119 protein-coding genes and 4 pseudogenes (1 of these 123 cut by a window edge) are annotated in these 110,992 nt (G+C 70.9%); 79 read left to right on the top strand and 44 right to left on the bottom strand.

Translation table 11 applies throughout. The features are described 5' to 3' along the window. Nucleotides 1-610: the beginning of a helix-turn-helix domain-containing protein gene (locus tag ACWDAG_RS32675; RefSeq protein ID WP_450699152.1), read on the bottom strand. Its footprint begins 839 nt before the window's first position; 610 of the gene's 1,449 nt are visible here — the first part of the coding sequence; it begins with the start codon at nt 608-610; the stop codon falls past the left edge of the window. A 405-nt stretch (nt 611-1,015) separates the two neighbouring features. Here ACWDAG_RS32675 and ACWDAG_RS32670 point away from each other — a divergent pair, with 405 nt between their 5' ends. Continuing rightward, nucleotides 1,016-2,200 carry a methyltransferase domain-containing protein gene (locus ACWDAG_RS32670; protein ID WP_450699151.1) on the top strand — a complete coding sequence of 395 codons (1,185 nt, stop codon included), beginning with the start codon at nt 1,016-1,018 and terminating at the stop codon, nt 2,198-2,200. 105 nt (nt 2,201-2,305) lie between these two features. Here ACWDAG_RS32670 and ACWDAG_RS32665 read toward each other — a convergent pair whose 3' ends face one another. Further along, on the bottom strand, nt 2,306-2,536 hold the full coding sequence (locus tag ACWDAG_RS32665) for a DUF397 domain-containing protein (RefSeq protein WP_450699150.1): 231 nt from the start codon (nt 2,534-2,536) through the stop codon (nt 2,306-2,308). Next, nucleotides 2,533-3,402 carry a helix-turn-helix domain-containing protein gene (locus ACWDAG_RS32660; RefSeq protein WP_450699149.1) on the bottom strand — a complete coding sequence of 290 codons (870 nt, stop codon included), beginning with the start codon at nt 3,400-3,402 and terminating at the stop codon, nt 2,533-2,535. The genes ACWDAG_RS32665 and ACWDAG_RS32660 overlap by 4 nt, the downstream gene beginning before the upstream one ends. A gap of 288 nt (nt 3,403-3,690) precedes the next feature. Here ACWDAG_RS32660 and ACWDAG_RS32655 point away from each other — a divergent pair, with 288 nt between their 5' ends. From ACWDAG_RS32655 to ACWDAG_RS32610, 10 genes are all read left to right on the top strand, one after another. Further along, entirely contained in the window at nt 3,691-4,299 is a 609-nt protein-coding gene (locus tag ACWDAG_RS32655; protein WP_450699148.1) for an ATP-binding protein, read from the top strand. Nucleotides 4,300-4,620: 321 nt separating this feature from the next. Further along, complete coding sequence (locus tag ACWDAG_RS32650) at nt 4,621-5,895, top strand: DUF6302 family protein (protein WP_450699147.1); 1,275 nt, start codon at nt 4,621-4,623, stop codon at nt 5,893-5,895. A gap of 160 nt (nt 5,896-6,055) precedes the next feature. Continuing rightward, a complete protein-coding gene (locus ACWDAG_RS32645) occupies nt 6,056-6,487 on the top strand; it encodes a hypothetical protein (protein ID WP_450699146.1) in 432 nt (143 codons plus the stop codon). A 46-nt stretch (nt 6,488-6,533) separates the two neighbouring features. After that, nucleotides 6,534-6,701, top strand: coding sequence for a hypothetical protein (locus ACWDAG_RS32640; protein WP_450699145.1), 168 nt, complete (start codon nt 6,534-6,536; stop codon nt 6,699-6,701). Nucleotides 6,702-6,923: 222 nt separating this feature from the next. Beyond that, a complete protein-coding gene (locus ACWDAG_RS32635) occupies nt 6,924-8,042 on the top strand; it encodes a glycosyltransferase family 4 protein (RefSeq protein WP_450699144.1) in 1,119 nt (372 codons plus the stop codon). Further along, on the top strand, nt 8,039-8,746 hold the full coding sequence (locus tag ACWDAG_RS32630) for a hypothetical protein (RefSeq protein WP_450699143.1): 708 nt from the start codon (nt 8,039-8,041) through the stop codon (nt 8,744-8,746). The genes ACWDAG_RS32635 and ACWDAG_RS32630 overlap by 4 nt, the downstream gene beginning before the upstream one ends. Then, nucleotides 8,743-9,510 carry a class II aldolase/adducin family protein gene (locus ACWDAG_RS32625; RefSeq protein WP_450699142.1) on the top strand — a complete coding sequence of 256 codons (768 nt, stop codon included), beginning with the start codon at nt 8,743-8,745 and terminating at the stop codon, nt 9,508-9,510. Before ACWDAG_RS32630 ends, ACWDAG_RS32625 begins: the two co-directional genes overlap by 4 nt. 113 nt (nt 9,511-9,623) lie before the next feature. Continuing rightward, nucleotides 9,624-10,943 carry a UDP-N-acetylglucosamine 1-carboxyvinyltransferase gene (murA, locus tag ACWDAG_RS32620; RefSeq protein ID WP_450699141.1) on the top strand — a complete coding sequence of 440 codons (1,320 nt, stop codon included), beginning with the start codon at nt 9,624-9,626 and terminating at the stop codon, nt 10,941-10,943. Nucleotides 10,944-11,007: 64 nt separating this feature from the next. Continuing rightward, nucleotides 11,008-12,159, top strand: coding sequence for a hypothetical protein (locus tag ACWDAG_RS32615; protein ID WP_450699140.1), 1,152 nt, complete (start codon nt 11,008-11,010; stop codon nt 12,157-12,159). A gap of 76 nt (nt 12,160-12,235) precedes the next feature. After that, entirely contained in the window at nt 12,236-12,484 is a 249-nt protein-coding gene (locus ACWDAG_RS32610) for a helix-turn-helix domain-containing protein (protein WP_450699139.1), read from the top strand. A gap of 633 nt (nt 12,485-13,117) precedes the next feature. On the opposite strand, the gene ACWDAG_RS32605 is transcribed toward ACWDAG_RS32610, so the two are convergent. After that, nucleotides 13,118-13,357 (bottom strand): hypothetical protein, encoded by a 240-nt coding sequence (locus ACWDAG_RS32605; protein ID WP_450699138.1) that lies wholly within the window; start codon nt 13,355-13,357, stop codon nt 13,118-13,120. A 100-nt stretch (nt 13,358-13,457) separates the two neighbouring features. On the opposite strand from ACWDAG_RS32605, the gene ACWDAG_RS32600 reads away from it, so the two are divergent. From ACWDAG_RS32600 to ACWDAG_RS32545, 12 genes are all read left to right on the top strand, one after another. Next, entirely contained in the window at nt 13,458-13,835 is a 378-nt protein-coding gene (locus ACWDAG_RS32600) for a hypothetical protein (RefSeq protein WP_450699137.1), read from the top strand. Then, on the top strand, nt 13,825-14,256 hold the full coding sequence (locus ACWDAG_RS32595) for a DUF6093 family protein (protein ID WP_450699136.1): 432 nt from the start codon (nt 13,825-13,827) through the stop codon (nt 14,254-14,256). Before ACWDAG_RS32600 ends, ACWDAG_RS32595 begins: the two co-directional genes overlap by 11 nt. After that, a complete protein-coding gene (locus ACWDAG_RS32590) occupies nt 14,256-14,684 on the top strand; it encodes an HK97 gp10 family phage protein (RefSeq protein WP_450699135.1) in 429 nt (142 codons plus the stop codon). The genes ACWDAG_RS32595 and ACWDAG_RS32590 overlap by 1 nt, the downstream gene beginning before the upstream one ends. Beyond that, nucleotides 14,681-15,127 carry a hypothetical protein gene (locus tag ACWDAG_RS32585; RefSeq protein WP_450699134.1) on the top strand — a complete coding sequence of 149 codons (447 nt, stop codon included), beginning with the start codon at nt 14,681-14,683 and terminating at the stop codon, nt 15,125-15,127. The genes ACWDAG_RS32590 and ACWDAG_RS32585 overlap by 4 nt, the downstream gene beginning before the upstream one ends. 128 nt (nt 15,128-15,255) lie before the next feature. Further along, a complete protein-coding gene (locus ACWDAG_RS32580; protein ID WP_450699133.1) occupies nt 15,256-15,936 on the top strand; it encodes a phage tail tube protein in 681 nt (226 codons plus the stop codon). 2 nt (nt 15,937-15,938) lie between these two features. Next, on the top strand, nt 15,939-16,496 hold the full coding sequence (locus tag ACWDAG_RS32575; protein WP_450699132.1) for a hypothetical protein: 558 nt from the start codon (nt 15,939-15,941) through the stop codon (nt 16,494-16,496). Between the two features lie 140 nt (nt 16,497-16,636). After that, nucleotides 16,637-16,837 (top strand): hypothetical protein, encoded by a 201-nt coding sequence (locus ACWDAG_RS32570; RefSeq protein WP_450699131.1) that lies wholly within the window; start codon nt 16,637-16,639, stop codon nt 16,835-16,837. Between the two features lie 35 nt (nt 16,838-16,872). Next, a complete protein-coding gene (locus ACWDAG_RS32565) occupies nt 16,873-21,132 on the top strand; it encodes a phage tail tape measure protein (protein ID WP_450699130.1) in 4,260 nt (1,419 codons plus the stop codon). Then, complete coding sequence (locus ACWDAG_RS32560; protein WP_450699129.1) at nt 21,132-22,067, top strand: hypothetical protein; 936 nt, start codon at nt 21,132-21,134, stop codon at nt 22,065-22,067. Before ACWDAG_RS32565 ends, ACWDAG_RS32560 begins: the two co-directional genes overlap by 1 nt. 12 nt (nt 22,068-22,079) lie before the next feature. After that, nucleotides 22,080-23,006 carry a hypothetical protein gene (locus ACWDAG_RS32555; protein ID WP_450699128.1) on the top strand — a complete coding sequence of 309 codons (927 nt, stop codon included), beginning with the start codon at nt 22,080-22,082 and terminating at the stop codon, nt 23,004-23,006. Continuing rightward, entirely contained in the window at nt 23,006-24,109 is a 1,104-nt protein-coding gene (locus ACWDAG_RS32550) for a hypothetical protein (RefSeq protein WP_450699127.1), read from the top strand. The genes ACWDAG_RS32555 and ACWDAG_RS32550 overlap by 1 nt, the downstream gene beginning before the upstream one ends. Beyond that, entirely contained in the window at nt 24,110-24,550 is a 441-nt protein-coding gene (locus tag ACWDAG_RS32545) for a hypothetical protein (protein ID WP_450699126.1), read from the top strand. 8 nt (nt 24,551-24,558) lie between these two features. Here the strand turns inward: ACWDAG_RS32545 and ACWDAG_RS32540 are convergent, their stop codons facing one another. Further along, complete coding sequence (locus ACWDAG_RS32540; protein WP_450699125.1) at nt 24,559-24,921, bottom strand: rodlin; 363 nt, start codon at nt 24,919-24,921, stop codon at nt 24,559-24,561. 286 nt (nt 24,922-25,207) lie between these two features. On the opposite strand from ACWDAG_RS32540, the pseudogene ACWDAG_RS32535 reads away from it, so the two are divergent. The 26 genes and pseudogenes from ACWDAG_RS32535 to ACWDAG_RS32410 all read left to right on the top strand — a co-directional run. Next, nucleotides 25,208-26,140 (top strand): annotated as a pseudogene (locus tag ACWDAG_RS32535) (peptidoglycan-binding protein); the annotation flags it as partial. A 325-nt stretch (nt 26,141-26,465) separates the two neighbouring features. Continuing rightward, a complete protein-coding gene (locus ACWDAG_RS32530; protein ID WP_450699124.1) occupies nt 26,466-26,711 on the top strand; it encodes a hypothetical protein in 246 nt (81 codons plus the stop codon). A gap of 243 nt (nt 26,712-26,954) precedes the next feature. Continuing rightward, nucleotides 26,955-27,476 carry a hypothetical protein gene (locus tag ACWDAG_RS32525; protein ID WP_450699123.1) on the top strand — a complete coding sequence of 174 codons (522 nt, stop codon included), beginning with the start codon at nt 26,955-26,957 and terminating at the stop codon, nt 27,474-27,476. A 93-nt stretch (nt 27,477-27,569) separates the two neighbouring features. Then, nucleotides 27,570-27,776, top strand: coding sequence for a hypothetical protein (locus ACWDAG_RS32520; protein WP_450699122.1), 207 nt, complete (start codon nt 27,570-27,572; stop codon nt 27,774-27,776). Nucleotides 27,777-27,887: 111 nt separating this feature from the next. Next, entirely contained in the window at nt 27,888-28,232 is a 345-nt protein-coding gene (locus ACWDAG_RS32515) for a hypothetical protein (RefSeq protein ID WP_450699121.1), read from the top strand. Nucleotides 28,233-28,259: 27 nt separating this feature from the next. Continuing rightward, complete coding sequence (locus ACWDAG_RS32510; RefSeq protein WP_450699120.1) at nt 28,260-29,228, top strand: recombinase RecT; 969 nt, start codon at nt 28,260-28,262, stop codon at nt 29,226-29,228. 19 nt (nt 29,229-29,247) lie between these two features. Beyond that, entirely contained in the window at nt 29,248-29,838 is a 591-nt protein-coding gene (locus ACWDAG_RS32505) for a hypothetical protein (RefSeq protein WP_450699119.1), read from the top strand. Further along, on the top strand, nt 29,835-30,968 hold the full coding sequence (locus ACWDAG_RS32500) for a PD-(D/E)XK nuclease family protein (protein WP_450699118.1): 1,134 nt from the start codon (nt 29,835-29,837) through the stop codon (nt 30,966-30,968). Before ACWDAG_RS32505 ends, ACWDAG_RS32500 begins: the two co-directional genes overlap by 4 nt. Nucleotides 30,969-31,056: 88 nt before the next feature. After that, a complete protein-coding gene (locus ACWDAG_RS32495; protein ID WP_450699117.1) occupies nt 31,057-31,968 on the top strand; it encodes a helix-turn-helix domain-containing protein in 912 nt (303 codons plus the stop codon). 97 nt (nt 31,969-32,065) lie between these two features. Continuing rightward, the gene (locus ACWDAG_RS32490; protein ID WP_450699116.1) at nt 32,066-32,350 is read left to right on the top strand and encodes a hypothetical protein; all 285 of its coding nucleotides are present in this window, start codon (nt 32,066-32,068) and stop codon (nt 32,348-32,350) included. A 99-nt stretch (nt 32,351-32,449) separates the two neighbouring features. Then, nucleotides 32,450-33,076 (top strand): hypothetical protein, encoded by a 627-nt coding sequence (locus ACWDAG_RS32485; protein WP_450699115.1) that lies wholly within the window; start codon nt 32,450-32,452, stop codon nt 33,074-33,076. Continuing rightward, a complete protein-coding gene (locus ACWDAG_RS32480; protein WP_450699114.1) occupies nt 33,076-33,468 on the top strand; it encodes a hypothetical protein in 393 nt (130 codons plus the stop codon). Before ACWDAG_RS32485 ends, ACWDAG_RS32480 begins: the two co-directional genes overlap by 1 nt. A 186-nt stretch (nt 33,469-33,654) precedes the next feature. Further along, nucleotides 33,655-35,157, top strand: coding sequence for a DNA cytosine methyltransferase (locus tag ACWDAG_RS32475; protein WP_450699113.1), 1,503 nt, complete (start codon nt 33,655-33,657; stop codon nt 35,155-35,157). A gap of 31 nt (nt 35,158-35,188) precedes the next feature. Further along, nucleotides 35,189-35,890 (top strand): hypothetical protein, encoded by a 702-nt coding sequence (locus tag ACWDAG_RS32470; protein WP_450699112.1) that lies wholly within the window; start codon nt 35,189-35,191, stop codon nt 35,888-35,890. Nucleotides 35,891-35,911: 21 nt separating this feature from the next. Next, on the top strand, nt 35,912-36,337 hold the full coding sequence (locus ACWDAG_RS32465; RefSeq protein ID WP_450699111.1) for a hypothetical protein: 426 nt from the start codon (nt 35,912-35,914) through the stop codon (nt 36,335-36,337). 30 nt (nt 36,338-36,367) lie between these two features. Further along, complete coding sequence (locus tag ACWDAG_RS32460; RefSeq protein ID WP_450699110.1) at nt 36,368-37,180, top strand: hypothetical protein; 813 nt, start codon at nt 36,368-36,370, stop codon at nt 37,178-37,180. A 195-nt stretch (nt 37,181-37,375) separates the two neighbouring features. Next, nucleotides 37,376-37,693 (top strand): annotated as a pseudogene (locus tag ACWDAG_RS32455) (HU family DNA-binding protein); the annotation flags it as partial. Between the two features lie 89 nt (nt 37,694-37,782). Next, the gene (locus tag ACWDAG_RS32450) at nt 37,783-38,376 is read left to right on the top strand and encodes a hypothetical protein (RefSeq protein WP_450699109.1); all 594 of its coding nucleotides are present in this window, start codon (nt 37,783-37,785) and stop codon (nt 38,374-38,376) included. Further along, entirely contained in the window at nt 38,373-39,017 is a 645-nt protein-coding gene (locus ACWDAG_RS32445) for a hypothetical protein (protein WP_450699108.1), read from the top strand. Before ACWDAG_RS32450 ends, ACWDAG_RS32445 begins: the two co-directional genes overlap by 4 nt. 119 nt (nt 39,018-39,136) lie before the next feature. Beyond that, entirely contained in the window at nt 39,137-39,430 is a 294-nt protein-coding gene (locus tag ACWDAG_RS32440) for a hypothetical protein (protein ID WP_450699107.1), read from the top strand. A gap of 87 nt (nt 39,431-39,517) precedes the next feature. Then, nucleotides 39,518-40,144 (top strand): hypothetical protein, encoded by a 627-nt coding sequence (locus tag ACWDAG_RS32435; RefSeq protein WP_450699106.1) that lies wholly within the window; start codon nt 39,518-39,520, stop codon nt 40,142-40,144. 70 nt (nt 40,145-40,214) lie between these two features. Then, nucleotides 40,215-40,514 (top strand): hypothetical protein, encoded by a 300-nt coding sequence (locus ACWDAG_RS32430; RefSeq protein ID WP_450699105.1) that lies wholly within the window; start codon nt 40,215-40,217, stop codon nt 40,512-40,514. A 96-nt stretch (nt 40,515-40,610) separates the two neighbouring features. Further along, nucleotides 40,611-41,645 carry an N-6 DNA methylase gene (locus ACWDAG_RS32425; protein ID WP_450699104.1) on the top strand — a complete coding sequence of 345 codons (1,035 nt, stop codon included), beginning with the start codon at nt 40,611-40,613 and terminating at the stop codon, nt 41,643-41,645. Further along, the gene (locus ACWDAG_RS32420; protein WP_450699103.1) at nt 41,645-42,187 is read left to right on the top strand and encodes a hypothetical protein; all 543 of its coding nucleotides are present in this window, start codon (nt 41,645-41,647) and stop codon (nt 42,185-42,187) included. Before ACWDAG_RS32425 ends, ACWDAG_RS32420 begins: the two co-directional genes overlap by 1 nt. Beyond that, nucleotides 42,184-43,263 (top strand): DUF4192 domain-containing protein, encoded by a 1,080-nt coding sequence (locus ACWDAG_RS32415; RefSeq protein ID WP_450699102.1) that lies wholly within the window; start codon nt 42,184-42,186, stop codon nt 43,261-43,263. Before ACWDAG_RS32420 ends, ACWDAG_RS32415 begins: the two co-directional genes overlap by 4 nt. A gap of 75 nt (nt 43,264-43,338) precedes the next feature. Beyond that, the gene (locus ACWDAG_RS32410; RefSeq protein WP_450699101.1) at nt 43,339-43,857 is read left to right on the top strand and encodes a hypothetical protein; all 519 of its coding nucleotides are present in this window, start codon (nt 43,339-43,341) and stop codon (nt 43,855-43,857) included. Nucleotides 43,858-44,738: 881 nt separating this feature from the next. On the opposite strand, the gene ACWDAG_RS32405 is transcribed toward ACWDAG_RS32410, so the two are convergent. The 13 genes from ACWDAG_RS32405 to ACWDAG_RS32345 all read right to left on the bottom strand — a co-directional run bounded on the left by ACWDAG_RS32405 (nt 44,739) and on the right by ACWDAG_RS32345 (nt 58,706). Then, a complete protein-coding gene (locus tag ACWDAG_RS32405; RefSeq protein WP_450699100.1) occupies nt 44,739-45,968 on the bottom strand; it encodes an acyltransferase family protein in 1,230 nt (409 codons plus the stop codon). 35 nt (nt 45,969-46,003) lie between these two features. Continuing rightward, nucleotides 46,004-47,215: an LLM class flavin-dependent oxidoreductase gene (locus ACWDAG_RS32400; protein ID WP_450699099.1), complete on the bottom strand. Its 1,212-nt coding sequence runs from the start codon at nt 47,213-47,215 to the stop codon at nt 46,004-46,006. Further along, on the bottom strand, nt 47,212-48,573 hold the full coding sequence (locus ACWDAG_RS32395; RefSeq protein WP_450699098.1) for an NtaA/DmoA family FMN-dependent monooxygenase: 1,362 nt from the start codon (nt 48,571-48,573) through the stop codon (nt 47,212-47,214). The genes ACWDAG_RS32400 and ACWDAG_RS32395 overlap by 4 nt, the downstream gene beginning before the upstream one ends. A gap of 12 nt (nt 48,574-48,585) precedes the next feature. Further along, entirely contained in the window at nt 48,586-49,488 is a 903-nt protein-coding gene (locus ACWDAG_RS32390; protein ID WP_450699097.1) for a fumarylacetoacetate (FAA) hydrolase, read from the bottom strand. An 87-nt stretch (nt 49,489-49,575) separates the two neighbouring features. Further along, on the bottom strand, nt 49,576-50,874 hold the full coding sequence (locus ACWDAG_RS32385) for a pyridoxal phosphate-dependent aminotransferase (protein WP_450699096.1): 1,299 nt from the start codon (nt 50,872-50,874) through the stop codon (nt 49,576-49,578). A 338-nt stretch (nt 50,875-51,212) separates the two neighbouring features. Further along, complete coding sequence (locus ACWDAG_RS32380; protein WP_450699095.1) at nt 51,213-52,904, bottom strand: AMP-binding protein; 1,692 nt, start codon at nt 52,902-52,904, stop codon at nt 51,213-51,215. Continuing rightward, on the bottom strand, nt 52,901-54,019 hold the full coding sequence (locus ACWDAG_RS32375) for a Glu/Leu/Phe/Val dehydrogenase dimerization domain-containing protein (protein WP_450699094.1): 1,119 nt from the start codon (nt 54,017-54,019) through the stop codon (nt 52,901-52,903). The genes ACWDAG_RS32380 and ACWDAG_RS32375 overlap by 4 nt, the downstream gene beginning before the upstream one ends. Before the next feature lie 31 nt (nt 54,020-54,050). Then, the gene (locus ACWDAG_RS32370; protein ID WP_450699093.1) at nt 54,051-54,614 is read right to left on the bottom strand and encodes a type 1 glutamine amidotransferase; all 564 of its coding nucleotides are present in this window, start codon (nt 54,612-54,614) and stop codon (nt 54,051-54,053) included. Between the two features lie 11 nt (nt 54,615-54,625). Then, nucleotides 54,626-55,429: an amino acid kinase family protein gene (locus ACWDAG_RS32365; RefSeq protein WP_450699092.1), complete on the bottom strand. Its 804-nt coding sequence runs from the start codon at nt 55,427-55,429 to the stop codon at nt 54,626-54,628. Beyond that, on the bottom strand, nt 55,426-56,481 hold the full coding sequence (gene argC / locus ACWDAG_RS32360; RefSeq protein WP_450699091.1) for an N-acetyl-gamma-glutamyl-phosphate reductase: 1,056 nt from the start codon (nt 56,479-56,481) through the stop codon (nt 55,426-55,428). The genes ACWDAG_RS32365 and argC overlap by 4 nt, the downstream gene beginning before the upstream one ends. Further along, the gene (locus ACWDAG_RS32355; protein ID WP_450699090.1) at nt 56,478-57,329 is read right to left on the bottom strand and encodes an ATP-grasp domain-containing protein; all 852 of its coding nucleotides are present in this window, start codon (nt 57,327-57,329) and stop codon (nt 56,478-56,480) included. Before ACWDAG_RS32355 ends, argC begins: the two co-directional genes overlap by 4 nt. A gap of 1 nt (nt 57,330) precedes the next feature. Next, on the bottom strand, nt 57,331-57,516 hold the full coding sequence (locus ACWDAG_RS32350; protein ID WP_450699089.1) for a lysine biosynthesis protein LysW: 186 nt from the start codon (nt 57,514-57,516) through the stop codon (nt 57,331-57,333). A gap of 56 nt (nt 57,517-57,572) precedes the next feature. Then, a complete protein-coding gene (locus ACWDAG_RS32345) occupies nt 57,573-58,706 on the bottom strand; it encodes an isopropylmalate synthase (RefSeq protein ID WP_450699187.1) in 1,134 nt (377 codons plus the stop codon). 234 nt (nt 58,707-58,940) lie between these two features. On the opposite strand from ACWDAG_RS32345, the gene ACWDAG_RS32340 reads away from it, so the two are divergent. Then, nucleotides 58,941-59,693 carry a maleate cis-trans isomerase family protein gene (locus ACWDAG_RS32340; protein ID WP_450699088.1) on the top strand — a complete coding sequence of 251 codons (753 nt, stop codon included), beginning with the start codon at nt 58,941-58,943 and terminating at the stop codon, nt 59,691-59,693. A gap of 50 nt (nt 59,694-59,743) precedes the next feature. On the opposite strand, the gene ACWDAG_RS32335 is transcribed toward ACWDAG_RS32340, so the two are convergent. From ACWDAG_RS32335 to ACWDAG_RS32310, 6 genes are all read right to left on the bottom strand, one after another. Then, a complete protein-coding gene (locus ACWDAG_RS32335; protein ID WP_450699087.1) occupies nt 59,744-60,397 on the bottom strand; it encodes a response regulator transcription factor in 654 nt (217 codons plus the stop codon). 45 nt (nt 60,398-60,442) lie between these two features. Further along, nucleotides 60,443-61,645, bottom strand: a complete 1,203-nt coding sequence (locus ACWDAG_RS32330) for an IS701 family transposase (RefSeq protein ID WP_450699086.1) — start codon at nt 61,643-61,645, stop codon at nt 60,443-60,445. Between the two features lie 337 nt (nt 61,646-61,982). Next, nucleotides 61,983-62,789: an alpha/beta fold hydrolase gene (locus ACWDAG_RS32325; protein ID WP_450699085.1), complete on the bottom strand. Its 807-nt coding sequence runs from the start codon at nt 62,787-62,789 to the stop codon at nt 61,983-61,985. A 48-nt stretch (nt 62,790-62,837) separates the two neighbouring features. Further along, complete coding sequence (locus ACWDAG_RS32320) at nt 62,838-63,284, bottom strand: MerR family transcriptional regulator (protein ID WP_450699084.1); 447 nt, start codon at nt 63,282-63,284, stop codon at nt 62,838-62,840. A gap of 129 nt (nt 63,285-63,413) precedes the next feature. Further along, complete coding sequence (locus ACWDAG_RS32315) at nt 63,414-64,658, bottom strand: MFS transporter (RefSeq protein WP_450699083.1); 1,245 nt, start codon at nt 64,656-64,658, stop codon at nt 63,414-63,416. An 80-nt stretch (nt 64,659-64,738) separates the two neighbouring features. Then, nucleotides 64,739-65,281 (bottom strand): SDR family oxidoreductase, encoded by a 543-nt coding sequence (locus ACWDAG_RS32310; protein ID WP_450699082.1) that lies wholly within the window; start codon nt 65,279-65,281, stop codon nt 64,739-64,741. Nucleotides 65,282-65,480: 199 nt separating this feature from the next. On the opposite strand from ACWDAG_RS32310, the gene ACWDAG_RS32305 reads away from it, so the two are divergent. Then, the gene (locus tag ACWDAG_RS32305) at nt 65,481-69,092 is read left to right on the top strand and encodes a BTAD domain-containing putative transcriptional regulator (protein ID WP_450699081.1); all 3,612 of its coding nucleotides are present in this window, start codon (nt 65,481-65,483) and stop codon (nt 69,090-69,092) included. A 45-nt stretch (nt 69,093-69,137) separates the two neighbouring features. Here ACWDAG_RS32305 and ACWDAG_RS32300 read toward each other — a convergent pair whose 3' ends face one another. Further along, nucleotides 69,138-69,803 (bottom strand): ScbR family autoregulator-binding transcription factor, encoded by a 666-nt coding sequence (locus ACWDAG_RS32300; RefSeq protein WP_450699080.1) that lies wholly within the window; start codon nt 69,801-69,803, stop codon nt 69,138-69,140. 108 nt (nt 69,804-69,911) lie between these two features. On the opposite strand from ACWDAG_RS32300, the gene ACWDAG_RS32295 reads away from it, so the two are divergent. The 3 genes from ACWDAG_RS32295 to ACWDAG_RS32285 all read left to right on the top strand — a co-directional run bounded on the left by ACWDAG_RS32295 (nt 69,912) and on the right by ACWDAG_RS32285 (nt 73,058). Next, nucleotides 69,912-70,979 (top strand): ScbA/BarX family gamma-butyrolactone biosynthesis protein, encoded by a 1,068-nt coding sequence (locus ACWDAG_RS32295; RefSeq protein WP_450699079.1) that lies wholly within the window; start codon nt 69,912-69,914, stop codon nt 70,977-70,979. 218 nt (nt 70,980-71,197) lie between these two features. Next, on the top strand, nt 71,198-72,370 hold the full coding sequence (locus ACWDAG_RS32290) for an acyl-CoA dehydrogenase family protein (RefSeq protein ID WP_450699078.1): 1,173 nt from the start codon (nt 71,198-71,200) through the stop codon (nt 72,368-72,370). Then, a complete protein-coding gene (locus ACWDAG_RS32285; RefSeq protein ID WP_450699077.1) occupies nt 72,363-73,058 on the top strand; it encodes an HAD family hydrolase in 696 nt (231 codons plus the stop codon). The genes ACWDAG_RS32290 and ACWDAG_RS32285 overlap by 8 nt, the downstream gene beginning before the upstream one ends. A gap of 40 nt (nt 73,059-73,098) precedes the next feature. Here the strand turns inward: ACWDAG_RS32285 and ACWDAG_RS32280 are convergent, their stop codons facing one another. The 3 genes from ACWDAG_RS32280 to ACWDAG_RS32270 form a co-directional block, all read right to left on the bottom strand. After that, complete coding sequence (locus ACWDAG_RS32280; protein ID WP_450699076.1) at nt 73,099-73,644, bottom strand: TetR family transcriptional regulator; 546 nt, start codon at nt 73,642-73,644, stop codon at nt 73,099-73,101. Between the two features lie 543 nt (nt 73,645-74,187). After that, nucleotides 74,188-74,580: a type II toxin-antitoxin system VapC family toxin gene (locus ACWDAG_RS32275; protein WP_450699075.1), complete on the bottom strand. Its 393-nt coding sequence runs from the start codon at nt 74,578-74,580 to the stop codon at nt 74,188-74,190. Beyond that, complete coding sequence (locus ACWDAG_RS32270) at nt 74,577-74,855, bottom strand: hypothetical protein (RefSeq protein ID WP_450699074.1); 279 nt, start codon at nt 74,853-74,855, stop codon at nt 74,577-74,579. Before ACWDAG_RS32270 ends, ACWDAG_RS32275 begins: the two co-directional genes overlap by 4 nt. A gap of 100 nt (nt 74,856-74,955) precedes the next feature. Between ACWDAG_RS32270 and ACWDAG_RS32265 the strand changes: the two are divergent. Then, a pseudogene (locus ACWDAG_RS32265) lies at nt 74,956-75,167 on the top strand (hypothetical protein); the annotation flags it as partial. Nucleotides 75,168-75,694: 527 nt separating this feature from the next. Here ACWDAG_RS32265 and ACWDAG_RS32260 read toward each other — a convergent pair. After that, a pseudogene (locus tag ACWDAG_RS32260) lies at nt 75,695-75,984 on the bottom strand (DNA-binding protein); the annotation flags it as partial. Between the two features lie 453 nt (nt 75,985-76,437). Here ACWDAG_RS32260 and ACWDAG_RS32255 point away from each other — a divergent pair. After that, nucleotides 76,438-76,626: an MmyB family transcriptional regulator gene (locus ACWDAG_RS32255; protein WP_450699073.1), complete on the top strand. Its 189-nt coding sequence runs from the start codon at nt 76,438-76,440 to the stop codon at nt 76,624-76,626. Between the two features lie 51 nt (nt 76,627-76,677). Here ACWDAG_RS32255 and ACWDAG_RS32250 read toward each other — a convergent pair whose 3' ends face one another. From ACWDAG_RS32250 to ACWDAG_RS32240, 3 genes are all read right to left on the bottom strand, one after another. Then, complete coding sequence (locus tag ACWDAG_RS32250; RefSeq protein WP_450699072.1) at nt 76,678-77,916, bottom strand: ABC transporter permease; 1,239 nt, start codon at nt 77,914-77,916, stop codon at nt 76,678-76,680. Further along, entirely contained in the window at nt 77,913-78,842 is a 930-nt protein-coding gene (locus ACWDAG_RS32245; protein ID WP_450699071.1) for an ABC transporter ATP-binding protein, read from the bottom strand. The genes ACWDAG_RS32250 and ACWDAG_RS32245 overlap by 4 nt, the downstream gene beginning before the upstream one ends. A 70-nt stretch (nt 78,843-78,912) precedes the next feature. Continuing rightward, nucleotides 78,913-79,311 (bottom strand): transposase, encoded by a 399-nt coding sequence (locus tag ACWDAG_RS32240; RefSeq protein WP_450699070.1) that lies wholly within the window; start codon nt 79,309-79,311, stop codon nt 78,913-78,915. Between the two features lie 436 nt (nt 79,312-79,747). Here ACWDAG_RS32240 and ACWDAG_RS32235 point away from each other — a divergent pair, with 436 nt between their 5' ends. Beyond that, a complete protein-coding gene (locus tag ACWDAG_RS32235; RefSeq protein WP_450699069.1) occupies nt 79,748-80,191 on the top strand; it encodes a hypothetical protein in 444 nt (147 codons plus the stop codon). After that, nucleotides 80,188-80,517, top strand: coding sequence for a winged helix-turn-helix domain-containing protein (locus ACWDAG_RS32230; RefSeq protein ID WP_450699068.1), 330 nt, complete (start codon nt 80,188-80,190; stop codon nt 80,515-80,517). The genes ACWDAG_RS32235 and ACWDAG_RS32230 overlap by 4 nt, the downstream gene beginning before the upstream one ends. A 175-nt stretch (nt 80,518-80,692) precedes the next feature. Here ACWDAG_RS32230 and ACWDAG_RS32225 read toward each other — a convergent pair whose 3' ends face one another. From ACWDAG_RS32225 to lxmK, 5 genes are all read right to left on the bottom strand, one after another. Then, nucleotides 80,693-80,893, bottom strand: coding sequence for an LxmA leader domain family RiPP (locus ACWDAG_RS32225; protein ID WP_306186810.1), 201 nt, complete (start codon nt 80,891-80,893; stop codon nt 80,693-80,695). Nucleotides 80,894-80,983: 90 nt separating this feature from the next. Then, complete coding sequence (locus ACWDAG_RS32220) at nt 80,984-81,184, bottom strand: LxmA leader domain family RiPP (protein WP_306186812.1); 201 nt, start codon at nt 81,182-81,184, stop codon at nt 80,984-80,986. A gap of 184 nt (nt 81,185-81,368) precedes the next feature. Further along, on the bottom strand, nt 81,369-81,716 hold the full coding sequence (locus ACWDAG_RS32215; protein WP_450699067.1) for a hypothetical protein: 348 nt from the start codon (nt 81,714-81,716) through the stop codon (nt 81,369-81,371). 7 nt (nt 81,717-81,723) lie between these two features. After that, the gene (locus ACWDAG_RS32210) at nt 81,724-82,704 is read right to left on the bottom strand and encodes a T3SS effector HopA1 family protein (protein WP_450699066.1); all 981 of its coding nucleotides are present in this window, start codon (nt 82,702-82,704) and stop codon (nt 81,724-81,726) included. Next, a complete protein-coding gene (gene lxmK, locus ACWDAG_RS32205; RefSeq protein ID WP_450699065.1) occupies nt 82,701-83,891 on the bottom strand; it encodes a class V lanthionine synthetase subunit LxmK in 1,191 nt (396 codons plus the stop codon). The genes ACWDAG_RS32210 and lxmK overlap by 4 nt, the downstream gene beginning before the upstream one ends. Nucleotides 83,892-84,057: 166 nt before the next feature. Here lxmK and ACWDAG_RS32200 point away from each other — a divergent pair, with 166 nt between their 5' ends. From ACWDAG_RS32200 to ACWDAG_RS32155, 10 genes are all read left to right on the top strand, one after another. Next, nucleotides 84,058-85,350, top strand: coding sequence for a M16 family metallopeptidase (locus tag ACWDAG_RS32200; protein ID WP_450699064.1), 1,293 nt, complete (start codon nt 84,058-84,060; stop codon nt 85,348-85,350). Then, nucleotides 85,347-86,657, top strand: a complete 1,311-nt coding sequence (locus ACWDAG_RS32195; protein WP_450699063.1) for a M16 family metallopeptidase — start codon at nt 85,347-85,349, stop codon at nt 86,655-86,657. Before ACWDAG_RS32200 ends, ACWDAG_RS32195 begins: the two co-directional genes overlap by 4 nt. Further along, nucleotides 86,654-87,634 carry an LLM class flavin-dependent oxidoreductase gene (locus ACWDAG_RS32190; RefSeq protein ID WP_450699062.1) on the top strand — a complete coding sequence of 327 codons (981 nt, stop codon included), beginning with the start codon at nt 86,654-86,656 and terminating at the stop codon, nt 87,632-87,634. The genes ACWDAG_RS32195 and ACWDAG_RS32190 overlap by 4 nt, the downstream gene beginning before the upstream one ends. After that, nucleotides 87,627-88,253, top strand: a complete 627-nt coding sequence (locus tag ACWDAG_RS32185; protein ID WP_450699061.1) for a flavoprotein — start codon at nt 87,627-87,629, stop codon at nt 88,251-88,253. Before ACWDAG_RS32190 ends, ACWDAG_RS32185 begins: the two co-directional genes overlap by 8 nt. Then, nucleotides 88,250-89,230, top strand: a complete 981-nt coding sequence (locus ACWDAG_RS32180) for a hypothetical protein (protein ID WP_450699060.1) — start codon at nt 88,250-88,252, stop codon at nt 89,228-89,230. The genes ACWDAG_RS32185 and ACWDAG_RS32180 overlap by 4 nt, the downstream gene beginning before the upstream one ends. A gap of 43 nt (nt 89,231-89,273) precedes the next feature. Beyond that, nucleotides 89,274-89,585: a hypothetical protein gene (locus ACWDAG_RS32175; RefSeq protein ID WP_450699059.1), complete on the top strand. Its 312-nt coding sequence runs from the start codon at nt 89,274-89,276 to the stop codon at nt 89,583-89,585. 535 nt (nt 89,586-90,120) lie between these two features. Further along, nucleotides 90,121-91,797, top strand: coding sequence for an ABC transporter ATP-binding protein (locus ACWDAG_RS32170; protein WP_450699058.1), 1,677 nt, complete (start codon nt 90,121-90,123; stop codon nt 91,795-91,797). A 74-nt stretch (nt 91,798-91,871) separates the two neighbouring features. Further along, nucleotides 91,872-92,309, top strand: a complete 438-nt coding sequence (locus ACWDAG_RS32165) for a DUF3052 domain-containing protein (RefSeq protein WP_450699057.1) — start codon at nt 91,872-91,874, stop codon at nt 92,307-92,309. Between the two features lie 124 nt (nt 92,310-92,433). After that, on the top strand, nt 92,434-93,327 hold the full coding sequence (locus tag ACWDAG_RS32160) for a glycosyltransferase family 2 protein (protein WP_450699186.1): 894 nt from the start codon (nt 92,434-92,436) through the stop codon (nt 93,325-93,327). A gap of 357 nt (nt 93,328-93,684) precedes the next feature. Next, nucleotides 93,685-96,714 (top strand): BTAD domain-containing putative transcriptional regulator, encoded by a 3,030-nt coding sequence (locus ACWDAG_RS32155; RefSeq protein ID WP_450699056.1) that lies wholly within the window; start codon nt 93,685-93,687, stop codon nt 96,712-96,714. A gap of 116 nt (nt 96,715-96,830) precedes the next feature. Here ACWDAG_RS32155 and ACWDAG_RS32150 read toward each other — a convergent pair whose 3' ends face one another. Continuing rightward, nucleotides 96,831-98,522, bottom strand: a complete 1,692-nt coding sequence (locus ACWDAG_RS32150) for a bifunctional 3'-5' exonuclease/DNA polymerase (protein ID WP_450699055.1) — start codon at nt 98,520-98,522, stop codon at nt 96,831-96,833. Between the two features lie 48 nt (nt 98,523-98,570). Beyond that, on the bottom strand, nt 98,571-99,305 hold the full coding sequence (locus ACWDAG_RS32145) for a Clp protease N-terminal domain-containing protein (RefSeq protein WP_450699054.1): 735 nt from the start codon (nt 99,303-99,305) through the stop codon (nt 98,571-98,573). A gap of 338 nt (nt 99,306-99,643) precedes the next feature. Here ACWDAG_RS32145 and ACWDAG_RS32140 point away from each other — a divergent pair, with 338 nt between their 5' ends. Together ACWDAG_RS32140 and ACWDAG_RS32135 are read left to right on the top strand one after the other, a co-directional pair. Next, complete coding sequence (locus ACWDAG_RS32140) at nt 99,644-100,588, top strand: S41 family peptidase (protein WP_450699053.1); 945 nt, start codon at nt 99,644-99,646, stop codon at nt 100,586-100,588. A gap of 34 nt (nt 100,589-100,622) precedes the next feature. Continuing rightward, nucleotides 100,623-101,780: a DUF2786 domain-containing protein gene (locus ACWDAG_RS32135; protein ID WP_450699052.1), complete on the top strand. Its 1,158-nt coding sequence runs from the start codon at nt 100,623-100,625 to the stop codon at nt 101,778-101,780. A gap of 70 nt (nt 101,781-101,850) precedes the next feature. Here the strand turns inward: ACWDAG_RS32135 and ACWDAG_RS32130 are convergent, their stop codons facing one another. From ACWDAG_RS32130 to rpmB, 4 genes are all read right to left on the bottom strand, one after another. Continuing rightward, a complete protein-coding gene (locus ACWDAG_RS32130) occupies nt 101,851-102,375 on the bottom strand; it encodes a DUF4232 domain-containing protein (RefSeq protein WP_450699051.1) in 525 nt (174 codons plus the stop codon). 104 nt (nt 102,376-102,479) lie between these two features. After that, nucleotides 102,480-103,007 carry a hypothetical protein gene (locus tag ACWDAG_RS32125; protein ID WP_450699050.1) on the bottom strand — a complete coding sequence of 176 codons (528 nt, stop codon included), beginning with the start codon at nt 103,005-103,007 and terminating at the stop codon, nt 102,480-102,482. 183 nt (nt 103,008-103,190) lie between these two features. Beyond that, nucleotides 103,191-103,496 carry a 30S ribosomal protein S14 gene (gene rpsN / locus ACWDAG_RS32120; RefSeq protein WP_450699049.1) on the bottom strand — a complete coding sequence of 102 codons (306 nt, stop codon included), beginning with the start codon at nt 103,494-103,496 and terminating at the stop codon, nt 103,191-103,193. Continuing rightward, nucleotides 103,496-103,732 (bottom strand): 50S ribosomal protein L28, encoded by a 237-nt coding sequence (gene rpmB / locus ACWDAG_RS32115; RefSeq protein WP_450699048.1) that lies wholly within the window; start codon nt 103,730-103,732, stop codon nt 103,496-103,498. Before rpmB ends, rpsN begins: the two co-directional genes overlap by 1 nt. A 73-nt stretch (nt 103,733-103,805) precedes the next feature. On the opposite strand from rpmB, the gene rpmG reads away from it, so the two are divergent. The 5 genes from rpmG to ACWDAG_RS32090 all read left to right on the top strand — a co-directional run bounded on the left by rpmG (nt 103,806) and on the right by ACWDAG_RS32090 (nt 106,118). After that, nucleotides 103,806-103,970, top strand: a complete 165-nt coding sequence (gene rpmG / locus ACWDAG_RS32110) for a 50S ribosomal protein L33 (protein ID WP_030573688.1) — start codon at nt 103,806-103,808, stop codon at nt 103,968-103,970. A gap of 9 nt (nt 103,971-103,979) precedes the next feature. Continuing rightward, complete coding sequence (locus ACWDAG_RS32105; protein WP_450699047.1) at nt 103,980-104,234, top strand: type B 50S ribosomal protein L31; 255 nt, start codon at nt 103,980-103,982, stop codon at nt 104,232-104,234. Further along, the gene (locus ACWDAG_RS32100; protein ID WP_450699046.1) at nt 104,231-105,358 is read left to right on the top strand and encodes a CobW family GTP-binding protein; all 1,128 of its coding nucleotides are present in this window, start codon (nt 104,231-104,233) and stop codon (nt 105,356-105,358) included. The genes ACWDAG_RS32105 and ACWDAG_RS32100 overlap by 4 nt, the downstream gene beginning before the upstream one ends. A gap of 5 nt (nt 105,359-105,363) precedes the next feature. Then, nucleotides 105,364-105,597, top strand: a complete 234-nt coding sequence (gene rpsR, locus ACWDAG_RS32095) for a 30S ribosomal protein S18 (protein WP_450699045.1) — start codon at nt 105,364-105,366, stop codon at nt 105,595-105,597. Nucleotides 105,598-105,899: 302 nt separating this feature from the next. Then, nucleotides 105,900-106,118, top strand: coding sequence for a DUF397 domain-containing protein (locus ACWDAG_RS32090; RefSeq protein WP_115913352.1), 219 nt, complete (start codon nt 105,900-105,902; stop codon nt 106,116-106,118). Nucleotides 106,119-106,210: 92 nt separating this feature from the next. Here the strand turns inward: ACWDAG_RS32090 and ACWDAG_RS32085 are convergent, their stop codons facing one another. Beyond that, nucleotides 106,211-106,705 (bottom strand): ATP-binding protein, encoded by a 495-nt coding sequence (locus tag ACWDAG_RS32085; protein ID WP_450699044.1) that lies wholly within the window; start codon nt 106,703-106,705, stop codon nt 106,211-106,213. Nucleotides 106,706-107,065: 360 nt separating this feature from the next. Here ACWDAG_RS32085 and ACWDAG_RS32080 point away from each other — a divergent pair, with 360 nt between their 5' ends. From ACWDAG_RS32080 to ACWDAG_RS32065, 4 genes are all read left to right on the top strand, one after another. Beyond that, nucleotides 107,066-107,890, top strand: a complete 825-nt coding sequence (locus tag ACWDAG_RS32080; protein ID WP_351472851.1) for a helix-turn-helix domain-containing protein — start codon at nt 107,066-107,068, stop codon at nt 107,888-107,890. A gap of 95 nt (nt 107,891-107,985) precedes the next feature. Beyond that, nucleotides 107,986-109,446 (top strand): aldehyde dehydrogenase family protein, encoded by a 1,461-nt coding sequence (locus ACWDAG_RS32075; RefSeq protein WP_450699043.1) that lies wholly within the window; start codon nt 107,986-107,988, stop codon nt 109,444-109,446. Nucleotides 109,447-109,634: 188 nt separating this feature from the next. Continuing rightward, complete coding sequence (locus tag ACWDAG_RS32070) at nt 109,635-110,174, top strand: DinB family protein (RefSeq protein ID WP_450699042.1); 540 nt, start codon at nt 109,635-109,637, stop codon at nt 110,172-110,174. A 24-nt stretch (nt 110,175-110,198) separates the two neighbouring features. Further along, nucleotides 110,199-110,840, top strand: a complete 642-nt coding sequence (locus ACWDAG_RS32065; RefSeq protein ID WP_450699041.1) for a PadR family transcriptional regulator — start codon at nt 110,199-110,201, stop codon at nt 110,838-110,840. Nucleotides 110,841-110,992: the final 152 nt, after the last annotated feature.

Below are 110,992 nucleotides of genomic sequence, written 5' to 3'. Positions count from 1 at the left end.
GCAGGCCACCCCCCATCTTGTAGGTGCGGAAGGCGCGTGCGCACGCCTCCAGTTCTTCGACGTCGTGCTGGCCGAGGCGCCCGTGGCTTCGGTGTTCCTCGATGGCTGGGACAGGGGCGAGCCATGCTTCGAGGCTGTCGAGGAAGGCGGCGCCGGTGGTGGCGGCTGCGAGTGCGCGCGTGGCGGCGCGACGGTCCATCACGAGGTCGCTCCGGGAGAGGTCTGCGGCCAGGTGCACGGTCGCGGACGGCTGCCAGGAGGCTTCGTCAGGGTGAGCCCGTGCTGCTGGGGCGGGTGGGTCGTCGGGTGTGCTGACCGGTCTGGCCTCCCACGGGCGGTCGGCGAGACCGACCATGCGCCCGGGAATCTGCAGGCCGTCAGCGATGCGGCAGATCACGTCGAAGCTGGTGACCTGCTGCTGCCCGCTGATGATCGTGGAGACCTTGCCGGGCGTGAGCTGGCAGGCCGCTGCGATGCGGTTCTGCGACAGGCCGCCCCACTTCTTGATGAGCGAGAAGGCCGCGGAGAAGTCGTGTTCCGCCAGGGCTCGGCGTAAGTCGTCTCGTTCGAGAACTTCGGGGGCGAGCGGGCCGGGGGTGATGGCGTCCATGGGGTCAACTTCCGGAGTCATCGTATGCGCTTCATCGCACCGTACCGAACTGGAAGGGAGCGTATTACCGCCTCGGTAACCCCCGCCGGTCATCCCCGAGTTGCACGCAAGCGGCGACGATCGATGCATGACAGGTCAGACTCCGCGAGGTGGAGGCCTCCCGGGGCGCGGCCAACGCTCTTTGAAGAACGAGAGGCCAATCGACAGGCGTGGGCCGACAGGCCAGCAAGCTCAAGTGGTCAGGACGAACGAGGAGGTACGGCAATGCGTTCTTGGTGGATTCTTCAGGCCACAGCCGGCGGTAATCCGCAGGACGACAGTAACTCGGGCAACAAGCATGGCGGGGGTGGTTCCGACGAGGGCGGTAACACCAATGACGGGCAGGGACCGGCGGACGGAAAGTAAGTGACGCAGGAGATGAAGGAGGAGGTCGGCCCTGACAGGCTGGCCTCCCGGCTCATGGAATCGGGATCGCTGACGTCCGACTGGTTGCCGGCGTTCCAGGCTGTGCCCCGGGATCGGTTCGTGCCGGACGTGATCTGGCCCGGCCGTGCGGGCATGAACCGCCAGGACGACCGGGTGATCCGTTCGGAGAGTCCCGACCTGTGGTGGAAGGCCGTCTACACAGACGCGCCGATCACGACGCAGTGGGATGACGGTGCGTATGAGGGGCCGGGCAGGGGGCGTACGCCGTCCTGCTCGAACTCGATGCCCACGATGGTCTTTTCGATGCTGTCCGCGCTGGACCTGGAGCCGGAGCACCGAGTGCTGGAGATCGGCACCGGAACCGGCTGGGACGCCGCCCTGCTGTGTCACCGCGTCGGAGAGCGGAACGTCGTCTCGGTTGAGGTGGACGAAGCCATCGCGCAGGAGGCACGTGGACGGCTTTCTGCGGCAGGCTTCGCGCCGCTGGTCGTCGTCGGCGACGGCACAAGCGGCTACGGCGAGGGTGCCCCGTATGACCGGATCATCGCCACGTGCTCGGTCGGGCAGATCCCGTCTCAGTGGATCGGACAGGCCCATCCCCACGCGGTCATCGTCGCGCCCTGGGGACCGGTGTACGGCGGGGAAGCCGTCGCCCGTCTGACGGTCGACGAAGGCGGCACGGCCCGGGGGCATTTCGTCGGCTCCTCGGCGTTCATGCGCCTGCGCCAGCAGCGCAAGAACCTGCCGCCGACCCGCCGTTTCCTGGATACGACCAAGTGGCCCCTCGGCGCTGTCCGGTCGACCACCGCGCTCTCTCCGGATGACGTGGGTGAGTGGATCTGCATGTTCGCCATCGGTGTGCAGGTGCCGGACCTCTTCTGCCGTGTCGACTGGGGCGAGGACGGCGCCTACCGCCTGTGGCTGTTCGACACCGGCGTAACGAGCTGGGCCTCCGCAGACTTCGTGAAGGGCGCGACAGAGTTCGAGGTCGCACAGGCGGGGCCTCGAAGGCTCTGGCAGGAGCTTGAAGCCGCCCACGGCTGGTGGGATCAGCAGGGGCGGCCGGGCTTCGAACGCTTCGGCCTGACCACACGGGGAGGGCCTTCCCATGAGGTGTGGCTTGATGCTCCGGGCAACCCTGTCCCTGTACGCAAGAACAGATGATCGGTGCCTGCGATGGAGAGAACTTCACCACGTGGGTACGGCTGCACGAAAGAAGCCCGCCCCCTCCCGCACGCGTTGCAGGGAGGGCGGGCCTCGGTCGTGAGATCAGATGTCGAAGCGGTCGGCGGCGACATCACCGACGAAGTTGGCGAACGCGGCCGGGCTGATCAGCAGGGCGGGGCCGTCAGGTGTCTTCGAGTCCCGGATGGCAATGCAGGTGTACGGCGTGTGCCGGGCGTCCTTGACCTCGATGCACTGGCCCTGCTCGCCGCCGCTGTACGACGACTTGAACCAGGGGCGCCCGGGCAGGTCGGTCGCCTTGAGGCTGTTGGTCACTTGTGCAGTCCTTCCAGGTACTCGGTGATGAGATCCCGTGATCTGTCCGCGGGAAGTGCCACATTGGCAACGGCGTTGAAGATCCGTTCCATGAAGTCGATCTGTTCAGGGTCTTCGCTGTGCGTGCCGCCGAGGGGGTTGTCGACGCTGACGATCGGCACCCAAGGGTGCTCGAAGGTCAGGATCGTCGTCGCACCGTTCGATCCATAGGTCGGGTGGGCGGAAAGCGGAAGGATCTGTAGCTCCACATTCGGACGTTCGGAGACGTCCAGGAGCTTGCGCAACTGGTCCCGCATGATGCCCGGTCCGGACTCGAACTTGGCGTGGAACGCCGACTCAGGAACAAGCGCGTGGAAGTCCACGGGGTTCTCGGTACGGGTGAGTACTTCCTGCCGCGCGAGACGGATCGCGATCAGGATCTCCACTTGGTCGGGAGTGATGGCTGCGGGTGACCGGCCGATGATCTCTCGTACATAGCCTGGAGTTTGGAGCGGACCGGGGATAACGATCGGGTGGTGCATGCGCACGGCGCTCGCCCTGGCTTCGAGCTGGACGAAGTCGAGCAGCGATTGTGATGCGCGGCCGTCGTATGCCTTCCACCAGCCATGGTCGCCCCCAACGGGCTCTTCGGCGACCTTGGCCACCTCGTTCACGCCGGCTTCGTCATCCACACCGAGCTTGGCGCACAGGTCGCGTACTTCATCTCCGGAGATGCGGTAGAGGCCTCGCTCGATCCTGCTCAGCTTGGTTGTGTCCCAGCCCATGAGTCTTGCGGCGTCGCCTGACCTCACATCGCCCCGCCAGCGCCGGAGTTGGGCGCCGACCCTCCTCCTCATGATGGTCGGCGTCGCTCGCTTCTGAGTCATAGACGCAGTCTCGCACGTCGTTGACTCCTCTGACGATGAGGATGCTTGTTCGATCTCTTTGGCAATTTCCTCATCAGTCTTGCGAATCAACCGCCAAAAGGAGCAAGGTAATTGCGTACGGAGACGGATCGCTCAACAGCGGTCCGTGACCGAGCTCGTGCGTGCCCGCCGATGGGACCAGAAGGCGGGCATGCCTGATGAGCACCGCACACCCCCCGAGCGGGCCGCGATCGTGCTTGAACCTGCAGCCCGAGTGCACTCTCAGCAGACCGAACGGAGACAGCCCCCATGTCACCGAGCGCGGCACAGACCTCCTATGTGGACGAGGGCAAGCAGTTAGAGGCGTGGATGACCGGCCGTACGGCGCGGCCGGTCGCGAACCGCGGCTCAGGGCCCGAGGCGTCGCGCGCCCCGACGGCACCGCGCACTGCGCGTTCCCCCCACCGCCCACTTGGGAGGCCCTCAATGAGCCCCGCCCCAGCCGCCGTTGCCAGGGCGACTGCCGAACCGCAGGACCCCCGCGTATTCGAGGTCGTCTTCCTCCCTGCTGACCATCGCGTTGGCCAGATGAGACGGATCATGAGGGCGCAGCTGCGCTACTGGGACCTGATGGCGCTGGCCGACGACGCCGCTCTCTCCGTAACGGAGCTGGTCACCAACGCCGTCAGACATGGTGAGGGAAGACCGGTCGGGCTAAGGGTGCGGTGCTTCGCGGATGAGCTTCGCATCGAAGTGACTGACGGCTCCCCGACCCGTGCCCGGATGCGTTCCGCCGACGCGACTGACCAGAACGGCCGCGGTCTGTTCCTCGTCTCGGCCGTCTCGAAGGAGTGGGGCGTCAGCTCCGACGGCACGATGACGTGGTGCTCCCTCGCGATCCCCGGAGGGGGAGCGTGATGGTCACTGTGGGCGCCGCATGAGGCGCGATCCCTCCCCGCACGTCGGGCCTGCCTTGCGAAGTGGCTCCCCACGGCAGCAGGCCCGACCCACCGCCCGGCGCCGGGAACTACCGGCTCTCTACGTCCCCCTCGGGGAGCCGTGGCGCCCCGGCGCCGGGCGCCTTCTCCTCCGCATCGGCTGCGCCCTCGTCGAGGTCCTTCGCTGGCCGAGGATCCGGCGGCAACCTGCGCCCGCCATGCAGCAGCTCGTGGCCGACGAAGAGCAGCGGTTCGCGCTGCTGTGCCAGCAGATCACCCCCACACGCCAAGGAGCATCAAAGTGACCACGATCGACAGCACGGAGCCCCTGCCTCACGCCGGCATCTCTTCTCGGTGTGTGCGTGAACAAGCCCTGATGGCAGGGCGGTTGGCGGATCCGGCGCTGCTCGACCAGGCGGTGGAGATCAAGCTGGGCAAGGACGAGGCCGCCGACACCTGCCTGGCCGTACCACTGGGCGGCCAACGCGTGGCGGGGGAAGTCACCGTGATGGGCTGGAGCCAAGCCCTGTTGGTCCTGCTCGCCCTGGACGGAAAGCCGGGATTCCCCGACCTGCGGGACGGCACCACCTGCACCAACGCGATCGATGAGCCCCGCACCATCCGATGGGGCCTGCACACCGGCTTCCAGGAGCCGCAGCTGCGGGCCAGCATGTGGGGCTACCACGAGGTGGGCGTGAAGGCGTACGTGGCCGAGCAGACACGTCTGGACCCGCGGATCCCCGTCACACCGCTGCCCGAGCTTCCGGCTGCTCCCAGCGCGGCGCGCATCTATGGCACCCTCCTCGGCGGCCGGGACAACTACCTGGCCGACAGGAAGTTCGTCCAGTCACTGACTCCCGATGATGCCGAGGACCTGTCCACGGTCGCCGTCATCAACCGCACCCACCTGCCCGCCGTCGTCGGCCACCTCGCAAGCCGCGGCATCGACCAGTACCTCGACCTGGGGTGCGGCCTCCCGGCATTCGACCGCCTGTCACACAGCAGCAAGCTGTGTCGCACGCTGCACGACCTTGTGGCCGAACGCCAGGACACGGCGCGCGTGGTCTACGCGGACCATGACAAGAGCCTCTTCGGGATGGCCCGCATCGAGCTTGAGGAACATCCGCTGCGGCCGGAATGGGTGCTCGGCGACATCCGGCACATGGAGCAGTTCCTCAGTTCGGGCCGGGTGCAGTACCTGCTCGACTGGAGCCGTCCCATCGGGGTTCTGCTGCACGATGTCCTGCCCTGGATCGACAGCGACAAGACCGTGACGACGGCCCTGACCGTGCTCCGGGAGCAGTTGCCACCGGGCAGTGCCCTGTCCCTCACCCATGCCGCCGACCTCGGCGAGAACCGCATGACGCGGTTCACCGCGACGTTCCGTAAGGCGGGACTGGCCTTCAAGCCGCGTGATGCCGCCGCTGTTCGCGCGTTGTTCGGTGACTGGCCCCTGGAGCCGCCGGGCCTCGTCCCCACACACCGCTGGCACCCCGGTCACCCGCACATCCGTGTCCACCCTCATCAAGCGGGCGCACTCGCCGGGCTCGCCTTCAAACCGGAACCGGCCGCGTAGGGGCCGGTGCTCGCGACGCACCCCGCAGCCTCGGACGACTCATGACTTCCACCGCTCGCGCGCCGCCCGCGGGCCGCACGCAAAGAAGCCCCGACAGCCGTTGCACCGGCCGCCGAGGCAGTACGTCACCGACTACCAGAGCTAAGGGACCCGATAACGCATGCGCGACCTTATCGCCTGCCTGTACGCCTCGTTAACCCTTCCGCCCCGCCGCCCCGTCCGCACCATCCGGGCCGCCCGCACCATCCGCACCCACTACCAGCAGGCCAGGAGCCAGCTCCTTCCGCCCACGCCGGCGCCTCCCGTACAGGTCATCCCTCCCGCGCCCGCCTACGCTCGCCGGCCGCGCCCCCGCGGCGGGCTGCTGCACCTCGCCGAGCAGTCCCTCGCCTTGCGGAACCCCTCGCTCTGCCGCCCCTACTCCCCGGCCTACCAGCGGCCCCGCGTCCCGCAGCGCCACCCCTGCCACCTGGTGTACGAGCGGGCCCGCGCCGCCGCAGGTCGGCAGCGGCTTCAGCGTGAACGCCGCACCGCTGCCGCGCTCGCAACGGTCGGCATCGACTACGGCCCCGCCTTCGCGGCCCTGGCGTAGTCAGCCAGGGACGGACCAGACAGCAGCTCACGGAACGGGAAAGCGCATGGCCAAGAAGGGCAGCAAGACCGTGGACGCCGCCACGGCGCGCCGCGACCGGGACTCACGAGAGGCCGGTGCACACACCCCGCAGGAGAGGCAGGCGATGGTGTCCCAGCCTCTGCACAAGAAGGGTGCGCGCGAGGACCGCTGGTTCGGGCAGGACCCGGACTAGCCACCAGCCCCGCCTCGTGTCCGAGTCCCTACGGGCACGGGGCGGTTCGCACCGCACGATCACCGAGGCCGTGCCTCAGGCACGGGACCGCAGACTGCCCGCCCGTCATCGGCTGCGTGACGGTCGCCGATGACGGGCGGGTGCACCACCCGGCAACTGGAGCTGAAACAGGGCTCGTTGCCCGGCAAGGCGACCGATTGCAACTTCACTGAGGAGGCAACCGTGGTTCCGCACGTCGTCATCTCATGGGTCACCACCGCCCGAGGCGGAGCAGAGAATTCCGTCATCGAACTGGCAGGGAACCTGGCCCGCTTGGGGCCCAGCGTGGACGTGGTGTGGTGGCGCCAGGGCGGCCCGCCCGCCGGTCAGCCCGCCCCCGCCCGCGTGCACGAGGTCACGGACTGGCACGGCTACCAGCAGGCGCTCACCACCCTGTGCGGCCCGGCCGACGACCGCCCGGTGGTGGTGATCTCCAGCCACCGCACGGTGGCCGCCGACGTGGTGCTCGCTCCGCACGCCCGCGTGATCCCCGTGGTCCGGCACGTCGTCAGCGCCGACCAGGTGCTCCGGGTGATCGATCCCCGCGACGGTGCCATGGTCGAGCGCACGATCGTCGACCTTCCGTGGGAGCTGCTGACCCGCGTGCCCGTGTGGGTGGGCATCTCGCACGCGTCGTCGGCCGCACTGCGCACGCACGTTCCCCAGGCCCGGTACGTCAGCACCATCCACAACGGGGTCGCCATCCCGGCGGCGGTTCCCGCCCGTACGAGGCCGCAGACGGGCAGGCTCCTGGTCGCCTCGGTCGCCCGTACGGTGCCGTGGAAGCGCATGGACCATCTGGTGCGTGCGGTCGCCGATCCGCGCTTGTCCACCGCGGTGCGCCTGGATGTCTTCGGCGAAGCGGGCTCCCATCAGGGCGAGTTGGAGGAGTTGGCGCGTGAACTGGCTGCACCGGTCCGCTTCATGGGCTACGCCGACGACCTTCCCGAGCGTCTGGCCGGGTACGACCTGCTGGCCACCGCCGCGGTCCAGGAAGGCTTCGGGCGTGCCGTCATCGACGCCGCCGGCGCCGCGATCCCGTCCCTGGTGCCCAACGCGGGGGCCAGCCCCGAGCTCGTCACCGACGGGCTGACTGGCATGGTCTACGACCCCGATGACCCCTGGGATCTGGTGGCCGCCCTTACTGATGCGCTCCTCGACCGCGAGTCGCTGGCCAGGATGGGCAGCGCGGCCCGCGCCTTGGCCGAGGCCTGGTACACCCCGGGCCGGTGCGCCGCCCAGTACCTGACGCTGGTGCTGGGGCAGCGCCCCGCCTCCCGCGAGCTGGAGGCCGTACGGTGAGCGGCGCCGGTCCGCTCCTGGGTGATGTGCTGGGCCTGTCCGACGACCCGTTCCTGAAGGACCTGGGCGCGGGCGCCCTGGATGAGGAGCCCATCGCCTCCCTCGGCGACATCTCCGGCGCCGTGTACGACCTGGCCTGTGCCGCGCTCGGCGGCCGGCCGCGGATCCACCCTGACGCGTACGTGTCGCCGCTGGCGAACGTGGCCGACGACGTCGTGATCGGCCCGGGCGCGAGGGTGTACGAGTACTCGACTGTACGGGGTCGCACGGTGATCTCCTCCCAGGTGCACATCGGGTACGGGTGTGAGGTCTCCCGCAGCCTGGTCGGCGAGCACAGCATCCTGTCCCACCGGGCCACCGTGGGTTGCTGCGTCATCGGCCGCTACTGCTACTTCTCCGCAGACCTGCTCACCGCGGCCTGCGTCATGAGTAACCCCGACATGCTCCGTCCGGACAAGCCCATCAGCTTCGCCTTACCGGACGGCGGACGCCTCAGCACCGGCGAGCCGAAGTGGTCGGCCCTGATCGGTGACCACGTCCGCGCCGGATCACGGGTCACGGTCGGCCCCGGCGCCATCGTGGGCGCCCGCTCGGTCCTGGACGCGAACAGCGCCGTCGCCACCGTGTGGATCCCCGCCGACAGCCGGGTGACCGGGACGGAGCCCGGATTCCGGATCACCCCTCGCTTGGGAGGCAATGCATGAGGTACGAGACCGAACGCAGGCACCTGGTCAGCATCATCGAGGACCTGCTCACCTGGGAACTGCTCAACCCGGCCGGCGGCGCCGTCTCGGTGCGCCTGCCGGACGGGAACATCCTCCTGTCCTGCACACGGCTGGCCTTCGACCGCTGGAAGGTGAGCCTGCGCGACTTCATCGTCCTCACCCCCGGCGGGGCGATCGTCGAGCAGAGCGGCGGACTCGGCGCCTCGGGCACACCGGTCCACCTGGACCTGTACCGGATGCTGCCCCGCGCCAAGGCCATCGTGCACACCCACGCCCCCTACACGCTGGCCTTCGCCTCCCTCGGGCTGCCTGTTCCGAGCGTGACCAACCGCGCCGACACGTTCGGTGAGATCCCCTGCCTGCACGCCGACGACCGCACCGTAAAGGCGAAATACCTGGCCAGCCCGGTCCCGCTGGATCTGCCGCAGGGCATGGTGCAGCGCCCGGACGTGGCCGCCGTCAACCTCCTGGAGTACCGGCCGCAACTGGAAGACGTCATCGCCCCGCGCGCCGACGAACTCGAACGCCACGGGCTCGCCTTCACCCTCTACCGGCACGGCGCGTTCACCGTCGGCCGTCACCTGGAGGAGACAGCCGACCTGATGCTGCGCCTGGAGGAGAGCGCCCGTACGGCGCTGCTCCAGGCGCAGCTGACCGGCGGAGTCGTCTACCCCAACCGCCTGTACGCGCCCGAGCAGCAAGGCCAGGTGGGTGCAACGGCAACCACACCAGTATCGTCCTAACTCACTGAGCGGGATTTCTGGTCGGAGATTCCGGTAGAAAACCGCTCTAATCGACTGGATCACGGGACGGGATACATCACCGAATGAATAGTGTGACCTCGCAGGGGCATCCCATGGCTGCAGACCGACACAGCTACCGCATCACGGGCGGAGTGCCCCTTCACGGCACGGTGGAGGCGTCCGGCGCGAAGAACGCCGTCACCAAACAACTCGTCGCCACCCTGCTCACCGACGAGCCCTGCGTACTGCACGGCGTGCCCCGCATCCTCGAGGTCGATCTCGTCCTCGGCATGCTCGCCGAGCTGGGCACCGAGGTGACCTGGCTCGGCGAGCACACCGTCCGCGTGCACACCCCCGACGTCACCAACACCTCCCTCTCCTCCATGTACTCCGGCGTCAACCGGATCCCGATCCTGATGATGGGCCCCCTGCTGCACCGGCGCGGTGAGACCGTCGTCCCGCTGCCCGGCGGCTGCACCATCGGCAAACGCCCCATCGACTTCCACCTGAGCGGCCTGCACCAGATGGGCGCCGACATCGTGGACCACCCCCGCTCCGTCAAGGTCTCCACCGACCGCCTCACCGGCGCCCACGTCCACCTGCCGTTCCCCTCGGTGGGGGCCACGGAGAACCTGCTGCTGGCAGCGGTCCTGGCCAAGGGCACGACCGTCATCTCCAACGCGGCCGTCGAACCCGAGATCGTCGACCTGGTCCTGATGCTCCAGAAGATGGGCGCCCTGATCACCATCGACACCGACCGCACGCTCACCATCTCCGGCGTCGAGGCCCTGCGCGGCGTCGAGCACCACACCGTGGCCGACCGCATCGAGATCGCCTCGTTCGCCGCGGCCGCCGTCGCCACCGACGGCCGTATCGAGGTCCGCGGCGCCCGTCAGGACCACCTGATCACCTTCCTCAACGTCCTGCGGCACATCGGCGGCGACTTCAACCAGACCGAACACGGTCTGGAGTTCTTCCGGGCGAGGCCGCTGACCGCCACCGACATCGAGACCGGCGTCCACCCCGGCTTCATGACCGACTGGCAGCAGCCCATCACCGTCCTGCTCACCCAGGCCACCGGCACCTCCGTCGTCCACGAGACCATCTACGAAGACCGCTTCGGCTACGCACAACAGCTCAGTAGCGCCATGGGCGCCGAGATCGAACTGACCACCCGCTGCCTGGGAGCCACCGCCTGCCGCTGGCACAACCGGGACTTCCAGCACACGGCCAAGATCAGCGGCCCCGCCCCGCTGAAGGCCGCCGACCTGACCATCCCCGACCTGCGCGCCGGCTTCGGCTACGTCCTTGCCGCCCTGGTCGCTGACGGCACCAGCACCATCAGCGGCACCCGCTACCTCGAACGCGGCTACGAACAACCCGTCGCGAAACTCGCCGCCGTCGGCGCCCGCATTACCACCCAGCCCGTCTGACCAGCCGCGCCGCCCGCCCGTCCAGCCTCCGGCGGGCGGCGCCCCGGACGAAGGGATTCCGCCCGTGCGAACTGCCTTACCGTTCCTGCCCGTTCAGCGAGTGTGGGAGCCGGTCATCGACCAGCACGAAACCTGGCTCGCCGTCAATCCGGTGCAAGGCTGCCCGAAGGCGTGCGGCTACTGCTACCTGCGCGACCGCGGCCAGACCCTCGTCAAGCCGGCCGAACTGGCCACCCCACGCCGAACCGTCGACCTGCTCCTGGCCAGCCCCTACTACCACCCGCACGCCGTGCTCGCCCTCTACACGTGCACCGACGCCCTCGCCACCCCGCCCAACCGGGCCCACCTGATCGGCCTGCTCGGCGAACTCATCGCCCAAGGCGTAGGCAACCCCGTCTGCCTGATCACCAAGTGCGCCGTCACCGACGACGTCATCACCGCCATTCGCACCGCCCGAGCGGCCGGCATCCCCGTGATCGTCTACCTCAGCTACTCCGGCCTGGGCCCCGACATCGAACGCGGCATCGACCACGCCGCACTCCGCGAGAACTTCCCCCGCCTCCACGAGCACGGCATCCCGGTCATCCACTACTGGCGCCCGCTGATGCCGGCGAACGCCGCTCCCGAGACCATCACTCACGTCCTGGACTGGGCCGCACGCTACAGCGCCTGCTCCGTCGCCGTCGGCCTCAAGGTCAAACCCGGCGCCCGACGACAGATGACCGAACTGTGGCCCGAACTCCGCGACCAGGAAGCGGCCCTGGAAGCGGCCGACGCCGTATGGCCGCGCCGCACATGGGAGCTTCTGGAGTCACTCCCCGCCCGCTACCCCGACCACCCCATCTACCAGACCAACTCCTGCGCCCTCGCCTACGTCCTTGGCCGCCCCGACACCCACCGCATCCACACCACCCCGACCTGCGCCGCCAACCACTGCACCACCAGCCAGCGGGAACGCTGCACGGCCGCGGCCCCGCCGCCCGTGACCACCGACCACATCCGCACGCATCTCACCTGGCTCGGCATGCCCATGGTCCCCTCCATCGACTGGGATGCCAGCCAGCGCGCCGCAACCGTTCAGGGAGCCCTCAGCCTCCGTGACCGCAACAACGTCTCCCAGCGATTCGTCATCACCGTCCAAGCTCCCCGACTGGGAGACGAGCGGTACTGGTCCGGCCGACTCGAAGGAAGCCAACCGCTCATCATCGACTCCTGACTGCGGCGAGGCGCCGGACCGCGCCGCGGAAGACCGCACACAGGCCGACACCTCGGCGAACGACGGGCTCATCGCAATGATCAAGGCCCAACTCGCCGGTGAACTCCTCACGTTGCGGGAACAGCACGGCTGGTCCGTGTACGACGTCGAGGAACGCAGCGGCGTAAGCCGCTCGACAGTGTCACGGATCGAGCGCCAGGCGACCGAGCTGACGATGTCCGTCCTGGTCCGGGTGTGCTGGGCGTACGGCTGCTCAGCCTCCAGCCTCCTCGCCCGAGCCGAACAACACGCCCTCCGCGCTGCCACGGCTTCGGAACCACCGTAACCACCCGACTTTCCTGCCCGGCTCAGCAACCATGCCCGGACATCACCTCCCCCACCGGCCACGCCGCGACGACACTCACGCGCACGCTGGCCGCCTGACCACGCCATAGAAGAACAGGACCCCGCCATGACCGCTCCAGCGCAGCCGAAGCAATGGATAAACCTCGGACTGTTACTCGGAGGACACACTCCAAGCCACGAAACCCCGCCGCCCGTCTCCGAGCCCCGGCAGGTGCCAGCCTCGCCAGCGCCCGCCCCGCCGACCAACGAGGAACGCGAAGCCAAGGAGACGATGCGCGCGGCCGGATACATGCCGAAGGTGGGCTACCCCGGCTCCCGCTCCACCCCGTGGCCGAGCGCGTGCGCCACCTGTGGCGCACCCCGCCGACCATCGCTTCAGGACGTAGAGCGAGGCATAAGGTGCAAGCACGTGCGGCGCAGGTCCGCCGCCTCCGGCCAAATGAGCAACCAGGCAGGCATTCAGGAAGCTGTCCGACAACACTCCTGATGGGAGGCTGACGGCTGCCCGGACCTGGACCAGTTCGAGGTCACCGTTCCCTCTGACGGGCAGACGGTGACCTGGCCCAAGGACTGACGGCAAAAGACGGGGCACACCGTGGGTGGCCAGCCATGGTCACCCCTGGTTGCGGAGCCCCCGGCCACCTCGTTCACGCTCGTCATAGCGGGCCTTGGCCATGCCCTGAATGAACTGGACCAGGAAGCCGACGCACGCTCCGGCCAGTACTGCGGCGACCATGTCGTTGGTGCTGCTGTCCGGTGCGCACAAGATGATCGCGACGGCGAAACCGCACGTGACGATGATCCCCAGCGGCCTGCTGGGTATGCGGTACCACCAAGGTGTTCCTGTCCCCATGAGGGTCCTTCCACACTGACGAACTGGCCTGGGGCAGCGTAGCCACGGCTGCCATGTTCCTCGCCCGGCGCTGTCCGACAGCGGCTTTAGCGTTTGCTGAATGGATCACACGAAGACCGAGGACGCTGTCCGCCGCGTCGCGATCACCACGCGCGGGGGTCGAGCCGACATCGAGATCGACGGCGAGCGGATAGAGCCGAGCGCCGTCCGCGCCTACAGCGTCAGCCACTTCGCCGGTGAGCGGCCGGACATCGTGCTGCACGTAGCGGACCGCGAGGAAGCCCATTGGTCCGGACTCGCCCGGGTCGCGGTGGCCGACCTGCCCGACCCTGGCCCGGCGGCCGCCGTCTTCCTGGACGCCATCGACCCGGAAGCCCTGGAGCGCGCCGCGCTCGCACGTCCCGATCTCGGCACTGAGCCGTATTCGCTGACGAAGGCGATGCTCACCCAACTCGGGGAGTGGGCGCGTGGCCTTTGACGTGGAAGGGGTGCGCCGGGTCGTCAGCCGCGTCCTGGACGACAAGCTGGAGGTGTGGCGCGACAGCGCGGGCCGCACGGACGATGTGCTGGATGAGACCACCGGCCGGCTGGTGCCGCCGCGGCCGGACGAGGAACTGGTCTGGGACGGACTTGGCGCGGTGATGCCGTACAGCCGCCCGGCCCTCACACAGCCGGTCGGCGGATCGGTCGCCGTGCAGCCGCCCACCACCGACTATCAGGCGGTGCTGCCCGTCGATGCCCCTGCGCTGCGGCGCGATGACGTGATCCGGGTTGCCGGATCTGTCCGTCCCAAGGGCCCACGGGATCCGCAGCTGCTCGGGCGCCGGTTCCGTGTCTCGGACGAAGCCGTGGGCACCTACAGCGTGGTGCGCATCGTGCGGGTCCAGGTGATCGACTGATGGCCATCGTGAACCCGCACCCCAACGCCCACCCGGACGCCGCCGCGTTCCGGGATCCGATCGCGCTGGCCGCCGCGCTGGCCCGGATGGGTCCGGCCGCTCGCGCCCGTACGCGCACGATCACCAGGCATCACGCGATGCTGCTGCGGGTGCGAATCCAGCGCAACGCCAGCGGCAGGCCCGGCCCGAACGTCATCACCGGCCAGTACCGGGCCTCGTGGGACGTGAGGATGCGTACTGGCGGTGGCTCGGTGACCGCCGAGGTGTTCTCCGACGCCCCGCAGGCGCGCAGGCTGGAGTACGGCTTCGTCGGCGTCGACAGCTTGGGCCGTCACTACCGGCAGCCGCCGTTCCCGCACGTCGAGTCCGCCTTCCGGCGCACCGAGCCGGAGTTCATCCAGGCCCTCGCGGACGGGGTCCTGCCGTGACTGCTCGTCTGCCGGTTACTCGTGCGTTGGCCGCCTTGGTCGAGCGGGCCACCGGCCGCCCCTGTGGTGTGGGTGAACTGCCGCGAGTGCAACGGGAGTCGGGGGAGTGGGAGCCCGCGTCCGCGCCGTACACGATCCTCGACTCGCTGCCCGGAGAGTTCACCGGGCCGCCGCTGGAGGACTGGCACGCGGACGCAGCCTGGACCTACCAGTTGACGTCGGTCGGGGAACGGGGCGACCAGGTCGAGTGGCTGGCCGACCGCGTACGGGTCGGCCTTGTCGGCCGCAGCGACGGCCGCTGGACCCATGACCTGCCTGTTCCCGAAGTCCGCGTCATCGACCGGGAGTTGACGTATGACGCTGGTGGAGAGCCGTCGGTGTCGGCGGCAGGCGTTATCGTGTCCTACGTGCAGAGGTTCACGATCACCGTGACCCCTGCCTGAAGACACGGTCTTCACCCTCACCGCGGAGGCCCGCGCGGACGCTAGGCCCCAGGCCAGGCGAACCCCCTTTGAACATCAAGGGGCAGGGCCTCGGCACGGGACGCTGCCCCAGAAGTGGGAGCGGACCTGTGTCCCTGACGAAGCCGTCCACGAATAAGCCGGCCACCCAGACCCGATTCCTGCGGCGCGGTATCTCCAAGATCTACTGGCTGAAGAAGGTCAACGACCCGGAGCGGCCGTCCCGCACGGAGCTGTCCGAGCCCAACCGGTTCGACCTGACCAAGGCGGTCAGCGACATCGAGGGCTGGGCGCTGGCAAACGAGCCGATCGAGACCCCGGACATGGGATCGACGTTCAACTCGTCGATCCCGGGCAACGACAAGGCTGACAGCAGCTCGCTGACCTTCTACGAGGACCGGTTCTCCGACGCCGTCGAGCAGCAGCTGCCCAAGGGCGCCAAGGGCTACGTCGTCTTCCTGCGCAAGGGCGACATCCCCGGCTCCCGCTCGGTCGACGTGTTTCCCGCGCAGGTCGCGACCCGTGCTGCGACGTACTCGACCGGGAACGAGGCGGCCAAGTTCAAGGTCGACTTCACCATCATCGACGAGCCGTCGCTCGATGCCCCGGTGCCGGAGGCGATCGCCCCGGTCCCGCTGCCCACCCCAGTCGAGGACTGCGACGACGACGAGCACGGCCACAGCGGCCACGACCACGGCCATGAGCACCAGCACGGTGGTGCGCAGGCCGACGTGACCGTGCTGCGGAGCATCGTGACCGCCGAAAGCGTCCACGAGCAGGTCGAGGACTGAGCATGTCGCGCCCTGCACCGGCCAAGCGCCCGTCCCCTCCCCGCGCGAGCGCGGCGGAGGGGGCGTGGGCGGCCAAGATGGAACGCCTTCGCCGCCGCGCACTGCCGCAGAACAAGCTCCGCATCTGCGACGACGACCAGCTGAAGCAGCGGTTCGAGGACGCCGAACAGGCCGCCCGGCGGGCCCGCTTCCTCGCCGAGGCGAACCCCGACGACGAACGGGCCACCCGTAGTGCCGATGAAGCCGCAGCCGCGCTCGAGACAGTACGGGCCGAGCTGGACGACGTCTCCGACTTCCTGACCTTCCTCGCGCTGCCGCGCCCGGTCCTGGAGGACCTGATCGCCGAGCACCCGCCGACCGAGCAACAGGCCGACGAGGGTTCGCTGTTCAACCCCGAGACCTTCCCGCCGGCGCTGATCGCGGCGGCGTCCTTCGACGGCATGAGCCAGGACGAGGCGGCCGAGCTGCTGGCCACGTGGTCGGCGCCGGATGCCGGGCTGCTGTGGGAGGCGGCCTGGTCGGTGCAGCAGGAAAGCCGGGTGGAGCTGGGAAAAGGCTGAGCTGTGATGCGCAGCTGCGGGCCGAGCTGGAGCTGTGCGAGCGATACCGGATCCCGCACTCACAGTTCCTGGGCGGCGATGGCCGGTGGACCCGGCTGGACCGGGCCAAGGCGCTGGCGTGGGCGCAGTGGCAGCGGTCGGTGTGTCCCGAGTGCCACACGCGGCTGGAGGAGTGGGACGACCAGCGCGGTGGTGACCCGCATGCCTACGTCACCGACACGTTGCGCTGCCCCGGCTGTGAGCTGATCGAGCAGGAACGCGACCACGTCCCCGCCGACCGCTCCGGTTACGGCGTGAAGATCCAGCTCCTGCCGCGCGCCGAGTACGAGCAGCGCCCCTGAACAAGTCCCGCACGATGTAAGGAGGGCCGCCCGCGGTGGCCGGGTTCACCCTGACGGTGGCGATGCGCGCCGAGGTCCGCGACCTGATCGCGGGAACGCGTGCTGCCTCCGGCCAGATGCGGACCTTCGCCGACCGTACCGAGGCCGCGAACCGGTCCCTGGCCCGCCTCGACGTCAACGGTGCACGGCTGGCGGGCCAGTTCGCCGCGCTCAACCGCTCCGCCCGCTCCGCGACCGGAGAGCTGAACCGGATCTCTGCCCGTGCCGCGGCCGCGCGGGCGAGCCTGCGTGCTGCCGGGGACGACGGCAGCCGGTCGATGTCGCGCCTTGAGCGTGCGGTGGCCGGCGCCAGCAGGCGCGGCATCTCGGCCACCAGCCTGCTGGCGGGCGGGGGGCTGCTGCTCGGCGCGGGCGAGATCGTCGAGGAGGGCAACCGCTACCAGCGGCAGATGAACCTCTTCCGCGCGGTCACCTCCGCCACCGCCGGACAGATGAAGCGGGCCGCGGTCGTCGCGCAGGAACTCGGCGCCGACCTGAGCCTGCCGGGTGCGACGTCGGCCGATGCCGCCGAGGGCATGGTGGAGCTGAGCAAGGCGGGCTTTCGCGCCGATCAGTCCATCGACGCCGTCCGCGCCTCCCTCCAGCTCGCCTCCGCCGCCGACGTCAACGCCGCCACCTCGGCCAAGTACTTGGGCGACATCATGGATCAGTACGGTCTCAGTGCTGATCAGGCGTCCAAGGCGTCGGACACGCTGGCGGCCACGGCGAACTCGGCGTCCGGCTCGATCACGGACATCTACTACTCGATGCGCTACGCCGGGCCGGTCGCCAACGCCCTCGGCGTCTCGCTGCAGGACACCGCGGCCGCGGTCGGCATGCTCGGCAAGAGCGGCATCCTCGGCCAGACCGCGGGCACGTCGCTGCGGGGGATCTTCGCCAACCTCGCATCCCCCACCCCGCAGATGCGCAGCGCCCTGAAGGACCTGGGGATCGACGCCTTCGACGCCCAGGGCAAGTTCCGCGGGCTGCGGGTCGTGATCGACGGCCTGTCCAAGGCCGAACACGCCATGTCCCAGCAGGACTTCGCCGCCGGTGTCACCCGGGCGTTCGGCAAGCCCGCCCTCAGTGGGGCGGTGGCGCTCGCGCACCAGGGCACCGCGTCCTTCGACGACCTGTCGATGGCCGTACGGCAGACCGGCGCCGCCGCGGCCATCACGGCCTCGCGCGGGCAGGGCCTGTCTGGTGCGATGGTGCAGCTGCGTACCCAGGCGCGGCAGACCGGGATCGCCCTGTACCAGGGCATGGCCCCGGGGCTGGAGTGGGTGACCCGGCTGCTGACGCGCGGGATGGCCGGGGCGACGCCCTACCTGACGACGGCGCTGGAGTACGGCCGCCATCTCGCCGTCCTGTATGGGCCGGAGCTGAAAGCGAAGGCCTCCTCCGGGCTCGGCGGCCTGGTCGACGAGGCGAAACGTTTCGTCGGCCCGCTGAAGGAACTGGGCGAGGACACGCTCGCCACGGGCCTGAACCTGCTGATCAACGCGGCCGAGACGCTCGGCCAGGTGCTGCGCCATGCCGCCGACGGGACGCAACCCATCGTGGCCGCATTCGCCAGCCTCGGTGAGGACGGCGGCGCGGCGGCCGGAACGCTCGACATCGTCGCCACCGTGGCCAACCTGGCCATGGACGCGGTTTCCGGGCTGTCCCTGGTCCTGGTGCCGATCGGGCACCTCGTGGGCGGTCTGGTCAGCGCGTTCGGCGCGCTGCCCGCCCCGATCCAGTCCGCCGCCCTGGCGATGCTCCTGTTCCGCCGTGCGCAACCGGCACTGACGAGCATCGCGAACACTGTGAGCGGCCCGTTCCGCTCGGGCTTCGCCGCGGCCAATGAGCAGATGCGCCTGCAGCAGAGCCTGGCCTCAGCGTCCGGTGTCACCTTGTCCCGGTACGGGGCCGCGTGGGCTGCCCTCCAGGCCCGTGTCGGGTTCCTCGGCACGATGACGGCGGCCTTCCGCACCGCGAACGGCGCCGGGACCACGTTCTCCGGCACTCTCAACGGCCTTTCCCGCGCGGCTGGTTCGGGTCTGCGCTCTGCCCTCGGCGGCATCACCAACGCACTCGGCGGCCCGTTCGGTATCGCGATGGCCGGGGTGTCCGTTGGCCTGGGGCTGCTGGCCGCCCGCCAGCAGCGCGCGGCCCAGGCCGCGGCCGAACACCAGCAGCGGATCTCCTCGCTCACCTCCGCTTTGCGCGAGTCCGGCGGGCAGATCGACAGCAACGTGCGCCAGCAGGCCGCCCAGGTCCTGCTGGACACCAAGACCAGCCAGGGCCAGCTCACCAAGGTCCTCGACCAGGCCGGCGTGCCGCTCGCCACGCTGACGGACGCCTACCTCGGCCAGGGCACCTCGCTGGAGTCGCTGCAGAAGCAGTTGCTGGCCACCGCGAACGCCCACCGCGCCTACAAGGACGTGGCCGCGGGCAAGGCGTCCGTCCTCGACTACACCGACGTCGGCCAGCAGTACAAGGACGCCGCCGACGCGCTCGGCAGCGTCAAGGGCGAGATGGCCGAGTCGATCAAGAACGCGAAGGAGCTCGCGCAGGCCACGAAGGGCACCGGGGACGGCACCTCCGCCTACGATCGGCTGAAGGCCGCGGTCGGCGGGCTGGCCGACGAGACCGCCGACGCCGACACCCGCACCCGCTCCCTCAAGAGCGCCCTCGACCTGCTCTCCGGTGGCCAGATCTCCCTGCAGGCAGCCGAGGCCAAGGTGAACAGCGCCGTCCTAGACCTGCAGGACGGCAGCAAGAGCGTTAGCCGCCAGCAGGGCTACGGCAGTCGGCAGCTGGTCAACGAGGACAAGACCCTCAACACCACCACCAGGAACGGCCAGCAGCTCTACACCCAGCTCACCGCGCTGTCGGATGCGGCGGCCGACGCCTCCGTGGCGACGTACGACCTGGCCCAGCGCAACGGCGAGACCCTGCCGGCGGCGCTGGCCAAGGCCCGGGAGCAGATGAGCCGCGCCCGCACCGAGGCGATCAAGGCCGCCCAGGGGTACGGACTGACTCGCGCCCAGGCGCAGGGGGTTGCTGACAGCCTCGGTCTGTTGCCGTCGAAGGTGTCGCTGCTGCTGCAGACCAAGGGCATGGACAGCACGCTCGCGAACCTGATCGCGGTCCAGGCGGAGTTCCACCGGCTGCCGAACGCCAAGACGATCAAGGTGGACTCGCTGAGCGACGGGGCGCAGGCCAAGCTGCGCGAGCTCGGCTTCACGGTGAAGACGGTGCCGGGCACCCGCCAGATCAGGATCACAGCTCCGACCGCTGCGGCCCGTAGGGATCTCGACGGGCTGATCGACAAGCTCGGCCGGACTCCGAGCAGCAAGAACGTCCGTGTCTCCGCGCCGAGTGCCGCGGCTATCAAGAGCCTGGAGGCCGTGGAGGCCAAGATCCGGTCCACGCCCGGCGCGAAGTCCATCGTCGTGCGCGCGCCGACCGCGCAGGCCCGCAAGGAGCTTGCGGCGCTCGGCTTCCGGATCGAGAAGGTGCCGGGGTCGAAGAACGTCCGGGTGGTCGTCCCGACCAGCGGCCCGCGCAGGGCGGCGGACGCCATCCAGCGGCGCATCGACGCGCTGCGCGGCAAGCAGCTGACGGTCACCACGCGCCACGTTTCCATCTTCGACACCTTCCAGGAGCAGAACTCCAACACCGCCGATGCCCTGCGCCGGCAGGCCGAGAACCTGCGCCGCCGAGCCAACGCCCATGCGGACGGCGCGGTCGTCGACTACTTCGCCGACGGAGGCGTCACCGGCCCACGCCGGGAGCAGCAGGTCGCGCAGATCGCCCCGGCCGGGAGCTGGCGCATCTGGGCGGAGCCCTCCACCGGCGGCGAGGCCTACGTGCCGCTCGCCGCCTCCAAGCGCGAGCGCAGCAAGGCCATCGTCGAGGAGGTCGTCGGCCGCTTCGGCGGGCAGGTCGAGTGGTTCGCAGGCGGCGGCGTACGCGGCAGCCGCGACTACAGCCCGGTGCTCGCCAGCTCCTTCAAGCAGGCCCGGACCGCGGACGTGATGGCGGGCGTGGTGCGGGCCTTCGACCTCCGCACTGGCGACAACCCGGCCCGTACCCGCGTGGTTGACGCCCGCGCCGGCGGGCGCGTCCAGGTCGTCGTCGTGCGCGAGCAGCAGCCGCTGATCGGCTCGATGCCGGTCACCGTCACCGACAGCTCCGCCACACCCGAGCAGATCGGCACCGAAATGATGCGCAACCTGCGCAACGCCCAGAGGGGCGGGAGGATTTGATGCCCACACCCACCACGCAGTCCCCGCCCATCGAGCTGGCTCCGTGGCAGTTCGAGATCGGCGGTGTCGTCCTCGGCCGCGGGACCCGTGTCCCGGTCGGGAACATCGAAGGACTCGGCTCGCCCGCCACCCGTTCACAGGACGTGGACAACCCGACCGGTGACGGCACCTCGCCGGGCCAGGACTTCTACGGGCCGCGCACCCTGCGCTTCGAGGCCGGCATCAAGACCCCCGGGGACCCCGTCGCGGCGGCCGACCTCCTTGCCCGCCTGGAGCTCGCCGTCGACGACCCCACCGCCCGCACCAGGCCGGAGGGGCGGGCGGTGCTGCGGGGCCGCTGGCCGGGCCACGGCACCCGCCGCCTGTACGGGCGGCTGCGCCGCATGGAGGCCACCAGCACCGCGACCGCGATCAACGGGTGGATCCCTCTGGACATCGAGTTCGCCGGCCTCGACCCCCGCTGGTACGACGACGAACTGTCCCAGCTCACCCTGGGCCTGGACCAGACCGCCCGGCACAAGGACGCCGACCGCACCGCCAACCAGGTCCTGTGCGCGCCGCCGGGCTGCGAGCGCGCAGACCCGGGCGACCGGCCCGGCTGGATCACCAACCACGGCAACGTGGCGACCTGGCCCAGCCTCCGTATCCACGGCCCGGTCGCCAACCCGCGGATCTGGAACACCGTCACCGGCCGCGTCCTCGAACTCGGCCTGTCGCTGCGGGCCGGGGAGTGGGTCGAGATGGAGACCCGGCCCAACACCTGCTGGGCCCTGCGCAACGGCACGGTCAACGTCGCAAACGACCTCACCCCGCCCTCCCGCCTCGACCTCTTCGCCCTCCCGCGGGGCCGCTCCGAGATCGGCTGGAGCGGCGACGACCCCACCGGCACCGCCCGCCTCGACGTGTCGTGGCGGTCCGCGTACACCGCCCTGTGAACGGAGCACCAAGTGACCCTTGTCCAGCCCCCGATGATGGTGCGCGGCGGCCGCCACTCCGCCCGCGCGATGCGCCTGATGATCCGCGACCTGGCGCGCGGTCGTCAGGGCGTCGCCGCGGCCGGGGACCTGAAGGTCCGTCCCCTGGAGGCGCCCGGGCCCGGGGTCCGGGTCGGCGACGGTTCGGCCCTCATCCACGGGGTGCGCCCCTGGCAGGGCGCCTACACCCAGACCAACATCGGCGACGCGGTCGTCGACGTCCCGCCGACCGGGCCGTTCGCCCGCACCGACCTGCTCGTCCTGCGCGTCGAGGACCCCGAGTACGAGGGCGAACGCGACCCGCGCACCGAGGACGTCGGCTACTTCCACCTAGTGAAGGGCGTGGACCGGGACGCCAACGTGCTGCGCGGGATGACCGCCATCCCCCTCGCGCGCATCACCCTGCCCCGCAACACCGCCGCGGTCACCGCCGACATGATCACCGACCTGCGCCGGCTCGCCAATCCGCGCACCGAGCGGACCCTGCACACCGTGCACCCCAGGGACACCGAGCAGGTGCCCTCCCCGCACGGCCGCTGGGCGAACTGGCCCAAGGAAGCCGCCTGGGAGGTGGACATCCCTGCCTGGGCGACGAAGGCGACCCTCGTGGTCACCCTCTCCGGCCTGCGCGCCGAGGCCGGCAGCATCTACGCCGAACTGCGTACCCGCCTGGGTGAACACAGCGCGGCGGCGACCGTGGTCGACGACGACGGCACCACCACCCGCCGCTCCAGCGTCACCCTGGCCGACACGCTCACCCTGCCGCCCGCCTACCGGGGCACCCGCCAGCACCTGGCCGTGCAGATCAACCAGACCGACAAGTACGGCGACGGCGACCTTGCGGTCGCCAGGGGCACCACGGTGACGGCCGACATTCAGTTCACGGAAAGCCCGGTGTGATGGCTGACTACCGCTACATCCTCGCCCGCGCCGCCACTGGCGACGTCCTGCACTGGAACCTGCCGCTGACCGAGGTGGAGTTCGGCCCCGAGCGGTCCGGGCCGGGCTCCTTCCACGCGACTCTCAACCCGACTTTCCGCGCTGCGCTGAGCGACATGCTCGACGACGCCGGCGACACGGTGATCCTCGTCGAACGCAACGCGCACCTGCTGTGGGGAGGGCTGCTGTGGCGGGCCGAACCCGAAGGACCCAAACTCCCCGTCGAGGCATCCGGGTTCACCAGCTACCTGCACCGCCGCTTCGACCTGCACGGCAACCTCGACGGCCGCGGCCCCTACATCGAGGCCGACCCCTGCCAGGTCATCCGCGACGTGTGGACGTACGCGCAAGAGCAGCCGGATGGCGATCTGCAGGTCGTGGTGGACGACACGAAGTCGAGGGCGAAGACCGGTACCGCGAAGGACCCCTACACCACCTCCAAGACGGACCCCCGCAACCTTGGTGAGATCGTGGATGAGATGGCCGACATCGATGACGGCCTCGAATGGACCGAAACCGTCACCTGGCGCGGCCGCCGCGCCGAGCGGCGCATCGTCCTGGGCGCTCCCCGACTCGGGCGGCGCCGCGAGGACCTGACCTTCACCACCGGCGCCAACGTGACCGGCGAGCCCCACGTCATCAAGGACGCCGACTCCTATGCCCAGTGGGTCATCGGCCTCGGTGCCGGCCAGGGTGCGAAACGCAAGGTCGTGGTCGACGGTGTCCGCAACGGACGGCTGCGCCTGGAGCACAAGCTGGAGACCAGCGAGAAGGACGAGACCAAGCTCAAGCAGCGCGCCCACAGGGAACGGCTGGCCCGGCAGATCCTGCCCACGCTCACCGAGCTGGAGATTACCGACCACCCCGCCGCCCCGATCGAGGCGCTGCGCGTCGGCGACGACGTCCGCATCCGGCTGCACGAGCCGCACACCGCCTACGACGGGTGGAACCGCATCACCGGCTGGACCGTACGCCCCGGCGAGGGCGAGACCCCCGAGCGCGTGACGCTGAAGCTGGAACGCACCCTCAAGCCAGAGGGCGACGACGAGACGGAGGAGGCGTAGATGCCGGACACGATCGCCGAACTCGCGCGCCGACTGGCCGCTCTGGAGCGGCGGGTCACCGTCCTGGAGCGGGCCCGGCACGCGCCGTACCCGGCGTGGCGGGACCTGCCGCTCACCGGTGACACAGCCGTGCCCGACTCCGCGCAGCCGCCGCAGATCCGCGCCAACCCGTGGAACACACTGGAGTTCAGCGGCCGGATCGGGCTGATCGACGGACGGGCCGTGGACGAAGCGCCCGTCGCCCTCCTGCCAGACGGCTTCTGGCCCGCCGCACCCCGCACGGTTCCGGTCGCCTCCGACGCGGCACGACGGGAACTCCACCTCGACATCGACACCAGCGGCAACGTGACGCTGCGCATCCAGGACGGCGGCAGCGTGAAAGTCACCTGGCTCAGCCTCGACGGTGCCTCGTGCCGCATCGATGGCGACGACGGGGAGTAGCGGCCGTGTTATCCGTTGGCGGATCCGTTACCTGACACGATCGGGATCTCATCAAGGATGTGCGAGAGGGGGTCATCGCCATCGTTGACGGTGGAGTTGTCGGTGCACTGTTGCTGCTGTTGCGACGTGAGGATGGGGACATCCTGTACGCCGATGTTGATCAGAGCGAGCACAGATTGAAGGCCGAGCTTGCCGATTGCGATGCATGGCTTGTTCAACGTCCCTTGGATCAGGGACATTTGCGGGCTCTCCTGTCCGCCGGTGTGGGTATTTCCATAACCAGTGGGAGCAGGGTCCGCCCACGCGACTGCTGAGCCGGTGGCGAACAGAGTGAATGCGGCGAATGCAGTTACGGCTACCTTGCGGATCACTGTCGTAAGCCCCCTGATGGGATCATCCTTCTACAGGCGTGCGTCTCAAGCGTGTTGGACGCCTCAGTCCGCTGACCACGGGGTTCGGCATATCTCGCCCGAACGGGGGATGCGGTACCCCATCGTTCACGTCGCCAATGGCAAACGTCGCTCGTTCCTTGCCGCTGGGTACGATGAGCATCGGGTGACCCTCCACCCGTTTCGCAGCCAACTCCCGAGGGACCGGCCCGCATTTGTCAGGGCTCGGCCGACAGCCGTACGGCGCAGGGGAGAAGGCGAAGCGAGCGTGGCAACTCCGTTGAGCGCGGAAAGGTTTCTTTCTGCGCTGAAGCACGCGGGCCTCGGCGTCGTCGAGCACGGCGCCTGGCGCACCCACAACCGCAACAGATACGGCAACTGGGGCCCCGTGAACGGGGTCATGATCCACCACACCGGCCCGTACTCGTCCGAGGCCGACATGGTGGAGCAGTGCCGCGTCGGCTACCACGACCTTCCCGGCCCCCTGTGCCACGGCGTGATCGACCGGTCCGGGACGATTCACCTGGTCGGCTACGGCCGCACCAACCACGCCGGCATGGGTGACACCGACGTGCTGCTCGCGGTCATTGCGGAGAAGAAGAGCCTGCCGCGCGACAACGAGGCCGACACCGACGGCAACCGGCACTTCTACGGCTTCGAGTGCATCAACACCGGCCACCAGACGTGGCCGTCCGCGCAGCTGGACGCGATGGCCCGCGCCGCCGCGGCCATATGCCGCGCGCACGGCTGGAACGAGCACAGCGTCATCGGCCACAAGGAATGGCAGCCCGGCAAGCCTGACCCCGGCGGCATCGACATGGACGACTTCCGCGCCCGCGTAGCCCGCCACCTCAAGGACCACGGCAAGACCCCGGGCAAACCCAAACCGCGGCCCACACCCAAGCCTCTCCCGAAGCCGAAGCCGAAGCCGAAGCCGAAGCCGAAGCCGAAGCCGAAGTACGCCGCTTATCCCGGCGCGGACTTCTTCCACGATGGTCGGTCCTCGCCGGTGATCGCCGCCATGGGAAAGCGGCTGATCGCCGAGGGATGCGACTCCTACGACACACCGGCCGGCCCGGTGTGGAACGACGCGCATCGCCGCTCCTACGCCGCCTACCAGATCAAACGCGGGTACCACGGGGCCGCCGCCGACGGCATTCCCGGGCCGGAGACCTGGGCGGCGCTGCGCGTGCCGCATCCAGCCGGCGCGACCGACACGACGTCCAGCACCCCGGAACAGGAGCACGACCCCATGCCGCAGGCCCTGGCTGACATAGCGGAGCGGACTATCGCCACCTACGTTCAGTCTGTTCTTGGCCTGATGGCGGCCTCCAGCACCACCGACCTGGTGTCGCTCTCCACCTGGCAGGCCGCCGCTGTTGCCGCGCTCCCCGCAGCCCTGTCGGCGCTGAAGTCCACGCTCGGCACGGCCTTCGGGCGTACTGGTACGGCGTCCTGGCTGCCGGCCAGGCGCGACCCCGCCACCCCCAAGTACTGAACCCGCTCCGGGAGATGAGGAGGCATCTGTGCCCGAGGGAGAGATCGCGCTGGCCCTCGCGGAGCTGCGCAGCGCCTTGGAGGTCGGCCTTGCCCGTATCGACGGGCAGCTGGCGCTGCTGGTGCAGCGCAGTGACCAGACGGACAAGGCCGTCGAGGACCTGGAGCAGCGGGTGGCCTCCCTGGAGAAGGGGCGGTGGCCGTTGCCGACCGTGGCTGTCCTGGTGAGCGTTATCGCGGTGGTGCTCACTGCGTTCGGCGTGCTCAGAGGCTGAGATCAAGGCTCCGGGCGGCGTCGGCGCTGTCGGTGTGAAGGCCTCGAAAGAAGGGTGGCCCCCGCCGGAGCGGGGGCCACTGGTCCTTCTTGGAGACCGCTGCCCACGATAACAGCGTCCGCGCAGACCGCCGGCATCGTGGTGGGGCTACGCTCGTGCGTCGGTGTGTGCGGAGAAGGGCGAAGGGGCATGGTGGCAGAGCGGCTGAAGCCGTATCTGGTGGGGCATCAGGAGTTTGCTGCCTTGTACAGGGTCGAGCCGCAGATGGTTTCGCAGTGGCTGGCGCCCAGCCGCGGGGTCCTGGACCCGGCCGCAGGCATCGTCGTGTCGGGTGTGCGTTACTGGCCGTTGGGGTTCGCGTGCCGTTTCGGGGGTACGACGCCCCGGCCGAAGGTGCTCGACGTCCTGTACAAGGAGCGGCTCATGGCGCAGCAGGGCGCGGGCTGGGAGGCCGATTCCCGCGACCAACTGCCGCCGATTGTGGGCCAGCAGGAGATCATCGCGCTGTTCAGCCTGCCGTCCCAGGGCACCCTTGCGACACGTATCGCTGCGGGCAACTTCCCGGAGAGGGACTGGCTGCTGTCCGGGTCGCAGCTGTGGTTGCTGGACACGGTGCTCGACGCGGTGCCCGATCTGCGTGCTCGCGCCCGCACCCTGTCGTGGGAGGTGGACGAGGCGGTGGCCGCGATGCTGCGCGACGGCAGCTATGACGGCCCCGGATCGAGGGTCCTGACGCGTGGACGGCACGCCCGGAAGGGTGTCTGACCTGCGGAAATACTGTACTTAGAGTCGCTTTGCGCATAAGATATAGACATGCCCGTTCGGGTATATCGATCCCTATTCGCAAGGAGGCTCTTCGTGCAGGTCGTACGCACATCCCATGGCCACGGTGTTGCCGTCATGGAGGCGGGTGAGCTGTTGATGGCCGAGGTGGTGCTGTCGCGCTATGTAGTGGAGAACCCGGACTCCCGCATCGCTGTCCGGATGCTGGCCGAGGTCTCCCGCGTCAACGATGAGACGGAGAACGCCATGGAGGACGCGGCCGAGGAGGCAACCTCGACCTGACGCCTCCGATCTGAAGTCCTGCCTTCGCGAGTGGGGTTGATCATCCGGCATCCAGCCTCCAAGATAGGTTGCAAGCCAAGAGATTTCGAAGCGAGCAGCCGGGAGTGGGGTATGGCGGCAGTCCAGGACGAGATTCCGGGCCTGGTGATCCACACGGTGAGGCAGCCCGATGGCCAGGCGGCCACGATCCAGGCGCAGTTCGAGGCGTTCCACCGGCTCAACCCCTGGGTGCTGCGCGCCTTGGAAGCCCTGACCGCCGACTACTTGAAGCGCGGTGCGCGCCGTGTCGGCATCGGGATGCTCTTCGAGGTCCTGCGCTGGCGCTACGCCACAGCCACGGAAGGCGACGACTTCCGCCTCAACAACAACTTCCGCTCCCGCTACGTGCGGCTGCTCATCGAGCGCCACCCGCAGTGGGGGCCCGCGTTCGAGGTCCGCGCGCTGCGGACCGACTGAACCCACCTTCTTGGAGACCAACAACCCATGAACCAACCCACCGAGCAGCAAGTCGGCGACGCCGCGTCAGCCGCCCGGGCGGCGACCGGCGTCGAGACGCTGCCCGAGCGCACCGTCACCCAGAGCGCCGTCGTGCTGCGTGCCGACCAGACCGAGTTCAACGAGCGTCAGGTGTCTGCTCTGGCGCTGATCAGTCCCGGCCTCCAGCACGCTCCTCGTGCGCAGCTGGCGGTGTTCTTCCACTACTGCGTGCGCTCCGGTCTCGACCCGTTCGCCCGCCAGATCTACATGATCGGCCGCAAGAACAAGGGGGAGGACCGCGAGGACAACCCGGTCAACTGGACCATCCAGACCGGGATCGACGGCTTCCGCACCATCGCCCACCGGGCCGCCGAGCGGACGGGGGAGCGCATCTCCTACGAGGACACCGTCTACTACGACGCCGACGGAGGCGCGCAGGACGTGTGGCTGGCGCCGGGCCCTCCGGCGGCCGTGAAGGTCACCGTGCTGCGGGGTTCCAGCCGCTTCCCGTTCATCGCGCGCTGGAGCGAGTTCGCCCCGGAGTACTGGGACGCCAAGAACGGCCAGTACGTCCTGGCCAAGATGTGGCGGCAGATGGGCTCCCACATGCTGCGCAAGTGCGCCGAGGCCGGATCGCTCAGGATGGCCGCGCCGCAGGACCTGTCCGGCGTCTATGTGGACGAGGAGATGGCGCAGGCCGACGCCGAGATCGTCGCGGGTGAGGCCGAGGAAGCGACCCAGCGGCTGCGGGCGGCTGCCGGCCTGGAGACCGGCGAGGCCGAAGGGCAGGCCGAACGGCCTGCCACTGATACGACGCCGCCGAAGAAGAAGGCCGCGCCGCGCAAGCGAGCCCAGGCCCGACCGGAGCCGGAAAAGGCGGCGCAGGCCGCGGACGAGGCGGTCATCACGCGCCGCCAGCGCCCCACCGGCAAGCGGACCGCTTCCAAGGCCGCCCGCTCATCAGCCGATTCCTGACACCACGGGGGAAGAGACCATGAACACCACCGACGAACAGAACCAGATCCTGACCGCGTCCCACGCCTACCTGTCCGGGCGAACCGGCTGGGACGAGATGCCCGAACTCGTCATCTTTAAGCGCCACAGCGACACGGGCTTGACCGTGCAGCCGCTGCCCATAGCTGACGTGCTGTGGGAGCTGTTCCATCCCGCCGACGTGATCGTCGCGTCGGCGAGGGCATCCAAGACCACGCGGATCGCCGCTGAACCAGACTCGGTCGCCCTGGCCTTGCGCACCGAGGGATTCTCCATCAGCCCTGACACCAGCCCGCAGGCGGCTGAGGCACTCCGCCGCCGCGGGGCCGGAGGTTCGGCGCCCCGCAACGAGCAGATCCCCGGCCGGGTCGAACAGCGGTGGATCAACGCCGTCGACCGGCACGGCAGGCAGTATCTCGTGACCGCCGACCGGCAAAGCGACGGAAGCGCCACACCGCCGGTGACGCAGCCGCTCTCCGGCAGCCAACGGCTCACCGGCTCCATCCAGCAGGCCCTCGATGTGTTCTCCCAGGCCGTCTGGCGGCGTCCCGCTGCCGCCGCTGCGCCCCTCCCCTTGTGGGAGCGCCGGTGACTCTCACCCGTGAGCCGGCCGTGAGCCTGTGGCCCGCGGCCCACGCGGCCGACGCACGCCGCCCCCGTTCCCGGCAGACGAAGATCGGTGCGAGTGACACCGTATGTGCGCGGCGTGCCGGATATCTCCTGCACGGCCGAACGCCGACCGACGTGGGGGAGAAGCGCAAGGCGATCCTCGGCACCTGGCTGCATGAAGGCGCGCTGGAGGCAGTCCGGCAGGAATACGGCTGGATCATCGAGCGCCGTGTCGAGGACGACACCATCCGCGGGCACATCGACGCCGTCCAGCTCGATGGCCCCACCGCCTCGCGGCTGCCCAAGCGGCTTCGCCCCAGCCTCCCGGCCGAGGAGGTGACGGTGGAGGACGTCAAGACCAAGAGCCCCTTCCAGTGGGACGCGATCCTGCGCTACGGGGCCAGCGAGGCGGAGCTGCGTCAAGTCCTGCTGTACGCGGACCTGTTGGGTACCGAGGGTTTCGCCGATATCGAGGGCCAGCGGCAGCTCGCGCGTCTGGGCCCGCTGCCCGTCGGCCGTATCCGGTTCCGGTTCATCAACCGGGACTCGGGCGAGGACCACGTGCAGGAGATGCCCTTCACCGCTGAGCGGGCGCAGGGGGCGCGGTGGTGGGTGGAGCAGGTGCGCGCCGCACAGACGCCGGAGGACCTGCCGCGTACGTTCGCCGGTCCGGGGCTGTCCGCTGTCTGCGACAACTGCCCTTTCAAGTCGGCCTGCTGGGGCCCGGCCGTCGCTGGCCGCCGACCGCAGAGCCTGCTCATCCATGACGACGCCGAGCGGGCGAAGGCGCTGGCCGAGTACGTCGAGGTGTCGGCGCAGATCAAGCCGCTCAAGGACCGGCTGAAGCAACTGCGCGACCAGTTGGACGGCTCCGAGGAGGGCGTCTACGGCGACAACGTGCTGACGTGGAGCGGCGGCAATCCGACCAAGGTCGACGACGTGGACGCCATGACCGCGCTCTTCCGGCAGGCCGGGCTGCCCGTGCCCGTGGCCCCCGACACGGCGGCGATGAAGGCCCAGTTGAAGGCGGCCGGCATCCCCGTGCCCGTGCGCCTGGACCACGGGCGGCGTACCGCGGTGAGCATCAACGTCACCGTGCACAAGAAGCCCTGATCCGCTCTCCGGCAAGGGGCAGGGCCGCTGCAGGCCCTGCCCCTGCCTCAGTGCGGTCGGATCCGGACGTGACATGAAAGAGGTGCCGGTGAGTATCCATCTGCTGGTAGTGGCGGCGTACCTGCCGAAGGAGGTGATCAACAAGACGCAGAAGCTGGTCCTGATGAAGATCGCGGATTCCGCCGACGACCAGACCCGCCTGGCCCGACCGGGCCTTGACCGGATGATGGCGTGGGCCGGTGTCGGCGACAAGCAGGTCATCACGGTCGTCACTGAGCTGGTCGGCCTGGGCCTGGTCGAACGAACCGAAGTGGGCCGCTCGGGCCGCCGTGCCGAGTACAGGGTCTTCCCGTACGGCGTGCCGCCCATCCCGTCGACCGAGGAGCTGTCCGAGCGGCGCCGTACCGCCCGCCGCGTACCGACGAATTCCCGGCTGGCCAGGAAGGTGCCACGGCGCAAGCCGTCGGCACCGGCCCGCACCCGACAGGACGTGTCCGCGCGAGAGGAAGCGCATGCCCCGACAGGGGACCCGGACGGCGCAGGGTTTCCCCAGGGGAACCCTGACGGCGGGCAGGAGAGGGTTTCCGTACGGGAACCCTCTGGGTTTCCCCAGGGGAACCCAGAGGGTTTCCCTGGGGAAACCCCTTCTCTTCCTTGTCCTTCCTCTCTCCTTCCTTACCCCCCTACCCCCACGGGCGGCCCGGCGAAGGAGGCGGACACGTCCGCCGATGGGCAGTTGCTGACCGGCTGCCCGAAGCACCGGGTGCCGGAGGACAACTGCCGGGGGTGCGGCACAAATCCGCGTGCCGGTCGCGAGCAGGCGCGGAGGGATGCCGCCGAGCGCGAGCATGCCGCCCAGCAGCAGTGGCTGAGGGAGTTCTTCGACGAGCAGCAGCGCCGTGTGGCCGACACGGACCCGGTGGCGCTGGAGATGGCCATCCAGCGCGCACGGGAGCTTGCCCGCCTGGGCCGGTCAGGTTCCAACAGCGGTGAGCCGTAGGCGAGTTCGGTGATCACTTTCGTTGACGCTGCCACGTATGCGAATAAGATATAAGTAGAGCTTCGGAAGCCCTCCGAACCCGACACCTGGAGGTCTCATGACCGCCACAGCCCTCACCCCCGCACCCGACGCCTACTTCGTCGTGGCCGAGGTCATCCATGGGCCGCACGCCGCGCCGATGGTCGGCAAGGGGCTGTACTGCTCCGTCGAGTGCGCCTCGACCGGCGTACGCGAACTGACCGACTCGATCGGCGAGAACGAGCAGGGCTCGGCCTTCGTTCTGCGCTACCGCGGTCGCCACGTCGGCTGCGCCGTCGCGTGCGGCGGACGGATCTGGATGGTGCAGATCCTCGGCTCACGCGAACTGCCCGCCATGCCCTGAATAGCTCGTTTTTGTCACCTAAAGATAGGTGGCAAGGCTGAATTAACTGAGCGCCTTTTAGGGGTGCTCATCCCGCAACACCACTTCTTGGAGCCCAACATGAGCAACCTCGCGGCACTGCCCGAGCACAACCTCCGGACCAACCCGCTGTGGTTGGAGCTCTTCCGCAGCTACTGGCACGTCATCACCCCCCTGCGCTACCTGGGCTGGACCACCGACGTGGACCTCACCGACGATTTCTGCATCCGCGCAGACCTCGCCGACGGAACGGAGCTGGTCGTCGCCGGCGAAGGCGCACTGCCCCGCGATCCCGCCGGGGTGACCGGCTGGCGCGTCATACGCCGGGACACCGGCAACCCGGGACGGCACACCGTCCTGTACGACTCGCTGCCCGGCGGCCCGCAGCGCCACTGCCGTGCGGGCCTGATGCCGATGTTCGCGCGCATCGACGCACTGGATGTCCCCAGGTCGGCCTACCGGCTGGTCACGTCGGCCACGTACTGCGCCCCATACGGCCTCAACACCAGCCAGGGCGGAGCGAGCGAGACGCCTGGGCTGGCCGTGGCCCGCTACTTCGAGTGGGGCCAGCGCCTGACCACTGCCGAGGGCTACCAGCGCGTCTGGGAGCGGCCCGAGCCCGACGGTTACCCGCTCGCCGTGCTGGAGAAGGACGGCTACATCGCAACCCTCCGCGTCATGCGCAGCACGGATACGGAGGGCGCGTGATGACCCTCCACTACCTCAGCGGCGTCGAGTTGCTGCGCCGCGCTGACGAGGCCAAGGCTCGCGCCCTGTACGCGGATGTCATCGAGGCCCTCGAACAGCACTGCACGGACGTCGGCGTGGACTGGCCCGGCAACGAGCTGAGCATCATCGTCCCGCTCACGGCCGACGGCGAGCAGTACATCTCGATCGCGGGCCGTAGGTCGCTGGACTGGCACGAAGACCGCAGCACGCTCGGCGGCTGGAGTGCCCAGCACATCGACAACACGCACGGCACGTCCAAGGTCATCTACGACACCACGACCGGCGAGGGCGAACCGCCCGGCGACCTATCCCTCGAACCTCTCGCCGAGGAAGTCGGCGCGTACGTGAACGGCTGGCGCCATGCCCGTTGAGGGGCGCGGCCGGTGATCTGGCTGCTGATCCTCCTGCTCCTGGGCCTTGCCGCGTTCATCGCCCTCGGCGTCGAGGACAGCCGCCACCACCGCGCGCTCGGCGCACACGACCAGACCTGACCTGACCCACAGTCGCCCGGCCCGATCCAGGGCCGGGCGGCACCAGCACCCTTGGAGAAGACCCCGTTGGCCCGTGCCATATGCCTGCTCTGCGGAGCGGGCGGAGACGGAGCCGGCCTGCGTGAGGCCGGATTCGAGGTGATCCTCGGCATCAACCACTGGCAGACCGCCGTCGACACTTTCGAGATCAACTTCCCCGGCGCGGCGGCACGCTGCGCGGACATTCAGAACTACCCGATGCGCTGGCTTCCCAAGGCCGCGCTCTGCTGGGCCTCGGTGATCTGTACCGAGATCAGCCCCGCGGGCGGCAAGAAGCGTCAGCCCGATCCCGCACAGGAAGCCCTCTTCGAGGACGAGGAGCTGTGGCGCAACGTCCCGGAGGAGGCGTTCGAGAAGACGCGCGTCACCGCCTGGTGCGTGCTGCGCGCCGCCGAAGCCAAGCGGTTCCCGTGCGTCGTCGTGGAGAACGTCGTCGAGTTCGTCAGGGACTGGCCCCTGTTCCCCGACTGGATCAGGTGCATGAAGAAGCTCGGCTACCGCGTCCAGATCGTCTCCGTGTCCTCCGCGCACATCGGCGATGAGACCAACCCGTATGCGCCCCAGTGGCGCGATCGCGTTTATGTCGTGTTCACGCTCACAGGCGTCCGCCGCCCGGACCTCGCGCCGCGCCCGCTGGCGTACTGCATGGACTGCGGGCGCGACGTCAAGGCCCGACAGACCTGGTTCGATGCGAAGGTCCGCGTCGGCAAGTATCAGGAGGACTACAACTACCGCTGCCCGAACACCCGTTGCGGGCATGCCGAGGTCGAGCCGTACGTGCGACCCGCGTCCGACATCATCCTGTGGGACGACATCGGCACGCGGATCGGCGACCGCGCCAAGCCGCTCGTGCCCAACACCATGGCGCGCATCGAAGCGGGCCTGGCGAAGTTCCCGTTCGAGCCGAGCGTGGTCACCCTCAACCACGGCAAGGACGGCACCGACCGGGCCTTCGCCCCACGCCGGCGGCCGATGCCGACACGCACCGCCAAGCTCGGCGAGGCACTGCTGGTACCGGTCGGCGGCTCCTGGAACGACACCGCCGCGCGCGTCGACGCGCCCATGCGGACGCGCACGACGCGCGAGAGCGAGGCCCTGGTCGCCATCGATCCGGCCCCGTTCATCGTCGAGTACCGCAACAACTGCGACGCCGCCCCCATCGACAACCCCCTGTCGACACTGGCCACGGCACGCCACCACGGCCTGGTCGTGCCCGATGGCATCGCCGGGGACCGCTCCCGCAACACCCTGGTCATCCCCTACCGCAAGGGGAACACCGCCAAGACCGCCGGCGTCCCGCTGCACGCGATGTCCACCCACGACTCGGCCGCCGTCGTACGCACCGCACCGGCCATCGAGGACTGCTACTTCCGCATGCTCCAGCCGCGCGAGCAGCTGTCCGCGCAGCGGTTCCCGGACACCTACCAGGTCCTCGGCACCAAGGCCGACCAGACCATGCAGGCCGGAAACGCGGTCACCGTCAGCGTCGCCCGCTGGATCGGCGAACGCCTCATGCCCGTCCTGGCCTGACCACCCCCACAAGAAGAAGGAGAAGTCCGTCATGACCCCTACTGCATCAGATCAGTTGAGCGTCCTCGCCCGGCAACGCCAAGAGCTCGATGCCGTGCGGCGGCGCATCCAGAAGGCGTACTGCCTGACCGTGCTCGACCACATCACAGCGCAGATCCGCGCCGTCTGCCCCGAGGCCGCGTACATCGGCTTCGCCTACGACGGCCAGACACGGAACGTGGGTTTGCTCGGCGTGCTGGGCGAGCAGACCAGCCAGCTCAGCGGCCTGCCCTGGCTGTGGGAGAGGAGCGGCGAGAAGCACCCTCTTGCCGAACTCGCCGCTGAGATCGAGGCCGACGTCCAGACGGCGCTGGAGCCCTACGACTCGCCCGCCTGGGCCACGGTCCGGCGCAACAGCGCGATTGAGGGCAACCTCTGGCTGGTCGAGCTGCCTCCGCCCGACCGGGCGGCGCGTATCAGCGAGTTGGTACGCGAGCACCACCCCGAGGCCACCGCTGCCGTCATCGACAGCCGCAGTGCCGGAGGCCAGGTCATCGGAGTGATCGAAGGCATCACCGACGACGGCGCCGACAACCGGGTCCGACCGCGCTGGCCGCGCGAGTGCGACGAGACCCTGAACCGGCTGGTCGCCCAGCTCCTCGCGCTCCCGGCACTGGCCCAACGCCAGCTCGTACCAGCCGACGACGCCTCCGGCGGCCGTGCGCTGCTGATGCCGTTGCCGCCGACTGGATAACCGGCCCTGGACAAGCACCCGATGGGCGACACCGGGTGGGTGAGCAGGGCGCCGTGCGCTGGAGACGAGCGGTTCACCCCCGGTGACACCCTCGACGAACCGGAGGTCCTCGAGGACCTGCTCCGGGCGCCGCACCTTCAGGATCTGCTCAAGGTCTGCCGGGTGTGCCCGTTCAGAGCCGCGTGCATCAGCCTCGTCAAGCCCCGCGCCTCCCGGTACGACGGCATCTGCGGTGGACGCCTGTGGCTCAACGGCGAGATCCGCGCCACCTGCGAGAACGCCCACCCCGGCGAACTCAGGGAGGGCGCCAGACCCATCACCCACGGCACCCCGGCAGGCGCCCGCGCCCACAACCGGCGAGGCGAACCGGCCTGCTCCCTGTGCAAGGACGCAGCACGGATCGACCAGGCCGTCCGACGCGAACGCAAGAAGGCCTCCGACCCGTAAGCACCCCATCAACCCCCTCATGGAGAAGACATGTTCACCATCAAGGCGGACGACCTGTCGGCCGTCCTCGACCAGATCACCCCGCACCATCTCGACGTCCGCGACACCGGCGGCCTGGATGTCGTCGTTCTCGACTGCACGCGCAGTTATCTCCATGCCGTCGGCGCAGGTGCCAGCACGCTTGCCGTCGCCCGGACACCGATCGAGAACACCGTCATCTGGACCGCCCCCATCGACTACGACGAGGCCACCGCCCTGCGTACCTGGCTGGACACCTCCGACCAGGTCCAGGTGGAGCACGCGATCGACGACGGCCGCCCGCTGCTGCGGTTCACGGAGGGCCCGGCCCGGATCACGATGCCGGTCGTCACCGATGCACCCGAACTGCCCTGCCGGACCATGGTGCGGGTGGAGGCCCAGCCCCGCCTTGCCGAGGAGCGGGCCGTACGCATCAGCTCCGAGGACCTGGCCCGGTGGCAGAGCGCCGGCCGCGATGTCGAGATCTGGCCCGCCGCCGGGACGGCGGCCTTCGTCGTCACCGCGGGCCCGGACTTCATCGGCGTCCAGCTGCCCGAGCCCAGTGACATGTACGGGGGCGCGCTGGAAGGGGACCCGCTGGAAGGCTGGACGGCGTCCACGCGGACCCAGGTGTTCCTGCACGCAGGCCTGCCCTACGAGGTGGGAGCCAGCTACGCGGACCGGTGGGGGAGGGTGTGGCGCATCCTCGCCCGCCCCGCGCCAGGGCAGGAGGCGACGGCCGTCAGTGGCGACCCCTCCGGCGCCGCGCTGCCCCTGTCGGTGGTACTCGTCGCCGGAGGGCCCCTGATGCGCGTCTGTGATTGACCTCAACCCAAAAGATAGGTTGCAATGCTGAACTATGGATATGCGACTACAGGTTGGGGCGGCATCGCAGGCCATGCCGTCGGGGATCCGGGCTTCGGCCTTGACGTCCTCCCCGCCGCGTGGCGCGCCGGGGCGCTCCGCTCCGGCGACGCACTCCAGCTGCCCCGTCCCGACCGCGATGCGAAAAGGAAGCCAGTGAACAAGGCCCAGCTCATCGAAGCCGTCACCGACAAGAGCGGCGACCACCTCTCCGCGGCCGTAGCCGTGGAGACCGTCCTCGACGTCATCGTGCGCGCCGTCGTCGCCGGCGACACCGTCTCGGTCACCGGATTCGGCTCCGTCGCACCCCGCGACCGCCCGGCTCGCACGGCACGCAACCCGCAGACCGGAGCCAAGGTGCACGTCGACGCCACCCGCATCGTGCGGTTCCGCCCCGGCGTGCGGTTCCAGGACCTCGTCGCAGGCCGAGCAGACCTCCCGGCCGTCGGCAACTGCATCAAGAAGGCCCCCAAGACCCCCCGCGAAGCCCCCCGCCCGTAACCGCGCACCCCAGGCCGCCGCCCCGGCCCGCTCCGGGGCGGCGGCCCGCCCTAAGGACACCGATGGACCACACCGTGGGAACCGAGATAGAAGCCACCGCCCAGTGGCTTGAGGAACACGCCGCCCCCGGCGCCGCCACCGTCTTGCGCCGCGTCGCCCGCCAGCGCGACCAAGCCCGCACAGTCCTGGCCGCCGCCCGGGCCCGCGGTGCCCGCCAGGCCCTGGCGTGGAGGTCAGCACGCCAGCGCGTCCGTGAGGCGAAGGCCGACACCGCTGAGCTGACCCGCCAACTATGCGACCGCGCAGGACAGCAGCACGGCTCGGCGCGGCCGTCTGACTCCCGCGAGCAGGACGTCGTACACGAGAACGCCCTGATGCGCGTCGACCTCGCCCGCTTCCAGAACCTCGTCGAGCGCGCGGGCTGGCTGCCCGACTCCGACCCGCGCCGCCTGTGGCGCTGGCGCGACGGCTGGTGGGAACTGGCCCACCGCAAGCGCAACCCCAAGGACGGCTACCCGGACACCGGCTGGTACCTGTGGGGCCCGGCCGAAAGCCACTTCGGGAAGTGGACCGCGTCGACGAAGGCCGACGCGGCACGCGAAGCAGACCGGCTCATCACCCAGCACCTGGCCGCCGCGGCGGAACTGCCGCGGTGACCGGCCAGCTCGAACGGGCCGGCGCCCGCGATGCTCCCGTCACCCTGCCCAGCGTGCAGGTCGCGGGGGAGTGGCAACCCCGCGTCATCGGGCTGGACCTCTCCTTGACCTCCACCGGAATCGCGGGCGCGGGCTGGGCGATCGCCGCACGCCCGGGGAGGCGGCGCGGCCATGAGCGGATGGACTGGCTGCTGGGCGCCATCGGCCTGCACGTGACGGATGGCGCCGACCTGGTGGTGGTCGAGGGTGCGGCCTACGCGCAGGGCGCGCAGGCCGGGCACCACGAACTCGCCGGACTGTGGTGGCAGGTGACGCAGTTCCTGTGGCGCCAGCGCATCCCGTACGCCGTGGCCAACCCGCACCACCGCACGATCTACGCCACCGGGCGGGCGAACCCGGCCCAGCACCTTCCCCGCAAGGAGCGGTCCCGCGTGGCCAAGGGGATGGTGCGCACCGCAGCCGTCGAGCGGTACGGCGTCGAGTGCGACGGTCCGGGCCGCTACGACCAGGCCGACGCCACGATCCTCGCCGCGATGGGCCTCGACTGGCTCGGCTACCCCACCGTGCCAGTCCCCGACACCCACCGCCGGGCCCTGGAAGCGGTGCAGTGGCCCGACCTCATCCCGATATCCGCGAATTAGGGAATTGAATTGCGGAAAATAAAATCGAATTCGAATGGGTGGATATTGCTTTTGGGGTATTTGCCATTAAGATATAAGTAGAAAGTTTGGAAAAGGGAAATTAAAGAAAGGGTGCGGGAATGAACGACCTCCCCTACACGCAGCTCCACGGCGGCCGGGCACACGTCGAGGAACAAGCCCTCGTCACTGCCTTCGCCAACAGCACCGTGCAGCAGGAACTGACCGGCGACGAGCGGTTCATCATCCTCACCCACGACGACATCACCTGGACCGTCGTCAACATCGACCTGCTCTCCACCGTCACCGCCTACGAGAACGGCGGAACCACCCCCATCACCCGCATCATCTACCGCCCCCTCACACCGGCAGAACTGTCCGTGTTCAACAAGGTCCTGGACTACAAGCGCCCATAGTCCACACCACCGCATAAACCCTGCGCCCCCGGCCCGACGGCCGGGGGCGCACCCATACGCGCAAGCGCCCTTCTTGGAGACCACCGCATGACCTACACCCGAGGAATTCTGACCCTCGCTCAGCACATCGGAACAGAACCCGAACACGTCGCCCGCGCCCTGCGCGCTGCATCCCGCACCCACGCGGTCATACGCGCCAACCAATTCCAGGACCTGACCGACGAGCAATTCCGGCGCCTCATGGGCGGCGACCGCCACGTGGTCGCCGTCGTCGCCAACCTCGCCCTGCGCTACGCCGGACGCATCGAAGACGCCCTGCTCCTGATGGACATCTACCACGCCAGCCAGGGCGCCAAGCCGCCCCGGCAGGCGATCCGCAAGGGCGTCGGCACCCTCCCCGAGCACCACGACCACCCTCACATCCAGCAGGCCATCCGCATCCTCGACGCCGCCGGCCTGCCGCCTCTCGTCACCGACGGCATCCACGAACTGCGCCCCGGCTTCCAGGTCCTACCCGCCAGCGACGAACTGCCCGGCTGGATCTTCATCGCCCCCGACCCGGACTGCGCCGACCGCACCGGCTTCGCCGGCGGCCCCCTCGGCTACCTCGCCGTCATGCGCTGGGCTGGATGGGGCGTCATCACCGAGCCCATGCCCGCAGGGCTGTGGGCCGTCGTCCACCCCGGCTACCGGAACGCCCCCTTCCCCTCCTGACCGCCGCCGCCCCGGGCCCGCCCGACCGCGGACGGGCCCGGGGCGGCCAATCCCGAAAGGCCAACTGCACGTGAAGTTCCCGGTAGACGACGACACCGCCAGCACCTGGTCCACGCTCCTCGCCCTCACCCCCGAGCAGACCGCCGCCACCCTCAAGGACATCGAGACCATCCTGCGCATCGGTTACGACCACAGGCCCGACTACCTGCTCGATGTGAGCTTCGAGGAACTGACCGGCGCCATGGACGTGGACGAGTTCGCCCTGATGTTCCTGATCAGCGGCCTGCGCCAGGCCGGGCACCCCGACGCCGCCCGGTCCGTGGAACTGCGCGCCATCAACGCCCAACTCGGTGCCACTCCCAGGCACTGACGCCGCATCACCCACAGCACGTCCTCTGCCGCCCCGGCCGCGCACCGCGCACCGGGGCGGCCCCATGCGCGCCCGCAGAAAGGAATCCCCCTGGCCGTGTCCGACGACTTCTTGCCCCGAGCCGCCACCCCGGCGGCGCCGCGCCCCGCACCCTCCTGGGCGAAGAAGCCCCCGCCCAAGTCGAAAGCCGCCGCACGACACAAAGCCACCGCCAAGACCACCTGGCGCAAGGCCTTCGCCCCCCGCGACCCCCACGACCACGCCCGCAAGATCGCCGAGAACGTCATGGACGCCTGGTACAGCCACCATGGCGGCAGCAGCATCGACGTCCCCCTCGGCACCGTCGCCGCGCTCGCCCTCCTGCGCCAGCCCCCCGGCACCGGCAACGGCCTCGCCGACTGGATCCTGGGCCGCCAGCCGCATGAACTGCCGCAGCTGTTCAAGGAGATCTACCTCGGCTACTGGATCAAGCGCCCCGACCTGATCAACCGTGCCCTGCGCCTGCACGACTGGGCGTGGAACCCCGACCCCGACCCCCACCAGCTCCGTGCCGTCCAGGCGGTCACCCACCGCGCCCTCAACCAGGGCCTGTTGGACCTCACCGGCCACGACGACCCTTACATGCGCGCCGAGACCGACGTCCTCAGCCCGCTGCTGACCGGCCTGCGCCACAAGAGCGACAAGAAGTGGCGCGGCGAGTACCACACACCGGCCAGTGTCACCGATCTGCTGGCCCGCATCCTCGTCGACAAGGACGTCGCCCAGCCCGGGATGGCCATCCGCGAACCCGCCGTCGGCTCCGGGACGATGCTCCGCTCCGTCGCCCAGCGACTGCGCGACCTCGGCCTCAATCCGCACGACTTCCACTGGTACGGCAACGACATCGACCCACTCGCCGCAGCCTGCGCCGCCGTCAACACGATCATCTGGGACCTCGGCCCCAACTGCTTCATCGGCTGCGCCGACTCCCTCGCCCTCGAAGACGGCGGGTACGCCACCACGCTCGCCGAAGCCAAAGACGCCTTCGAGCAACGCGACCAGTACATGGACACCGCCACCACCATCGTCGCCCACCGCCGCGCCTTCCGCCTCGTGGACGACCTCATCTCCGGCAGAAAGACGGCCGCCTAGTGAGCGACGAAGACGACCTTGCACGACCGCGCGCCACCCCGACCCGGCGCAGGCGCCGACCCGCCTTCGCCCAGCCCCAACCCACCGGCCTCGCCCACCCGCTCAACCAGCTCGCGCCTGCCCTCGAACCACCTTGGACCAAGGAGGACACCGACACTCCCGACCGCACCGCCGCCTACACCCACCCCGACGGCCACCGCATCGGCCTGCGCCTTCAAGGCGGCGACCTGATCATCCAGACCTGGATCGCCGCAGGCCCCCACCTGCCACCCATCCCCGATGGCACCCCGAAGGAGCAGGCCGAGGCCCAGGCCGCCAACGATGCACGCCTTCAGCCCGGCCGCACCTGGCACCGCACCATCCCCATCCGTCACACCGGCGACATCACGACCGCCCTCGACGCCGTGCTGCGCGACGGACTCATCCGCTCGCTCACCACCAAGCCCAAACGCATGCGAGCCACCACCTACGGGCCCCTGCCGGAAGCCGGCACGCGGGCCCAGCAGAAGAAGACCGCCAAGAAAGAAGGAACCCACACGTGACCACGTCCGACCCCCGCATCAAGATCGACGGCCCCGCCGAGTTCGCTCAGCTCTTGCCGTTCCTCGTCGGCCACCAGCCCGAGAACTGCATCGCCCTCCACGGCCGCATCGACGCCGACAGCGGCACCGGGCCGACCCTCGCCCTTCCTCTCCCCGAGGACCCCGCCAGCTGGCAGGCGGCCGCCGAAGCCATCGCAACCCACTTCCACCACATCACACACGAGCCCGGACGCCCCGACATCCTGGACATCGTCATCTTCCTCTGCCGCACCCCACGCCCCGGCCAGAGCGCGGAAGAGACCGCCGAGTCCCTGCGGCCCCTGGCCCACTACTTCATCGACGCGTTCAACGCCCCCCTCCGAGCCCCCGTCCACTCGGTCATCGCCCTCGTCGACAACCGCTGGTGGGCCTTCGAGTGCCAACTCCCCAACTGCTGCGAGGGCGAACCGCTCCCCAGCCCCGACGACCCCACCAGCGTCGCCGCGCAACTCGCCCACTACGGCCTCACCCCCGGACCCCGCAGCAGCGACATCGCCAGCGAATACCTCCCCACCACCACGAACGCGGCCCGCTACCACCAGGCCATCGACGAAGTCGGCGCGGACATCGTGGAGCAGACCCGCACTCGCGTCGGCCGCAACCTCACCCGGGAGTACACGGACAAGATCATCGCCGGGGCCCTCAAGGACTTCCGCAACGGGGCCCGACAGCTCCCTGCCGAGATAGCCGCCCGCATCATTATCGGCCTGCAGGACAACGAGGCCCGAGACCGCGCACTCGCACGCAGCGAAGACGACGACCTCGCCCACGCACGGCCGCTGTGGGGCTACCTCGCCCGCTGCTGCGTCCCACCGCACACCAACCTGGCCCCGCCCCTACTCACCCTCCTCGCCTGGACCGCCTGGCGCCAAGACGACACCATCACCGCCCGCCACGCGTTGACACAGGCCCTGAGCATCGACCCCGACTACCGCATGGCCCGTCTCCTCCACAACTCCATCAACCTCGGCGACGAACGAGACGAACTCATGGACATCTTCCGCACCGCTGGCAGCACCAAGCCCGCCGACAACTAGACCAACTTCGCCCCCCTGACCACCAAGCGTGGCCCCGACCAACAGCCGGGGCCACGCCGACCAGAAAGACCACGCATGACCAGACCAGCCGCATCCGTCGTCTGGCTCCGCCTCGAATTCCAAGGCCGTGAAGACGAGCTGGTGCACCTGTCCGCCGCAGCCACCCTCGTCGGCGTCACTCGTTCCACCGTCAGCAACTGGGCCAAACGCCACGCCAACTTCCCCAAGATCGCCCTGCTGATCGGCATAGGCGCCGGCCGCACGAAGTACGTACCCCGCACCGAGTTCCTCGACTTCGCTCGCGCGCAGCTGAACAAGGAGGCCGGAACCGCCCGAAAGACCGGCCCTCACCGGCCCTCGACCGTCATCCGATCCGAACGAATCGCCCACCACGAACGACAGATCGCCCGACTCACGGACCTGGAAAGGCGGCAGGCGGAGAAGCTCGCTGACACACGACGATCCCTGCGCAAACACCGCGCGGGCCTGGGGGAGGCCCGTCAGGGACTGGACGCCGAGATTGCGGCGGTCCGCAGCCTCGATGCAGGCCCAGCGGCAGAGGATCCCGTCACACCACCGGACGAGCGCACATGACGGCGGGGTAGCCTGTAGGAGCGCGCCTGACCTGCGAAAACGGTCAGTGTCTCATCCCCGGGCACAGGGGGAGTGAGCCCGTGTTCATCTCGATGCCGATGTGAAGCTCCTCGGTTCTATTCCCCGCTGCGACCTGCGACGTCGCAATTCACGACAGCTCCAGGCCCCCCAAGCGGGAACCGGATGGGAACATCATGGGAACGGAAGGATCAGGAAAGAGTCGGCAAGACTCAGTGTGGCTGAGCAGGGAGATGCCCTCTGACCTGGTGTTTCACTGAATTTCCCGGAAGACTTGACCAAGATCAAGATAAGCATGTGCTGACTCGTAATGCGTAGGTCTCGGGTTCGAATCCCGAAGGCGGCTCCACCCAGGACCAGGTCAGATGCCCTCTGACCTGGTCTTTTGTGTTGAGCTCCTGATGGTTGGTCAGCTTGCGGGATCGCCGTCGGGGGAGGGGAGCGCAAGGGGTGCGCATCGGGAATCGGTACTTCAGGCCTGTGACCTGGCCTTTTCAGCGGGGTGGTGATTTCCCTGCCGAAGCCTTGTGACGGTCGGCGTGTCGGTGGCTGGGGTGAGTGGTCAGGAAGGGCGGCGGGGAGTCGGCACCGGATCGCAAGTGTCAGTAGGAGTGAGCGCGAGGTCTTCGTCCTGGCTGTTGGTGTCCTGGACGCTGGGTCCGTTTTCTGTGCAGGTCCCATAAGCGCCGATCGGAGCTGCTGCGGGGCTACGTGGTCGTGCTCGATTGCTCTGGCGGGCGGCTGGCCACAGCCGTGGGCTTGTTGACCGGCCGGCGATCTTGGTCCTCCATGTTCTGGAAGTCGTCGTGTACAGCGCAGCCGCACGGTGGGTCCTTTCGCGAGGGACGCGCCGGGACGGGCTCTCACCTCTTCACATACGCGGCGATCGCGGGCTTCATGAAGCGGTTGACCGGCGTTTCGACATAACGTGACGACAGGATCGACACGGCTACGCACACCGCGTAGAACGCGACGATGAGCAGGACACCGATGGCCGTTCCGTTGCCCCACGGGTGCAGATACTTCTGGCAGACCAGGATGAACGCCCACTGGTACATGTAGATCCCGAACGTGTACTTGCCGTATGCCGACACACGGGCGACCGCACGTGCGGGCCCGCCCTCCGGCGCGGAGGCCGCTTCAGTGTCCCACCTGGCCGCCTCCTTGGCCGCGAGGGCACCGATGAGCAGCACGATGGGCACGATCGTCAGGGCCGACATGGTGAGCAGGATCGGAGCCCACAGTTCCTCGACGACGACGGCGAGCACGAGGAGGGCGGTGGGCAGGAGAACGTTCCGCGTCCATCTGCCCCGCAGCACGAGGAGGCAGACCACCAAGCCGCACAGCGCCTCGATGACACGGGTGAGCGGGAAGACGTAGACCAGCCAGTACTTCCACTCCGAGACACTGACGAGGTGGCCGCGCTCGGTGAACGCCGCGTTGGCGAACGTCGCGCTGTCCGGCAGTGCCTGGAGGACCACCGGCAGCAGCACCACGACCGCGACCAGGGCACCGAGGAGCAGGAAGAGGGCCCGGTCGGTTCTGCGGCACAGATACCGGTACGCCGCCGGGAACATCGCGTAGAGCACGAGTTCCGTCGACAGGGTCCACGCCGGCGCGTTGGCCGCCCAGTAGATGGTGTGGTCGGGGAACCAGCCCTGCAGCAAGGTGAGCGTGGCGAACATGCCCGAGCCCGCGAACATGGCGCCGAACGCGCACACCACCACGGCCCAGGTGAGGAAGTGCACGGGCAGGATGCGCAGCAGCCGCCGGGCCACGAAGCCGCGGTCCGGGGGCCGGTTCGCGGATATCCAGGTCAGGATGAAGCCGCTGAGCACGATGAAGAACGACACCGCGTTGAACCCGGACGGATTGAAGATCCGGTAGTACACGTCCTGCACGCCCGGGTCCTTGAAGACCTTCTCGAAGGACAGGTGGGAGGCGAGGATGCAGAAGGACGGCAGGAGACGGGCCGCCGCGATGTACGTGAGCTGTCTGGTCGTACGGGCCGGCTTCTCTGGTTCACGCGGACTTTCCTGCGGGGCTGTCTGCTGGGGGACGAGGGGGGTCGGATGAAGAGAGTTGCTAACCACCGGTCCACCTTCCAACCCTCACATGGGTGTGAGGGTCAACTGGCTTCTGTGTAACGGCTGTCGGGGCGGACCAGCCCCAGGTGCCCGCGCAGAGTCGTGGCGTCGTAGGCCGTGCGGAATGCGCCGCGCCGCTGCACCTCGGGGACCAGCCCACGGGTGATCGCGGTGAGATCGTGCGGCAGGGTGCCGGGGCGCAGCCGGAAGCCGTCGAGGCCGGCGGCGCGCCAGTCGAGCAGCAGGTCGGCGAGTTCGCCCGGGGTGCCCGTGAAGATCTCGGCGTCCGAGGCGAGTCGGGCGCCGTCCAGGTCGTCCAGGCGGGCCTTGCGGCGGGCCGCGGCGCCCGGCTCGTCGTCCAGGAAGACGAGCAGTTCCGCGAACCGCTTCAGGGGACGCGCCCGTACGTCCCGGCCGACCGCGGTCACGGCCTCGTCGACCTGCGCGAGGACCGACGTCACGCCGGCGCGGTCGTGCGGGGTGACGAGGACGACGTCGCTGGCCCGTGCCGCGAACTCGTACGGCGTGGAGGCGTGCGCCAGGCTCACCACCAGGGGTTGGCCCTGCGGCGGGCGGGGGGTGATCGAGGGGCCCTTGACAGAGAAGTGCGGGCCCTCGAAGTCGATGTGGTGGAGTCTGCCGCGGTCGATGAAGCGGCCCGTCGCCGCGTCCCGTATCTCCGCGTCGTCCTCCCAGCTGTCCCACAGCCGCCGCGCCACCTCCACCACGTCGGCGGCCTCCGCGAACAGCGGGCGCAGCCGTGCCGCGATCAGCTCCGGGTCGCGTACGTCGTCGTCGGTCAGCTCCGGTGTCGTACGGCGGCCGAAGTGGGCGGCGTCGGCGGCGCGCGAGGAGATCTGCGGACGCCAACCCGCGCGGCCCCGGGCCGCGTGGTCGAGGGTCGCGATGCCGATGGCGACGTGGAACGGCTCGGTGTGCGTGACGTTCGTGGTGGGGACCAGGCCGATGCGCGTGGTCAGCGGGGCGAGGCGGGCCGCGAGCAGCACCGCGTCGAGATACCCCCTGACCTGGTCGACGCGGTCGTCGGGCCGGTGGAAGGCGGCGGACTGCGGGCCGAGGGCGTCCTCCAGGGTGACGAAGTCGACGAGGCCCCGCTCGGCCTCGGTGACCAGGTCCGCCCAGTACCCGGCGGTGAACAGTTCACCGGGCCGGGCGTCCTCGGCCCGCCAGGCCGCCGGATGCCAGCCCGCGCCGTCCAGGGCGACGGCGAGGTGCAGGGGGGTGCCGGTCACGCGTCCTCCTTCGCGGGTGTGCGGGGGCGGGGGCGCAGACCGAGGTGGTCCCGGAGTGTCGTCCCCGTGTAGTCCTCGCGGAAGGCGCCCCTCTCCTGAAGGAGCGGCACCACCCGGTCGACCAGATCGTCGAGGCCGCCGGGCGTCAGATGCGGCACGAAGACGAAACCGTCTGCCCCGTCGGTCTGCACGAAGTGGTCGATGGCGTCGGCGACGGTGCGCGGGCTGCCGACGAAGGTCTGGCCGCCGTGCACCTCGATGACCAGCTCACGGATGCTCAGACCGCGCTCGGCGGCAAGCTCGCGCCACCTGCGTGCCGTCTCCTCGCGGCCCTTGCGGAACACCGAATGCCCTTTCAACACGAGGGAGTCGGTCTCCGGGTCGATGTCCGGCAGCGGTCCGTCCGGGTCGTACGCCGACAGGTCGCGGCCCCACACCGCCTCCAGGTGGGCGATCGCGGTCTGCGGACTCACCTGGGCGCGGGTGATCTCGTCGGCGTACGCCGCGGCCTCCTCGTCGGTGTCGGCGACGACGACCGTGGCGGTGGGGATGACCTTCAGCTCGTCGGGGGAGCGGCCGTGCCGGGCCAGACGTCCCTTGACGTCCCGGTAGAACGCGCGAGCTTCGTCGAGCCGGTTGTACTTGCTGAAGATGACGTCTGCGTCGGCCGCGGCGAACTCCCGGCCCGCGTCGGACTCCCCGGCCTGGATGACCACCGGGTGCCCCTGCGGGCCGCGCGGCGTGGTGAACCGCCCCGCGATGTCGAAGTGCCGCCCCCGGTGCGCGAACACACCGGCGCCGGAGCGTACGAACTCCCCGGTCCGCACGTCCGCGCGCACCGCGTCGTCCGCCCAGCTGTCCCACAACCGCCGTGCGGTGTGCAGGAACTCGGCGGCACGGGTGTAGCGGTCGGCCTCCGCGAGGAAGCCGCCGCGGCGGAAGTTCTCGCCGGTGAACGCGTCGAAGCTGGTGACCACGTTCCAGGCCGCGCGCCCGCCGCTGAGGTGGTCCAGGGTCGCGAGCCTGCGCGCCACCTCGTACGGCTCGTTGAAGGTGGCGTTGACGGTGGCGGCGAGCCCCAGCCGGGAGGTGACGGCGGCCAGCGCGGCGAGCACCGTCAGGTTCTCGGGGCGGCCCACGACGTCGAGGTCGTAGAACTCGCCCTTGTGCTCGCGCAGCCGCAGTCCCTCGGCGAGGAAGAAGAAGTCGAACTTGCCGCGCTCGGCGGTCTGCGCGAGCCGTACGAAGGAGTCGATGGCGATCTGGCTCCGGGACCGCGGGTCCGACCACACGGTCACGTTGTGGATGCCGGGCAGCTGCGCCGCGAGGTGCAGCCGCTTTCGGGCGACGGCGGCCATGGAGCCTGCCTCTCAGACGAGGGGAGAGGGGGAGACGTACTTCACCTCGTTGTCGAAGGCCACGCCGTGGCTCTTGACGTCGATGGCGATGCGGTCTCCGTCGGCGATGCGGAACCCGTCGTGGAAGCTGGCCTCGTCGGCGCCCAGGAGGACGTAGTTGACCAGGCCGGGCCGGCGCACCGCGGGGAACGAGAACAGGTGCGCCGCCATGTCCCGCACCCGGAAGTACAGGGCGTCGTCGCCGCAGTCGAAGCTGCCCTCCCAGGCGGTCGCGCCGTCCCGCTCGATGGTGACCCGGCCGGTCACGGAGGCCGGCGGCTCGCCGAGGAACAGCCAGGGCGCGAGGGCGGTGTCGCACAGCTTGCAGTACGGGTTGTAGCCGGGGTCCTGGCGGTGCAGGCCGATGTCGCACAGGTCGTTGCCGAAGGTGTAGCCCGCGTAGTGCGGGGTGCCGTCGGCGTCGTTGACGTAGACGAGAGCGACCTCGGGCTCCTCGATGAGGGCGACCGGGTTCGCGGGCACGTTCAGCGTCTCGCCCGGCAGCCGCACCCAGTCGCCGAAGCCCTTGAAGAACCACTTGGGCGGCGTGAACTCGCCCTCCGGGGCGGTCTTCCCGCCCCACTTCTTCTTGTGCGTGCCCATGAAACCGCTCAGCAGCGCGTTCCCGGTGGCCGTCGGAAGCAGCGGCGGCAGCGGCCGCACCTGCGGGTCGCCCGCGGTGACGGTGACGGTCTGCGCGCCCTCCGTGACGGCGGCCCGGACCGCGTCCGCGGAGCCGTCGGTGGCGATGAACGCCGCCGCGAGCTGTCCGTCGGCCACCCGGTACAGGGTCTGCCGCGCGCCCGGCTCGGGCAGGTCGAAGCCGACGTAGCGCTCGCCCTGGTAGAGGGCCTCGAAAAGGATCGGGTCAGACATGAGGAAGGTCTCCTGGGGTCGTGGGAGTCAGGCTCGTGGGAAGCGGGCTCTCGGGAATGAGGCGGGTGGGAATGAGGCTCGTGGGGGTCAGGACGGAAGGGCGAGGGACGGGGCGGGCGTGCCGGTGAGGTCGGTGAGGACCGTGTCGACGCGGGCCACCGCCGCCCGGATCCACGGCAGTTCGAGGGGATTGGACGCGGCGAGCGCGGCCCAGCGCCGCTCGTCGGTGTCGCCGTAGAGGCGGCTGGTCGCGGCCCGGATGCGCAAGCCGTGCCGGGACTCGCCGAAGGCGCTCGCGGGGAGTACGCCGAGGCCGTGGCGCTCCGTCAGGAAGCGGGCCAGGCCGTCGCCGTCGCGGATGTCGTGCGTACGGGCCAGGCGGTCCCGCAGCGGCTCGAAGTCCGGGTAGAGGTAGCTGGTCGCGCGGACCGGGGCCAGGGTCGCGCCGGCCGCGGTGAAGCGGTCGGCGACCGCGCGCACCACCGCCTCGTGCAGCCGGCGGCTTGCCGCGATGTGCTCGGTGATCTCCGGAGGCTCACCGAAGGCGTACGCGGCCGCCGTCTGCACGGGGGCCGGCGGGCTCGACCAGATCTGGCTGGCGATCGACACGAGCCGGTCGTGCAGGGCCCGCCCGAGGTCGCCGTCGGGGAGCCGGGCGACACCGGTGCGCCAGCCGCCGAGCGCCAGGTTCTTGGTCAGCCCGGTGGTGACGACGGTGCGCTCGGGGGCGTGCAGGGCCGGGGACTCGGCGGGGGCGGAGGTGTCGTACACGAGGTCGCAGTAGATCTCGTCGGACACGACGACCAGGTCCAACTCCCGGGCCACGGCGGCCAGTCGGCGTACCGTGGCGGGCGAGGCGACGGTCCCGGTCGGATTGTCCGGCACCGTCACCACGACGGACCGCGGGTCCTGCCCGGCGGCGCGTGCCAGGCTGACCGCCTCCCGCAGCCGCTCCGGGTCCGGTACGCCGCCCTCGCCCGGCCCGGTCGGTACGGCGATGGGGCGGGCGCCGGCGAGCCGGGCCTGCGCGGCATAGCTCACCCAGCTCGGCACGGGCACGACCACGTCGCCGCCGATGGCCAGCAGCACGGCGAACAGCAGCGGCTTGCTGCCCGGACCGGCCACGACGAGCCCGGGATCGGTGCCCAGCCCACGCCGCCCCCAGTAACCGGCGGCGGCCTCCCGCAGCGCCTCGCTGCCGGGCACGGGGCCGTACGCGTTCTCGTCCACCGCGGCGGCGAGCCGCTCCCGCAGGGCGGGGTGCACGGGCAGGCCGATCTCACCACTGGTCATCGACAGCACCTGCTCCCCGGCGCGACGGCGGCGGGCCATGGCCTCGTCGGCGGCGAGGGTCGCCGACATGGAGACCGGTGCGGGTTCGGGCATTTCGGGGCTCCAAGGGGAAGAGGTCGGGGAGAGGGCGGCGGCCTGCCGGTGTGGGGCGCGGTGGCCGGTGGCCCGGTGACCGGTGACCGGTGGCCCGTGGCACGGCGGGGCGGTGCTGTGGGCCGGCGGGGCGGTGCCGGTGGGCCGGTGGCTCAGCCATAGGGCCGAGCAGCCCGTCGGCGGGCCCATCGGGCAGCGGCTCGGCGAGTCGCCTCGTCGGCCGGTCGCCCCGCCGGACTGCGGGCCCGCGATCCGGTTAGCCAGCCGGTCCGGCCAGCCGGTTCGGTCGGCCGGTTCGGTCGGCCGGTTCGGTCGGCCGGTTCGGTCGGCCGGGTCGGTCACCCCGCCGGCGCGGCGTACCGCTCTCTCAGCTCCGCCTTGCGGACCTTGCCGGTCAGCGTCTTGGGAAGCGCGGGCAGCAGTTCCAGGCGGTCGGGCAGGAAGCGGGTGTCCTGGCCCGACTCCCGCAGAAGGGCGCGGATGTCGTCGAGGGACGGGTCCGCGCCGCCCGCCGGGACCACCACCGCGCAGATCGCGGTCCCCCCGGGGTGCGTCGCCGACGGCAGGCCCACCACGGCGGCCTCGACCGCCTTCGGATGGCTGCCGATCAGCGCCTCCAGCTCCGTCATCGGAGCCACCAGACCGTCACGGACGATCGCGTCGCGGGCCCGGCCGATGATGCGGATGCCGCCCCGGCCGTCGTCCCGCGCGAGGTCCCCGGTGTCGAACCAGCCGTCCGCGCCCAGCTCCGCCGCGAACGCCTCCTCGCGCCGGTAGTAGCCGAGCGCCAGCGACGCGCCGCGCACCTTCAGCCGGCCCACGAAATCGCTCCCGCCGTCGATACCCGAAGGGTCTATACGGGTCTCCATGGCGTCGATGGCGCGGCCGTTGCTGTGCGCCGCCCAGTCGGCGGGGTCCGTGGGCCGCGTCATGGTCACCGGGCCGTTCTCCGACATGCCCCACAGGGAGTGGGCGCGGGCACCCAGGGCGTCGTGGACCTCGTCGGCCAGCTCCGCCAGGACCGGCGCGGAGCCGATCACCACGTGCCGCAGCGAAGCGGTGTCCCGCCGCTCGGCCCGCTGCGAGGCGGCCACGTCGGCGAGCGTGGCGGGCGGCCCGTACAGCAGCGTGGCACCGTAGCGCTCCACCAGGTCGAGCAGCGCCTCGTTCTTGCGGATGTCCTGGAAGGCCACCGTGCCGCCGAGCATGACGCCCGCGAGGACGCCCTGCGCGAAGCCCGAGTAGTGCACGAGCGGTGTGGACACCGCCGCGACCCAGTCGTCGCCGAGCCCGAAGGCGTCCACATAGCCGCGTACGGCCGAATGGACCGTGTTCTGGCTGTGCAGTACGCCCTTGGACTCGCCGGTGGTGCCGGAGGTGAACAGGACGACGAACGGCTCGTCGGCCGTGAGGGCCAGGCCGTCCAGCTCGCCGGCCCGCCTCTCCTCGCGGTCGATGGCCACGAAATGGTCGTGGAACGACAGCGCGCCCTCGGGGGCCGGCCCGTCCACCACCACCACATGGTCCAGCGAGGGGAGTTCGTCCTTGAGCTTGGTGACGATCTCCGCGAGCGGTGTGCCCGACCAGTCGGGGAGCGTGACGCACACCCGCGCCTCGGTGAGGCCGAGGCGGTGGCGCAGCTCGTCCTCGGGGCAGATCGGCGAGATCGGACAGATGACCGCGCCGACCCGCAGGGAGGCGAACATCAGCGCCACCATCTCCCAGCGGTTGGGGAGCTGGGCGGCGACGAAGTCGCCCCGCCGCACACCGAGGTCCAGCAGCGCCAGCGCGAACCGGTCGGTGAGGCGGGCCAGTTCGGCGTAGTCGAGGGTGTCGGTGCGGGACTCGGCGATCCGGCGGCCCGCGATGGCGAGCTTGTGCGGCCGGGTCCGTGCCTGGCGGTGCAGGTCGTCGAGGAAGGTCTCGTCCCGCCACCAGCCCCGGCGCCGGTACTCGGCCGCCCGCTCCTCGCCGGACAGGCCCGCCAGATCGGTGTGCCCGGCCGGGGCGGTGGTGGCCGCCGTGGTCATCGGCGCTCCTTCCCGCGGACGTGGAGCAGCTCGGGCAGCGGGTCGCCCGCACGTCCGGCGGCGATCTCCAGCAGGTCCCGGGTGTTGCGGCGCACACAGTCGGCGACCCAGTCGAAGACCCACGCCTTACGGGCCTCGGCCTCCAGGTCGAAGGGCACGACCCGGGTGACGGCCAGGGCGGCCGAGCCGGCGCCCCCGATGTTGGCGATCACTCCCGGGACCAGGAACGCCCCCGAGGCCCGTATCTTCTCCCGTGCCTCGGCGGTGGAGGCGATGTTGGCGCCCTCGACCACCAGAGGGGCCCGCAGCCGGTGGGCGTTGTCCGCGTTCAGCGCGTACTTCTGCGCCGCCAGGACCAGCAGGTCGGCGTCGACGTCCAGCCAGGCGTCCGGCTCGGCGGTGGCGGTCACGTGCTGCGGCAGCCGGGAGCGGTCGATGCGCCCGAACTCGTCGGTGACGGCGATCAGGTCGGCCACCGGCAGCCGGTCGGCGCTGAGGGTGCCGTCCACGTCGGCGACGCCCACGATCACATGCCCGCGGTCCTCCAGGAACCGTGCGACCGCCCGGCCCACCGCGCCGAAGCCCTGCACCACGACCCGGGCCGGCCCGCTGCGGCCGCTCGTCTCCAGGGCGGTGACCGCGGCGACGCCGACACCGTGACCGGTGCAGTCGATCAGCGGCTCGTAGTAGGTGCGCCAGTCGATCGGCATGTCCGGGGCGCCCTGCCGGTAGCGGGGGTCGTAGCCGGCCTCGTCGAAGAACACCGCCCGGTCGGCGGGGGTGACGCCCATGTCGATGCCGAGGTGGATACCGCCGTGGAGCAGCGGCTTCACGGTGCGTCCGAAGGTGCGGAACGTCTCCTCGCGGTCGGTGCCGTCGGAGACGATGCCGCCCTTGGCGCCGCCGATGGGCAGACCGGCCAGCGTGAACTTCTGGGTCATGTCACGGGCGAGGCCGGCCACCTCCTCCTCGGTGACGCCGGGTGTCATCCGCACACCGCCCATGGCCAGACCGTCGTACAGCGTGTCGACGACCACCCAGCCCTTGAGCGCGCCGCCGCTGCCGTTCAGATGGACCGTGAACGCGGGGTCCTGCGGGGTTTCCAGATCACTCATTGCCAAGTCCTCGAGTACGTAGGTGCGGATGTCACTGGTAGAGCTGGGCGAAGCCGCGCAGGATCTCCAGGCCGTCGCTGCGGAACTCCAGATGCGCCTGGGCGCCGAAGATCCGGCCGTCGTCGGAGCGCAGGAACTCCACGGGCGCGTGCTCGGAGCGGCCGATGGAGCGGAAGCCCTCGGGGGCCTGCTGGAGGTAGAGGGTGTGCCGGTGGAAGACGGTCACCGTCGGCTTGACGTAGGTGAACAGCGGCTCGGACTTGTCGACCTGCACCTCGTGACCGCCGACCCGCTGCGGCCCCTCGGCGAGCGTGCCGCCGGCCGCGACCGCGAGGATCTGCATACCGCCGCAGATCCCGAACACCGGGACGTCGGAGCCCATCACGAGATCCACGAGCGGCTTGTAGTGGTCGCGGTCGTAGGCCCGCACCTTGGTGCCGCTCAGGACGATCGCCTGGTAGCGGCCGTCGAGCCGGGCGGGCACGGACGTCGCGTCGACCGCCTCGGTGTCCGAGCCCAGCTCCTCGAACCTCTTGCGGAGCTGTTTCAGCGACAATGTTCCGTTGTTGACGACGAGTACGCGGGAGTGCGCCACGTGCTTGCTCCTCAGGTGCGTGTGATGACGGTGCCGGTGCGGGCGGCGAGCAGGTCCGTGACGGCCGCGCTGCCGATGACGACGTGCTCCACACCCGCGTCCAGGGCCTCGCCGGCGGCCCGCAGCTTCTTGCGCATGCCGCCGGTGGCGCCCTTGTCGCGGAAGGCGGCCGCTGCCTTCGCGGTGATCCGGCGCACCGGCTCCCCGTCGATCAGCAGATGGGCGACATCGGTGACGAGCACCAGATGGCCGGCACCGGTGGCGCCGGCGATCGCGGCGGCGGCCCGGTCGGCGTCGGTGTTGACCTCTTTGCCCGCCGCGTTCCTGGCCAGCGGGGTGACGAGGTAGGCGTGGCCCGGCTGGAGGTTCTTCAGCGCCGACGGGTCCACCCCGGTGATCGGGCCGACGAGGTTCTCCAGCTCGACGAGCTGCTTGTCCCGCCACCACCAGCGCTCGCCCTCGCCGGCGGCGACCAGTCCGTCGCTGCCGACCAGCCGCTCCGCTGTGATGCCGCGCTGTTCGAGGCGGCCGAGGACGTGCTCGGCCAGCCGGGCGCTGACGGTCTTGATGTCGGCGATGACCTCGGGGGTGGTCCAGCGGCTCTGGTTGCCGTAGCGGTCGCGCAGGACCGCTGACGGCTCGCTGTAGCGGGCGCGGAGCTGCTTCAGCGGCTTGGACCAGCCGTGCACCAGCACCAGCGGCCGTTCCCGGCCGTGCCGGGCGAGATCGTCCCACCAGTCGCCGGCGAGGTCGTCCAGGCAACTGCCGCCCAGCTTCACCACGGTGGGCGTGCTCACGGATGTCGTCTCGCTCATGCGGGCATCACCGGCTGCATCGTCAGGCCCGTCTCCTCGGGCAGTCCGAAGCGGATGTTGGCGGCCTGTACGGCCTGGCCCGCCGCGCCCTTGACCAGGTTGTCGAGGGCGGCGAGCACCACGATCCGGTCGCCCTCCTCGTCGTGCAGGACCGTCACATCGCAGTAGTTGGAACCGAGGACGGCCTGCGGGTCCGGCACCGGGATCAGCGTCTCGGCGTGCCGGCGCACCCGCACGAAGCGGTGCCCCTTGTAGAAGCGCACATACGCCCGCTGCAGCTCCCGCTGGTCGACGGCGTCGTCCGTGAAGACGTACGAGCTGGTCAGCAGCCCGCGCACATGTGAGACGCCGTACGCCGACATGGTCAGCGAGCCGACCGTGCCGGGCTTGCCGCGCTCCAGGAAGTCACCGACCTCGGCGGCGTGCCGGTGCCCGGTCGGGGAGTACGGGGCGATGGCGCCGCTGCGGAACGGGTGCAGGTCGGGGGTGCGCAGCTGCAGTCCGCCGCCGCTGGAGCCGCTCTTGCCGTCGACCACCACGGTCTTCAGGTCGAGCCCGAGGCCGAGGGTGAGCGGCGCGAGGCCCAGGGTGATGGCGGTGGCGTAGCAGCCGGGCAGCGAGATGAGCGCCGCGTCCGTCAACTGGTCGCCGACCAGCTCCGGTACGCCGTACACGAAGCGGTCGGCGAGGTCGGTGCGCCGCTTGACCTTCGGGTACCAGCGGTCGTGCAGCTCCGGTGTGCGGATGCGGAAGGCGCCGCTGAGGTCCACGACGGCCGGCACCCGGTCCGCGAGAAGCGCGGCCAGCTCCGCCGACACCGGTGCCGGGGTGGCCAGGAAGACGACGTCGACCTGGTCGGCGATCTCCTCGGTGACCGGCTGCACCGTCAGGCCCAGGTCGAGGCGCAGGCCCGGGTGCAGCTCGGCCGGGCGGCGGCCGATGTTCGAGGAGCCGCCGAGGAAGTTCAGCTCCATGTCGGGGTGTTGGGTGATCAGTCGGATGAGATCGCCGCCGGCGAGCCCGGAGGCGCCGACGACCCCTGCGCGGATCATGCGATCAGCTCCTGGACGTAGCGGGCGACGGCCGACGGGATGTCCGCCCCGGTCGCCGAGGCCACCGCCCGGAAACCGGGGGCGTGGTTGACCTCGTTGACGACGTAGCCGTCGGGGGTGCCGAAGAGGTCGACCCCGTAGATGCCGGGGCCGAGTTCGCCCACCACACCGTCGATGATCTTCAGCACGTCGGGGTCGTGGGCGACGGCGCGGCTGCTGTTGCCGAGCGCCGCGTTGTTGCGCCAGTCGGTGCCGCCGGAAGCGAACTCGGCGGCGCCGACCAGCTCGTGACCGACGACCAGGCAGCGCACCGAGGTGCCGCCGCCCAGGTACGGCTCGACCAGGCAGGCCTGCTCGAAGGCGTGCCCGAGGTCCTCGACGTAGTCGTACACGGACTGGGCGGTGTCGGCGTGCCGGATCAGCGTGACCCGCTTGCCCATGCCGCCGTAGACCGGCTTGAGGACCACCGGCAGCTCCAGCTCCTCCAGGGCCTTGGTGAAGTCCTTGCGGGACAGCGCGAGCCGGTAGTCCGGCACGGGCACGCTCGCGGTGCGCAGCACGCTGCGTAGGACCGCCTTGTTCTCACAGGCGTGCACCGCCCGGGCCGAGTTGAGGACCGGCACCCCGGCCGCCTCGGCGAGGGTGGCGATCAGACCGCCGCGGGTGTAGCTGCGGCTGCGCAGCAGCAGCGCCTCGTAGTCACGCACGGACGGCGCGTCCGGGTGGCCGAGGCACAGGGACTCGTCGTTGACCCACTCGATGGTGAGGCCGAACTCCGGTGCGACCTTGATCAGCTCACGTTCCTCCCAGCTGATCCGGTCCGCGACGAGAGCGACGTTGCGGGGCATCTCACTGCCCCCAGTCGCGCAGCTGCACCTCGACCATCTGCAGGGTCAGCCGGCCGTCCTGGACGCCTTCGACGCGCAGCGTGAGCATGCACTCGGGGCACGAGAGGGTCTCGCCGCGCTCGATCGGCGGCACGGTCAGGTCGGTCTCGCACTCGGGGCAGACGCCGTTGAGGGTGGCGGTGGGCATGGGTGAACTCCTTGTTTCCTCAGGGGAATTCGTAGGGAAAAGGGGAGAAGGTGTGGTCAGGCGGCCTGGAAGTCGATGGCGGCCTTGCGGATGGCGTCCCGGTCGAGCAGCGGGGCCCCGCCGAGCTCCTGGCGCCGCACGAGCCACGGCGTGAACGCGTCGACGTCGACGAAGACGCCCGAGCCGTCGAGCGCCCACTTGACGAGCGCGGTGGTGAGGCGGCTGCGGACCCGCAGCTCGCGGCTGTTGCCGACGAGTTCGGCGGGCAGCGTCTCGTAGGCCTCCGGATGGTTCAGCTGACCCGGCAGTTCGTACGCGAAGGCGTGCGGGGTGGTCGGCCCCGACTGGAACGCCTCGCCGAGGCCCGCGCCCTTGAGCGCGACCCGTGACAGTTCGGTGAGGTGGGTCAGGTCGAAGCGGGTGTCGCCGTGGATGACGCGCAGCGAGGTGAGCAGCTCGGCCAGCGGCGCGTTGCCGCCGCGCTCGCCGATACCGCCGACGGTCGCCGAGATCCACCGCGCCCCCGCACGCACGGCGGCCAGGGAGTTGGCGACGGCCATGCCGAGCATGTTGTGCGAGTGGATCTCGATCTCGGAGCCGTCGATCGCGGTGAGGCCGGCGATCACCTCCTCCATCTGCCAGGGCGACAGATACGCGACGGTCTCCGCGAGCCGGAACCGGTCGGCCCCCGCCTCGAAGCCGGCGGTGACATAGGGGACGAGCCGCTCCTTGGGGGTGCGGGCGCCGTCCTCGCCGCTGAACGTGACGTGGAAGCCCCGCGCCTTGGCCTGGGTGATCGCCGAACGGGCCAGCGTCTGGAGGAACCTGGGGCTGGGCGAGCCGAGCTTCAGCTTGGCGTGCTGCTCCGAGGTGGGGATGGAGTACATGATGTGCCGCACTCCCAGCCGCTCGGCCTCGTCGAGGGCCTTCGCGACCTGCTGACGGTCCCGCACCACGACGAGGGTCATGCTGCGTTCGGGGCCGACGGCCTCGTGCGTGGCGAGCACGAGATCGGCGTCCTTCGAGCCGGGCCCGGACACCATGCCGACCTCGACCAGGTCGACGCCGGTCCGCACCAGCAGCCGGGCGATCGTGGCGGCGTCCTTCGGGCCGAACTCGACGCCGGCCATGTGCGCGGAATCCCGCAGGGTCGCGTCGGAGATATGGGGCGGCGCCGACAGCGGCGGCATTTCCTCGGGTATTTCTTCTGTGGTCATTGCCTTCCACTCCTCAGGGGTTCGGCAGGCCGTGGTTCATACGCTCTCCCGAACTCCCGGTCGGGACAAGAGGATTCAGGTCAGGGCTGTGTGGGGGAGTGTCAAGAAGTGTCAGGCAGGAAAGGAAGTGCAAGGGCGGTGTCCGGCCGGGGTAATTTCGCGGGGGGAGATCTGCCGTTGCCGTGATGTACGTCCTACGGTGCCGCCATGGACCTTTTCTCACTGCCCAGGCTCGGAGTCGTCGTCCCACCGGAGAACCCCACGGCGGAACCGGAGTTCAATCATCTGGTGGGCGCCGTGATGAACGTGTACACCGCGCGTTTCCCGGTGACTCCCGGAGTGGCGCTCAGGGACATGCTGGAGACGTACAACCGCGTACTGCCCGACACCCTCGGTGACTTCGGCGGCATGCGCCTCGACGCGTCCGTGGTGGCCTGCAGTGCCTCGCACTACCTGCTGGACCCGGACGGCGACCGCGCGCTGTGCGAGGAACTGTCGGAGCGCGTCGGCCATCCCGTACGGTCCTCGACGCAGGCGATCCTCGCGGTGTGCGAGGCACTCGGCGTGACCCGGCTGTCGCTGGTCTCGCCCTACCAGCCGTGGCTCACTGGCACCTCCCGCGCCTTCTGGGAGCGGGCCGGCCTCAAGGTCGACGACGTCGTCCTCGTCCCGGCGGGGCGGAACCCGGACGGCACCGAGCACTACGACCCGTACCAGGTCGGCACGGGTGAGATCCACCGGCGCATACGGGAGCGCCGGATCCCCGAGGACGCCCCGCTGCTGTTCACCGGCACCGGCATGGGCACGCTCGCCGCCCTCACGGAACTCGCCCGCGAGGGTGCCGACCGCCCCCTGCTGTCCTCGAACCTGGCGTCCGCCTGGTGGGCCGGGCGCACGGTGGGCAAAGTGACCGGTGCCGCCCATCCGCTGCTGCGGCGCCTGGACGAGCAGGCGGCATGACACGGCGCAGGGCCCCGGGCGACGTACCGCCGGGGCCCTCGGGGGCTCGGTCAGCTGCGGCCCGCGTGGCCCATGCGGTAGCCGACACCGCGGACCGTGATGATCCATCCGCTGGATCCCAGTTTCGCCCGCAGACTGCTCACATGCGTGTCGATGGTGCGGCTGGTGTGCGACCAGTTGCTGCCCCAGACCTTCGCCATCAACTCCTTCCGGGACACCACGTTCTCCGGATTGGCGGCCAGGGTGTAAAGCAGCTCGAATTCCTTCGACGTGACGTCGACGAGCCGGTCGCGCAAACGCACTTCCCGGGTACGGGGATCGATGTGGAGCGGGCGCAGGGAAATGGTCTCGGAAATGGCCGGGCGAGGTCGGGCGCGGCGTAAGACTGCCTCGATGCGGGCGCCTATTTCCCGGAATCCCCAGCTTTTCGCGACACAGTCGTCCGCGCCCGCCCTGAGGGCGAGGACCCGTTCGAGTTCCTCGTCGAGACGGGTGAAGGCGATCATGGGAATATCGCTCTCGGCCCGTAAGGACTGGCACACTTCCAGACCGTCGATGTCGGGCAGTTCCAGGGAGAGCAGGACCAGATCGGCGTCGCGGTACAGGCGCAGTGCCCGCGCGCCCGTGTCGACGCTGAGAGCGATGTGTCCCTGCCGCCGCAGATCGCGCACCATGGCTTCGGCGGTGGAGGCGTCCTGCTCCACCACGAGTACGTTGCTCACGTGGGGTGCCTTCCTCTTCGCGCCGCGTCAGCTCGCGGCTTCGGCCGGTACGGCGGGCGCCGGGGCCAGGGGTGCGAGGGACGGCCGGTCGGGGAGATGCCGGAAGGCGTACGCGGCCGAGGCCATGGTCATGTGGTGGTGCCAGCCGGGGAAGGAACGGCCCTCGAAGTCCAGCACGCCGAAGCGCTCCTGCAGCACGGCGACGGCGGTCCCGACGGCGGCGCGGGCACGCACCGACGCCATGACGTCCTCCACGGACCGGTCCGTGAGGCTGGTGATCCAGTACCGGGCGGGCCGGCGTCCGTCCGTGAAGGGCCGCTGAAGGACGCGGTAGCTGACCGAGCCGTCGTTCCGGCCGGTGCTGCGCCGCGGCAGGCGGACCGTCCCGGCGTAGGTGTGGATCGGGATCGCCACGGTCGAGCCGTCCGCGGCCTGCCGTGTGATCGCCTGCTGCTGACGGGCGTACCGGCCCTCCATCAGCTCGCCGACGGTGATCACCGTGGGGAAGCGGTCCCTGGAGAACACCACCTGGCCCGGGTCGACCTCACAGACGATGTCGAGCCGCAGCCGGGCGAGCCCCGCCAGTACGCCGGTCGCGTCGTCGCACCGCGTCAGATCGAGCACCCAGGGCACATCCGGCAGCCGCGGCTGGGCGACGACCCCCGCGGCGAGGTCGAGGACATGACCGCCGACCGGGCGCGCGGTCTCGGCCTCCGGGACGCGTGCCCGGAGTCTGCGCCGCAGGTCCCGGCCCCAGGCCTCGTCCAGCACCAGGCTCCAGTCCACGGGGAAGCAGTGGCTGCCCGCGGCCAGGAAGAGTCCGATCGCACGCTGGCAGTTGACGGTGAGTCCGGTCACGGGATCCAGGCGGCGGTGCACGCCGACCGAGTGCTCGCCGCGCTTGGGGATGATGAGTTCGGCGACGGTCCAGGCGTACGGCGTGCTGCTCGCGGCGACCCGCAGGGCGAGCCTGCGGCGGACCGGCTCCCAGTCCCAGGGGCTCGCGTTGATGAACTGGTGCAGACCCTGTGCCGCGGCCGGGGGCAGTGCCTCGGCCCGTGCCATCCGCCGCGGGGTCTTGCGGCCGGTGACGTGCAGCAGGCCCCGCAGATACGTCCGGGCCCAACGGCGTTGTTCCGCCCGGTGAAGCGGCTGGAAGATCTCCTCGAGGAACGTCTGTCCGTCTGCCCCCTCATGTGTGTCGGCCGCTCGTATCTCTCCTGACGACATCTGACGTCACGCCCCCTTGTCGTAGATCGCTCACACCCAGATAGGTGTACGGAGCATCCTCGCGGGCACAAAAATACCGTCTCGAAGGAAAAATTCACGGGCTGATCGGCTACTTCGCGACTTCGCGTGCTGACCAGGGAGAAGAGCGGCCCGGTGGATGTGACGGAAGGCACACAGGCGGCAACCGGCATGCGCAGAGGGTGACTTGGGGCGCGGTAGGACGGCCCGTCCGGGACGTCAACAGTTCGTGAACAACGCGGCGGTGGCCGCCGAAGGCCGGGGGATGTACCTTCGGCGGCCGTTCAGGGGCCCGTCGACGCGTGGCGTCGAGGGCGGGTCAGCGGCTCGCGTCGGCCGCCAGGGTGTCCAGCCAGTCGCCCAACAGGCTCTGGACGACAGCGGGCCGGTCGAGGTGGACGTTGTGACCGGCGCCGTCCACCGCCGCGTACGTCATACGCGGATAGTGCTCCAGCAGCTCCAACTGGTCCCGCCAGCCCACCAGATGGTCCTGCCGCCCCGTCACCAGCAGATGCGGCCCGGCGTGCGTGCCGAACCGTGCCTCCGGGGTCTCGGTCAGCATGTACGCCTTCAGCAGCGCGGCCGCGTCCTCGCGGTGATGGGCGCGGATCCCCGGCAGCACATGGTCGCGGAACGCGTTCCAGCCGGTCTCGTCCTGGTGCACGGCGATCGAGGCGAACACCTCGCGGTCCGCCGGGTCGAGGGACGCCAGCAGCGCCTCGTCACGGGTGAGCACCTCGCGCTCCGGCAGCACCCGCTCGCCGCTCGGCTTGACCAGCGGCGCGATGAGGGCCGTACCGAGGACCTGCGCGCCGCGCTCGGCGACGACATGCCGGGCGAGCTGACCGCCGTAGGAGATCCCCACGACGGCGAAGGGCTCGTCGCCGATGACCTTGTCGACGAACCGCAGCACCGCCTCGCCCATGGCCTCGGCCGTGACCGGGCCGGACAGCCGCGCGGAGCGCCCGGAGCCCGGCAGGTCGACGTACAGCCGACGCCAGCCGTCCCGCTCGGCGAAGACCGGGTCGAGGGGCAGCAGAAGCCGGTGGTCGATGGTGTATCCGTGCAGCAGCAGAACGGGGGTGCCCGCGCCGAACTCGACGTGGTGGAGCAGTTGTTCAGTCATGGGTCCACGCTCCAACGGTGACACTGGTGTGAGGGTCAAGCCCACAGGTCAGGCGGCGGTCGGGGGTGCCGCGCGACGGGCCGGGCAGGGGTGTTCGGCGAGGGCGGGATCCTGGTTCGCCGGTTCTGGACGGTGCCGGTGCGCGCGTACGGCGTCGATGTACTCGGCCATCGCGTCGCGGTCGCGGATCAGGGAGCGGATGCGTTCCGTCATACGGTCACGCTGACGCTCCAGAGCGGCGATGATCTCCGGTGACGCGTCGGGGAAATGGATGACACGGGGCTGGTGCAGACACGGCAGGATCTGCCGGATGATGCGGGTGGGCAGACCGGCGTCCAGCAGACCGCGGATCTGCAGCACCCGGTCCACGTACCGCTCGTCGTAGGAGCGGTACCCGTTCGGGGAACGCTCGGAGAAGAGCAGGCCCTGCTCCTCGTAGTACCGCAGCAGCCTGCGGGAGGTGTTGGTGCGCTCCGACAGTTCACCGATGCGCATGGGAGTTCCTTTCTGACCGGGGCGCCACCCGGATCTGAGCGGTGCGGCACCCGGACCTTGAGGGGGCGGCACCCGAACGGCCCCCGAACTCCCCCGGGGCGGAGGGACGTTCGAGGGCCGGGCGCCGGCTTACGCGCCGGGCCGCTTCGCGGGGAAGCCGTGGCTGCGGGCGAGGACGACGACTCCGAGCACCGGCAGCAGGAGCAGCAGCATGGTCCACGGGAAGGAGTCGCTGCCGAGCGCGTCGAGCAGGATGCCGCCGATGATGCCGCCGCCCGCCATGGCGACGTTCCACAGCGTGACGAGCATCGCCTGGGCCGCGTCGGCGGAGTCCCCGCCGGCGTCGCCCGCGGCGGTCTGCAGCAGCGTGGGCACACCGCCCCAGCCGAGGCCCCACAGCAGGGCGGCGACGTACACCAGGGCCGTGTTGTCGGACAGCACCGCCAGCAGCGCCGCGGACACGGCGACCAGCAGGGCGCTCGCGATGGTCAGCGCGCGCAGCCGGCGGTGGATCTGGGCACCCACGATCCAGATGCTGGCCAGCGACGCGGCACCGAACACCAGCAGCACCAGGTCGGTGCTGCCGCCCATGCCCAGGTCCTCCAGGAACGTGGCGACGTACGCGTACAGGATGGTGTGCGCCAGGACGAAGACCAGCGTGACGAACAGCACCGGGGCCACACCCGGGACCCGCAGCGCGCCCAGCATCTTCGGGCGCTCACCGCGCTCCTGACCCGGGTAGTCCGGCACGGCGGCGACGATCCACAGCAGCAGGACGACGGTGAGCGCCGTCATCGCCAGGAACGCCGTGCGCCAGCTGAGCGTCTCGCCGAGGAACGTGCCGGCCGGCACGCCGAGCGAGAGCGCCACCGGAATGCCCGCCATGGCGACGGCGATCGCCTTGCCCTGCAACGGCACGGGGGCCATGCGCCGCGCGTACCCGGCGAGCAGCGCCCAGGCCAGGCCGGCGGCGACACCCGCGACGAACCGCGCCACCATCGTCAGGCCGTAGACCGACGACACGGCCGTGACGGTGTTGGCCACGGCGAAGCCCGCCATGGCGGTCAGCAGCAGCACCTTGCGCCGCCACGCCGAGGTGGCCGCGGTCAGCGGGATCGCGGTGAGGGCGGTGCCGATCGCGTAGATCGTCACCGTCTGGCCGGTCGCCGACTCGCTCACATGCAGGTCGTCGCTCATCGCGGGGAGCAGGCCCGCCGGGAGCGTCTCGGTGAGGCTGGTGATGAAGACCGCCGTGGCGAGGGCCAGCAGGGCGAACAGCGGAAGCTTCTGCCGCTCCTCGCTCGTGCCCTTGGCATCGGGCGCGGCCCGGCTGTCCTTTCCTGGGGCGGTCGTGGTGTCTGGTGAGGTGCTCATGTGGTGATCTCCGGATCTTTCGGGGACGGGGTGGGTGGCGCGCCGGGCGCCGTCGGCCGTGGGCCGTTCGGGACGGCCGGCTAGGGGTGGCCGAGGCCGCCGTCGACCGGGAGTCGGGCGCCCGTCGTGAACGTGGCGTCGGTGGCGAGGAAGAGCGCGGCACGCGCCACCTCCTCGGCGGAGCCGAGCCGGCCCAGCGGAGGCAGCGAAGCCGCGCCGCCGGCCGGCGCCTCGATACAGCTCGGGGCCACCGCGTTCACACGGATGCCGCGGGCGACGAGCTCGGCGGCGAGCGCGCGCACGGAGGCCGGGGTCGGGGCGGGAGCGGTGAGCACGACCGCGCCGTGGTCCACGAGGTACGGCAGCAGCGGACGCGCCGTCGGTACGGCGTCGGCGAACACGAGGTCGAGGCCGCCGGCCGGCCCGAGAGCGGCCTCGACGGCGTCCGGGGCGACCACGCGGGCCGCGGAGCCCAGCTCGACGCCCGCGTGGCTGCGTTCCTGCGCGGTACGCGCGGTCAGCAGCACCTGCGCGCCGCCCTCCACGAGCCGCTTGGCGATGGCCAGCCCGATCCCGGTGGCCTGCCCGACGACCACGGCCCTCCTGCCCGCGTACCTGGCCATGTCTGCCGCTCCCTCCTCATGGCGCCGCTGCCGGACGCACCGCGGCACCCGACGGCAACGACTGTGCGCGCCGGCGCTTCGGAGGGACTTCGGGGCCGCTGACGGTTCGCTGACGGTCGACCGCCCGGGCCGTCCGGCCCGTCCCGGCGGTTCACGCCCGGACCCGGCCCGCCGCCCGCGGGCCTGTACGGTTGCTCGCATGCGGTTTGGGGTGCTCGGGCCACTTGTGGTGTGGGACGACGAGGGGGAGACGGTCACGGTCCCCGAACTCAAGGTCCGGGCCCTGCTCGCGGATCTGCTCGCGCACGACGGGAAGCCGGTCTCCGCCGATCGCCTCGTCCACGACCTGTGGGGCGACGCACCGCCGGGCAAGCCGAGCGGCGCGCTCCAGGCCAAGGTCTCCCAGCTGCGCCGGGTGCTCGGCCGGGAGCGCGTGGTACGGCAGGCTCCGGGCTACCGTCTGCGCCTCGACCCCACGGCCGACGAGGTGGACGCCGACCGCTTCCACGCCCTCGTCGCCGAGGCCCGCCCCGTGCGCGACCCCCGCGTCAGGGCGGCGCTGCTCACCGAGGCCCTCGACCTGTGGCGGGGGCCGGCCTATGCCGACTTCGCGGACGAGGAGTTCGTACGGGGGGCGGCGCGGCGCCTCGCCGAGCAGCGGCTGTCCGTCCTGGAGGAGCAGGCCGAGGCCCGCCTGGAGACGGGGGACCACGTCCTGCTCGCCGGTGAACTGGCCGACCTGGTGGCCCGGCACCCCCTGCGGGAACGCCTGCGCGCCCTCCATATACGGGCGCTCTACCTGGCCGGCCGCCAGAGCGAGGCCCTCGCCTCGTACGAGGCCCTGCGCGCCCACCTCGCCGAAGAACTCGGCGTGGACCCCAGCCCCGCCCTCGCCGCCCTCCACCAGGCGATGCTGCGCCAGGACCCGGCCCTGGGCCAGACGTTCACCACGCTGCCGCCGACGCATCCGACCGCAGCGGCACCCGATACGGCTCCCATGACCCCCCGCACGTCAGCGACCGCACCCGGCGCCGCCCCGGCCACCTTCGGGACGCGTCCCGAGGCGTCCCCTGGCACGTCAGCGGCGGCGTCCGGCCCCGCCCCGGCCACCTTTGGGACGCCTTCCGAGCCCGCCCAGGCGCCCCCTGGCACGTCAGTGCCCGCGTCCGGCACCACCCTGGCCCACTTTGGGACGCCTTCCGAGCCCGCCCAGGCGCCCCCTGGCACGTCAGTGCCCGCCCCCAGCACCACCCCGGCCCCCTTCGGGACGCCCCCCGACGCGGCCACGGCGCCTCACGGCACGTCAGTTCCCGCGTCCGGCACCGTCCCGGTCACCCCCGCCCCGGTACTCCCGGCTCCCCCCGCCAGGACCCCCCACTCGAACCTCCCCGCCCCCCTCACCCCGCTCATCGGCCGCACCGACACCCTGATCCGGCTCTCCCCACTCCTCCGCTCCGCCCGGCTGGTGACCCTCACGGGACCCGGTGGTGTCGGCAAGACGCGGCTTGCCGTGGCCGCGGCCGGCTCGGTGGCGGGGGAGGAACTGCCCGACGGGGTCTGGCTCGTGGAGTTCTCCGGTGTCCGGGCCGGTACCGCCGCCGACCTCGCGCAGGTCGTGGCCTCCGCCCTGGGCATCCGTGACGACGCCCCGTCCGCGCTGCCGGGCACCGGAGCGCCGTCCCCCTCCCCGGCCCACCGCCTCGCCGCCGTCCTGCGGGACCGCCGTACCCTGCTCGTCCTGGACAACTGCGAGCACGTCGTCGACGCCGCCGCCGAACTCACCGAACTGCTGCTGCGTACCGCCCCCGGACTGCGGGCCCTGGTGACCAGCCAGGAGCCGCTCGGTCTGGCGGGCGAGGCCGTGTTCCTCGTGGAGCCGCTGAACAACGACGACGCCGTGCGGCTGTTCACCGAGCGGGCCGCCGCGTCCGCCCCCGGCTTCCCCGGCGACCCGGACGCCGCCGACCCGGCGGACCGTGCCGCCGTCGCCGAGATCTGCCGTCGGCTGGACGGCATTCCGCTCGCCCTGGAGCTGGCCGCGACCCGGGTACGTGCCCTGGGAGTGCAGGAGCTGGCGGCCCGGCTCGGCGACCGGTTCCGGATCCTGACCGCCGGGCAGCGGGGCGCGCCCGCCCGGCAGCAGACCCTGCGGGCGATGATCGACTGGAGCTGGGAACTGCTCAGCGCACCCGAACGCATCGTGCTGCGCCGCCTCGCCGTGCACAGCGACGGCTGCGACCTGGCCGCCGCCGAAGCGGTGTGCGCGGGCGACGGCGTGGCCCGCGAGGAGGTGCTCGACCTTGTGACACGGCTCGTCGACCGGTCCTTCGTGGTCGTCGTCGAGGGCCCCGTCGGGCCCCGCTACCGGCTGCTGGAGTCCGTCGCCGCGTACGCCACGGAGCGGCTGGACGAGATGCAGGACCTCACCGCCGTACGCGATCGCCATCTGCGCCACTACCTCGCGCTCGCCGAACGCGCCGAGTCCCGCCTGCGCTGCGCGGGCCAGCGTTCCTGGCTCGCCCGCCTGGACGCGGAAGCCGGCAATCTGCGGGCCGCGCTGGACGAGGCGGTGCGCCGTGCCGCCGCCGGGCGGGCCGACGAGGCCGTACGGCTGGCCACCGCCCTGTCCTGGTGGTGGCTGCTGCGCGGTCGGCTCACCGAGGCGCGCCGAAGCCTGTCGGCCGTCCTGACCGCCGCTGCGGGCGCCCCCGAACTCGCGCTGCTGCACGCCGCGTTCGCGCTCCTCACCGGCGACCACGCCGAGCAGGCGACCACGGCGGCGGCCGACGCCGTCCGCGACCCGGTACGCCGGGCCCGTGCCCTCTGGCTGTGTGCGTACGGACTGTTCAGCGCGGGCGACGTGGCCGCGAGCGCCGAGCTGAACGCGCGGGCCCTCGACCTCTTCGGCCGCGCGGGCGAACAGTGGGGCACCGCCGCCGCCCTCGGCCTGCGCGCCACGCTCGCCCTGGTCCGCGGCGACCTCGACGCGCTCGGCCGGGACGGACGGCGCAGCGCCGAGCTCTTCGGCGAAGTGGGCGACCGCTGGGGCGAGTTGCAGACGGTGTCACCGCTCGCCGCGCTCGCCGAGATCAAGGGCGAGTACGGCGAGGCGGCCCGCCTGCAGCGGGAGGGGCTGCGGCTGGCGCGGGAACTGGGCCTGGAGGCCGAGGTGTCGGCGCGGCTGTCCGGGCTCGGCCGGCTCGAGCTGCTCGCCGGCGAGTGGGAGCAGGCACGCAGCCTGCATGAGCAGGCCCGCCGTATCGCCGCCGAACAGGGCTACAAGTACGGCGAGATCCACTCGGAGATGGGCCTCGCCCTCGGCGCGCGCCGCTCCGGCGACCTCGACGCCGCGGAGGCCCACCTGCTGCACATCCGCGACGGCTTCGCCGACGTCTCCTCGGAGGCGGGCGACCATCTGCTCCTGGCCGAACTCGGCTTCATCGCCGAACTCCGCGGTGACACCGACCAGTGCGTCCGCCATCACCTGCGCGGACTGGACGTCGCCCGCTCCCTCGGTGAGCCGCGCGCGCTCGCCCTGTCCCTGGAGGGGCTCGCGGGCGCGGCGGCACTGCGGGGGTGCGCGCCTGCCGCCGAGTGCGCCGCGCTGCTGCTCGGGGCGGCGGACGCGGCCCGCCGGGAGGTGGGCGCCCCGCTGCCGCCCGCCGAGCGCGGTGACGTCGACCGTGTCACGGCGGCCGCACAGGCGGCTCTGGGTGGGCCGGCCTTCACGGAGGCGTTCGAGCGCGGGGCGCGGCTCACCGCGGAGGAAGCGGTGCGCCGGGCGCGTACCACCCTCAACTGGGCTGAGTGAGAGGTCGGTTGGGAACCGGCCCACCGGTTCGGGTCCTGCTGGTCCTCACTTCCGTCGCGGCGCGGACGGGCATCGCCCCATGTCCTTCTCCGCCGACGGAATGATCGTCCGCACCAGGTCGGTGGTGCGCTCCACCAGGTCCGCCCGGTCCGCGAGCACCCACGAGATGTGCTGGGCGCCGAAGAAGGCCGAGACCAGGACGCTGGCGAGGGTCTCGGGCGCCGGCCGGTCGTCCGCCGCGCCCGCTTCACGATCCCTGGCCAGCCACGATGTGATCAGCTCGGTGTACGCCTGGTACGGCAGCGGGAGCCGCAGGCCGACCAACTGGCGCTCGAGCTGCAGCCGCGCTCCGGCCTGGATGACCGTCTCGTCCCGGAACGCCGTGGCCGTCCGCAGCAGCAGTTCGGCGACGGAGGCCAGAGGCGGGAGCGCCAACTCCTCCACGGACTCGGCGAGCTCGCCGATCCGGCCGTAGAACTGCTCGGTCACCGCGAGAGCGAGGGCGTCCTTGTTCTCGTAGTGGAAGTAGACGGCGCCCTTGGTCATCCCGGCCGCCTCGGCCACGTCCAGGATGGTGACCGCCGGATAGCCCTTGGCGGCGAACGCCTGGGCGGCGGCCGTGAGTATGCCCTTCCTCGTCCGTACCGCGCGCTCCTGCTTCAGCTCCCTGTTGCGAGGCGGGAGTTGAGCACCGAAGGCTTCACCGGCCATTCCCATGGTGATCCCTTTACACTCTTTTGAAGAAACCTGCTCGAAGGTATATTTGGCGACCTGGGGACAGGCTGTGTCGGCCTGCCCCGAGCTCTAGGGGGAGAGACGATGTATCAGCGCCGGCTTCGGCGAGAGGATCCCGACCGCCCCGTCCGCGCGGATCCGGGACTCGACTTCGAACGGACCGTGGCCCGCCGGCTCGTGCACCGGGCCGCTGTCGCGGAGGTCTTCGTCACCGACGCGGTGGTGCTCGGCGACGACCACTTCCTGGTCGGCAGCCAGTGGCCGCGTGACCACGCGCTCTACCACCCCGACGCCCAGCGCAGAAGCGACCCCCTGCTGTTCGCCGAGACGATCAGGCAGGCGCTCGTCTACCTCGCCCACTGGCACTACGAAGTCCCGCTCGGCCACCGTTTCGTGGGGTACGACATGGACTTCGAGATCACCGACCCGAGCGCGCTGTGCGTGGGCGGCCGGCCGATACCGGTGGAGCTGGAGGCACGCTGGCAGTGGACCGACCGCCGCCCGCCGCGTCGTTACGGCGCGCGGCTGGAGGTCACGCTCTCCGTCGGTGGCCGGCGCTGTGGCCGGGGCAGCCTGCGGGTGGTGGCGCTCGACGAGCGAAGCTACCGGATCGTCCGCGGGCTGATCGGCCGGGCGGAGCCCGTGTCCGCCGCGGCCGAGGAGTCGTACGGGCGGGTGGAGCCGGGTCTGGTCGGTCGGCTGCGTGACAAGGACAGTGTGCTGGCGCGTGGTTCGTCGGCCGACGAGTGGCTGCTGCGGCCGAACCTCGATCACGCCATCCTGTTCGACCACCCCACGGATCATCTGCCGCTGATGGTGCTGCTCGAGGGGTTCCGTCAGCTGGGCCACCTGATGGCCCATGAGGCGACACAGCGGCCCGGCGGACCGGCACTCACCCTGGTGTCGGCGGCCGTCGACTGTCTGGCCTTCGCGGAACTCGACGTGCCCACCCGACTCGTCGTACGCGAGAATGCGGCGGTGGATCCGAAGGCCGTGGATGCGACGGGCGCGGAGGCGGGGGCCGGGCGCCGGCTGCGCCTCGACGCGCTCCAGGGTGACACCGTGGTCGCCAGCTGTGCTTCGGTGTGGGCTCCGGCGCGGCTCGCCGCGGCGGCCGACCGGCCTGTCGGTCTGCCCGTGCCCTGTGCCTAGTTCGTGAGGGCCGACGCTGCCCTCGCGCACGGGCACACAACAACAGTCCATGCCCCGCCTCCTCTTGCTGCCTCGGGCATGGTCGGCGCAACCCTTACATACCGTCGAGAAGGAATCGTACTGGAGTATGGCGGAAATCCGAAGGGTCCGTCGCGCCTTTGCGTATCGTCGGCGCGCCCTCAACGGCCCATGCCGGGCGGGATCGAGGGAGGGGCGCCGTGACTGACGCCGACATACGGCAAGTTCGAGCCAAACCGGCCCGACCGTCCGAGGGGCTCGAACCCGATGCGGTCCGACGGGCGTCGGACACGGCACGTCGCAACGCCCGCGAGGCGCTGCGCGAACGGCGGCTGACGGACGGGACGGTCACCGCGCTCGCGGACGCGGGCTTCGCGCGGCATTTCGTCCCACGGCGCTGGGGCGGCGGCGAGGGGACGTTCGCCGAGGTGTTCCGTGCGGCCGCCGCGGTGGGGGAGGGGTGCGCCTCGGCCGCGTGGTGCGCCGTCCTGTGGGCGGCGCACGGGCGGTTCGCGGCGCTGCTGCCGGAGGAGGGGCAGAAGGAGCTCTGGGCCGAGGGCCCCGACGTCCGGATCGCCGCCGCCCTCATGCCCCCGTCGGGACACGCGTCCAGGGTGTCCGGAGGGTGGCTCCTCCAAGGCGAGTGGGATCTGGCCAGCGGCGTCGGCCACGCCCACTGGGTGCTGCTCGCCGCGCCGGAGACCGATGAACCGGGGCGGCCGGTACGGGTCTTCGCCGTCCCCGCCCGCCGGGTGACCGTACGCGACACGTGGAACGCCACGGGGTTGCGCGCCACCGGCAGCAACACCGTCGTCCTCGACGCGACCGTGGTGCCCGACGGCCGCACGCTCCCCCTCGCCGCGCTCCTCGCCGGCGACGCCGGGCAGGACGTGCCCCGCTGCCACGCCGCACCCGCCCATCTCGCGGGCGGCCTCATGTTCTGCGCCCCCGCGCTGGGCGCCGCCCGCCGCGCCCTGACCGTCTGGACCCGCTGGGCCCGCTCGGCCACGCCCGACGGCGTACGGCCCCTGGACCGCGCGTCGGTGCGAGAACGCCTCGCCCGCTCGGCCGCGGAGATCGAGGCGGCCGAACTGATGCTGCGTACGGCGGCGGACCGGGCGGACGCCGGGGCGATCACCGAGGCGGGGACAGCGGCCAACCGACGCGACGCCGCCCTCGCGGTGGACTGGCTCTCCACGGCCGTCGACCGGCTCTTCCGCACGGGCGGGGCACACCTGCGCGATGCGGAAGGCGAGTTGCACCGGTACTGGTCGGACGTCCTGACCGTCGCCTCGCACGGCGCGCTGCGCCTGGAGCCGGCCGCGGAGGCCTACGCGCGTTCCCTCGATGGCCGAGGGGGCGGCGATGCCTGAGGCTTCCGGGCCGGTGCCCCGGCGGCTGGTGTTCAGTGATGTCGACGAGACCCTGCTCAGTGGCAAGAGCCTCTTCGACTTTCTGGACTTCTACTTCGCCGGGCGGCACGGGGCCGAGGGGGCCCGGCACGCGGCGGGGACGCGGCGTCGTATCGCCGCCCTGGTGGCCGCCGGTGCCCCGCGGGAGGTGGGAAACCGGGCCTACTACGAGGCATGGCGGGGCGAACGGCTGGATGCGGTGACGGACTGGGGTGCCAGATGGTTCGCCGGGCGCAGTGGCACACCGGGCTTCTACGTTCCCGCGGTGCGCGCGGCGCTGCGCGAGCACCGCGACGCCGGGGACCATGTCGTGCTGGTGTCGGGTTCCCTGCCCGCGGTGGTGGATCCCGTCGCGGCCGATCTCGGCGCCCGCCATGTGCTGTGCACCCGCCCCGAGGTGCGCGACGGCGTCCTCACCGGAGCCGTGGTCGGCGAGCCCTGCATCGGGGAGGGGAAGCGAAGAGCGGTGCGGGACCTGGCCGAGTGCTACCCGCACATCAGCCTGTCCGACTGCTACGGATACGGCGACCACGCCTCGGACCTGCCGATGCTCACCGAGGTCGGGCACCCCGTCGTCGTCGGCGGCAGCCCGGAGCTGCTGGCGCGGATCCCCGACGCGCGTGTCCTGCCGGGCCGCGGGCCGGTCTGAACCACGCGGGTCCCGCGCGCCGGCTGCCGCCGGCCGGCGGTCAGGTGCCGTGCTCCCCGTCGTTCGAGGACAGCAACTGCCAGATCTGGCGAACCTGTTCGACGCCGTCACCGAGCCCGGTCACCGGTGCCGTGTAGCACATCCCGAACATCAGGGCCACGACCAGCGAGCTGATCAGCTCCGGGCGCTGCCGGGTGGTCAGTTCCCGCTTCTCCTGGGCGTCGCTGATGAGCCGGGTGAGAGTGGCCGAAAGATCGCTGATGACGGTGGGTACGCGTCCCTGGGTGCAGCCCTCGTCGAACGCGAGCCGGATCCCGGCGCGGAACCGGAGGTCCGACTGCATCCGGCGTACGAAGCCGACCGTGACACGGCGCAGGTTCGTGAGCGGCGGGTCACCCTCACCGATCTCTTGAATCAGTTCCTGCCCCACCCGGTCGAACGCCGAGGTGAACACAGCGGCGAGGGCGTCCTTGGAGGGGAAGTGGGCGTACAACGCACCCTTGGTCATGCCGACATGGGCCGCGATGCGCTGGAGATTGGCGCCTGCGTAGCCATGGCGCGAGAACTCGTCGGCCGACGCGTCCAAGAATCGCTCATGAGTCCGCGAAGCCCTCTCCTGTTTCGCCATGATTCCCCTCCGTGGTCGCCCAGTCGCTCGCAATAACAGTCGCTGACGAATCTTTTCCTGTTGGCGCAGCGCTTACAAGCCTGGGAGGGGATGCGGCTCTCATGGCCGTGGGTCTGTGGCGGGATCGGCGAGTGCCTCGAACGCCGGGCCGGGGGTGGGGAGATCGCGAGCGGCGGATCCGCGTTCAGGCGTCCCTGCTCTGAACAGCAGGCGACTGCCCCCAGGAACCGCTGGGATGAACGGCCTTGGACGGTGTCGCGCGCTGTCGCACGTCGATGTGGGGGATGTGGGCGAGGAGCCTGCGGGTGATGGCGGCCGTCTCGTATGTGCGATGCGGGGAGCGCGAGGGGAGCGCGGATGCCTGTGGACGGCCTAACACGGCATACCGGCAGCGGGACCGTGATGGGTGCTCTGATCTGCGAAAACAGGATCTGATGCGACCGTATGACACACACCGGCAGGATCTCTGCCGAACTCAGGTTGGCCCGGCATCGCAATGTGTCAGATTTTGATTACACGGATGCCAGGGCCGCACAGCATCAGGAGGTCCTCGGGGTCCGAGGTCAGGACGGTCACGGGGGAGGGGGAGGCCATCGCGGTGGCGGCGACGATCGCGTCAAGTGCGTATTTGTGGCCGTGCAGGCCGGCTGCGGCGAGGAGTTTGCTGGCGTGGCGGGCGATGGCTTCGGTGGGCGGGATGATGTTGACGCGGGAGACGGCGTAGTCGAAGCGGGCCTGGTTCGTCTTGGGGTCGCGGGCTTCGACGAGGGTGACGGAGCTGGTGATGACGCGGATGTCCTCGGCTTCGGCCGCGGCCAGCCATTCGGTGAGTTCCGGTGTGCGGCGTACGAGTTTGGACAGGCCCTCACAGTCGAGGACGAGGGTGCCGCTCACGCGGCGTCCGCCGAGCCGGTTGCGTCACCGCGCAGGATGGCTCGCTTGGCCTCGACCGCGGCCTGGTCGACGGATCCATGTTCGGCTTCGGCGTCCTCGATGAGTTCGCGCAGCCGGTCGCGCTCTAGCTGTCGCTGGATGAGGGCTTCGACGTAGGCGGACATGCCCCGCTTACCGGTACGCGCCTTGAGGGCCGCGATGGTGCCTTCGTGGAGGGAGACGGAGACCGGGCGGACGGGACCTTCTCCAGGAGCGGGATCGGGGGTAGTGGCCATGGAGCCACATTAACAAAACTCTTGTTATTGGGTGGGGTGATTCTGCGACGGTGGGGCTTGGAGGCAGGTGGCGGATTGACTCGCGGGGTACAGATCTTCTGTGATCACCAAGCGCGACGATGCGAGCCGTGGGCTGACGCGCGAGGAACTGCTCGCGCTGCCCGCGGCCGTGGACTTGGAGACGGCGAATCGTGCGCTGTCCCTCAGTCGTACCACGGGGTACGACCTTGCCAAGCGTGGCCGGTATCCGTGCACGGTCTGCGTCTCGGCAACGCCTACCGGGTTGTCACCGCTGACCTGCTCAAGCTGCTCCACATTGACGTACCGGAGCCGGCTGGCGTCGACGAGACGGCGGCTGTCGCGCGCGAGGTGGAAGGAGGGTGCCTTTCGTCGAGCTGTTGCTCCTGCTGTGTGTGCCGCTGTGCTCGTCTGCGTGAGGCGTGTGGGCGGGGAGACCACGGATGAGGGTGATCGGTCTCGTGTGTGGGACCTCGACAAGCCGTGCGACCATGGTGTCGCCACCGAGCTAGTAGGCCGGTTCATCGCCTTGCCCAAGGGGCGGGGAGGGCAAGGGGAGCGCGGACGCCTGTGGACGGTGCAACACGGCGTACGAGCAGCCGGACCGCGATCAGTGCTCTGATCTGCGAAAACTGGATCTGATGCGATTGCGTGGCACAGCTCGTCACGATCTCTCACGACCTCGTAATGCGTAGGTCTCGGGTTCGAATCCCGAAGGCGGCTCTGGAAAAGCCCAGGTCACATACCTTGTGACCTGGGCTTTTTGTGTTCCGTTGGCTGATTGTCGAGCGCGGTCGGGGGCTTGCGCAGCGTCATGCGTGAGCTGGTCCTGGTGTCGAGCGTGCAGTGGCCGCGAGGACGGCGCCGATGGCGTGCTCATGGCCGCTGAGGTGGTGGTGGCGCAACAGTGTTGCCGCTTGGTCGGTGACGCTCTTGGTGACGTCGCGGACGTCGATCCGGGAGAGTACCCACCGGATGCGGGCGGGGTCATGGCGGTCGTGGCCACTCGGATGTCTTCTTCCGAGGCCGCTGGGACGAGGGCCGGGGCGGTGTGGTCCTTGAGGTAGAGCGTGGGCAGGCCCTCGCTGTCGAGGAGGAGCGTGCCGGGCATCAGGCTGCGGCGCCGCCCGAGTCGCGCTGATCATGGCGCAGAACGGCGCGTGCCGCTTCGATCTCTTCCCGAGACAGCGGGTCGTGGTCGGTCTCGAAGTCGGTGACGATCTCGCGAAGTTGTCCATGGCCACACGCTGCTCAAGGGGCTCGGCCACGTAGGCGGAGAAGCCGCCTGGACCTACATGGGTACGTGCGGCCTCAGCGAGGTCTTCGCCACCGATCCCGCGCGTGAGCACCGTTACGCGGCGATCGACCACGGGCTCGTTCAGGCCCTCACCGGCGTCCTGGAGGGCACCGGCCGCGCTCTGGTCGTGCACGGCGGCAACTCGCTATCGAGGGTCGACCTCGCGTCCCTGCCGGCGCACGGGGTCGCCCGGGTGAACGTCGGCAGTGGGGTCTACGCCGAGACCGGCACGGAGTACGGACCGGCGCGGAGTATGACCGGCAGCGGGTGGCCAACTGCATCGAGGGCACCAAGCTCTTCCGCCACCCGGTGGTGGGCGAGCTGGAGTTGATGTACCAGTCCGCAGATCTCCAGGACGGCAACATCCTGAAGATCTACCACGCGGAACCCGACTCGCCGCACGAGGCGGCGCTGCAGCTCCTGACGGTGGATCTGAACTCCGTCCACCGTCACTGAGAGCGGCAGGCGTACGCGGGTCCCGTATCTCGTCCGCGCGATTCCAGCAGGCTACGTCGCCGAGGTCAGCGCCTCCCGCCAGCGCACCGTTGCCCCCATCCGCAGGATCGAGCGCTGGTAGACGCGGGCCGAGAGGGTCGCCAGGGCGGCTGACGCCGTCAGCATCAGGAGGGCGGCCAGGAGGTTGGGGAGCCAGCCCGCCTCGTGGACGCTGACCTGGAGCGGCATGATCAACATGGAGAACGGCGGGATGTACCCGACGACCTGGACCCACGTGGCGTTCAGGTCCTGTGCCGCGGCGATGGACACGGCGAAGGGGATCAGGGTGGCCATGAGCACCGGCATGACCGCCGAGGACACGTCCTCCGCGCGGGAGACGAGGGAGCCCGCCGCGGCGAAGAGGAAGGCGAAGAAGGCGAAGCCCAGGACGAACCAGCCGAGGGCGGCGAGCGTCGCCGGCGCGGCCGGGAACTGCGCCGGCAGTGCATGCCCGAACCGCACGGCCAGCACGGCGGCCACACCGAACACGGCGGTCTGGAGTACCGCGGCCGCGCCGATGCCCGCGACCTTGCCGACCATCAGCCGCAAGGGCGTGAGGGTGGCCAGCAGCACCTCGACGACGCGGGTGGACTTCTCCTCGACGACTCCCTGGGCGACCATCATCCCGTAGCCGAAAAGCTGGAAGAAGAGGATCGTGACGATGCCGATCGCGGCGCCCAGTTCGGCCCCGCTGTGCTCGTCGGGGGGTGTGTGGCCGCGCCGGTCGACCGTCTCGGTGCGTGGGAGCGCGGCGGTGACCTCCTGGGTCAGGCGGTCCGTGTCGACGTGCTGGGCGTGGAGCGCGCGGGTGGTCGCCCACTGGCGGACCGAGGCCACGACCGTGGAGCGGACCTGCCCCGGAGTGTCGGTCCGGACCAGCAACCGGACCCGCGAGCCGTCGATCACCAGCGCGGCGTCGGCCTTCTTGCCGGTCACCTGGCGGCGCGCCGCGTTCTCGTCGGCGGCCGGGCGCCATCGCGTGCCGTCCTTCCCGGCCGGCCCGGGGGCGACGGCGCCGACCGGTACGCCGGTGACGGCGACCGTCGCGGTGCCGGTGGTGTCGTGACCGTCCGACGGGGACGGGGCGAAGAAGTACAGCAGGCCCAGGATCACTCCGACGTTGAGCAACGTGCCGATGGCGTAGGCGCGGTTGGCGACCCGGGCGGCCGTCTCCCGTTTCGTGACGAGCCATACGGCGGCCGCCGCGGAGGTGACCGCCCCGGCCCTCTTCGTGCTGCTTCCCTCGCTCATGCGGCGTCCTCCGCGGACTCGTCGGGCTCGGTCACATAGGCGCGGAACAGCTCGGTGAGCGTGGCCTGTTCGCGCCGGAAGGTGCGCAGCCTGCCCAGCGCGGCGACCTGCCGGACGAGCTCGTTCTCGTCGCAGTCGTCCGCGATCCGCAGCACGGTGCCCGGCCCCTTGCTGCGGAACGAGTCGACGCCGCTCAGCGTCCGGGCCCAGTCCCGCGGTGCGCCCTCGATCTCCAGGTACAGGTCCTCGCCGCCGGGCGCCCGCAGTTCCTCGGCCGTGCCGCAGGCCACCATCGAGCCGGAGCGGACGATGCCGATCCGGTCGCACAGCCGCTCCACCAGGTCGAGTTGATGGCTGGAGAAGAGGACCGGGGCGCCCTGCTCGGCCCGCTCCCGCAGTACGGCGCTCATGGTGTCCACGGCCAGCGGGTCCAGTCCGGAGAAGGGCTCGTCGAGCAGCAGCACCTGCGGGTCGTGGACGAGGGCGGCGGCCAGCTGGACACGCTGCTGGTTGCCCAGGCTGAGCGAGTCGACCTGGCGGTCGCGGTACTGGTCCACGTCCAGCCGCTCGGTCCACGTCCGCATGGCGCCGACCGCGTCCGCGCGGGACAGGCCGTGCAGCCGGGCGAGATAGACGAGTTGCTTCGCCACGGTCATCTTCGGGTACAGGCCGCGTTCTTCCGGCATGTAACCGAACCGGGCGCGGGCTGCGGCGTCCACGGGACGGCCCCTGAAGTGCACCGCGCCGCCGTCGCTGTCCAGGACGCCGACGGCGATGCGCATCGTGGTGGTCTTGCCCGCGCCGTTGCTGCCGACGAAGCCGAAGACTTCGCCCGGTCTCACCTCGAAGGACATCTCGTTGAGGGCCCGGTGGTCCCCGTAACGCTTCGTCAGGGCCTGTATGTCCAGGCCCGGGGTGTCGTGCATGCTCCGCTTCCCTGCAGGGTGTCGTGTTTCGCGTGCGTCGGTCGGCCGGGACGTCAGCCGTCCCTGGACGTCAGTCGACGCGTGTAAGTGCTTCGCGGTATCCCGAGGAGGCTGCAGAACCTCGAAACGCTGAGCCCGCGTTCACGCCGTACGGTTTCGAGGTCTGGGAAGGGACCGTGTGAAAGTCCACGGTCTGTCTGCGGGCGCGGAGCTGCACATAGACCTCGCCGAGGGCCGTCTTGAGCTCGGTGATCTGGGCGCGGAGTTTGCGCTCCCGCTCGCTGCTCAGCCGGTCACCGCCCTCCAGGCCCTGGCTGCCTGCCGCTATGAACTGGCGCTTCCAGTTGCCGATGGCCTGTTCGGAGACGCCGGCCTCACGGGCGGCCTGGGAGACCGTGAGTTTTCCCGACAGAACGCCGAGTACGAGCTTTGCTTTTTCTTCTGGAGGCATGACGGGCGGGCGCGCCACGATTCTGATTCCCTTCGGACGGAATTTCAGAAGTTCTTCCTGCGACTCGACCTTGGTCGCAGAAGGACTGCGGAAGGAAGAGAGTTGAGGAAAATGTGAGGTAAGAGGAAGGCGTGAAAGATACGGCCAGAATTTGTTTTGGGCAGCACTTTTCTGCGCGGCTGCAATTCAGCAGTCACGCAAGAACGCGTCAAGAGGTCGGCTCAGTCCCGCGGTGGCGGTGACGGCGTGGCGACGTAAATGATGAACCCCCGTTCATTCAGCCCCGAAGGGCTCTGTGGCATCGGCCCGAAGGGGCCCGACGGCTGTGTTGGGCGCTCGGCTGGTCAGGCCGTCGCCCTGTCTCAGCCTATGGACGTCGGCCATTCTTGACAAGCGAGTCGGGCTGCGAGGCAAGTACTTGCCATCCGGGAAAGTAGATGCCATGGTGGGCACCATGACTGAGCCCACCTCACCCACCGGAGCCGACGCCGCTCTCACCGCCGCTCGCAGCGCGTTCTCGGCCGCTCGATCGGCCCGGCGTGTGCCCGCGTGGCATCCGCCGGCCGCCGGGCTGCTGTTCGCCGCCGGGTTCGGCGGCCTCGCCCTGTTCGACGCGCACCCCGGTGCCTGGGGGTATCTCGTGGCCGGATTCGGCTGCCTGGCCGCCTTCCTCGTGCTGTCCGTGGCGTCCAGCAGGGCGGGCGGCGTCGCCCTGTGGCCTACGGGAGACACACGGGGCCGGGCGCTGCGACAGTCGGCGGTGCTGATCCCGCTGGCCGCCGCCGGCGCCGCGGCCCTTTTCCTCGGATTCTCCGCGTTCCTCGCCGTGTTCGGCATCGGCCTCGGCGCGCTGTCCTGGATCCAGCTCGCGCAGGCCCGCAGAGGGCAGCCGGCATGACCGTCCGGGACGTCGCCGCGCAGCTGGACGCCACCATCCAGCACCCCACCCGGCTGGCCGTGGTCGCGTTTCTGTCGGGGTGTGCGGAGGCCGACTTCAAGACGGTGCGCGACAGCCTGGAGATGTCGGACTCCGCCCTGAGCAAGACCGTGTCCGCCCTGGAGGCCGTCGAGTACGTCAAGGTCCGCAAGGGGTTCGTAGGCAAGCGGCCGCGCACCTGGGTCTCCCTGACGGGCGACGGCCGCGCCCGGCTCGCCGCCCACCTCAAGGCGCTCCAGCAGATCGCCGACCAGGCGCAGAGCCAGGGCGCGCGGACCCAGCAGTGACCACGAGGCCGGCAGCGGCACGCGGGAACGCGGAAAGGCCGCCGTACGACTCATGGGCCGGGGGAAACCCATGCTCGTACGACGGCCGGTCGCGAGGTCCGGCACAGACGCGTGGGGTGCTGCCGCGTGTCCGGCGGCAGCACCCCTCGTCCGGCGGACCGGATCGGCGACGAGGTCAGCAGCCCGCGCCGTGCGTGATCGAGACGCTGGTCAGGACGCCGCTGGCGGCGCTGATGGTGAACGCGCCGCACTCGGGCGAGGACGCGGTGATGATCGACGGCGTGGTGGCCGGAGCCTCGCCCGCGGCGGTGGCGCCGAAGTCGGCGGCGTCGGTGTAGGCGGTGTAGCCGGCGATGAGCTGGTCGGCGGTGTTCATGGAAAGTCCTTTCGGAACAGGGTCGTTGAAGAGATCGGTGCAGAGCTCGGCGCCGAGCCCCAGGGGGAGCTCGTCGAAGCGCAGGGCGGGTCAGCAGCCCCAGTGCGCGGTGAAGCCGACGGACGCGGCGGAGACCGCGCTCACGGCACCGCCGCACGCGGCGCTCGACTCGGCGACGACGCTGAGGATCGACGGCGTGGTGGCCGGGGCCTGGCCGCCGGCGGTGGCGCCGAAGTCGGCGGCGTCGGTGTAGGCGGTGTAACCGGCGATGAGCTGGTCAGCGGTGTTCACGTGAATTCCCCTCTCGGTATCGGCCGGACCGGGTCGTCCGGGGCGAACCCCCGGGTCCCCGTCCCCGTCCGGCAGTTCGATTCCAGCACGGCCCACCCGTCCTCGGGGGGCCGAAAATTACCGTCAACTTTCTGGCGAGACGCCCTTGACCTGCACAGATGTCGGCAGGGGCAAAGAAAAGACGTCACCGGGTGCGAGGCTCGGAAAGAGCGGCCAGCCGCTCCCACAGCTCCCACTCCTCGCGCGCCTCGCGCAGGACCCGGCGCAACTCCGCGACGTCCTCGGCGAGTACGTCCGCCACGTCCCCGCGCCTCGCCGCACGTCCGTCCCCCGCCGCGTCCTGCGCCAGGGCGCGCACGCCATGGCTGAGGAACGTCGCGCACCAGTCGTCCAGGCAGTCGGGGCACACCCGCAGCCGCCGGCAGACCGTCACGGGCGGCTCGGCGCCGCTCAGGAGCCTCAGGACCGCCCGGCTCCGCACACCCGCGGGTGGTGTGCAGCGGTGTGCCGGGCCGTCTTCCGGGAGTGTCACGGTGTCTCTACAGGAGCCCGGCACCCGGCAGGGGCGGGGAGTTGAGATTGCGGGCGGGGGCCATCGGATCGATGCCCGCGTTCAGGAACGCCTCCTCGACGGCGGCGGACAGGCCGACGCCGTCGGCGCGCACGGCGTGCTTGACGAGCGCCTCGGCCAGTGCGCCGCTGCGGTGTTCGCCGAAGCTGAGCGACCGCATTCCGGGTCGTCCGTCGTCCGGCTCCCAGGCGAGGGCGACGCCGGGGGCCAGCCGGTGTGCGAAGGGCGAGACGTCGGGGCCGAGCCCGGGAAGCTGGGCGGCGTGGGCGGCGAGTCCGGCCACCGCGTGCCGTCCCTGCGGGCCCAGGTAGACCACGAGCGCGTCCCGGCGCGGGAACAGCCGTGGCGAGGAGGTGATCTTCGCGCGGTACGGCACCCCGGCCTCCTCCAGGTACGACAGGACCGCGTGCCACACGCCCGGGGCCGCCTCGGCGGTGGCGACGTGCACGTACACACGCAGTGTCTGCGGGCCCGAGCCGACGCCCGTCCCCGCGGAGCCGTCGGCCAGGAAGAACCCGGTGGACAGCGCGGGCCGCGCGGCCGGCAGCCGCACCGGGACGGTGGCGGGCAGCACGTCGGGGACGGGACCGGCCGGCGCGTCCGCGGGCAGCAGCACACGTACGCCCTCGACCAGGGCCAGCAGCGTGCCGTCGGCGGCTCGTTCCTGGACGACCGCGCGGGCAGTGGTCACGGTGTGCGGCATGGCCTCGGCCAGCGCGCGGTCGAACTCCGCGTCGCGCAGCGTGCGCGGGCGGCTCGTCTCCGGCTTGTCGCGGCCGACATGGACCATCTGGTAGACGGCGGAGCCGAGTTGCTGGGCGAGCTTGTGCGGCGAGTCGGCTTCGAGGCGTTCCTCGCCGAGGACGGCGGACAGGCCGTCGGGTGCGACCTCGATGTCCTCCACCGCGCGCGCCAGGGCCGGGGGAAGGGTGTCGGCGACGGTGATCAAAGCGTCTCTCCAGGTGCGGTGGGGAGGGCGGCCGCGTGGGCCGGGGGCTCGGTCAGCCCGAGGGTGTCGGTGAAGCCGTCCGGGGACAGCAGGACGGTGCGGCCGATGCCGGCGCAGGCGCGGTCGGCGGCCTGCACTCGGCCGCCGACCATGGCGGTGGCGAACATCCGGTCGAACATGTGCCAGCCGGCGAAGGCCGCCGCGCGTGCCCGCAGCCCCTCGTCGATGCTGGTGCGGACGCTGCGGTAGCCGTCCCAGAAGGCGGCCATCCGGGGCCGCAGCCGGTCGAGTTCGCGGACCCCGAAGCTCAGGATCTCCTCGTGCGTGGTCTCGTGGTCGAAGGTGAACTCCGGCTCGCTGCCGATCGCCTTCGGGATGCCCCGTACGGCGAAGTAGAGCCACTCCCCGACGAACGCGCCCACGTCGCGGGCCGGGTCGCCGAGGCGGAGCTCCTCCCAGTCGGTGAGGTGGAGCCGCTCGGGCGTCCACAGGAACTGGTCCAGGCGCAGGTCGCCGTGGATGGGGCGAAGGTCCGTCAGCGCGTGCTCCCGGCGCCTGAGCCGGGTCAGCGCCTCCAGCAACTCACCGTCCGCCTGGAGCAGCCGCCAGGTCTCCAGCTCGCCGAAGGTGGCGCCGGTGAACGCGGGCAGCGGCAGGGCGCGCAGCTTGTCGGTGGCCGGCAGCGGATGCGGGGTGGCATCCAGCGGCTCGGTGTCCGCGGGCAGCTCGTGCAGGGCTGCGGTGATCCGGCCCGCAGTACGGCACAGCTCGTCGTCGAAGGCGTCGTCGGCGGCGAGTTCGGCGCCGGAGCGGGCCTCGTCGAGCAGTTCGAAGGCGACGAGCAGCTCCTCGGCGTCGTGGCCGAGGAACCTCGGTCCGCGCAGCAGGTGCTCGGCGTCGCGGCCGGCGAGTTTCTCGAAGGCGAGCAGGCGGGCGAAGCGGCGGCGGGCGTCGGCCTCGGACGGTCCGCCCAGGCGTTTGACGAAGACGCGGTCGCCGGTGGTGGTCGGGCCGGACCAGTTGTCGTTGCGGCCGACGTGGGAGGTCAGTTCGGCGGGGTCGAAGGACCCGAGGCCGAGCGAGGCGAGCAGCGCCGCCACCCCGGGCTCGTTGTCCAGGGCGGGCGGATCGTAGCGCGCGCGGGTCCGCCGGGATTCCTCGACCTCGGTTCCATATTTATCTGTCACGCGGCGGAATGCTAAATACGCGAACTGCCGCTCACCAGAAACAAGCAATTCAAGTTTCTTCGTTCCTTTGTATGGCGACGCCCTGAGCAGCGGCACACCTGTCGTATCGAAAGAAATCAGAATCCCGGGTTTCTTTAGTCACGGATCCGGGTCCTAGGTTGACCGCATGTCCCGACCTCCGCTGCACCGCTCGACGCTGCCCAACGGCCTTCGCCTGGTGGTGCAGCCGATGTCCGGTGCTCCGTCCGTCGGCGTCGCCGTCCACTACGACGTCGGCTTCCGGTCCGAGCCGCCCGGCCGCACGGGCTTCGCCCATCTCTTCGAGCACGTCATGTTCCAGGGCAGCGAACACGTCGGGCCCGCCGACCACTTCCGCCTCGTCCAGGCGTCGGGCGGCACCGCGAACGGCTCGACCCACCAGGACCACACCGACTACTACCAGGTGGTGCCCGTCCAGGCCCTGGAGCGCGTGCTGTTCCTGGAGGCCGACCGGATGCGGGCCCTGTGCATCACCGAGGAGACGCTGCGCACCCAGACGGCCGTGGTGAAGGAGGAGATCCGGCAGACCGTCACGGACCGCCCCTACGGCGGCTTCCCCTGGACCGTGCTGCCCGCCGTCCTGTACCGGAGCCACGCCAACGCCCACAACGGCTACGGCGCGTTCGAGGACCTCGACGCGGCGACCGTCCAGGAGTGCCAGGCGTTCTACGACACCTACTACGCCCCCGGCAACGCGGTGCTGACCGTCTGCGGGAACGTCGACCCCGACCGTACGGCGGAGCTGGTGGCGCGTCACTTCGGCCCGGTGCCGGCCCGCCCGGTGCCGCCGCCGGCGGATCTGTCCGAGCCGGTTCCTACGGCGCCGCGGTACGCCACGCACCACGATCCGCACGCCGCCCTCGCGGCCACCGCGATCGGCCATCGCATGCCCGACGCCGGGACCCGGCCGGCGGGCTGTCTCGCGCACATGGTGCTGGCCGAACTCCTCACCGGTCGCGACACGTCACGGCTCAAGAGCCGCCTGGTGCACGGCAGTTCGGGGGGCATGGCCGCCGACGTCAGCGCGGGCTGTGGTCTGTTCGGGCCGCTGCGGGCAAGGAACCCGGAGACCTTCGTCCTGGTGGCGACCCACCCGACCACGACCGACACCGACCGGCTGCTGGAGGCGGTCGACGCCGAGCTGGCCGACCTCGCCTCGTCGGGACCCCGCGAGCACGAACTCGCCCAGGCCCGCGCACTGATCACCTCGGCTACCTGGCGGGGCCTCGACAACCTGGTCGCCCGCACCCGCGCCCTCGGCACCTGTGAGCTGCTGTACGGCACTCCCCACCTCGTGGACGAGCTCGGCGACCGCCTCGCGGCCGTTCGGGCCGAAGACGTGGCGGCCGCCGCGGCGGCCCTGCGCCCGCAGGAGCGCGCGGTGCTCTCCCTGATCCCGGGCGGAGGCGGCCCCCGATGACGACCCGGACCGCATCCCTGCCGGCGATCGGCCCCGTACCGCCCCTGGTGCTGCCGCCGATCGCCGATGTTCGACTGCCGAACGGGCTCCGCGTCGTGGCCCTGCGCCATGCGTCCATCCCGATGGCCGAACTGCGCCTGGCCGTACCGCTGGACGCGGACGGCTTCCCTGCCGCGGCCGTGCACGAGCTGCTCGCCGCGACGCTGCTGCACGGCACTCCGCGGCACGACCGGGAGGCGATCACGGACACGCTGGCCACCGCCGGCGCGACCCTGTCGGCGTCCCGCTCGTCCCGCTGGCTCGGCCTGAACGGCTCAGGGCCCGCCGCCGCGCTGCCCACCCTGCTCGGCGTACTCGGAGAGAGCCTGGTCGAGGCCCGGCACACGGAACCCGCGGTGCGGGCCGCCCGGGAACGGGCCGTACGCCAGGTCGCCACCACCCGCCGGCAGCCGCACCTGCTCGCCACCGAGGCGCTCCTCGGCCATCTGTACGGCCCGCTGCCGCGCATGACCGACGTCCCGTACGCGGCGGACCTCGCCGCCGTCACCGCCGAGGAGGTCCGCGCCGCGCACCGAGACGTCGTACGCCCCGACCGGGCCGTTCTCGTCCTCGTCGGCGACCTCGATCCCGACCGGGCGGTGACCCGGGCCGCGCAGGCGCTGGAGGAGTGGCGACCCGCGGGCGCCTCGCCTCCGCCCCGGCACACACCGGTGATCCGGCAGCCGGGCGTCGCCCGCATCCATCGCCCCGGGGCGGCCCAGTCGCAGATCCGCCTGGTGCGGCCCGCGCCCGACCGGGGCCACCCCGACTTCGCGGCGCTGACCCTGGCCAACATCGTCTTCGGCGGCTACTTCTCCTCGCGGCTCGTCGCCGACGTACGCGAACGGCGCGGTCTCGCCTACCGCTGCGAGAGCGCCTTCCACGACCACCTGGACCAGTTGGTGATCTCGTTGGAGGCCGACACCGCGACCGCGTCGGCGGCCGGCACCCTGCGCCGGATGCGGCACGTGCTGCTCGGCATGGCTCAGCAGCCGCCGAGCACCGCCGAGGTCGAGGCCGCCCGCCGCTACGTCACCGGGATGACCGCGCTGGCCACCTCCTCGCAGCAGGCCTGGGCGAGCAGCCTGCTGCTGTCGCTGACGCTCGGTCAGGAGCCGGACCGTATCGCGCGCTTCCTCGACGAGCTCGCCGCCGTCACCACCGCCGAGGTCGCGGCGGCGGCCGCACGGTTCTACCACCCGACCGACTACCACGGTGTCGTCCTCGGCGACACCGCCCACCTCACGGAGACGGACACAGCCCTGTGAACTCCCCGCACACCACGAGCGTCGTGTACCCGCTCCAGGCCTCCCACGTGGGTCATGTCATGCCCTTCGCCCGGCTGCTGGAGCGCCGCGGCAGCGGGCGGCTGTGGCTCGGCCAGTCCCTGGGCATCGAGACCCACCATGTCTTCGCCGCGCTCACCGGGGCCGGGATCCGCATCCCGTTCGGATCGTCCGTGGCCCTGTCGCCGCTGCGTCATCCGTACGACGCCGCCGTCCAGGCCCGGTCCGTCGCACAGCTGTCCGGGCTGCCGTTCGTGGCGGGCATCGGGCCGGGGTCGAAGGAGTTCCAGTCCGCGGTCCGGCCCGCGCCGCTGGCCAAGCCGGTCACGGCGGCCCGGGAGTACGTGCGGACCATGCGGGCCCTGATCGACGGCGAGACGGTGCACCAGGACAGCGAAGAGCACAGCACGCACGCCGTGTTCCCGGTCATGGACGCGCCGCCGGTCGAGTACGGCCTGGGTGTGCTGCGCCCCGCCATGGCCCGCGCCGCCGGGGAGGTCGCCGACGTCGCCATCACCTGGTTGACCCCGCCGCCGTACATCCGTGACGTGCTGCTTCCCGCGATGAAGGAGGGCGCCGCTCGCTCGGGGCGGTCCGTGCCGCGGGTGGCGACGGTCGTGCACGCGGCCGTGGACCGGCCCGGTCGCGACATCCCGGCCGTCGCGCTCGCGGCGGCCCGCGCCCACCTCAGCGCCGACCACTACACCGACATGCTGCGCCGGGCCGGCATCCCCGCGTACCCCTCCGACCCGGGGACGGGCGCCCGCCTCCTGGTGGAGTCGGGGACGTTCGTCACGGGATCGCCGGAGCAGATCGCGGACGGCCTCGACCACTACCGCGCCCACGGCGTCGACGAGGTGATCGTCAACGTCTGCGGCGTGCTCAATGCCCACGGACTCGGGGCCGCTGTCACCGATCTCACCGAGATCCTCACCGCCGTGGACGGCCGCCGTGCATGACGCCGCCTCCGCACCGCCCTCCGCGGCACCGCCGTTCACCGGCCGCCGTCTGCTCTACGTCGGGACCGGCGCCCTCGGCGTGATGTTCATGCCGATGTGGCTGCACTGGCTGCGCAGCTCCTACCCGGAGGTGGAGACACGGACCGTCGTCACCCGCTCGGCCACCCGCTTCGTGACCCCCACGACCCTGTCGGTCTTCGGCGGCCGTCCGCCGCAACTGGACGTCTGGGGCGACGAACCCGAGACGACGGCTCCGCACGTCGAACTGGCCCACTGGGCCGACACGGTCGTCGTCCACCCCGCGACCTTCCACTTCACCAGCCGACTCGCCCTGGGCGCCGCGGACACCCCCACCCTGCTCGCCCTCCAGTGCACGGCCGCCCCCATCGCCCTGGCCCCCGCCCTGCCCCCCGGCGCCCTGACCTCCCCGGCCTGGCAGCAGCACACCCGCGCCCTCGCCGAACGCGGCAACGTCACGGTCGTACCGCCCCACGAGGGCATCAGCATGACCACGGGGGAGCCCGGCGCCATGACGGCCGCGACCCTCACCGAGGTGATCCCGGCCGTCGAATCCCTGCGCGCCCGGCTCGCGCAGCGGCCCGGCGGGGCGCAGGAATGACGGCGGACGCTTGGGGCGACCGGACCGGCTCCCGTCTCGTCGACTCCTTCGCCACGGGTTACCAGCGCACCACCGTGCACCGGCTGACGGACGGTTCCTTCCGGTGGGTGCGAAGTGCGGGGGCCGACCGGCCGGTGCCCCTGGCCGGCCCCGGTCCGCAGGCCCGTCGCCGCCTGGCGTCGTTGCGGTCTGCGACCGTGCGGGTGGGGCTGCCCGAGGAGGCTCCGGGCGCTCTGCACTACACCGCTCACGGAGCGGACTCCGCGGCGAAGCTCCTCTGGGCCGATCTCACGCCGGCCCATCGCGACCGGCTCACCGCGGCCCTGCACGACACCGGGCGACTGCTTCGCACCCTGCACGACACTCCGGACCTGGGCGCGCCGCCCGGCGAACTCACCGGCCGGAGCGGTCCTCCCGGGCCGGTCCGCCTTGCCGCGTGGATGGACACCGGCACGGGGCCGCGTGCCGCACGGCAGCTGCACGGCGTTCTGCGTGCGAGCTTCGGCCGACTGCGTTGGGAGACCGTGCGGTCCTGGTGCGCGGCGTCGGCCGAGCCGGGGCCCGGGGGCGTGCTGCTGCACGGGGCGCCCAGCACCGGATCGCTCATCGTGGGCGATCCTGGGCTGCCCGACGCCGACTCGGTTCTGCTGACCGGCGAGGACCTGGCTCCCGGCCCGCCCGCCTTCGACCTCGGCTGGCTCCTCGGCGAGTTCCTGGAACTGCGGATGACGGCCGACCGCAAGGGCACCTCCCGGCCCCTGCTGACCGAGCTTCCGGCCGCCCTGCTCGACGGATACGGACACGGCACCGCGGACGACCCCCTGGCCGTCGGCCGCGCAGCCGTGCTGCGCATCGTCACGCATGCCCACGACTTCGCCGCCTACATGGGCTGGCATCCCGAACTCGGCCTGTACGCCGATGCGTTGCCCGCCTACGTCGACGGCGACGGAAGCGCGGCGCTCGACGGCACCTCCTGACCCACGACGAGAACGCCGACAACACCCGATGAAGGGACCGTTCATGCGCACCACCCGCCATCTCAACCTGGTAGTCCTGCACGACCTCGACGACGCCCGCACCGCCGTCGAGGAGGCCCTGGCGCACGCCGACGCCGCGGAGGCGCCGGGCCTGCGCAAGGCGCTGACGCTGATCGAGGCCGCCGCCCGCAGTGACGAGGACATGAAGATCCGCTGGGCCCGCCAGGCCCTCGACCGGGCGGGCGTGGCAGCGGGGGACACCTCCACCCGAGCGATCAAGGAGCTGCGCCGCGCGGCCCCCCAACTCGGCCTCGCCGAGGCCGTGGAACTGGTCACCCTGGCCGCGAAGCACTGACATGACCCGACGCGAGACTTCACCCAACGGGGCAAACGGGGCAAACGGGGCCAACGGGTCCGCTGGGCCTGTCGGGTCTGTCGGGTGCACTGAGTCCGCCGAGCCCACAGGGCCTGCCGGGTCCGCCGAGCTCGCCGTGTCCACTGGGTCTGCCGGGCTTGTCGAGTCTCCCGGGTTGGCCGGGTCCGTCGGGGTGGCAGTCGGGCGTAGTGGCTGTGCCGGGAGCGGCGAGTCCGCTGGGTCTGTCAGGCGCGGTGAGTCGGCCGGGTCCGTCGGGGTGGCCGGGCTCGCCGGGTCCGCTGGGTCTGCCGGGGCCGCCGAGCTCGACGTGTCCACTGGGCCTGCCAGGCGTGCCGAGTCCGGTGGGTTGGCCGGGTCCGCTGGGTCGGCACGGGCGGCCGGGCGGACTCGCTCCGCCCGGCGCGGCAGGTCCGCAGGGTCCGCCACGCCCGCAGGGTCCGCCGGAACCGGTGCCCGCACCGTCCGGCTCGGCGCCGACATTCTGCGCGGAAACGGGGTCCAGCTCGCCCTGGCCATGTTGCTCGCCCTCGCCTCGACCGCGGCCACGCTGGGTGTGCCGTTGATCATGAAGGACGTCATCGACTCGTTCGCCCGCGACGAGTCGATCACCGTCCCGGCGCTCGAGCTGGGCGGCCTGGCGCTCGGTGCCGCGCTGGCCTCCGCCGCATCCGGCTATCTGCTGGCCCGGCTCGGCGAGTTCATGCTGCTGAGACTGCGCCGCCGGGTCATGGCCCACACCCTTGCGCTGCCCCTGGGAACCGTACGTGCCCAGGGCGCCGGAAACCTGGTCGCCCGCGTCACCTCCGACGCGCTCCTGCTGCGGGCCGTCATCGACGTGGGCCTGGTCCAACTCCCGCTGGCAGTGCTCACGGTGGTGTCCACGCTGGTCATCATGGCCGTACTCGACTGGCTGCTGGTCCTGGTCGCCATCGCGGCGTTCGCCGTCGCCGGTGCCGCGATCGGCTTCGTCGTCGTCCGTGTCAAGCGCAACGTCGTCGACCAGCAGGAGGCCATCGGCGGCCTCGCCCAGCGGTTCACCGCCCATCTCGCCGCCCTGGCCACCATCAAGGCCTACCGCTCGGAGGAACGGGCGGCGGACCGGCTCGGCGAGGACGCCGCTCAGCTGACCGGCACCTCGCTGACCGGGGCTCGGCTGCAGTCCCTGATCGGTCCCGTGATGGGGCTCGGCCAGCAGATCGCTCTGGTGTCCGTCATCGTCGGCGGCGGAGCGCGCATGGCGCACGGGCAGCTCACCGCCCCGGACTTCGCGGCGTTCCTGCTCTACCTCCTCCAGCTCGTCACCCCGGTCACCATGGTCGCCACCGGCATCGGCCGTCTGCAGGCCGGTCTCGCCGCCAAGGCCCGCTTCAACGACCTTCTCGCGCTGGACCGGGAGAGCGACGGGGACGCCTCGGCCGAGGCGCCGGCCCCCGAACCGCTGCCGGGCCGCCCCGCGGTCGCCTTCCACGAGGTGGGTTTCTCCTACGCCGGGCCCTCGGCGCCCCCCGTTCTCACAGGTCTCTCCTTCACCGCCCCCCGTACCGGCCTGACCGCCCTCGTCGGACCCTCCGGAGCGGGCAAGTCGACCGCGCTGACCCTCGTCGAACGGTTCGCACACGCCGGCACCGGACGCGTCGAGGTGCTGGGGCACGACGTCCTGGCCTGGCCGCTGCCCGAGCTGCGCCGCCGGGTGACGTACGTGGACCAGCAGTTCACGCTGCTGGAGGGCACCGTGCGGGACAACCTGCAACTCGGTCGGCATCGTCCGCCCGCAGACGAGGAGCTCATGGCCGCCCTGGACGCGGTGGGCCTGCGCGAGGACGTGCAGGCACTTCCCGACGGGCTGGACACGGTGCTCGGCCGGGAGAACGACCTGTCCGGCGGCCAGCGTCAGCGCCTGGCCCTGGCCAGGGCACTGCTCACCGATGCGGAGATCGTCCTGCTCGACGAGCCCACCTCGCAGCTGGACAGCATCAACGAACAGCGCTTCCGGGACGTCGTGGCGAAGCTCTCCGCCACCCGCGCCGTCCTGGTCGTCGCCCACCGCCTGTCCACGGTGCGGCACGCCGACCATGTGGTGATGCTCGGCAACGGCACCCTGATCGACGCGGCCACCCACCCCGAGCTCATGGCCCGCTGCGCCCCGTACCGGGAACTGGTCACGACCCAGGCCGCGGCACAGGCCGACTGACGGCGCCCTCCGGCACGATGGAAGCCCGGCCGAGGTGACAGACACCGGGCGACAGGCAACCACGGAGGCAGCCGATGAGCGGATCCGGTACCGCGGGCGGTGGGTACTCCGGTACCCCGCTCGCCAGGAAGATCGGCATCAGGGCGGGCCACCGGGTGGCACTTCTGCACGCTCCGGATCCGTTCGACATCCCCGGCCTGCCCGACGGGGCGGAGCTCACCGCGGACGGCCCCCGCGGCGCCGACATCACCCTCGCCTTCTACCGCACCCGTGCCGCCCTGGCCGCCGAGGCCGCCACGCTGGTCGCCGCCCTCGCCGACCACGCCATGGTGTGGATCGCCTGGCCCCGCAAGGCCGCAGGCCACGTCAGCGACATCGCCGAGAACGATCTGCGGGACCTCTTCCTCCCGCTCGGCGTGGTCGACGTGAAGGTCGCCGCGCTGGGGGTGGACTGGTCGGGCCTGAAGTTCGTACGGCGCAGGGAGAACCGCCGTACGAACCGACACCCCTGACCCAGGCAGGAGAACCGCCACGCCTGACCCAAGAATCGGCGTACTCAGAAAGTCCTTACCGTGAACGGTTAGCATCACGGCCGGGATTGCCGGCGGCCGTGATGGGGTGAAGGGCATGCAGGACCTGGGAGCGCCGAGGATCGCCGTCGCCGTGGTGACCATGGGAAACAGGCCTGCCGAGGTCGACGCCCTGCTGGAGTCCGTGGCCAAGCAGGACCTCGCGCCCACGCGAATCGTGATCGTCGGCAACGGCTGCCCGCTGCCGGACTACGCCGAGCGGCTGGCGCTGCCCGGCGAGGTCACCCTCCTGGAGCTCGACGAGAACCTCGGCTGCCCGGGCGGCCGGAACCAGGCGCTGGCCAGGCTGCGGGAGTTCGGGGACGTCGACGTCGTCGTCGAACTGGACGACGACGGCCTGCTCGTGGACGCCGATGTGCTGCGGCGGGTACGGGACCTGTTCGCCGCCGACCCGAAGCTCGGCATCGTCGGCTTCCGCATCGCCGACGAGCACGGCGAGACACAGCAGCGGCACGTGCCCCGGGTCGGAGCCTCCGACCCGATGCGGGGCGGTTACGTCACCGGATTCCTCGGCGGCGGCCACGGCCTGAGGACCGCCATGCTCGACGAGATCGGCGACTGGCCCGCCGAGTTCTTCTTCGCCCACGAGGAGACCGACCTGGCCTGGCGGGCCGCCGACGCCGGCTGGCGGATCCTGTACGCACCGGAACTGCTGCTCCAGCACCCGAAGACCTCGCCGGCCCGGCACGCCATCTACTACCGGGTGAACGCCCGGAACCGGGTCTGGCTCGTCCGCCGTCGACTGCCGTTGCCGCTCATCCCCGTACACCTGGCGGTCTGGACGCTGCTCACCCTCGTACGGACCCGGTCGGGAGCGGGGCTGCGCGCCTGGTTCGGCGGGTTCGTGGAGGGCCTCAGGGAACCGGCGGGCGAGCGGCGGCCCATGCGGTGGCGGACCGTGTGGCGGCTCTCGCGGCTGGGGCGGCCGCCCGTCATCTGAAGAGGGATGGTTGGAGGGGACGAGGGTCCCGGGCGTTCACCTCCGCCGACCGGGACCCTCTGACGTCCCCCGGATCCGGCCACGACGGCGTCACTCCCCCGAGTTGCGCGTTCTACGCGCGCACCCCCGGGCCAGATCCGATGAAGTGATCACATCAGGTGGCACCAACGGATCGCTAACATGTGGCCAACGGTTCTCCGTTCCGGCCTCGGCCGATTGGCGTGAAGCAGTCGACCGGCTCGGCCGGACGGCCGCAGCCGTAACGGATTCCGGCGGCGACCGCCGCGACACAGGTGGCGGGAAACCGTCGTGACGAGGGCGGTAATCCGCCAGGGACGCGGGAAGGCAGTGGGCGGCGTGAGGCGGGGCCAGCTGCGGTTCGGACTCCTGGGGCCGCCCGTTCTCTACGACGTCCACAGCGAGGCCGGAGCCCTCGGAGACGGCGCGGATGGCTCCGGCGAGGTCGACGTCAAAGCCATCGGCAGCCCCAAGGTGCGCACCCTGCTCGCCGCGCTGCTCCTCGAAGCCGGCCGTGTCGTCTCCGTCGAGTCGCTCAAGGACGCGCTGTGGGGCGGTGCGCCGCCCGCGTCCGCGCAGGCCTCGCTGCACAACCATGTGGCCCGTCTGCGAAGGCTGCTCGACGACCCCGAGCGACTGCGGGCCGTGCCGCCCGGTTATGTGCTGCGTGTCGAACAGGGCGAACTGGACGTGCATGTCTTCGAACGCCACCTCGCCACGGCACGGGGCGCGTTCGCAGCCCGCAACTGGGAGCGGGTCGTGCGTGAGTGCACGTCCGCCCTCGCCCTGTGGCGCGGCACCCCACTGGACGGGCTCCCCGCCGAGCTGGGCGGATACGCCTTCGTCCAGCGCCTGAAGGAGGCGCGGCTGCTGCTTCTGGAGTGGTGTTACGACGCCGAGCTGGCCGTGGACGGTGCCCGACTGGACGGTCTCGTACCGGAGCTGGCGGCACTGGCCGCCGAGTATCCGCTCCGGGAGGCGTACCACCGTCAGCTGATGCTCGCCCTGCACCGCACCGGCCGCCAGGCGGAGGCGCTGGCCGTCCACCGGGATCTGCGCGCCCGCCTGGTGGAGGAACTGGGTGTGGAACCGGGCCCGGCGATGCAGGACGCGCACGTCGAGGTGCTCGCCACCACCGGGCTCCCGGGTGCCCCGCGCGAGGACGACACCGCTTCCGGCGGCACGGACGATCCCGCGCCGGCCCTCCCGCAGTCGCCCCGGCCCGCCCAACTGCCCCCTCCGCCCGCTCACTTCACGGGCCGCACCCCCGCTCTCGACGACCTGCGCAGCGCCCTTGAGCCCGGTCCGACCCCTGCCGTGGCCGTCATCAGCGGTATGGCGGGCGTGGGCAAGAGCGCCCTCGCCCTACAGGTCGCCCACACCTTGAGGGAACGTTTCCCCGACGGTCAGCTGTACATCAACCTGCACGGCGCGACCCCCGGCATGACCCCTCTCACGTCCACCCAGGCCCTCGCCGCTCTGCTGCGTGACCTGGGCACCGAGCCCCGCCGCATCCCCGAACACCCGGACGCGGCGGCCGCGTTGCTGCGCTCCCTGCTCGCCCCGACCCGCACCCTCCTGCTCCTGGACGACGCCGCGCACGCCGCTCAGGTACGGCCGCTGCTGCCGGCCGGCGCCGGCTGCGCCGTGATCGTCACCAGCCGTTCGCCGCTGACCGCCCTCGACGGCGCCCGACGCTTCCCGCTCACCCCCCTGAGCGGGGAAGAGAGCGCCGAGCTGCTGCGAGCGGTCTCCGGCCGCGACGCCCTGGACGCGGCCCATCCCCTCGTCGAACTCACCGGCCGCCTCCCGCTCGCGCTGCGCATCGTCGCCGCCCGCCTCGCCGCGCGCCGCGCGCTCACCCCCGACATGCTGGCCGGTCAACTCGCCGCCACGGAAGACCGGTTGCACCACCTGGAGTACGACGACCTGAGCGTCCGCCGCTCCCTGGCCGTCGCCCACGACGCACTCGCCGCCTCGGAACGGGAGGCCGACCGGGACGCCGCCCTCGTGCTGCGCGGTATCGGCGCGCTCGATCTGCCCGCATACGGCGCCCCGCTCCTCGCCCATCTGGTCGGCACCGACGAGCGCCGCGCCGAGGCCGCACTTGACCGGCTCGTCGACGTGGCCCTCTTGGAGGAGACGACATACGGCCGCTACGCCCCGCACGACCTGGTCCGCGACTTCGCCCGCGAACTGGCCGCGGGCGCCAGCGATGTGGACGCCGCCCTGCCCTGGTACGCCGCCGTCGCCGAGCGCGCCCTCACCGCGATCGTCGAACCGGGCCTCGACCAGGACGACCGCCGCCGCCCGACCGCGGCCCAGCCGCCGGACCACGCGGCACAGGTCGCCGCCCTCCCCACCTTCGAATCCGCCGGACAGGCCTTCGCCTGGGGCGACACGGAGCTGGTGAACATCGTCACGCTGGTCGAGCGCCACGCCGAGGACGCCGAAGCCGACGCCGACGTACAGGCCCTCAGGGCCGCCCGTATCTCGACACTGATCCGCCTCTTCTTCCCCTACGTGCTGCGCAGTGGCCGCGTCGCCGAGATGGAGGTGCTCGGCCGGGCCGCCCTGCGCGTGGCCCGGCACCTCGGTGACGAGGCTGCCGAGGCCTACGCGCTGGGCGACCTCGCCGGGCTGCACTTCCTGACCGGCCGGCAGAGCGAGGCCCTCGCCCTCAACGACCGGGCGCTGACGATCTGGCGGCGGCTCGACCGCGTCTCCTGGATGCGCCGTTGCCTCAACAACCGCGGCCTGCTGCTCGAAGCGCTCGGCCGGTACGAGGAGTCCGGCCGCGCCCTGCGCCGCAGCCTGGAGTACTCACGGCAGCTGAACGACCCGCACGGCGAGGCCGTGACCCACAGCCACCTCGGCAACCTGTACGAGCACACCGATCCGCGGGCCGCCATCGAGCAGCACCGCCGCTCGCTCGCGATCGGCCAGGAGATCGGCGCCGTGATCGTCCAGCACTCCGCGCACTGCAACATCGGCTACGCCCACCTCACCCTCGGCGAACCGGCCGCCGCCGTACCCCACTTCGAGGAGAGCCTGCGCATCCTCGGCGGCCACGGCGACTGGCACGGCGAGTCCCAGACCCGGCTGGGCCTGGTGCGGGCGCTGCGCCTGCTCGGCCGTACGGAACGGGCCCACGCCGAGTGCGCCGAACTGCTCCACCGCGCGGACACCCGCACCGACCGCTACACGGGCGCCCTCGCCCGCCACCAGCACGGCCTCCTGCTACGGGAACAGGGGTGCCCCGAGAGGGCACACGAACAATGGCGCACGGCACTCGCCGCCCTGGACGGAACGGACGAGAAGGCGGTCGTGGCCGAACTGAGGGAGCTGCTCGGCGAGCCACCGCCGTAGCTGCCGTAGCTGCGGGCAGTCGTGCCGCTGGGGCGGCACGGGTGGGCGCAGCGGCACCCCGTACGCGCGGGCAAGCGAAACCGACCCCCCCGGGCCGCACCAGTACCGGCCACCGCTCACTTCGCATCCGCATAACACTCCACAACCGCCGTGGTGAACGGAAACCGCACCGGCGTCTGACCGAACGTCAACCGCCCCGCCAGCTCCGCCGCCTCCCGAATCGCCGAAACCACCGCCCCGGCCTCCCGCGCAGGACAGTGCACGATCACCTCGTCGTGCTGGAAGAACACCAGCTCGGCCGCCATACCCGCACACGTCTGCCGCAGAGCGGCGAGCACCAGCAGGGCCCAGTCGGCCGCGCTCCCCTGGACGACGAAGTTGCGGGCGAACCGCCCGCGGGCGCGGGTGTTGGTGGAGGCGTAGCCCGGCACCCACTCGGTCCCCGCCGGGGCCTCGGCCGGTTCGTCCTGCGGGATGCCCGCCTCCTCCGCCGCGTCCTCGCCCGCCCCGGCCGCCGGCGGACAGGTCCGCCCGAGCCAGGTCCGTACGAGCCGCCCTTCCTCGCCCGCGCGCGCCGCGTCGTCGACGTACGCGACCGCCTTCGGGAAGCGGCGTCTGAGCGCGGCGAGGTTCTTCAGGCCGTCTCCGGAGGTCTGGCCGTAGACCGCGCCGAGGACGGCGAGCTTGGCCTGGGCGCGGTCGCCGGAGAAGGCCCGGTCGGAGACGGACTGGTAGAGGTCGCTCTCGCGCCCGGCCACCTCCATCAGCCCCGGGTCGCGGGAGATGGCGGCCAGCACACGCGGCTCCATCTGGTCGGCGTCCGCGACGACCAGCCGCCAGCCGGGGTCGGCGACCACCGCGCGCCGGATCACCCTGGGGATCTGGAGGGCTCCGCCGCCATGGGTGACCCATCTGCCCGTGACGGTCCCGCCCGCGAGGAACTCGGGCCTGAACCGCCCGTCACGCACCCAGTCCTGCAGCCACGACCAGCCGTGGGCGACCCAGATGCGGTACAGCTTCTTGTACTCGACCAGCGGCTTCACCGCGGGGTGGTCGACGGACTCGATCTCCCAGCGCCGGGTCGACTTCATCTTGATCCCGGCCTGCGCGAACGCCTTGATGACGTCCGCGGGCAGATCGGGCCGGACGCGGCGCCCGAAGGCGGCGGACACCTCGTCCGCGAGCTCGGCCAGACGGCGGGGCTCGCCACCGCCCGCGTACCGCTCGCCGAGCAGTTCGTGCAGAACCCGGCGGTGCACCTCGGCGCTCCAGGGCAGCCCGGCGCGGTTCATCTCGGCGGCCACCAGCATCCCCGCCGACTCGGCCGCGGTCAGCAGCCGCATCCGGTCGGGGTGCGCGGTGGCGTCGTGCCGGCGCTGCTGCTCGGCGTACACCTCGACGAGGTCGGGCAGCGGCACGGGGGCGGTCTGCGGTTCGAAGAGCGGGGACTGCGCGCCCGGTTCGGCGGAGCGCTGGGGCGGGTCGGGCGGTACGGGGCCGCCGCGCAGCCGGGCCAGAGCGGCGGCCGCCGAGCGGGGTTCGCCGTACCGCCCCTCGTGGCCCAGCAGGAGGGTCTCGGCGTCCTCGATGTCGTAGCACCGCTCCACTCGCACCCCCGTGGCGAGCAGACGCGGATACACCTCGGCCGTGGAACGCCACACCCACCGCACGACCTCGGGCCGCCCCCGCACGGCCGTCGCGAGGTCGGGCTCCCACAGGACCGGCCCGGCGAGCAGCCCGTCCGGACCGAGGGGGGCGAGCTCCACGCCACCGTCCTCGGCCGGAGCGAGCGCCCAGCGGTCGGTCATGGTTGCGAGTGTGGCAGGGGGGTCTGACAGTGGCCTCCCGGACGGCCGTCAGCTCTCCTCACCGGGGACCTGCAGGTACTGCGCGAGCGCCTTGGCGAGCTCCGCCTCCACCGTCGCCTTGTCGAGGCCGAGCCCGGCCAGCACCCCCTCGCCGTTCTCGAACTCCAGCAGGGCCAGCAGGATGTGCTCGGTGCCGATGTAGTTGTGGCCGAGGCGGAGGGCCTCGCGGAAGGTGAGTTCCAGGACCTTCTTGGCGTCGGAACCGTAGGGGACGAGTTCCGGGACCTCCTCGGCGGCGGGCGGGAGGGCGGCGGTCGCCGCCTGGCGCACGGTGTCGAGGAGGATGCCCTGAGCCGTGATCGCCTTGGCCGCGAGGCCGTCCGGCTCGGCCAGCAGGCCGAGGATCAGGTGCTCGGGGCGGCCCTCGGTGTTGCGGGCCGCGATCGCCTCGTTGTGGGCGGCCATCACCACGTTGCGGGCGCGCGGGGTGTAGCGGCCGAAGCCCTGGTTCGGGTCCAGGTCGGTGGACTCCTTGGGCACGAAGCGCTTCTGCGCCGCCTGCCGGGTGACCCCCATGCTCTTGCCGATGTCCGTCCAGGAGGCGCCCGAGCGGCGCGCCTGGTCCACGAAGTGACCGATCAGATGGTCCGCCACCTCGCCGAGGTGGTCGGCCGCGATCACCGCGTCCTGGAGCTGTTCGAGGGGTTCGGCGTGGACCTTCTTGATGGCCGCGATGAGTTCGTCGAGACGCACGGATGGCGTGAAGTTCGGGTTCGTCGACATGTGTCAACCGTAGGTTGACAGGCGAGGGTCGTCAACCCTGGGTTGACACTGGAGTCGCTGAAGATGTTCAGCCCGCGCGCCACCCGCCGGCCGCGGCGCAGCAGTGAGGAGGTGGTCACCGCCCCTTGCCAGAAGGCCCGCCGCCGCGCCCTCCTCGACCGGCACCGCCCGGTCCCGGAAGGCCTTGGTCGGCACCCCGGTCCTGGGCCCGCCCCGTCCGCCCATCGCCACGATGAACACCATGTCGGGAAAGGGGGGGCGAACGCATTTCGGTGGGTGGGACGAGTCCTGGGAAATGCCGTGTGAGGCGCACGGGGACGGTGATTGACTCATCTGCCATGACCACGACCACGCTGACGACGCAGTCCTCCACGGCCCCCGCTCCTGTCTCGGCTCCCGTCCCCGTCACCGATGTTCCCGCGGTCGTCGACGAGACGGCCCGGCTCCTCACCGAGCACTACGTCTTCCCGGAGGCCGCCGAGCAACTCGCCGTGCTGCTGCGCCGGCGCCTGGCGGAGGGGGCGTACGACGTGGAGAGCGCCGAGGAGCTGAGCGGACTGGTCACCACGGATCTGCAGTCCGTCAACGGCGATCTGCACCTGCGCCTCAAGTACCACCCCGAGCAGGTGCCGACGGGCCAGGGCGAGGCCGCGGAGGCGGCGATGCGCCGCGACTTCGACGCCTCCCTGGGCGGTGTGCCCCGGGTCGAGCTGCTCGCGGGCGGCACCGCCCTGCTCGAACTGGCCCCCCTCCTCTTCCCGCTGTCCTGGTCGGCCGAGCCGCTCACCGCCGCGCTCACCCTGGTCGCCCGCGCCGAGGCGCTCATCCTGGACCTGCGGGGCAACGGCGGCGGCGACCCGGACACCGTCGCCTTCGTCTGCAGCCACCTCCTGGACGAACGCACCCACCTCAACACCATGTACGCGCGCGTGGGCGACCGTTACGACCAGTCCTGGACCCTGCCGCACGTGCCGGGCGCCCGCTTCGGCGGCACCAAGCCGGTCCACGTCCTCACCGGGCCCCACACCTTCTCCGCTGCCGAGGAACTGGCCTACGACCTCCAGCAACTGGGTCGCGCGACCATCGTGGGGGAGGCCACCCGCGGCGGCGCCCACCCGCGCGAGGGCTGGACGGTCCATCCGAACCTGGAGGCCACCATCCCGGTCGCCCGTGCCCTCAACCCGGTCTCCGGCACCAACTGGGAGGGCACCGGCGTCCTCCCCGACGTCCCGTGCCCGGCCCCGGACGCCCTCGACCGCGCGCTGGCCCTGATCCACGGCTGAACCGACTGTCAGTGCCGCGTGGCACGATCGACGAGTGACCAGCACTCCGTCCAGCACCGTCGAACGCGCCTTCCAGGCCGCCCTGTACGCCGCAACCGACACCGCCCTCGACACGGGCGCCTCCCTGCTGGCCGCAGACCCGGCGGCGGATGGCGAACTCGCCCGCCGCGGCCGGGAGTTCGTGGCGACGGCCTGGCGGCGCGGCTGGGAGCCCGCCGACGTCGTCCGGATCGTGCGGCGCGAGCTGGACGACGTACACGTACGGCTGGCGTCGGAGCTGATCCGGGCGCAGACGGCGGACGACCGCCCGCGCGGCCCCCGCTGGGCCGCGCAGCTGGACGAGCTCACCGCCGAAGCGGCCGAAGCAGCCGAGGCCACCGACACCGCTCCTCGCACCGACCGTTTCTCGCACGCGACCACCGTCCTGGAGCTGTACCGCCTGCTGCTGCGCCTGCCGGCCCTCGAACCCCTCGACGAGCCCACGCGGCGGCCCGATTCCGCCCCCGGAGCCGGCCCGACGTCCGAGTCCCGCATGCTCACCCGCATCCGCGCGCTGCTCGCCAAGGCGGAGGCGACCGGGTTCCCGGACGAGGCGGAGGCGCTGTCCGCCAAGGCGCAGGAGCTGATGGCCCGGCACAGCATCGACGAGGCGCTGCTCGCGGCCCGAGCGCCCTCCCCGGACGCCCCCGGCGCCTGCCGGATCGGCGTCGAGGCGCCGTACGAGCAGGCCAAGGCCGTGCTGCTGGACGCGGTCGCCACCGCGAACCACTGCCGCGCCGTGTGGAACGAACCGCTGGGCTTCTCCACCGTCGTCGGCTTCGAGGCCGACCTGGAAGCCGTCGAGCTCCTCTACACCTCGCTCCTCGTACAGGCCACGACGGCGATGACGAAGGCGGAGACCGCCCAGCGGGCGGGCGGCCGCAAGCGCACCAAGACCTTCCGGCAGTCCTTCCTCGCGGCCTACGCCCACCGCATAGGCACCCGCCTCGCGGTGGCCGCCGAGACCCAGCTGACCGACGACCTGCTCCCGGTACTCGCCTCCCGCGAGGTCGCGGTCACGTCCCACACGGACCGCATGTTCCCCGAGACGAACACGACCCGCCTGCGCGGGGTGAACGACGAGGCAGGCTGGACGGAGGGAGCACAGGCAGCGGACCGGGCGCAGGTGGGGAACCGGCAGCGGCTTCCGTGAGCGCCCCGACAGGGGCGCGGGGCTGTGTCGATATGCGGCTCCGCCGCATATCGGCCCAACCCGCGAAGCGTCAGTCCCCAGCCTGCTGGAACGGACTCACCGAAGCGTCCGGCGCACCCGCGCCCCCCTTGACGGCAACCTCGCCGTACGACCACGGGAAGCTGTGGCCGGCGCCGGAGCCGGGCAGGGTGAACGTCGCCGCCTTCACCGGCAGGCTCTTCGTGCCGCCCGCCTCGCCCCGGACATACGTGATCGTGAAGGAGGCGGTGCCGCCCTTGGCAAGGCTCAGCTTCTGCGCCTTCGCGGCCTTGTCGGCCGGCACGGCTCCCGACGCCTTGCCCCCCTGGAGATCGACGGCCGGGAAGCCGTTCAGGGTGCACTTGGAGCCGCGGTTGGTGAGCGTGACGGTGACGTTGCCGGTGTCCCCGGCGGACGGGGCGGCGCTCGCCGCGACCTGCACGCCGACGGCGTCGAGCGTGCAGGCGCCGTCGGCCTTGTTCTTGTCGGTGGAGTCGCTGTCACCGCCGCTGCTGTCGCAGGCGGTCAGGAGGAGCGCCGCGGCGAGAGCGGCGACGGTGATCGGGGTGGCGCGCATGTGGATCCTCTGGTGCTCTGCTGGTGCTCGGCGGCGCGATGCCGGTGATCGCGTGCATGGATCATCACGCACGATCCCGTGCAGCGGTTGCCCGCCCTGCCGGACTACTGACCGAGGTTCGCCGTCGGCAGCCCCGACGGCAGGGTCCCGCCCTCCGTCTTGAGGTACGTCTCCTTGCCCACGGTGCCCGACCAGGTGATCTTCAGCGAGCTCTTGGACACGGAGTCGACCATCCCCGTGGCTCGCTCCTTGCCGCCCTTCGTGCAGCTGAGGTGGATCATCTGCATACCGGCCTCCTTGCCCGCGGTCCCGCTGCACACGGATCCGCCGGTCGAGAAGAGCCCGGCCTGCTTGCCGTTGACCACCAGGGCCACGACCTTGCCGCCGGTCGTGGCGACCCAGCTTCCCTGCAGGCCGTCGGACGCGCTCGTCGTCCCGCCGGTGCCGCCGCCCGTGTCCGCGGTGGAGGCAGTGGAGGCGGAGGGACTCGACGAGGAGTCGTCCTTGGAGTCGCCGCCGCTGCTGCACGCGGTGAGCACGAGCGCACCCGCCAGCCCCGCGGCGGCGGCCGCGATCCGCAGCCGCCGGCGCGACACCGTGCGGGCAGGACGCGTGAAGGACGCCGAAGTCACTGGTAGCTCCCAAGCAGTAGCAACGAGCAGGGGCAGGCCGTGGCCGGAGGACCGGACCGTACGGCCGAATGCCCGCAGCAAGCTACCAGGGACGGCCGTCCCGCCCATGAGGAGCGGCTGTGAGATTCACCGGACCCACCCGCACTCACCAGAACCACCCGCACTCACCGGAACCACCGGCGCTCACCAGGACGACTTGCGCACCCCCGGCAGATACCCGGCATGCGCCTGCCCGCGCAACGAGACCCGCGACAGCCCGAACGCCCGGAAGTACCCTCGCGGCCGCCCGTCCACCTGGTCACGGTTGCGTACCCGTGTCGCGCTCGCGTCGCGCGGCTGGCGCCGCAACTCCCGCTGGGCGGCGACCCGTTCCGCCTCCGTCGACGAAGGCCGCCGGATGATCTCCTTCAGCTCGGCGCGCCGCTCCGCGTACCGGGCGACGATCGCCTGCCGCCGCTCGTTCTTCGCGATCTTGCTCTTCTTCGCCATCAGACCCGCACCCCCCGCGCACGGATCCGCGCCACGGCCGCCTCGACGCCGATCGCGTCGACGGTCCTGATCCCCTTCGCGCTCAGCCGCAGCCGTACGTACCGGCCCTCGCTCGGCAGCCAGTACCGCTTGCTCTGGATGTTGGGGTCGAAACGGCGGGAGGTCCGCCGGTGGGAGTGGGAGATGCGGTTGCCGAAGCCCGGCCGGGCGCCGGTCAGCATGCAGTGCGCGGACATGGGTGACGTACCTCTCCTGAAGCGACCCCGAAGCGATGTCGCTAATGGAATTCATTTTCAGTAAGGTACCAGCATGGCTCGCAACGAACTCCGCCCGGTCATCAAACTGCGGTCCACCGCGGGGACCGGCTACACCTACGTGACCCGCAAGAACCGCCGCAACGACCCCGACCGCATGACCCTGCGCAAGTACGACCCGGTCGCCGGCCGCCACGTCGACTTCCGAGAGGAGCGCTGAACCACCGCCATGCGCAAGGGAATCCACCCGGCCTACGGTCCTGTCGTCTTCCGCGACCGTGCCGCGAACCACGCCTTCCTCACCCGCTCGACGATGAGCAGCGACAAGACGATCGAGTGGGAGGACGGCCACCCGTACCCCGTCGTGGACGTCGAGATCTCGAACGTCAGCCACCCCTTCTACACCGGCACCGCCCGTGTCCTGGACACCGCCGGCCGTGTGGAGCGCTTCGAGCGCCGGTTCGGGAAGCGGGGCGGAGCGTGAGCCTGTCGGTGGTGATCGTCGGCGGGCTGCACGCCGACGCCCGCAAGGCGGCCGTCGCCCGACTGCTCGCCGACGTCCCGGGCAGCGTCGTACTCCACCACGACCTCGCCACGGCCGCGGCGGGCACGGTCGTACGGACGGTCCGCGACGCCACCGGCCTCGTGTCGGCCGGCGAGGCGCCCCTGGTCAACGACTGCGCGTGCTGTGCGCTCAGGGAGGACCTCGTCCCCGAACTGCGCCGGCTCGCGGACGCGGGGGACACCCGCCTCGCCGTCGTCGAGCTGTGGGACTCCGTGGAGCCCAAGGCCATGGCCGAGGTGGTCGTGGCCGGAGGCCTGACGGTCACCGGGGTGATCACCGCCGTGGACCCGGCCCTCGTCCTGCCCTACCTCGGCAACGGCGACGACCTCGCCGACGGCGGCCTCGCCGCGGCGGCCACGGACCAGCGGACGGTCGCGGACACGTTCGCGCGCCAGCTGGAGTACGCCCCCGTCCTCGCGGTCACCGACTCCGAGGAGGCCGACGAGGAGGACCGCGAACTGCTCGCCCAGCTGCACCCGACGGCCCGCCAGGTCGTCATCGGCCACGGCGACCTGGCGACGGCCGCCCTCGCGGGCTTCGACGTCGAGGCGGCGGCCGCCGCCCAGCATCCGGCCTGCGCGCTCCTCCCCGCCGAGGCCGACGCACACGGCGTCTCCACCCTCGTCTGGCACCGCAGCCGCCCCTTCCACCCGGAGCGGCTGTATGCGGCGCTGGAGGACCTGACCTGCGCCGCCGCCCGCAGCCGGGGGCGGTTCTGGCTCGCCGACAAGCCGGACACCTTGCTGCACTGGGACGCGGCGGGCGGGGCGCTGTGCGTGGAGAGCGCGGGGCCGTGGCTGGCCTCGCTCCCGGACGCCGCCTGGGACATGGTCCCGCCCGTGCGCCGGGCCGCCGCCGCGCTGGACTGGCATCCCGAGCACGGCGACTGCTGCCAGCACCTTGTCTTCACCTCTCCCGGCCTCGACCGCGACGGACTCGAACACCTGCTGGAGTCCTGCCTGCTGACCGATGCCGAGTACGCCGCCGGGCGCGCCGCATGGAAGCGGCTGCCGCCCGCCTTCGACACCCTCCTGGAGGTCTGACCCGCATGGCCCGCAAGCCCGACCGCACCCCCGCCAAGTCCCGCCCCAACCCGCTGGACCAGGCCGGCATCACCTACATCGACTACAAGGACACCGATCTGCTGCGGAAGTTCATCTCCGACCGCGGCAAGATCCGCAGCCGCCGTGTCACCCGTGTCACGGCCCAGCAGCAGCGACTGCTCGCCCGTGCGATCAAGAACGCGCGGGAGATGGCGCTGTTGCCGTACGCCGGCCGCTGACCCTGGCCGATCCTGCGAACGTCATTTGGGGGATGGAACACAAAAGCCGCGGTACGCGTCTCTTCCTGTGTACGAGTTCCGGTTCGGCGCATGTCGCATGACCCCTGGGGCATGCGCCGGAACGGATGCCACACCCCGTACGTCACAGCTGTAACCACAGAACCACCGCGCGTGCACGTGCATCTGCTCATGCACCCGCACGTGAACACAGCTATGATCCGGACCAGTTGACCGCTGCATCACTGGCTCCAAAGCCACCGCACCACCGGGAGCGACCTGTGGACCACGACGTGTACAACGGCATGGCAGCCACGGAGTTGAACGGTGTGGCCTGGCAGAAGAGCCGGCACAGCAACTCGCAGGGCTCCTGTGTGGAGTTCGCCCGGCTGCCCGGCGGGGACGTGGCCGTGCGCAACTCGCGCTTCCCCGACGGTCCGGCCCTCGTCTATACGCGCGCGGAGATCGAGGCGATGCTCCTGGGCATCAAGGACGGCGAGTTCGATCACCTGATAGCGGGCTGACTCCTCCTTCACCCCGGTGCAATTCGGGGCAATCGGTGTGTTGCGTCCAGTAACGCGCGTAGAAACCCGGCGTCGGACGGCGCCGGGGTGCGCTATTCGGCGGCCAGCGGCTGGGGCGGGTGCGACAGCTGGAACAAGGCCCAGACGACCTTGCCGCCGAGCGTGCCGGCCATCGGGTGCCAGCCCCAGCTGTCGGCGAACGAGTCGACCAGGAACAGGCCGCGGCCCGACTCCGCCGAGAAGTCGTCCGCCTCGCGCGGGGTCGGGGTCGCATGGCTCGGGTCGCGCACCGCGCACACCAGCCGCTCCGTCCAGCGCATCAGATGCAGCCGCACGGGCGGGCTCTGCTCGGCGGTGCGCAGGGTGCCGGCCGGCAGGCCGTGCCGCAGCGAGTTGGTGACCAGCTCGGAAACCACCAGACAGACGTCGTCGAAGCGGTCGCCTATGTCCCACTGGTCGAGCGTTCTGCGGGTGAACAGCCTTGCCTCGCGCACCGCTTCGTAGCGGGCGGGCAGAGCGCAGGAGGCGGCATTGGACACGGCCGCGGGATCCAGCGGCGGAAGGCCCTGCCGTAACGGCTCGAGCATGGTCGATCCATTCGTCCCCATGCGAGGCACTCCCGAGGAATTCGCGGTCGTTGCGTTGCGATGCAGCGGTTGCGCGAGACCATGGTCTTGGATGCGCGGTGCAGATGCAAGGTGCAGATGCACGTGCACGCGACCGAATTGGACCCTCCCGTACCGCTTGTTGGCCATTTTTTCCGCCATCTTCTCCCCCTCTGCTTGCCAACTCCTTCCCTCTTCCTGTGCAGAATCTTTGGGTTCTTTGCTTCTCTGTAATCGGTCGAGTACTGCTCGGAGTGATTTAGTGGCAGACTTCGGCCCCTGAAGGCGTTGGGGAGGCTGGCGAACGTGAGCGTGGGAGAGCCCGGATCGGTGGTGCGGCGCATGCTGCTCGGCTCGCAACTCAGGCGGCTGCGTGAGGCCCGCGGCATCACGCGCGAGGCGGCGGGCTACTCGATCCGTGCCTCCGAGTCGAAGATCAGCCGGATGGAGTTGGGCCGGGTGAGCTTCAAGACGCGTGATGTGGAAGACCTGTTGACGCTGTACGGCATCACGGACGAGCAGGAGCGCACCTCGCTGCTCGCCCTCGCCCGGGAAGCCAACGTCGCGGGCTGGTGGCACAGTTACTCGGACGTCCTGCCCAGCTGGTTCCCCACCTACGTCGGCCTGGAGGGCGCCGCCAGCCTCATCCGTGTCTACGAGGTGCAGTTCGTGCACGGCCTGCTGCAGACCGAGGAATACGCCCGCGCGGTCGTGCGGCGCGGCATGAAGGGCGCGAGCGAGGCGGACGTCGAGCGGCGCGTGGCGCTGCGCCTGGAGCGGCAGAAGTACCTCGTCTCCGAGAAGGCTCCCGAGTTCCACATCGTCCTGGACGAGGCCGCCCTGCGCCGCCCCTACGGCGACCGCGAGGTCATGCGCGGCCAGCTCCAGCACCTCATCGAGGTCTCCGAGCGCCCGAACGTGCGGCTGCAGGTGATGCCGTTCAGCTTCGGCGGCCACTCCGGCGAGTCCGGCGCCTTCACCATCCTCAGTTTCCCGGAGTCGGACCTCTCGGACGTCGTCTACCTGGAACAGCTCACCAGCGCGCTCTACCTCGACAAGCACGAGGACGTCACCCAGTACGAGAAGGCGATGAAGGAGTTGCAGCAGGACAGCCCGGGTCCGGACGAGAGCCGGGACGTGCTGCGGGGCCTGCTCCAGCTGTCCTAGGGTTTCCCCTCGAATGTGAGCGGAGCCACCCAACTCGCTTGAAACGCACGTACGATGACGTGTGATCACACCGTGAAGTTGGGATGAGGGATCGCATGGCGTCGTACTTCACCGATCTGGCTCAGCAGTACATCGACGGTGAGTGGCGCCCGGGTACCGGTTCCTGGGACGTCATCGACTTCAACCCGTACGACGGTGAGAAGCTGGCCTCGATCACCATAGCCACGGTCGACGAGGTCGATCAGGCCTACCAGGCGGCCGCCCGCGCCCAGAAGCAGTGGGCCGCGACCAACCCGTACGCCCGCCGAGCCGTCCTCGAAAAGGCGCTGCGCCTGGTCGAGGAGCGCGAGCAGGAGATCGCCGACGCGATCATCACCGAACTGGGCGGCACCCGGCTGAAGGCGGACTTCGAACTGCGCCTCGCCAAGGAGTTCCTGCGCGAGGCGGCCAACCAGGCACTGAGCCCCGAAGGCAGGATCCTCCCTTCTCCCGTCGACGGCAAGGAGAACCGCGTCCACCGCGTTCCGGTCGGTGTGGTGGGTGTGATCAGCTCCTACAACTTCCCCTTCCTCCTCTCGATCAAGTCGGTCGCCCCGGCCCTGGCCCTCGGTAACGCCGTGGTCCTCAAGCCGCATCAGGAGACCCCGATCGTCGGCGGCTCACTGGTCGCCAAGATCTTCCAGGACGCCGGTCTGCCCGGCGGCCTGCTGAACGTCGTCATCACCGACATAGCCGAGATCGGTGACGCCTTCATCGACCACCCTCTCCTGGAGGTCATCTCCTTCACCGGCTCCGACCAGGTCGGGCGCCACATCGCCGCCGTATGCGCCGCGAACCTCAAACGCTCGGTCCTCGAACTGAGCGGCAACAGCGCGCTGGTGGTCCTCGACGACGCCGATGTCGACTACGCCGTCGACGCGGCCGTCTTCAGCCGATACGTCCACCAGGGCCAGATCTGCATGGCCGCCAACCGCGTCCTGGTCGACCGCTCGGTCTTCGACGAGTTCACCGAGAAGTTCGTCGCCAAGGTGAAGACGCTCAAGACCGGAGATCCCCGCGAGCCCGAGACGGTCATCGGTCCGCTCATCAACCGCTCCAAGGCGGACGCTGTGACAGGCGTGATCGACCAGGCGCTCGCCGAGGGCGCCACGGCTCTGGTACGCGGCGGCCGGACCGACAACCTCGTCGAACCGTCCGTCCTGACCGGCGTCCCCGCCGGCTCCGCCCTGCTGCGGCAGGAGGTCTTCGGCCCGGTCGCCTTCCTCATCCCCTTCGACGGCGAAGAGGAGGCCGTACGCATCGTCAACGACACTCCGTACGGCCTGAGCGGCGCCGTCCACACGGGCGACATCGAGCGGGGCGTCTCCTTCGCCAAGCAGATCGACACCGGCATGTTCCACGTCAACGACGGCACCGTCCACGACGAGCCCCTCGTCCCCTTCGGCGGCGAGAAGAGCTCCGGCCTCGGCCGCCTGAACGGTGAGGGCACCGTCGAGTGCTTCACGACGCAGAAGTGGATCTCGGTGCAGCACGGGCGGAGCGGGTTCCCGTTCTGATTGGGTTCCGTGGAATTTGGCGGGCCGACCTCCCAGCCCTCCCCTGACGTTTCTGCCGTCATGATCTTCCCCGGGTGGAACTTCCTTGCGCGCCCTCCGATTGAGGACAGGACCTGACCTAAAGGCCCCGTAACTTCATCGGTGTCAGGAGGCCTCCCGAGGCTCCGATCCATCGAAAGGCGACGGTCATGGTCATGCACGTACCGGCAGAGGCGCAGGGCGACGAGCGCGGGGCACTGCTCGCGTTCATCGAGGAGCAGCGCGGCGGCATCCGCCGGGCGCTGCTCGGACTCACCCCGGAGCAGGCCGCGAGCAGGCCGAGCGCAAGCGAGCTGTCCCTCTCCGGTCTGCTCAAGCATGTCGTCGAGGTGGAGCAGGGCTGGATCGCCCGGGCCAAGCAGGAGCCCCCGGCGATCAAGCGGGACGAGACCAACTGGCACGAGACCTTCCAGCTCGTCGACGGCGAGACCGTCGAGTCGCAGCTCGCGTACTGGGAGAAGGTCGCCGCCGAGACGGAGGCGTACATCCGCTCGGTGCCGAGCCTCGACGACAGCTTCCCGCTCCCGAACGACCCCTGGTTCCCGCCGGAGGGCCGTGTCTCGGTGCGCTGGCTCTGCCTGCACCTGATCCGCGAGACGGCCCGGCACGCGGGCCACGCCGACATCATCCGCGAGTCCCTCGACGGGAAGACGGCGTTCGAACTGGTCGCCCTGGAGCAAGCGGGCTGAGCCCTTGACAATAAGCTGGGCGGCATGTCCGCGATCCGTCTCCTCGTGCTCGGCGCGGTCCGCCAGCACGGGCGGGCCCACGGCTACCAGGTGCGGGGCGACCTGGAGTACTGGGGCGCGCACGAGTGGTCCAACGCCAAGCCCGGCTCGATCTACCACGCGCTCAAACAGATGGCGAAGCAAGGGCTGCTGCACGCGCACGAGATCGCGCCGTCCACGGCCGGCGGCCCGCCGCGCACGGAGTACGAGATCACCGACCGGGGCACCGAGGAGTACTTCCGGCTGCTGCGCGAGGCCCTGACCTCGTACGACCAGAAAATGGACGTCAAGTCGGCGTCCATCGGCTTCATCGTCGACCTGCCGCGCGCCGAGGCGGTGGCGCTCCTGAAGGAGCGGATCCGGCGGATCGAGGAGTGGCGCGGGGCCGTCACCGAGCACTACATCCCTCAGGACGGCCCCGAACAGCTCGGCCACATCGGCGAGATCATGAACCTCTGGGTCCACACGGCCGATGCCGAGGCCGAGTGGACCCAGGGGCTGATCGCGCGGATCGAGAGCGGGGCGTACACGTTCGCGGGCGAGGGCGCACCGTTCGTCGGCGTCCTCGCCGAGGGGGAGGAGAACCCGTACGCGACCGGGGAGCCGCATCCGGGAGACACGCGCTGAGCGTGCCCTTTGCCGGATGCATGGGGCGGACGCGGGTTGCAGCCCTGAGCGGCTGGTGCCCTAGGCCGTTTCCTTCAGATCATCGGATCGTTGGTCTGGTGTGTCGTTGACTGACGCCCAGTGGGCACGCATCGAGCCGTTGCTGCCGGACC

Source organism: Streptomyces sp. NPDC001157 (assembly GCF_053598255.1).
Note: the sequence above shows the minus strand (reverse complement) of the source record. Positions and strands in the feature narration are given on the sequence as shown.

Coding starts and splice junctions, on each gene's coding strand:
- ACWDAG_RS32660 (WP_450699149.1), bottom strand. CDS start 3,402: ATGACTCAGAAGCGAGCGACGCCGACCATCATGAGGAGGAGGGTCGGC.
- ACWDAG_RS32655 (WP_450699148.1), top strand. CDS start 3,691: ATGTCACCGAGCGCGGCACAGACCTCCTATGTGGACGAGGGCAAGCAG.
- ACWDAG_RS32645 (WP_450699146.1), top strand. CDS start 6,056: ATGCGCGACCTTATCGCCTGCCTGTACGCCTCGTTAACCCTTCCGCCC.
- ACWDAG_RS32640 (WP_450699145.1), top strand. CDS start 6,534: ATGGCCAAGAAGGGCAGCAAGACCGTGGACGCCGCCACGGCGCGCCGC.
- ACWDAG_RS32625 (WP_450699142.1), top strand. CDS start 8,743: ATGAGGTACGAGACCGAACGCAGGCACCTGGTCAGCATCATCGAGGAC.
- murA (WP_450699141.1), top strand. CDS start 9,624: ATGGCTGCAGACCGACACAGCTACCGCATCACGGGCGGAGTGCCCCTT.
- ACWDAG_RS32610 (WP_450699139.1), top strand. CDS start 12,236: ATGATCAAGGCCCAACTCGCCGGTGAACTCCTCACGTTGCGGGAACAG.
- ACWDAG_RS32605 (WP_450699138.1), bottom strand. CDS start 13,357: ATGGGGACAGGAACACCTTGGTGGTACCGCATACCCAGCAGGCCGCTG.
- ACWDAG_RS32600 (WP_450699137.1), top strand. CDS start 13,458: ATGGATCACACGAAGACCGAGGACGCTGTCCGCCGCGTCGCGATCACC.
- ACWDAG_RS32590 (WP_450699135.1), top strand. CDS start 14,256: ATGGCCATCGTGAACCCGCACCCCAACGCCCACCCGGACGCCGCCGCG.
- ACWDAG_RS32575 (WP_450699132.1), top strand. CDS start 15,939: ATGTCGCGCCCTGCACCGGCCAAGCGCCCGTCCCCTCCCCGCGCGAGC.
- ACWDAG_RS32560 (WP_450699129.1), top strand. CDS start 21,132: ATGCCCACACCCACCACGCAGTCCCCGCCCATCGAGCTGGCTCCGTGG.
- ACWDAG_RS32550 (WP_450699127.1), top strand. CDS start 23,006: ATGGCTGACTACCGCTACATCCTCGCCCGCGCCGCCACTGGCGACGTC.
- ACWDAG_RS32545 (WP_450699126.1), top strand. CDS start 24,110: ATGCCGGACACGATCGCCGAACTCGCGCGCCGACTGGCCGCTCTGGAG.
- ACWDAG_RS32515 (WP_450699121.1), top strand. CDS start 27,888: ATGGCGGCAGTCCAGGACGAGATTCCGGGCCTGGTGATCCACACGGTG.
- ACWDAG_RS32510 (WP_450699120.1), top strand. CDS start 28,260: ATGAACCAACCCACCGAGCAGCAAGTCGGCGACGCCGCGTCAGCCGCC.
- ACWDAG_RS32505 (WP_450699119.1), top strand. CDS start 29,248: ATGAACACCACCGACGAACAGAACCAGATCCTGACCGCGTCCCACGCC.
- ACWDAG_RS32490 (WP_450699116.1), top strand. CDS start 32,066: ATGACCGCCACAGCCCTCACCCCCGCACCCGACGCCTACTTCGTCGTG.
- ACWDAG_RS32485 (WP_450699115.1), top strand. CDS start 32,450: ATGAGCAACCTCGCGGCACTGCCCGAGCACAACCTCCGGACCAACCCG.
- ACWDAG_RS32480 (WP_450699114.1), top strand. CDS start 33,076: ATGACCCTCCACTACCTCAGCGGCGTCGAGTTGCTGCGCCGCGCTGAC.
- ACWDAG_RS32470 (WP_450699112.1), top strand. CDS start 35,189: ATGACCCCTACTGCATCAGATCAGTTGAGCGTCCTCGCCCGGCAACGC.
- ACWDAG_RS32465 (WP_450699111.1), top strand. CDS start 35,912: ATGGGCGACACCGGGTGGGTGAGCAGGGCGCCGTGCGCTGGAGACGAG.
- ACWDAG_RS32460 (WP_450699110.1), top strand. CDS start 36,368: ATGTTCACCATCAAGGCGGACGACCTGTCGGCCGTCCTCGACCAGATC.
- ACWDAG_RS32450 (WP_450699109.1), top strand. CDS start 37,783: ATGGACCACACCGTGGGAACCGAGATAGAAGCCACCGCCCAGTGGCTT.
- ACWDAG_RS32440 (WP_450699107.1), top strand. CDS start 39,137: ATGAACGACCTCCCCTACACGCAGCTCCACGGCGGCCGGGCACACGTC.
- ACWDAG_RS32435 (WP_450699106.1), top strand. CDS start 39,518: ATGACCTACACCCGAGGAATTCTGACCCTCGCTCAGCACATCGGAACA.
- ACWDAG_RS32410 (WP_450699101.1), top strand. CDS start 43,339: ATGACCAGACCAGCCGCATCCGTCGTCTGGCTCCGCCTCGAATTCCAA.
- ACWDAG_RS32395 (WP_450699098.1), bottom strand. CDS start 48,573: ATGGCCGCCGTCGCCCGAAAGCGGCTGCACCTCGCGGCGCAGCTGCCC.
- ACWDAG_RS32390 (WP_450699097.1), bottom strand. CDS start 49,488: ATGTCTGACCCGATCCTTTTCGAGGCCCTCTACCAGGGCGAGCGCTAC.
- ACWDAG_RS32385 (WP_450699096.1), bottom strand. CDS start 50,874: ATGCCCGAACCCGCACCGGTCTCCATGTCGGCGACCCTCGCCGCCGAC.
- ACWDAG_RS32380 (WP_450699095.1), bottom strand. CDS start 52,904: ATGACCACGGCGGCCACCACCGCCCCGGCCGGGCACACCGATCTGGCG.
- ACWDAG_RS32375 (WP_450699094.1), bottom strand. CDS start 54,019: ATGAGTGATCTGGAAACCCCGCAGGACCCCGCGTTCACGGTCCATCTG.
- ACWDAG_RS32365 (WP_450699092.1), bottom strand. CDS start 55,429: ATGAGCGAGACGACATCCGTGAGCACGCCCACCGTGGTGAAGCTGGGC.
- argC (WP_450699091.1), bottom strand. CDS start 56,481: ATGATCCGCGCAGGGGTCGTCGGCGCCTCCGGGCTCGCCGGCGGCGAT.
- ACWDAG_RS32355 (WP_450699090.1), bottom strand. CDS start 57,329: ATGCCCCGCAACGTCGCTCTCGTCGCGGACCGGATCAGCTGGGAGGAA.
- ACWDAG_RS32350 (WP_450699089.1), bottom strand. CDS start 57,516: ATGCCCACCGCCACCCTCAACGGCGTCTGCCCCGAGTGCGAGACCGAC.
- ACWDAG_RS32345 (WP_450699187.1), bottom strand. CDS start 58,706: ATGCCGCCGCTGTCGGCGCCGCCCCATATCTCCGACGCGACCCTGCGG.
- ACWDAG_RS32340 (WP_450699088.1), top strand. CDS start 58,941: ATGGACCTTTTCTCACTGCCCAGGCTCGGAGTCGTCGTCCCACCGGAG.
- ACWDAG_RS32330 (WP_450699086.1), bottom strand. CDS start 61,645: ATGTCGTCAGGAGAGATACGAGCGGCCGACACACATGAGGGGGCAGAC.
- ACWDAG_RS32325 (WP_450699085.1), bottom strand. CDS start 62,789: ATGACTGAACAACTGCTCCACCACGTCGAGTTCGGCGCGGGCACCCCC.
- ACWDAG_RS32320 (WP_450699084.1), bottom strand. CDS start 63,284: ATGCGCATCGGTGAACTGTCGGAGCGCACCAACACCTCCCGCAGGCTG.
- ACWDAG_RS32315 (WP_450699083.1), bottom strand. CDS start 64,658: ATGAGCACCTCACCAGACACCACGACCGCCCCAGGAAAGGACAGCCGG.
- ACWDAG_RS32310 (WP_450699082.1), bottom strand. CDS start 65,281: ATGGCCAGGTACGCGGGCAGGAGGGCCGTGGTCGTCGGGCAGGCCACC.
- ACWDAG_RS32305 (WP_450699081.1), top strand. CDS start 65,481: ATGCGGTTTGGGGTGCTCGGGCCACTTGTGGTGTGGGACGACGAGGGG.
- ACWDAG_RS32300 (WP_450699080.1), bottom strand. CDS start 69,803: ATGGCCGGTGAAGCCTTCGGTGCTCAACTCCCGCCTCGCAACAGGGAG.
- ACWDAG_RS32295 (WP_450699079.1), top strand. CDS start 69,912: ATGTATCAGCGCCGGCTTCGGCGAGAGGATCCCGACCGCCCCGTCCGC.
- ACWDAG_RS32285 (WP_450699077.1), top strand. CDS start 72,363: ATGCCTGAGGCTTCCGGGCCGGTGCCCCGGCGGCTGGTGTTCAGTGAT.
- ACWDAG_RS32270 (WP_450699074.1), bottom strand. CDS start 74,855: ATGGCCACTACCCCCGATCCCGCTCCTGGAGAAGGTCCCGTCCGCCCG.
- ACWDAG_RS32250 (WP_450699072.1), bottom strand. CDS start 77,916: ATGAGCGAGGGAAGCAGCACGAAGAGGGCCGGGGCGGTCACCTCCGCG.
- ACWDAG_RS32245 (WP_450699071.1), bottom strand. CDS start 78,842: ATGCACGACACCCCGGGCCTGGACATACAGGCCCTGACGAAGCGTTAC.
- ACWDAG_RS32235 (WP_450699069.1), top strand. CDS start 79,748: ATGACTGAGCCCACCTCACCCACCGGAGCCGACGCCGCTCTCACCGCC.
- ACWDAG_RS32230 (WP_450699068.1), top strand. CDS start 80,188: ATGACCGTCCGGGACGTCGCCGCGCAGCTGGACGCCACCATCCAGCAC.
- ACWDAG_RS32225 (WP_306186810.1), bottom strand. CDS start 80,893: ATGAACACCGCCGACCAGCTCATCGCCGGCTACACCGCCTACACCGAC.
- ACWDAG_RS32200 (WP_450699064.1), top strand. CDS start 84,058: ATGTCCCGACCTCCGCTGCACCGCTCGACGCTGCCCAACGGCCTTCGC.
- ACWDAG_RS32195 (WP_450699063.1), top strand. CDS start 85,347: ATGACGACCCGGACCGCATCCCTGCCGGCGATCGGCCCCGTACCGCCC.
- ACWDAG_RS32180 (WP_450699060.1), top strand. CDS start 88,250: ATGACGGCGGACGCTTGGGGCGACCGGACCGGCTCCCGTCTCGTCGAC.
- ACWDAG_RS32175 (WP_450699059.1), top strand. CDS start 89,274: ATGCGCACCACCCGCCATCTCAACCTGGTAGTCCTGCACGACCTCGAC.
- ACWDAG_RS32170 (WP_450699058.1), top strand. CDS start 90,121: ATGTTGCTCGCCCTCGCCTCGACCGCGGCCACGCTGGGTGTGCCGTTG.
- ACWDAG_RS32165 (WP_450699057.1), top strand. CDS start 91,872: ATGAGCGGATCCGGTACCGCGGGCGGTGGGTACTCCGGTACCCCGCTC.
- ACWDAG_RS32150 (WP_450699055.1), bottom strand. CDS start 98,522: ATGACCGACCGCTGGGCGCTCGCTCCGGCCGAGGACGGTGGCGTGGAG.
- ACWDAG_RS32145 (WP_450699054.1), bottom strand. CDS start 99,305: ATGTCGACGAACCCGAACTTCACGCCATCCGTGCGTCTCGACGAACTC.
- ACWDAG_RS32140 (WP_450699053.1), top strand. CDS start 99,644: ATGACCACGACCACGCTGACGACGCAGTCCTCCACGGCCCCCGCTCCT.
- ACWDAG_RS32130 (WP_450699051.1), bottom strand. CDS start 102,375: ATGCGCGCCACCCCGATCACCGTCGCCGCTCTCGCCGCGGCGCTCCTC.
- rpsN (WP_450699049.1), bottom strand. CDS start 103,496: ATGGCGAAGAAGAGCAAGATCGCGAAGAACGAGCGGCGGCAGGCGATC.
- rpmB (WP_450699048.1), bottom strand. CDS start 103,732: ATGTCCGCGCACTGCATGCTGACCGGCGCCCGGCCGGGCTTCGGCAAC.
- rpmG (WP_030573688.1), top strand. CDS start 103,806: ATGGCTCGCAACGAACTCCGCCCGGTCATCAAACTGCGGTCCACCGCG.
- ACWDAG_RS32105 (WP_450699047.1), top strand. CDS start 103,980: ATGCGCAAGGGAATCCACCCGGCCTACGGTCCTGTCGTCTTCCGCGAC.
- rpsR (WP_450699045.1), top strand. CDS start 105,364: ATGGCCCGCAAGCCCGACCGCACCCCCGCCAAGTCCCGCCCCAACCCG.
- ACWDAG_RS32090 (WP_115913352.1), top strand. CDS start 105,900: ATGGCAGCCACGGAGTTGAACGGTGTGGCCTGGCAGAAGAGCCGGCAC.
- ACWDAG_RS32085 (WP_450699044.1), bottom strand. CDS start 106,705: ATGCTCGAGCCGTTACGGCAGGGCCTTCCGCCGCTGGATCCCGCGGCC.
- ACWDAG_RS32080 (WP_351472851.1), top strand. CDS start 107,066: ATGCTGCTCGGCTCGCAACTCAGGCGGCTGCGTGAGGCCCGCGGCATC.
- ACWDAG_RS32075 (WP_450699043.1), top strand. CDS start 107,986: ATGGCGTCGTACTTCACCGATCTGGCTCAGCAGTACATCGACGGTGAG.
- ACWDAG_RS32070 (WP_450699042.1), top strand. CDS start 109,635: ATGGTCATGCACGTACCGGCAGAGGCGCAGGGCGACGAGCGCGGGGCA.
- ACWDAG_RS32065 (WP_450699041.1), top strand. CDS start 110,199: ATGTCCGCGATCCGTCTCCTCGTGCTCGGCGCGGTCCGCCAGCACGGG.